Source organism: Bradyrhizobium sp. S3.2.6, from assembly GCF_040546885.1.
In the GTDB taxonomy this organism is placed as follows: Bacteria; Pseudomonadota; Alphaproteobacteria; order Rhizobiales; family Xanthobacteraceae; genus Bradyrhizobium; species Bradyrhizobium cytisi.
This window is the reverse complement of record NZ_JBEPOS010000005.1, coordinates 1-114,630: the sequence shown is the minus strand read 5'-3', so window position 1 is coordinate 114,630 and position 114,630 is coordinate 1. Positions and strand designations below refer to the sequence as shown.

104 protein-coding genes and 1 tRNA gene (1 of these 105 only partly in view) are annotated in these 114,630 nt (G+C 63.5%); 47 read left to right on the top strand and 58 right to left on the bottom strand.

Annotated elements, in window-relative coordinates; all coding sequences use genetic code 11:
• Positions 1–13, bottom strand: the 5' end (the start) of a protein-coding gene (locus tag ABID58_RS12750) for an amidohydrolase family protein (protein WP_354032882.1). The gene continues 1,049 nt to the left of window position 1, outside the view; the window shows 13 of its 1,062 coding nt (coding positions 1–13); the start codon lies at positions 11–13; the stop codon falls past the left edge of the window.
• A gap of 289 nt (positions 14–302) precedes the next feature.
• On the opposite strand from ABID58_RS12750, the gene hydA reads away from it, so the two are divergent.
• A complete protein-coding gene (hydA, locus tag ABID58_RS12745; protein WP_354032881.1) occupies positions 303–1,757 on the top strand; it encodes a dihydropyrimidinase in 1,455 nt (484 codons plus the stop codon).
• A 21-nt stretch (positions 1,758–1,778) separates the two neighbouring features.
• Here the strand turns inward: hydA and ABID58_RS12740 are convergent, their stop codons facing one another.
• On the bottom strand, positions 1,779–1,919 hold the full coding sequence (locus ABID58_RS12740; protein ID WP_187435070.1) for a hypothetical protein: 141 nt from the start codon (positions 1,917–1,919) through the stop codon (positions 1,779–1,781).
• A gap of 392 nt (positions 1,920–2,311) precedes the next feature.
• On the opposite strand from ABID58_RS12740, the gene ABID58_RS12735 reads away from it, so the two are divergent.
• The 9 genes from ABID58_RS12735 to ABID58_RS12695 all read left to right on the top strand — a co-directional run bounded on the left by ABID58_RS12735 (position 2,312) and on the right by ABID58_RS12695 (position 14,045).
• Positions 2,312–3,961 (top strand): S53 family peptidase, encoded by a 1,650-nt coding sequence (locus ABID58_RS12735; protein ID WP_354032880.1) that lies wholly within the window; start codon positions 2,312–2,314, stop codon positions 3,959–3,961.
• A gap of 440 nt (positions 3,962–4,401) precedes the next feature.
• Positions 4,402–5,553, top strand: coding sequence for a fructose-1,6-bisphosphatase (locus ABID58_RS12730; RefSeq protein WP_347340236.1), 1,152 nt, complete (start codon positions 4,402–4,404; stop codon positions 5,551–5,553).
• Between the two features lie 49 nt (positions 5,554–5,602).
• Entirely contained in the window at positions 5,603–6,790 is a 1,188-nt protein-coding gene (locus ABID58_RS12725) for a 6-phosphofructokinase (protein ID WP_354032879.1), read from the top strand.
• 121 nt (positions 6,791–6,911) lie between these two features.
• Entirely contained in the window at positions 6,912–7,268 is a 357-nt protein-coding gene (locus ABID58_RS12720; protein WP_354032878.1) for an Mth938-like domain-containing protein, read from the top strand.
• 926 nt (positions 7,269–8,194) lie between these two features.
• Complete coding sequence (locus ABID58_RS12715) at positions 8,195–8,692, top strand: hypothetical protein (protein ID WP_354032877.1); 498 nt, start codon at positions 8,195–8,197, stop codon at positions 8,690–8,692.
• Between the two features lie 138 nt (positions 8,693–8,830).
• On the top strand, positions 8,831–9,763 hold the full coding sequence (locus tag ABID58_RS12710) for an alpha/beta hydrolase (protein WP_354033039.1): 933 nt from the start codon (positions 8,831–8,833) through the stop codon (positions 9,761–9,763).
• A gap of 250 nt (positions 9,764–10,013) precedes the next feature.
• Complete coding sequence (locus tag ABID58_RS12705; protein WP_354032876.1) at positions 10,014–11,468, top strand: FAD-dependent monooxygenase; 1,455 nt, start codon at positions 10,014–10,016, stop codon at positions 11,466–11,468.
• 180 nt (positions 11,469–11,648) lie between these two features.
• The gene (locus ABID58_RS12700; protein ID WP_354033038.1) at positions 11,649–12,872 is read left to right on the top strand and encodes an ABC transporter substrate-binding protein; all 1,224 of its coding nucleotides are present in this window, start codon (positions 11,649–11,651) and stop codon (positions 12,870–12,872) included.
• Between the two features lie 81 nt (positions 12,873–12,953).
• Positions 12,954–14,045, top strand: a complete 1,092-nt coding sequence (locus ABID58_RS12695) for an enolase C-terminal domain-like protein (RefSeq protein WP_354032875.1) — start codon at positions 12,954–12,956, stop codon at positions 14,043–14,045.
• Positions 14,046–14,197: 152 nt separating this feature from the next.
• Here ABID58_RS12695 and ABID58_RS12690 read toward each other — a convergent pair whose 3' ends face one another.
• On the bottom strand, positions 14,198–15,625 hold the full coding sequence (locus tag ABID58_RS12690; protein WP_354032874.1) for a sulfatase family protein: 1,428 nt from the start codon (positions 15,623–15,625) through the stop codon (positions 14,198–14,200).
• A 170-nt stretch (positions 15,626–15,795) separates the two neighbouring features.
• On the opposite strand from ABID58_RS12690, the gene ABID58_RS12685 reads away from it, so the two are divergent.
• The 4 genes from ABID58_RS12685 to ABID58_RS12670 are packed head-to-tail and all read left to right on the top strand — an operon-like array spanning position 15,796 to position 19,656.
• Positions 15,796–16,551, top strand: a complete 756-nt coding sequence (locus ABID58_RS12685; RefSeq protein WP_354032873.1) for a FadR/GntR family transcriptional regulator — start codon at positions 15,796–15,798, stop codon at positions 16,549–16,551.
• Positions 16,552–16,583: 32 nt separating this feature from the next.
• On the top strand, positions 16,584–17,939 hold the full coding sequence (locus ABID58_RS12680) for an ABC transporter substrate-binding protein (RefSeq protein WP_148753203.1): 1,356 nt from the start codon (positions 16,584–16,586) through the stop codon (positions 17,937–17,939).
• A complete protein-coding gene (locus tag ABID58_RS12675) occupies positions 17,936–18,832 on the top strand; it encodes a carbohydrate ABC transporter permease (protein ID WP_148753202.1) in 897 nt (298 codons plus the stop codon). The genes ABID58_RS12680 and ABID58_RS12675 overlap by 4 nt, the downstream gene beginning before the upstream one ends.
• Positions 18,829–19,656 (top strand): carbohydrate ABC transporter permease, encoded by an 828-nt coding sequence (locus ABID58_RS12670; RefSeq protein WP_148753201.1) that lies wholly within the window; start codon positions 18,829–18,831, stop codon positions 19,654–19,656. The genes ABID58_RS12675 and ABID58_RS12670 overlap by 4 nt, the downstream gene beginning before the upstream one ends.
• A gap of 96 nt (positions 19,657–19,752) precedes the next feature.
• Here the strand turns inward: ABID58_RS12670 and ABID58_RS12665 are convergent, their stop codons facing one another.
• A complete protein-coding gene (locus tag ABID58_RS12665; RefSeq protein ID WP_148753200.1) occupies positions 19,753–19,998 on the bottom strand; it encodes a hypothetical protein in 246 nt (81 codons plus the stop codon).
• Between the two features lie 445 nt (positions 19,999–20,443).
• Between ABID58_RS12665 and ABID58_RS12660 the strand changes: the two genes are divergently transcribed.
• On the top strand, positions 20,444–21,730 hold the full coding sequence (locus tag ABID58_RS12660) for a heme-binding protein (RefSeq protein WP_354032872.1): 1,287 nt from the start codon (positions 20,444–20,446) through the stop codon (positions 21,728–21,730).
• A gap of 21 nt (positions 21,731–21,751) precedes the next feature.
• On the opposite strand, the gene ABID58_RS12655 is transcribed toward ABID58_RS12660, so the two are convergent.
• The 3 genes from ABID58_RS12655 to cpdR form a co-directional block, all read right to left on the bottom strand.
• Complete coding sequence (locus ABID58_RS12655) at positions 21,752–21,967, bottom strand: hypervirulence associated TUDOR domain-containing protein (protein ID WP_148753198.1); 216 nt, start codon at positions 21,965–21,967, stop codon at positions 21,752–21,754.
• A 188-nt stretch (positions 21,968–22,155) separates the two neighbouring features.
• Positions 22,156–22,230, bottom strand: a tRNA-Val gene (locus tag ABID58_RS12650).
• A gap of 75 nt (positions 22,231–22,305) precedes the next feature.
• Positions 22,306–22,665, bottom strand: a complete 360-nt coding sequence (gene cpdR, locus ABID58_RS12645; RefSeq protein WP_007597092.1) for a cell cycle two-component system response regulator CpdR — start codon at positions 22,663–22,665, stop codon at positions 22,306–22,308.
• A gap of 337 nt (positions 22,666–23,002) precedes the next feature.
• On the opposite strand from cpdR, the gene ABID58_RS12640 reads away from it, so the two are divergent.
• The 3 genes from ABID58_RS12640 (at position 23,003) to ABID58_RS12630 (ending at position 26,213) form a co-directional block, all read left to right on the top strand.
• A complete protein-coding gene (locus ABID58_RS12640) occupies positions 23,003–23,893 on the top strand; it encodes an N-formylglutamate amidohydrolase (protein ID WP_148751797.1) in 891 nt (296 codons plus the stop codon).
• Positions 23,894–24,418: 525 nt separating this feature from the next.
• A complete protein-coding gene (gene hisN, locus ABID58_RS12635) occupies positions 24,419–25,201 on the top strand; it encodes a histidinol-phosphatase (protein WP_354032871.1) in 783 nt (260 codons plus the stop codon).
• Between the two features lie 22 nt (positions 25,202–25,223).
• Positions 25,224–26,213, top strand: coding sequence for a Bug family tripartite tricarboxylate transporter substrate binding protein (locus ABID58_RS12630; protein WP_354032870.1), 990 nt, complete (start codon positions 25,224–25,226; stop codon positions 26,211–26,213).
• Positions 26,214–26,294: 81 nt separating this feature from the next.
• On the opposite strand, the gene ABID58_RS12625 is transcribed toward ABID58_RS12630, so the two are convergent.
• Positions 26,295–27,185 (bottom strand): LysR substrate-binding domain-containing protein, encoded by an 891-nt coding sequence (locus ABID58_RS12625; RefSeq protein WP_354032869.1) that lies wholly within the window; start codon positions 27,183–27,185, stop codon positions 26,295–26,297.
• A gap of 96 nt (positions 27,186–27,281) precedes the next feature.
• On the opposite strand from ABID58_RS12625, the gene ABID58_RS12620 reads away from it, so the two are divergent.
• Positions 27,282–28,034, top strand: a complete 753-nt coding sequence (locus ABID58_RS12620) for a sulfite exporter TauE/SafE family protein (RefSeq protein WP_354032868.1) — start codon at positions 27,282–27,284, stop codon at positions 28,032–28,034.
• A 29-nt stretch (positions 28,035–28,063) separates the two neighbouring features.
• Here the strand turns inward: ABID58_RS12620 and ABID58_RS12615 are convergent, their stop codons facing one another.
• The gene (locus ABID58_RS12615) at positions 28,064–28,696 is read right to left on the bottom strand and encodes a LysE family translocator (RefSeq protein WP_354032867.1); all 633 of its coding nucleotides are present in this window, start codon (positions 28,694–28,696) and stop codon (positions 28,064–28,066) included.
• Between the two features lie 226 nt (positions 28,697–28,922).
• On the opposite strand from ABID58_RS12615, the gene ABID58_RS12610 reads away from it, so the two are divergent.
• Together ABID58_RS12610 and ABID58_RS12605 are read left to right on the top strand one after the other, a co-directional pair.
• Positions 28,923–30,719 carry an adenylate/guanylate cyclase domain-containing protein gene (locus tag ABID58_RS12610; RefSeq protein WP_354032866.1) on the top strand — a complete coding sequence of 599 codons (1,797 nt, stop codon included), beginning with the start codon at positions 28,923–28,925 and terminating at the stop codon, positions 30,717–30,719.
• A 176-nt stretch (positions 30,720–30,895) separates the two neighbouring features.
• Positions 30,896–33,703, top strand: a complete 2,808-nt coding sequence (locus ABID58_RS12605; RefSeq protein ID WP_354032865.1) for a di-heme-cytochrome C peroxidase — start codon at positions 30,896–30,898, stop codon at positions 33,701–33,703.
• A 143-nt stretch (positions 33,704–33,846) separates the two neighbouring features.
• On the opposite strand, the gene ABID58_RS12600 is transcribed toward ABID58_RS12605, so the two are convergent.
• Positions 33,847–34,794 carry an alpha/beta fold hydrolase gene (locus ABID58_RS12600; RefSeq protein WP_354032864.1) on the bottom strand — a complete coding sequence of 316 codons (948 nt, stop codon included), beginning with the start codon at positions 34,792–34,794 and terminating at the stop codon, positions 33,847–33,849.
• Between the two features lie 222 nt (positions 34,795–35,016).
• Between ABID58_RS12600 and ABID58_RS12595 the strand changes: the two genes are divergently transcribed.
• Both ABID58_RS12595 and ABID58_RS12590 read left to right on the top strand, forming a co-directional pair.
• Entirely contained in the window at positions 35,017–35,478 is a 462-nt protein-coding gene (locus tag ABID58_RS12595) for an Hsp20 family protein (protein ID WP_187434904.1), read from the top strand.
• 147 nt (positions 35,479–35,625) lie between these two features.
• Positions 35,626–36,396, top strand: a complete 771-nt coding sequence (locus tag ABID58_RS12590) for an alpha/beta fold hydrolase (protein ID WP_354032863.1) — start codon at positions 35,626–35,628, stop codon at positions 36,394–36,396.
• A gap of 97 nt (positions 36,397–36,493) precedes the next feature.
• Here the strand turns inward: ABID58_RS12590 and ABID58_RS12585 are convergent, their stop codons facing one another.
• The gene (locus ABID58_RS12585; protein WP_354032862.1) at positions 36,494–37,240 is read right to left on the bottom strand and encodes a hypothetical protein; all 747 of its coding nucleotides are present in this window, start codon (positions 37,238–37,240) and stop codon (positions 36,494–36,496) included.
• A 489-nt stretch (positions 37,241–37,729) separates the two neighbouring features.
• On the opposite strand from ABID58_RS12585, the gene gltB reads away from it, so the two are divergent.
• From gltB to ABID58_RS12570, 3 genes are all read left to right on the top strand, one after another.
• Positions 37,730–42,463 (top strand): glutamate synthase large subunit, encoded by a 4,734-nt coding sequence (gltB, locus tag ABID58_RS12580; RefSeq protein ID WP_354032861.1) that lies wholly within the window; start codon positions 37,730–37,732, stop codon positions 42,461–42,463.
• A 145-nt stretch (positions 42,464–42,608) separates the two neighbouring features.
• Positions 42,609–44,060 carry a glutamate synthase subunit beta gene (locus tag ABID58_RS12575; protein WP_354032860.1) on the top strand — a complete coding sequence of 484 codons (1,452 nt, stop codon included), beginning with the start codon at positions 42,609–42,611 and terminating at the stop codon, positions 44,058–44,060.
• 765 nt (positions 44,061–44,825) lie between these two features.
• A complete protein-coding gene (locus ABID58_RS12570; protein ID WP_354032859.1) occupies positions 44,826–46,556 on the top strand; it encodes an RNase H family protein in 1,731 nt (576 codons plus the stop codon).
• A gap of 20 nt (positions 46,557–46,576) precedes the next feature.
• Here the strand turns inward: ABID58_RS12570 and ABID58_RS12565 are convergent, their stop codons facing one another.
• A complete protein-coding gene (locus ABID58_RS12565) occupies positions 46,577–48,322 on the bottom strand; it encodes an outer membrane beta-barrel protein (RefSeq protein ID WP_354032858.1) in 1,746 nt (581 codons plus the stop codon).
• A 186-nt stretch (positions 48,323–48,508) separates the two neighbouring features.
• Here ABID58_RS12565 and ABID58_RS12560 point away from each other — a divergent pair, with 186 nt between their 5' ends.
• On the top strand, positions 48,509–49,516 hold the full coding sequence (locus ABID58_RS12560) for a KpsF/GutQ family sugar-phosphate isomerase (protein ID WP_354032857.1): 1,008 nt from the start codon (positions 48,509–48,511) through the stop codon (positions 49,514–49,516).
• 11 nt (positions 49,517–49,527) lie between these two features.
• On the opposite strand, the gene ABID58_RS12555 is transcribed toward ABID58_RS12560, so the two are convergent.
• Complete coding sequence (locus tag ABID58_RS12555; protein ID WP_354032856.1) at positions 49,528–50,079, bottom strand: carboxymuconolactone decarboxylase family protein; 552 nt, start codon at positions 50,077–50,079, stop codon at positions 49,528–49,530.
• 72 nt (positions 50,080–50,151) lie between these two features.
• On the opposite strand from ABID58_RS12555, the gene ABID58_RS12550 reads away from it, so the two are divergent.
• A complete protein-coding gene (locus ABID58_RS12550; RefSeq protein WP_148751781.1) occupies positions 50,152–50,490 on the top strand; it encodes a winged helix-turn-helix transcriptional regulator in 339 nt (112 codons plus the stop codon).
• Between the two features lie 41 nt (positions 50,491–50,531).
• On the opposite strand, the gene ABID58_RS12545 is transcribed toward ABID58_RS12550, so the two are convergent.
• From ABID58_RS12545 to hemH, 4 genes are all read right to left on the bottom strand, one after another.
• A complete protein-coding gene (locus ABID58_RS12545) occupies positions 50,532–50,975 on the bottom strand; it encodes an NfeD family protein (protein WP_148751780.1) in 444 nt (147 codons plus the stop codon).
• 54 nt (positions 50,976–51,029) lie between these two features.
• Entirely contained in the window at positions 51,030–52,034 is a 1,005-nt protein-coding gene (locus ABID58_RS12540) for an SPFH domain-containing protein (RefSeq protein ID WP_148751779.1), read from the bottom strand.
• 207 nt (positions 52,035–52,241) lie between these two features.
• Positions 52,242–53,204 carry an ABC transporter substrate-binding protein gene (locus ABID58_RS12535; RefSeq protein ID WP_354032855.1) on the bottom strand — a complete coding sequence of 321 codons (963 nt, stop codon included), beginning with the start codon at positions 53,202–53,204 and terminating at the stop codon, positions 52,242–52,244.
• Between the two features lie 10 nt (positions 53,205–53,214).
• Positions 53,215–54,252 (bottom strand): ferrochelatase, encoded by a 1,038-nt coding sequence (gene hemH / locus ABID58_RS12530; protein WP_354032854.1) that lies wholly within the window; start codon positions 54,250–54,252, stop codon positions 53,215–53,217.
• An 80-nt stretch (positions 54,253–54,332) separates the two neighbouring features.
• On the opposite strand from hemH, the gene ABID58_RS12525 reads away from it, so the two are divergent.
• Positions 54,333–54,731, top strand: coding sequence for an MAPEG family protein (locus tag ABID58_RS12525; RefSeq protein WP_354032853.1), 399 nt, complete (start codon positions 54,333–54,335; stop codon positions 54,729–54,731).
• A 58-nt stretch (positions 54,732–54,789) separates the two neighbouring features.
• Here the strand turns inward: ABID58_RS12525 and ABID58_RS12520 are convergent, their stop codons facing one another.
• From ABID58_RS12520 to ABID58_RS12505, 4 genes are read right to left on the bottom strand one after another with little or no spacing between them, the layout of a single operon-like run.
• A complete protein-coding gene (locus ABID58_RS12520) occupies positions 54,790–55,908 on the bottom strand; it encodes a nickel/cobalt transporter (RefSeq protein WP_354032852.1) in 1,119 nt (372 codons plus the stop codon).
• Complete coding sequence (locus ABID58_RS12515; protein WP_187434910.1) at positions 55,905–56,537, bottom strand: DUF1007 family protein; 633 nt, start codon at positions 56,535–56,537, stop codon at positions 55,905–55,907. The genes ABID58_RS12520 and ABID58_RS12515 overlap by 4 nt, the downstream gene beginning before the upstream one ends.
• Before the next feature lie 23 nt (positions 56,538–56,560).
• Positions 56,561–57,208 (bottom strand): DUF1007 family protein, encoded by a 648-nt coding sequence (locus ABID58_RS12510; protein ID WP_354032851.1) that lies wholly within the window; start codon positions 57,206–57,208, stop codon positions 56,561–56,563.
• A complete protein-coding gene (locus tag ABID58_RS12505; RefSeq protein WP_354032850.1) occupies positions 57,208–59,289 on the bottom strand; it encodes a M3 family metallopeptidase in 2,082 nt (693 codons plus the stop codon). Before ABID58_RS12505 ends, ABID58_RS12510 begins: the two co-directional genes overlap by 1 nt.
• Positions 59,290–59,424: 135 nt before the next feature.
• Here ABID58_RS12505 and ABID58_RS12500 point away from each other — a divergent pair, with 135 nt between their 5' ends.
• The 5 genes from ABID58_RS12500 (at position 59,425) to ABID58_RS12480 (ending at position 64,233) form a co-directional block, all read left to right on the top strand.
• Entirely contained in the window at positions 59,425–59,679 is a 255-nt protein-coding gene (locus ABID58_RS12500; RefSeq protein WP_354032849.1) for a hypothetical protein, read from the top strand.
• A gap of 665 nt (positions 59,680–60,344) precedes the next feature.
• Positions 60,345–61,487, top strand: coding sequence for a type III PLP-dependent enzyme (locus tag ABID58_RS12495; protein WP_148751770.1), 1,143 nt, complete (start codon positions 60,345–60,347; stop codon positions 61,485–61,487).
• Positions 61,488–61,620: 133 nt separating this feature from the next.
• On the top strand, positions 61,621–62,208 hold the full coding sequence (locus ABID58_RS12490; RefSeq protein ID WP_354032847.1) for a GNAT family N-acetyltransferase: 588 nt from the start codon (positions 61,621–61,623) through the stop codon (positions 62,206–62,208).
• A gap of 144 nt (positions 62,209–62,352) precedes the next feature.
• Entirely contained in the window at positions 62,353–62,742 is a 390-nt protein-coding gene (locus ABID58_RS12485) for a RidA family protein (RefSeq protein WP_354032846.1), read from the top strand.
• A gap of 48 nt (positions 62,743–62,790) precedes the next feature.
• A complete protein-coding gene (locus ABID58_RS12480; protein ID WP_354032845.1) occupies positions 62,791–64,233 on the top strand; it encodes a homospermidine synthase in 1,443 nt (480 codons plus the stop codon).
• 131 nt (positions 64,234–64,364) lie between these two features.
• Here the strand turns inward: ABID58_RS12480 and ABID58_RS12475 are convergent, their stop codons facing one another.
• The 9 genes from ABID58_RS12475 to ABID58_RS12435 all read right to left on the bottom strand — a co-directional run bounded on the left by ABID58_RS12475 (position 64,365) and on the right by ABID58_RS12435 (position 71,207).
• Positions 64,365–64,703, bottom strand: a complete 339-nt coding sequence (locus ABID58_RS12475) for a hypothetical protein (RefSeq protein WP_187434901.1) — start codon at positions 64,701–64,703, stop codon at positions 64,365–64,367.
• A 101-nt stretch (positions 64,704–64,804) separates the two neighbouring features.
• Positions 64,805–65,521, bottom strand: coding sequence for an MgtC/SapB family protein (locus tag ABID58_RS12470; protein WP_354032844.1), 717 nt, complete (start codon positions 65,519–65,521; stop codon positions 64,805–64,807).
• A 30-nt stretch (positions 65,522–65,551) separates the two neighbouring features.
• Positions 65,552–66,571 (bottom strand): WD40 repeat domain-containing protein, encoded by a 1,020-nt coding sequence (locus tag ABID58_RS12465; protein WP_187434900.1) that lies wholly within the window; start codon positions 66,569–66,571, stop codon positions 65,552–65,554.
• Positions 66,571–67,614 (bottom strand): CobW family GTP-binding protein, encoded by a 1,044-nt coding sequence (locus tag ABID58_RS12460; RefSeq protein ID WP_148751763.1) that lies wholly within the window; start codon positions 67,612–67,614, stop codon positions 66,571–66,573. Before ABID58_RS12460 ends, ABID58_RS12465 begins: the two co-directional genes overlap by 1 nt.
• A 54-nt stretch (positions 67,615–67,668) precedes the next feature.
• Positions 67,669–68,532, bottom strand: coding sequence for a metal ABC transporter solute-binding protein, Zn/Mn family (locus ABID58_RS12455; protein ID WP_354032843.1), 864 nt, complete (start codon positions 68,530–68,532; stop codon positions 67,669–67,671).
• Between the two features lie 2 nt (positions 68,533–68,534).
• Positions 68,535–69,404 (bottom strand): metal ABC transporter permease, encoded by an 870-nt coding sequence (locus tag ABID58_RS12450; protein ID WP_148751761.1) that lies wholly within the window; start codon positions 69,402–69,404, stop codon positions 68,535–68,537.
• Positions 69,405–69,410: 6 nt separating this feature from the next.
• Positions 69,411–70,166, bottom strand: coding sequence for a metal ABC transporter ATP-binding protein (locus ABID58_RS12445; RefSeq protein ID WP_354032842.1), 756 nt, complete (start codon positions 70,164–70,166; stop codon positions 69,411–69,413).
• A 2-nt stretch (positions 70,167–70,168) separates the two neighbouring features.
• Complete coding sequence (locus tag ABID58_RS12440) at positions 70,169–70,417, bottom strand: hypothetical protein (RefSeq protein ID WP_148751759.1); 249 nt, start codon at positions 70,415–70,417, stop codon at positions 70,169–70,171.
• 193 nt (positions 70,418–70,610) lie between these two features.
• Positions 70,611–71,207, bottom strand: a complete 597-nt coding sequence (locus tag ABID58_RS12435; protein ID WP_063985730.1) for a superoxide dismutase — start codon at positions 71,205–71,207, stop codon at positions 70,611–70,613.
• Between the two features lie 210 nt (positions 71,208–71,417).
• Between ABID58_RS12435 and ABID58_RS12430 the strand changes: the two genes are divergently transcribed.
• Positions 71,418–71,945, top strand: a complete 528-nt coding sequence (locus ABID58_RS12430; protein WP_354032841.1) for a GNAT family N-acetyltransferase — start codon at positions 71,418–71,420, stop codon at positions 71,943–71,945.
• A gap of 99 nt (positions 71,946–72,044) precedes the next feature.
• Entirely contained in the window at positions 72,045–72,485 is a 441-nt protein-coding gene (locus ABID58_RS12425) for a DUF2147 domain-containing protein (RefSeq protein ID WP_354032840.1), read from the top strand.
• A 131-nt stretch (positions 72,486–72,616) separates the two neighbouring features.
• On the opposite strand, the gene ABID58_RS12420 is transcribed toward ABID58_RS12425, so the two are convergent.
• Positions 72,617–73,759, bottom strand: a complete 1,143-nt coding sequence (locus tag ABID58_RS12420) for a DUF3095 domain-containing protein (protein WP_354032839.1) — start codon at positions 73,757–73,759, stop codon at positions 72,617–72,619.
• A gap of 172 nt (positions 73,760–73,931) precedes the next feature.
• Between ABID58_RS12420 and ABID58_RS37390 the strand changes: the two genes are divergently transcribed.
• Entirely contained in the window at positions 73,932–74,114 is a 183-nt protein-coding gene (locus ABID58_RS37390; protein WP_502916404.1) for a hypothetical protein, read from the top strand.
• Between the two features lie 148 nt (positions 74,115–74,262).
• On the opposite strand, the gene ABID58_RS12410 is transcribed toward ABID58_RS37390, so the two are convergent.
• The 4 genes from ABID58_RS12410 to ABID58_RS12395 all read right to left on the bottom strand — a co-directional run bounded on the left by ABID58_RS12410 (position 74,263) and on the right by ABID58_RS12395 (position 78,559).
• Positions 74,263–74,985 carry an SDR family NAD(P)-dependent oxidoreductase gene (locus tag ABID58_RS12410; protein ID WP_354032837.1) on the bottom strand — a complete coding sequence of 241 codons (723 nt, stop codon included), beginning with the start codon at positions 74,983–74,985 and terminating at the stop codon, positions 74,263–74,265.
• Positions 74,978–76,360, bottom strand: a complete 1,383-nt coding sequence (locus ABID58_RS12405; RefSeq protein ID WP_354032836.1) for a class I adenylate-forming enzyme family protein — start codon at positions 76,358–76,360, stop codon at positions 74,978–74,980. The genes ABID58_RS12410 and ABID58_RS12405 overlap by 8 nt, the downstream gene beginning before the upstream one ends.
• A complete protein-coding gene (locus ABID58_RS12400) occupies positions 76,347–76,592 on the bottom strand; it encodes an acyl carrier protein (RefSeq protein WP_008135396.1) in 246 nt (81 codons plus the stop codon). Before ABID58_RS12400 ends, ABID58_RS12405 begins: the two co-directional genes overlap by 14 nt.
• 152 nt (positions 76,593–76,744) lie before the next feature.
• Positions 76,745–78,559, bottom strand: a complete 1,815-nt coding sequence (locus ABID58_RS12395; protein ID WP_354032835.1) for a long-chain-acyl-CoA synthetase — start codon at positions 78,557–78,559, stop codon at positions 76,745–76,747.
• Positions 78,560–78,782: 223 nt separating this feature from the next.
• On the opposite strand from ABID58_RS12395, the gene ABID58_RS12390 reads away from it, so the two are divergent.
• Positions 78,783–79,763: a Bug family tripartite tricarboxylate transporter substrate binding protein gene (locus ABID58_RS12390; RefSeq protein ID WP_354032834.1), complete on the top strand. Its 981-nt coding sequence runs from the start codon at positions 78,783–78,785 to the stop codon at positions 79,761–79,763.
• A 61-nt stretch (positions 79,764–79,824) separates the two neighbouring features.
• Here ABID58_RS12390 and ABID58_RS12385 read toward each other — a convergent pair whose 3' ends face one another.
• Positions 79,825–80,115, bottom strand: coding sequence for a DUF3551 domain-containing protein (locus ABID58_RS12385; RefSeq protein ID WP_354032833.1), 291 nt, complete (start codon positions 80,113–80,115; stop codon positions 79,825–79,827).
• A 426-nt stretch (positions 80,116–80,541) separates the two neighbouring features.
• Between ABID58_RS12385 and ABID58_RS12380 the strand changes: the two genes are divergently transcribed.
• A complete protein-coding gene (locus ABID58_RS12380; protein WP_354032832.1) occupies positions 80,542–83,676 on the top strand; it encodes a multidrug efflux RND transporter permease subunit in 3,135 nt (1,044 codons plus the stop codon).
• Between the two features lie 12 nt (positions 83,677–83,688).
• On the opposite strand, the gene htpG is transcribed toward ABID58_RS12380, so the two are convergent.
• The 3 genes from htpG to ABID58_RS12365 all read right to left on the bottom strand — a co-directional run bounded on the left by htpG (position 83,689) and on the right by ABID58_RS12365 (position 87,241).
• Complete coding sequence (gene htpG, locus ABID58_RS12375) at positions 83,689–85,563, bottom strand: molecular chaperone HtpG (RefSeq protein WP_354032831.1); 1,875 nt, start codon at positions 85,561–85,563, stop codon at positions 83,689–83,691.
• 124 nt (positions 85,564–85,687) lie between these two features.
• Positions 85,688–86,134 carry a hypothetical protein gene (locus ABID58_RS12370; protein ID WP_148751748.1) on the bottom strand — a complete coding sequence of 149 codons (447 nt, stop codon included), beginning with the start codon at positions 86,132–86,134 and terminating at the stop codon, positions 85,688–85,690.
• 456 nt (positions 86,135–86,590) lie between these two features.
• Positions 86,591–87,241: a spermidine synthase gene (locus tag ABID58_RS12365; protein ID WP_354032830.1), complete on the bottom strand. Its 651-nt coding sequence runs from the start codon at positions 87,239–87,241 to the stop codon at positions 86,591–86,593.
• A gap of 342 nt (positions 87,242–87,583) precedes the next feature.
• Between ABID58_RS12365 and ABID58_RS12360 the strand changes: the two genes are divergently transcribed.
• Positions 87,584–87,904 carry a helix-turn-helix domain-containing protein gene (locus tag ABID58_RS12360; protein ID WP_148751746.1) on the top strand — a complete coding sequence of 107 codons (321 nt, stop codon included), beginning with the start codon at positions 87,584–87,586 and terminating at the stop codon, positions 87,902–87,904.
• Between the two features lie 77 nt (positions 87,905–87,981).
• Here the strand turns inward: ABID58_RS12360 and ABID58_RS12355 are convergent, their stop codons facing one another.
• The 9 genes from ABID58_RS12355 to ABID58_RS12315 all read right to left on the bottom strand — a co-directional run bounded on the left by ABID58_RS12355 (position 87,982) and on the right by ABID58_RS12315 (position 97,355).
• On the bottom strand, positions 87,982–88,515 hold the full coding sequence (locus ABID58_RS12355; protein WP_354032829.1) for an NADH-quinone oxidoreductase subunit B family protein: 534 nt from the start codon (positions 88,513–88,515) through the stop codon (positions 87,982–87,984).
• Positions 88,516–88,528: 13 nt separating this feature from the next.
• Complete coding sequence (locus tag ABID58_RS12350) at positions 88,529–90,040, bottom strand: hydrogenase large subunit (RefSeq protein ID WP_354032828.1); 1,512 nt, start codon at positions 90,038–90,040, stop codon at positions 88,529–88,531.
• 18 nt (positions 90,041–90,058) lie between these two features.
• Entirely contained in the window at positions 90,059–91,510 is a 1,452-nt protein-coding gene (locus ABID58_RS12345) for a hydrogenase 4 subunit F (RefSeq protein ID WP_354032827.1), read from the bottom strand.
• Entirely contained in the window at positions 91,507–92,169 is a 663-nt protein-coding gene (locus ABID58_RS12340) for a hydrogenase-4 component E (protein ID WP_354033037.1), read from the bottom strand. The genes ABID58_RS12345 and ABID58_RS12340 overlap by 4 nt, the downstream gene beginning before the upstream one ends.
• A 5-nt stretch (positions 92,170–92,174) precedes the next feature.
• Complete coding sequence (locus ABID58_RS12335; protein WP_148751741.1) at positions 92,175–93,131, bottom strand: respiratory chain complex I subunit 1 family protein; 957 nt, start codon at positions 93,129–93,131, stop codon at positions 92,175–92,177.
• Positions 93,122–95,137, bottom strand: coding sequence for a hydrogenase 4 subunit B (gene hyfB, locus ABID58_RS12330; RefSeq protein WP_354032826.1), 2,016 nt, complete (start codon positions 95,135–95,137; stop codon positions 93,122–93,124). The genes ABID58_RS12335 and hyfB overlap by 10 nt, the downstream gene beginning before the upstream one ends.
• Complete coding sequence (locus ABID58_RS12325) at positions 95,137–95,457, bottom strand: helix-turn-helix domain-containing protein (RefSeq protein WP_354032825.1); 321 nt, start codon at positions 95,455–95,457, stop codon at positions 95,137–95,139. Before ABID58_RS12325 ends, hyfB begins: the two co-directional genes overlap by 1 nt.
• A gap of 340 nt (positions 95,458–95,797) precedes the next feature.
• On the bottom strand, positions 95,798–96,412 hold the full coding sequence (locus ABID58_RS12320) for a nuclear transport factor 2 family protein (protein ID WP_354032824.1): 615 nt from the start codon (positions 96,410–96,412) through the stop codon (positions 95,798–95,800).
• A gap of 136 nt (positions 96,413–96,548) precedes the next feature.
• Complete coding sequence (locus ABID58_RS12315) at positions 96,549–97,355, bottom strand: response regulator (protein WP_187434896.1); 807 nt, start codon at positions 97,353–97,355, stop codon at positions 96,549–96,551.
• Between the two features lie 222 nt (positions 97,356–97,577).
• On the opposite strand from ABID58_RS12315, the gene ABID58_RS12310 reads away from it, so the two are divergent.
• Together ABID58_RS12310 and ABID58_RS12305 are read left to right on the top strand one after the other, a co-directional pair.
• The gene (locus tag ABID58_RS12310; RefSeq protein ID WP_187434895.1) at positions 97,578–97,811 is read left to right on the top strand and encodes a NepR family anti-sigma factor; all 234 of its coding nucleotides are present in this window, start codon (positions 97,578–97,580) and stop codon (positions 97,809–97,811) included.
• Positions 97,811–98,359 (top strand): sigma-70 family RNA polymerase sigma factor, encoded by a 549-nt coding sequence (locus ABID58_RS12305; protein WP_128954138.1) that lies wholly within the window; start codon positions 97,811–97,813, stop codon positions 98,357–98,359. Before ABID58_RS12310 ends, ABID58_RS12305 begins: the two co-directional genes overlap by 1 nt.
• A gap of 88 nt (positions 98,360–98,447) precedes the next feature.
• On the opposite strand, the gene ABID58_RS12300 is transcribed toward ABID58_RS12305, so the two are convergent.
• The 7 genes from ABID58_RS12300 to ABID58_RS12270 form a co-directional block, all read right to left on the bottom strand.
• Positions 98,448–99,146, bottom strand: a complete 699-nt coding sequence (locus ABID58_RS12300; protein ID WP_354032823.1) for a nitroreductase — start codon at positions 99,144–99,146, stop codon at positions 98,448–98,450.
• A gap of 130 nt (positions 99,147–99,276) precedes the next feature.
• On the bottom strand, positions 99,277–100,521 hold the full coding sequence (locus ABID58_RS12295; protein WP_354032822.1) for an acyl-CoA dehydrogenase: 1,245 nt from the start codon (positions 100,519–100,521) through the stop codon (positions 99,277–99,279).
• Positions 100,522–100,530: 9 nt separating this feature from the next.
• Positions 100,531–101,778: an acyl-CoA dehydrogenase gene (locus ABID58_RS12290; RefSeq protein ID WP_354032821.1), complete on the bottom strand. Its 1,248-nt coding sequence runs from the start codon at positions 101,776–101,778 to the stop codon at positions 100,531–100,533.
• Positions 101,779–101,793: 15 nt separating this feature from the next.
• Positions 101,794–102,921: an acyl-CoA dehydrogenase family protein gene (locus ABID58_RS12285; protein WP_354032820.1), complete on the bottom strand. Its 1,128-nt coding sequence runs from the start codon at positions 102,919–102,921 to the stop codon at positions 101,794–101,796.
• A gap of 28 nt (positions 102,922–102,949) precedes the next feature.
• Positions 102,950–104,821, bottom strand: a complete 1,872-nt coding sequence (locus tag ABID58_RS12280; protein ID WP_354032819.1) for an AMP-binding protein — start codon at positions 104,819–104,821, stop codon at positions 102,950–102,952.
• Between the two features lie 273 nt (positions 104,822–105,094).
• Positions 105,095–105,853, bottom strand: a complete 759-nt coding sequence (locus ABID58_RS12275; protein WP_354032818.1) for an SDR family NAD(P)-dependent oxidoreductase — start codon at positions 105,851–105,853, stop codon at positions 105,095–105,097.
• A gap of 55 nt (positions 105,854–105,908) precedes the next feature.
• Complete coding sequence (locus tag ABID58_RS12270; RefSeq protein WP_354032817.1) at positions 105,909–106,505, bottom strand: TetR family transcriptional regulator; 597 nt, start codon at positions 106,503–106,505, stop codon at positions 105,909–105,911.
• Positions 106,506–106,727: 222 nt separating this feature from the next.
• On the opposite strand from ABID58_RS12270, the gene ABID58_RS12265 reads away from it, so the two are divergent.
• Positions 106,728–107,900 (top strand): acetyl-CoA C-acetyltransferase, encoded by a 1,173-nt coding sequence (locus ABID58_RS12265; protein WP_354032816.1) that lies wholly within the window; start codon positions 106,728–106,730, stop codon positions 107,898–107,900.
• A gap of 159 nt (positions 107,901–108,059) precedes the next feature.
• Here ABID58_RS12265 and ABID58_RS12260 read toward each other — a convergent pair whose 3' ends face one another.
• Entirely contained in the window at positions 108,060–108,602 is a 543-nt protein-coding gene (locus ABID58_RS12260; protein ID WP_148751729.1) for a methylated-DNA--[protein]-cysteine S-methyltransferase, read from the bottom strand.
• A 138-nt stretch (positions 108,603–108,740) separates the two neighbouring features.
• Here ABID58_RS12260 and ABID58_RS12255 point away from each other — a divergent pair, with 138 nt between their 5' ends.
• The 3 genes from ABID58_RS12255 (at position 108,741) to ABID58_RS12245 (ending at position 111,936) form a co-directional block, all read left to right on the top strand.
• A complete protein-coding gene (locus ABID58_RS12255; protein ID WP_354032815.1) occupies positions 108,741–109,559 on the top strand; it encodes an alpha/beta fold hydrolase in 819 nt (272 codons plus the stop codon).
• Between the two features lie 106 nt (positions 109,560–109,665).
• On the top strand, positions 109,666–110,466 hold the full coding sequence (locus tag ABID58_RS12250; protein ID WP_148751727.1) for a phytanoyl-CoA dioxygenase family protein: 801 nt from the start codon (positions 109,666–109,668) through the stop codon (positions 110,464–110,466).
• Between the two features lie 156 nt (positions 110,467–110,622).
• Positions 110,623–111,936, top strand: coding sequence for an NAD(P)H-dependent oxidoreductase (locus ABID58_RS12245; RefSeq protein WP_354032814.1), 1,314 nt, complete (start codon positions 110,623–110,625; stop codon positions 111,934–111,936).
• 437 nt (positions 111,937–112,373) lie between these two features.
• Here ABID58_RS12245 and ABID58_RS12240 read toward each other — a convergent pair whose 3' ends face one another.
• A complete protein-coding gene (locus tag ABID58_RS12240) occupies positions 112,374–113,285 on the bottom strand; it encodes an alpha/beta fold hydrolase (RefSeq protein ID WP_148751725.1) in 912 nt (303 codons plus the stop codon).
• A 16-nt stretch (positions 113,286–113,301) separates the two neighbouring features.
• Positions 113,302–114,045, bottom strand: a complete 744-nt coding sequence (locus ABID58_RS12235; protein WP_354032813.1) for an SDR family NAD(P)-dependent oxidoreductase — start codon at positions 114,043–114,045, stop codon at positions 113,302–113,304.
• A gap of 194 nt (positions 114,046–114,239) precedes the next feature.
• Here ABID58_RS12235 and ABID58_RS12230 point away from each other — a divergent pair.
• A partial coding sequence (locus tag ABID58_RS12230) for a LysR family transcriptional regulator (RefSeq protein WP_354032812.1) occupies positions 114,240–114,630 on the top strand: 391 nt, incomplete at its 3' end.

The following is a 114,630-nucleotide window of genomic DNA, read 5'->3' as shown; positions in this document are numbered from 1 at the left end:
GCGTCACCGCCATGGATGCTTCCTCGCCAAGATCTTGTACGTACGCCTTATTGGCGGCGTTCTTTGTGCGCCGCCCACACAGAGTGCGCCGGCCTATGCCGACGCGCAAGGGCGCAGACCAGCGCGATCCGTCATGGCTCGGTTGCATTTCGCAGGCGCGATATCAGGTCGGGCCGATGCATCCAGCGCAATCGCGGTCTCGGTGGCGGGATCGGCGGCTGATTAAAATTTCGTCTATCGCATCGCAGCCGACACGCTTAGCTTCGGCTGCGTACCGTCCTCTTTGCTCTTCCGGAGTTCCCATGTCCCTCCTCATCCGCGGCGGCACTGTCGTCAATCATGATCATTCGCGCCGTGCGGACGTGCTGATCGAGGGCGACACCATCGTCGCGGTCGACGCAGCGATCGCGGCGCCAACGGGGGCGGAGATCATCGATGCCGGCGGCGCCTATGTCATTCCGGGCGGGATCGATCCGCACACCCATCTCGAAATGCCGTTCATGGGCACGGTTACCGCGGATGATTTCGAGTCCGGCACCAAAGCGGCGCTGAGCGGCGGCACCACCATGGTGGTGGATTTCTGCCTGCCCGATCCCGGCCAGTCGATGCTCGCGGCCTATCAGGAATGGCGCCACAAATCCGAGAAGGCGGCGACCGACTACGGCTTCCACATGGCGGTGACGTCATGGTCGAAGCAGATCCATGACGAGATGGCAACCGTGGTCAAAACCTACGGCATCAACACCTTCAAGCACTTCATGGCCTACAAGGGCGCGTTGATGGTGAACGACGATGAGCTCTACAACTCGTTCGCGCGCTGCGCCCATCTCGGCGCGATGCCGGTCGTGCACGCGGAGAATGGTGACGTCGTTGCCCTGATGCAGGAGGCGCTGATCGCGCGCGGCGTCACCGGCCCCGAGGGCCACGCCTATTCGCGACCGCCGGAGGTCGAGGGCGAAGCCACCAACCGCGCCATCATGGTCGCTGATATGACCGGCACGCCGGTCTATATCGTGCACACGAGCTGCCGCGAGGCGCATGAGGCGATCGCGCGAGCGCGGGCCGCGGGAAAACGCGTCTATGGCGAGCCGCTGATCCAGCACCTGCTGCTCGATGAGCGTGAATATCAAAACAAGGATTGGGATCATTCCGCGCAACGCGTGATGTCGCCGCCATTCCGCGACAAGTCGCACCAGGATAGTCTTTGGGCTGGCCTGCAATCCGGCTCACTGCAAGTGGTCGCGACCGACCATTGTGCCTTCACCACCGAGCAGAAGCGGTTCGGCCTCGGGGACTTCAGGAAGATCCCGAACGGCACCGGCGGCCTGGAAGATCGCCTCGCGCTGCTGTGGACCGCGGGCGTCGCGACGGGGCGGCTGACCAAGGAGGAATTCGTCGCGGTGACCTCGGCGAACATCGCCCGCATCCTCAACATCTATCCGCGCAAGGGCGCGGTCGCCGTCGGCTCAGACGCCGACATCGTGGTGTGGGATCCCAAGGCGACGAAGACCATCAGCGCGAAGCGGCAGATGAGCCGGATCGACTACAATGTGTTCGAAGGCTTTGCCTGCGCCGGCGGGCCCGCCGCGACGCTCTCGCGCGGTCGTATCGTGTGGAAGGATGGCGATCTCCGCGCCGAGGCGGGCGACGGGCACTATGTCGAGCGTCCGGCGTTCTCACCGGTGCATGTGGCGAATTCCACGTGGAAGGAGCTGACCGCCCCGCGCGCGGTCGCACGCGGTGCGGTGACGCCGTAGCTGCGCCACAACACGCGATGCCTAGATCGCGAACACCCAGGCGGCGACGATGGTGCCGATGGTGATGAGACCGGCGATGGTCCAGCCGGCGGCATATTCCAGCTCAGGATGACCGGTTGCCCGCATGATCTCTGCCGGATCGGCGGTATGCTTCTCTGCCATGACGGCCTCGCATGTTACGTCCCGCGTCATGGATAAGTCGCTTCAGCCGCCATTAGGTTCCATCACGGAAATGCGAGGGACACAAAAACGCGAAAACAACCCCATGCACAGTAGAACGCCGGCCTCGGCATGAGGCGCAGCCGCGCGTGACAAAGCTTTGACGCGATTGTGAGAGGCGCGCGGCGTGATCGGCTTTGCCGCAGCGGCACCCCGCTGTTAGGATGCATTGTCGGCATTTTTCTATTTTAGGTTTGGTTTACTGACGTATCGGCAATTTTCTTGCCGGCACACCACAATTGATTTTCGAGCACCTGAACAGTTTCGGACAAACAGCACCCACCATCGCAATTCCAGCTTTCCAGCGCGCCAACCCCGTACAAGGAGGAAATACTATGTCCCCTAGTGCAACACCCCACATGGTCGAACTTCCCAACTCTGTCCATCAACTGCCGACAGGCTCGAAGGCGATGCGCCGCACCAACGGCCAGCGCTGGATCGAGCTGACGCTCGGCGTCAAGCGATCCGCCGATCTGCCTGATCTGTCCGATCTGGACGACAAGCTCCCCAAGGCGCGCAAATACATGACGCGCGACAAGCTCGAGAGCCAATACGGCTCCGATCCCAAGGCCATCAAGTCGATCGAGGATTTTGCCAAGGCGCACAAGCTCGTCGTGACCCGCAACGAGGCCGCCGCCGCACGGCTCGGAATCGCAGGCACGGTCGACGATGTCAGCGACGCCTTCGGCGTCACGCTGTTCGACTATTCGCATCCGCATCTCGGCGACTTCCACGCCCGCACCGGCCCGGTGCACATCCCGACCGAGGTCGGCGATGCCATCACCGGCGTGTTCGGGTTGAACAACCACCGTGTGCTCAGGCGCTCGCGCCATTCGGCACGCGCCGCGGCGCCGGATTTCGCAAGCTCGGTGCGGCACTGGTTCGTTCCGACCGAGCTCGGCGCCATCTACAAATTCCCCCAGATCGACGCGAGCAAGCAATGCATCGGCCTGCTCGAATTCGGCGGCGGCGTGGAGACCCCCGATGTCGCGGCCTATTTCAGCAAGATCGGCGTTCCCGCGCCGGAGGTCGCCGTCATCGCGGTCGACGGTGTCTCGACCAATCCGGCCGACGACCCGGAATCGACCGGCGAGGTGATGCTGGACGTCGATGTCGCCGGCGCGCTCGGCGGCGGCGCCAAGATCGCCACCTATTTCTCGACCTTCGACGAGAAGGGTCTGGTCGATTGCCTCGCCAAGGTCGTCAGCGACTCCGTCAACGACCCCTCCGTCGTCTCGATCAGCTGGGGCTGGGACGAGAACCAGGCCTTCAACAACAGCGGCGTGATCTGGTCACCGGCTGCGATCGACCATTGCAACCATAGCTTCCTCGCGGCGGCCCATCTCGGCATCACGTTCTGCGTGTCCACCGGCGATGACGGCTCGGAAGCACAGATGCAGGACGGCCGGGCGCACGTGAACTTCCCCGCGACCAGTCCTTACGTCCTCGCGGTGGGCGGAACGACCTTGCACGCGCGTGCGAACGCCAGGAAGCAGGTGCAGATCACCGAGGCGGTCTGGAATGACGGACCGGGAAGCGGCACCGGCGGTGGTGTCAGCGACATCACGCCGGCCCCGGCCTGGCAGAAAGGCATCGTGCCGAAGTCGATCAATCCCAGGCATTTTGCCGGACGTGCAATTCCGGACGTTGCGGCCAATGCCGATCCGGCAACGGGCTATCTGACGATGTCGGGCGGCAAGCTCGGCATTGTCGGCGGCACCAGCGCCTCCGCACCGCTCTGGGCAAGCCTGATCGCACGGATCAACGCCGCGCTCGGCGCACGATCCGGCAATTTCAACGCCCTGCTCTATTCCAAATTCGGCCCGGCCGGCGTGCTGCGCGACATCACGGTCGGCAACAATGACACCGGCGGTCTGCTCGGCGGACAGTACAAGGCGGGCCCGGGATGGGACGCCTGCACCGGCTGGGGCGTGCCGGATGGCGGCAAGCTTCTCGTAGCGCTTCAGGGCGGCCCGGCCAGCTAGCCGATCCGCGCTTGCACAGGCGGGCGATCATCCGCCTGTGCGAGACAGGGACACCCGACAGAGACACCCGGCCGCGTCCGTCCGACGCGGCCGGTCGCGTCTTGCAGGCGCCAGAATGGGAGTGAAAAACGAAAGCAATCGGCGCAGATCACCGTTGGTGTCCCGTTGTCTCCCAACAGCGGCGCAATAGCAGAGATGCCGGGAGGTCCGTTGCGGGCCAACACCGGACTCGTGCACCGCAGCCAATGAGGGCGCATCGCTTCTAGCGGGACATTTGCGGTGGATCGATGATGCCGGCTACCCGAATGAGCCCGAGCTTTTCGAGAAAGAAAGGCAGTATGGAACGTAACGGAACATCAGACGTTCTTTTCCGCGAGTGAGCAGCGCCGTCGCCCCGGCGCAGCAACCGCCGAGGCGCGGAGCTGCGCTGATCGGAGAGAATGCTCATGAGACTCACCCTTTCAGTCATCAAGGCTGACGTTGGCTCCGTCGGCGGGCACACGAAACCGTCTACACGCATGATGGCGGCTGTCGAGGGCGAGGTCGCGAAGGCGATCTGCAATGGTCTCTTGATCGACGGTTTCATCTGCCACACCGGCGACGACATTGCGATCATCATGACGCACACACGGGGCGAGGGGAGCTCTGAGGTACATCAATTCGCCTGGAAGGCGTTTCTTGCGGCCACGGCAGTTGCGAAAAACTCTGGCCTCTACGGCGCCGGCCAGGATCTTCTGGTCGACGCGCCTTCCGGAAACGTTCGCGGCGCCGGACCGGGCGTCGCGGAGCTCAGCTTCGAACACAGCCTCTCGGGTTCGAGGCCCGCGGAGTCCTTCATGGTGTTCGCCGCCGACAAGTGCGGCCCCGGCGCCTACAACCTGCCGCTCTACCTCACCTTTGCCGATCCCATGTACTGCGCCGGGCTGATGCTGCCTCCGATGATCAAGGGTTTCCGTTTTCATGTCATCGACATGGACCACACGGCTGGCGACAGCGTGATCGAACTCGACGCGCCCGCGGACGGCTACCACATTGCCGCGCTGCTCCGCGACAATGAGCGCTTTGGGATCGATCGCATCGTTTCCCGAACGTATGACGAGGTTGCCGTCGCTGTTTCGGCGCAGCGTCTTCACTCGATCGCAGGCAAGTACACCGGCAAGGACGATCCGGTCGCGATCGTCAGGAACCAAGGGATTTTCCCAGCGCCGGAAGAAATCGTCTCGCCGTTCGCGAAGGCGCACTTCGTAGGCGGCGATGCGCGCGGCTCGCACGTGATGCCGCTCATGCCGGTGCCACTTAATACACCGGTGACAGGCATGTACTGCCTGCCAATTGTCTCCTGCGCTGGCTTTTCGATCGACAAGAACGGCCGTTTTTCGGAGTCCTATACCGATTTCTTCGACAACCCGGCGTGGGACGAGGTCCGCCGGCGCGCCCAGCGCAAGGCAATCGAGATGCGCAGCCAAGGCTGGTCTGGCGCCGCGATGCTGCCCTATTCCGAGCTGGAGTATGGCGGCTTCCGCGACACCGTGTCCGCACTGCTGAAGCGTTTTCGGCTGCGCGGGGAGCGCAAACCGGAAGCGGCCGAGTAGAGAACGTGCGACGCGGGCGCTATTGACATGCCAATACTGGGAGGTGGGTGTGGCGAGGAAACGCATCGGCATTCTCACTGGCGGTGGCGACGTCCCCGGCCTCAACGCGATCATCAAGACCGTGACCTATCGCGGCAGCGAGGACGACATTGAGGTCGTCGGTCTGCGCCGCGGTTGGGAAGCCCTCACGCACCTTGACCTCGACGACCCCGCCAGCAAATCGCACTACCTTATCCCGCTCAACCGCGAAAACACGCGCATCATCGACCGACGCGGCGGCACCGTGCTGCACTCGAGCCGCACCAATCCCTCCAAAATGAAGAAACTGCCCGATCATCTCGCTGGCGAAGACCTTCCAGTCTCGGAGAGTACCAAGAGCGGCATCGCAACCAAGACTTGGGATCTCACCGGCCAGGTATTGGCGAACCTCTCCAAGCTGGGCATCGAGCACCTCATCGCCATCGGCGGCGACGACACACTCAGCTATGCGGACAAGCTCAACGGGCTCGGCGTCAAGATTATCGCCATCCCGAAGACGATGGATAACGACGTCCGCAACACCGAATACTGCATCGGCTTCTCGACCGCGATCACCCGCGCCAGCGATGCAATCCAGCGGCAGCGCACCACTGTCGGCTCACACGAGCGAATTGGCATTTTCCGCATCTTTGGTCGCGATGCCGGATTTACAGCTCTCTACACTGCGTACGTGACCTCGATACGGTGCGTCATACCGGAGTACAAGGTCAACCTCGACAAACTGATCCAACTGCTCATCGAGGAGAAGCGTGCGAACCCAAGCAACTACGCGCTGATCGTTCTCAGCGAAGGTGCCGAGTGGGAGGGCTTCAGGCTGCAGGAATACGGCGAGCCTGACGCCTACGGTCACCGAAAGAGGACGAGCGTGGCCGAAGTGCTTGCCGACGAGATCAAGCTGCGCGCCGGCGAGGAGACCATCGTCTCTGATCTCACCTACGACCTGCGATCGGGCGATCCGGACTTTATCGACAAGCTTGTGGCCCTGACTTTCGGTAACATGGCATACGATGCCATCCTGGAAGGCAAGACCGGCCTTATGTCGGCGCTGGTAGAGGGCCGCTACGACCTGGTGCCCATCCCTGACGCCAAGCTCGGCCCCCGCAAATTGGACGTCGCCAGCACGTACAACACGGAGCGCTACCGCCCCATCTACGCCAACAAGCGGGGGCTGCCGATCTTTCTCAACCGCGCGTCATAGGGTGGCAGGTGGCAACCCCAAGAACGTCTCGTATGGGGCAGCCTCGGAAGTGCTGCCCGGCCAGATGGGTCTGCCGACGCGGAGTCAGGACCTCGTGCCGAGATCATGAAGGAGTCAGGCCATGGAGATCGAACGCACGACATTCGGCACCATCACGATTGACGGAAAGACCTATGAACACGACGTGATCATTCGTCTCTCCGGTGAAGTGGCAAGGCGGAAGAAAAAACTGTCGAAGAAGTACTACGGCACCTCGCATGTCCTCTCTAAAGACGAAGCGAAGTTCCTCTATGAGGACGGATGCGAGCAGCTGATTCTTGGCTCGGGCCAGATGGGCAATGTGCACCTATCGCCGGAAGCTGAGACGTATTTCGCGAGAAAGGGTTGCACGGTCCTGCTGCAGCCGACTCCCAAGGCGATTCATACGTTCAACGACTCGCGCGCAAAGAAGATCGGTCTTTTTCACATTACCTGCTGAAATCGGGGCCGGCTGCGGCGCATGAAGCCCGAAAGCGCATTGAGAAGATCGATTCGTCGCACGGTCGTACGTGATGACCGGTGGCGGAAACCCACCATCGTCCAGGTCCGCAAGAGATCCTGACCACTGACGGGAGCACGCGGGACACGAGAGTCGGCTTTGGGTCAAGATGCGAAATACTCTGCGCGAGCAGATGTTTTCCGCTTCGGCTCCGAACTCAGACATGCTCGGTGCGGTCGGCACTTCGCATTTGGGCCAGAAGCGGACATTAACGCGCGATGCGCGCCGGGTGCTCCGGATTGCGGCGTATGAATTCCTCAACGTCCCGCAGTCGCTCTGGCAATGGCTGTGCGCCGGCGTAGTGCCAAAAGCGGAAGCCTGCTGACCAGAGGGCCTGCACCTTCAGCCATTGCTCGGCATCGGCCCGCTTAGGAGCTTTGAACGCGCGGCCCATCTCATGAAGGCAAGAGCCGCAATGCGGACAAACGGCCCTCGTATCCGCCCGAACCTTCCATGATTTCCGGCAATCGAAACACGCATGGGCTATCAGATAATTGCGTCCGCGCACCGATAGCTCGGGACGCGGGGGCCGAGGACGCGGATCGGCGCGCGTGCCTGTAGAGCGCCGCAAGCTCATCCGTCGAGCCTTTTCCAAACCACTTACCATTTGGGAAGAATGACAAGAGAATCCTACGTCTGCAACGGGTCAAAGGCCGAAGAATTCACCTTGATCACAATTGGTCCGCTGCGCTCTCGGAAGCGGACTTCCGTCCGGGCCCTCATGAGCACACGTTCTTATACATCAAGTGACTTCGCCGCGTTCCACTCTCCCGGGACTGTGACTATAGCCTTCCCCCCGATGGGAAATCTGTCATAGGCTGCGACTGTCATGTGGCGCCAAAGCCGTGACCTTCGGAGAGACACCCATGAAACTCACGACATCGGCCTGCCTCGCCGGCGCCCTGCTGGTGGCCGGTGCGTTCCCTGTCGCGGGCGCATCCGGCGCCACGCCTTCGAAAATCTCCGGCTCCACGGCGCTGGCGCTGGCGGGGGTGATCGCGCCGCTGTCGCCGATCCTGTCGGGCGCCGAGAAGAAGGCGGTTGCGATGCTGTTCGCCGTCAACGCCGACATTCCCTACAAGAAGCCGATCGTGGTGACCGCGGACAGGATCGTCTGCCGCACCAGCAATGTCGACATCACCTTGCGCAACTGCGAGGTCACGTTCGGCAAGAAGGTCAAGACCGTGAACGGCTCCACGGCCAACGAGATTTTCGCGACCGAGGCGCTGGCCGGCATTCCGCCCGACGGTGCGGCGGGATCGAATTTCGAGAGCCTGAGCAAGCTGAGCTGCACGATCGACCCCAATGCCGTCAGGCAGAAGGACGGCAGCGGGGCGGATTGCACGTTCCAGCCGGCGGATTGATCGGGGCGTGCGAGGGCGAACCAAGGGTGCCGTGAAATCGCCGCAAGATGAACTGACAAGACCAAGTAGCAAGGCGAATTGAAAAGACAGGCCAAATCGGCGCACCAAACCGAAGCGCTCAAGGCCGGCACCACGATGATGAAGAATTGTCTCGCATTTTTGCTTGTTCTGAGCGTGACAGCGGCCTCCGCACATGGCCCGTTGCCGGCGCGACTGACCGCGCCGTCCGATCTCGTGCCGGTCGGCCTCACCGATAACGACACGACCGCCGGCGGCGTCGTGCGCCTGTGCGAGCAGGTCACCTTCTCGCGCGGCCTGCGCTATGGCGACGGCGAGGCCAATGTGCTCGACGTCGCGATCAGCGAGACCACCAAGGCGGATACGCCGCGACCGGTGCTGCTGTTCGTGGCGGGCGACACGTTTACCGGTGACCGCGGCGCTCCGGACCTGTCCCGCGACATCCAGGACGAGGCGATGTGCTTTGCCGCGCGCAACGGCATGATCGGGGTGCGCGTGAACTACCGCCTGGCGCCCGCCGCGACCTGGCCGATGGGCGCGACCGATGTCGCAGCGGCGCTGTCCTGGATCCACGGCAATATCGACCTGTTCAACGGCGACGCCCGCGAGATCGTCGCGGTCGGCTACGGCGCCGGCGCCTTCCATGTCGCAAGCCTGATGGCGCATCCCGAGCTCCAGGCCGATCGCGCTGATGTCGCGGCCGTCGTGCTGGTGTCCGGCATCTACCGCGCCGGCAAGGACGCCAGTGACAGCGAGAAGGCGTATTTCGGCACTGACGCCGCTCAATATGACAAGCGCTCGGTGTTTCCCGGCATTCTCAATATCGATGCGCCGATCGTGCTGGCCTGGGCCGCCAACGATCCCGCAAACCTCGTTGCCCAGGGCGAGACCCTGAAGAAGACGCTGTGCGGCGCCGGCCACTGCCCGCGCACCACGCTGCTGCGCAGCCGCGACGGCATCGCTGCCGCATTTGGGCTGGACGGCTCCGGTGACAGCCTCGCCGAGCCGACGCTGCTGCTGGTGCATCAGCTGGAGGCGCGCGGGCTGCCGTAAGCATCAGCGGGACGCCCGAATTCGTCGAACCCGCCAAGCCAATATGCCGGACGATGATGGACTCACGCCGCCTGTGTCGGGGCGGCACGACGCCAGAGAAGCACAATACTATCGGGAGCGATGCGGCGGGCGAAGGCGCGCGCAAGGCCATGCGCTCCTTCCACTTCATATATGTGGCGCGCAACGCTCTTGCTTCAAGACCCCGCCTCCCCCGTAGAAGTCAGGCCTCCTACCGAATCTGAGGTGGCAAATGACGGAACACGACGTGATCATCGTCGGCGGCGGTCCAACTGGATTGATGCTTGCCGGGGAGCTGGCCGTGGCCGGCGTGAACGCCGCGATCGTCGAGAAGCGTCCGAACCAGGACGTGGAGGGCTCGCGCGCGAGCGGTCTGCATCCACGGGCGATCGAGCTTCTCGACCAGCGGGGCATAGCGGAAAGGTTCCTGCCGCAAGGGACCAAGCACTACGCCGTCGCGCTCGCCGGCATCGTCCTCGAGGCCCGCGACCGGCCTAGCCGCCACAACTACACGCTCGGGCTCTGGCAGGAAAAAATCGAGCGCGGTCTCGCCGACTGGGTCTCTGAACTCGCCGTGACCTTCTATCGAGGCTGCGAGATGGCGACCTTTGTCGAAACCACGGAGCGGGTCGACGTTCACCTGACGGACGGGCGCAGGCTCGGTTCACGCTATCTCGTCGGCTGCGACGGCGGCCGCAGCCTCGTGCGCAAGACCGCGGGCATCGGGTTTCCCGGATCGGAGCCGCAGGCGAGCTATCTCATCTTCGAAGCCGACATGACGGACGAGCCGCCGCTTGGCATCCGCTACAGCAACCGGGGGCTGTATGCCCTGGGACGGCTCGACAGCGGCCCGCGCGTGCGCGGCATCGTGACGGAGCAGCGGCTCGAGCGGGGCGGCAGCCCCACCGAAGCAGATCTCAGGGCAGCGCTCCAAGCCGCCTACGGATCGGATCTGGGCCTCCATGAGGTCACGTGGATGTCGCGGTTCACGGACGCTGCGCGGCAAGCGGAAGCGTATCGGAAGAACCGCGTCCTGCTCGCGGGGGATGCCGCGCACATCCACTCCCCCGTGGGAGGACAGGGCCTGAACGTCGGACTGCAGGACGCCGTAAATCTCGGGTGGAAGCTCGCCCAGGTGGTGAAGGGGATCTCACCCGACGCCCTGCTCGACACCTATCACGCGGAGCGGTACCCGGTTGGGGCCGCGCTGCTCGAGTTGACCCTGGCGCTCACCGCTCTCAACCGTGGCGACGAGCACACGACGGCACTCCGCGGGTTCGTCGCCAACGCTATGAAGATGGATGAGCCGAGGAGATGGTATTCCGCCAAGGTGTCGGGCCTCGACATCCGCTATGGCGAGGAAGGATGCCACCCTCTGCTCGGCAGGCGCATGCCCGACCTGGACCTTGTCACCGCTGATGGCCCGACGCGCGTATTCGAGCTGATGCGAGATGCGCGGCCGCTCTTCCTCAATCTCGGCCCGCCCGGCTGCGCTGTCCCCGAGCGATGGGACGAACGCGTCAGGCAGGTCAGCGCGACGTTCACGGGCATCTGCGAGATGCCGGTAATCGGTGTCGTTCCGACCCCTGCCGCCGTTCTCGTCCGGCCCGACGGGCATGTCGCCTGGGTCAGCACGGGCAAATGCGAAGGTCTCGTGGAGGCTCTCGCGACCTGGTTCGGAGATTAGGCCGCCATGGCCGTGTTGCGGGCGACTAAGGACGGCTAGGCAAACGCAGCGCGTCAGCACGCCTGCCGCTTCTATCGCGCCGCCCAGCCACAGGATTGCCAAACGCTTGACGTAGATCAACTCCCTTGGGTGCAGAACGAGCCGAGTTCGTTGGGGGCCAACAACGACAAGGTGTCGAGCATGCGCGTCACCGGCAGGCTGCTGTTCGTTTTGATCGTCGCTCTCGCCTCGCTCGGGGCGATGTCGGAGCAGCGTTCGGATCAACCCACTCCCGACAACGAAATCCGCATCGGCAATCTCATGCCGTATTCGGGACCGCTCTCGGAATTCGGCGCGATAGGCCAGGCCGAGGCCGCCTATTTCGACATGGTCAACGATCATGGCGGGATCAACGGCCGCAAGGTCCGCTTCATCAGCCGCGACGACAATTCCGATCCCACGGTCGCGCTCGATCTGACTCGCAATCTCGTCGAGAAGGACGACGTGCACCTGATGTTCGGATCATTCGGCACGCCCGGCAATCTCGCCACGCGCTGGTACCTGAACGAGAAGAAGGTCCCGCAGCTGTTCGTCGCCTCCGGCGACGAGGAGCTGAGCCAGGCCAAGGCGTTTCCCTGGACCATGGGCTGGCAGCCGCCGTTCCGGTCGGAAGGGCGCATCTACGCCAACTACATCCAGGCCTATTATCCGCATCGCAAGATCGTGGTGCTGTGGCAGAACGACCAGTTCGGACGCGCGCTCCTCAAGGGTATCGAGGAAGGTCTTGGCAACCTGAACCGCCTGATCCTCGTCGACATCGCCTTCGACATCTCAGATGAGCATCTCGAAGGGCACGTCTCGATCCTCAAGCGCGCGGGTGCCGATGTTTTCGTCTTTCTCGGCGTGCCGTCGACGGCGGCCCAGGTGATCAAGCTGGCCGCCTCGCTCAACTGGCACCCGGTCGTGATCGTGAACGATGCCTCCGCCTCGATCGCCAACGCGATGGCGCCTGCCGGCCTGCAGAATTCTGCCGGGGTGATCTCGACGGCTTTTCTGAAGGATCCGAGCGATCCGGCATGGAAAGACGATCCTGCCATGAAGGACTGGTTCGCCTTCATGGATAAATATCATCACGTCGAAAGCACGAACAACAGTGCCGCACTCTATGGCTATGCCGCGGCCGAGGCGCTGACGCAGGTGCTGAAGCAATGCGGCGACGACCTTTCGCGCGAGAACATCATGCGCCAGGCAGCGTCGCTGCAGGATTATCACCCCTCCGTCGCGCTGCCTAATATCGGGATGAATACGTCGCCCGACAGCTATCTGCCGATCAAGCAGATGCGGCTGGTCCAGTTCGACGGCCGCTCCTGGCAGCCCTTCGGCGCGGTGATCGAGACGGCGTTTTCAGAAGGTGCGGCGCGGTGAGCGGACTCAGGCCATCTTTTCGTTTCATGGCGAATGTTTAAGATCGGGCTTGAACCTGCATTCACTCCGCCGGGAGATCCCATGACCGAGACCATCCGCATCAAGCGCTTCAACGCGCGCCCCGTGATCGCGCCGATGAATTTGCCGCTCAAGACCTCGACCGGCGCGGTCGGGAAAGCGCCGCTGGTGCTGATCGACTGCGAGACGGACCAGGGGGCGGTGGGGCACGCCTATCTGTTCTCGATCACGCCGTCGGCCCTGAAGCCGCTGACCGCGATGGTCACGGAAATGTCGGAGCTGCTCGCCGGCGACGAGCTGCTGCCGTTCGAGATCGAGCGCAAGCTGACCCAGCGTTTCACGCTGCTCGGGCTCGCCGGGCTGCAACGGCTGGCGCAATCCGGCATCGACATGGCGGCGTGGGACGCGCTGGCCCGCGCGCGCGGCCTGCCGCTAGCCCGCCTGCTCGGCGGCGCGCCGAAACCGGTGAAGGCCTACAATTCGAAGGGGCTCGGCATCATGCCGGCGGGCGCCGCGGTGGAGGAAGCCCACAAGCTGCTGGCCGAGGGTTTTCATGCCGCAAAAATCCGCATCGGCCGGCCCGATGCGCGGGACGACCTCGCCGTCGTGCGCGCAGTGCGCAAGGCGGTTGGCGACGAAGTCACGCTGATGTGCGACTACAACCAGGCACTGACGGTGACCGAAGCCATTCGCCGCGGCGAGATGCTCGACGATGAAGGCCTGACCTGGATCGAGGAGCCGATCCGCCATGACGACTATGAGGGCTGCGCCCGCATTGCGGACGCGCTGCGCACACCGGTCCAGATCGGTGAGAATTTCGACAGCGCGTTTTCGATGCAGGCCGCACTGTCAGCGGAGGCCTGCGACTACGTGATGCCCGACGTGCAGCGCATCGGCGGCGTCTCCGGCTGGCTGCGCGCCGCCGCGCTCGCGCACGCCGCCGGCATCGAGATGTCAACCCATCTGTTCTCGGAGGTCAGCGCGCACCTGCTCTGCGTGACGCCGACCGCGCATTGGCTGGAATATGTCGACTGGGCCGACGCGGTGCTTTCAACGCGGCTCAAGATCAAGGACGGCTTTGCGTTGCCGGGCGAGGAGCCCGGCAACGGGATTGCGTGGGACGAGGCGGCGGTGAGGAAGTATTTGGCGAGCTAATCCGAGGCGGAGCTCGCTTCTTCACCTCGCCCTCGAAGACCCGACATGGTCATGGCCGGGCTTGTCCCGGCCATCCACGCCTTAACTCGCACGACAAAGAACGTGGATGCCCGGGACAAGCCCGGGCATGACGGCTTCCCTCGTCAGCGCACCTACCGCGCCGCGGCGTTCAAATCCATCGTCTCCAGCAGGCTGTTCTGGCGCCAGTCGATGAAGGCGTCCTTGAGGCGGTTGATCTCGCCAGCATACTCGGGCACGCCCCAGAGATTGCGCTGCTCAAGCGGGTCGTTGGCGAGATCGAACAATTGGCCATCCTCGGCGCCGTGAATGAACACGACCTTCCAGCGGTCATCGCGCACCATGGTGATCAGCCGCGCCCCGGTCATGGCAACGTCGCCGGCCTGCTCGGAGAACACGAAGTCGCGGCCGGCCCACTCTTCGCCGTTCAGCGCCGGCAGCAGGCTGCGGGCCTGGAACGGCTTTGGATGCTCTGCGCCGGCGAGATCCAGAATGGTGGGCGCAAGATCGAACAGCTGGCACTTTTCGCGGATGCGGTGGCCGCCGGAGAACAGGCCGGGCGACCAGAACAGCAGCGGGATGCGGGTGACGGGCTCGTACATCGACCATTTCTGGCTGAGGCCGTGCTCGCCGAGATTGTCGCCATGGTCAGACATGAAGATGACGACGCAATTGTCGAGATAGCCCTTGTCCTCGAGCGTCTGCAGCAGGCGGCCGATCTGCTCGTCGATCATGGTGACGTTGGCATAGTAATGCGCGCGCAGGCGACGCATCTCTTCATGCGTCGGCGCGAGCTTCCATGACACGGCATCGTGGTCGACCTCGGTGTCGTGGCGTCGCTTCTCTTTGAGGTACGCCGGCAAGCCCTCGATCTCGGCCTCGGTCGGCTGCGGCACCGGGAGGTCGTTGCGGGCGAGGTAATGCTCCAGATATTCCGGCAGCGGGTCATAGGGCGGATGCGGACCCGGCAGGCCGATCTGCATGAACAGCGCGTCGGGTCTGGGGCGGGTCTCGAGCCACCACATCGCCGTTTCAGCGACGAAGATGTCCGGGTGCAGCGATTTCGGCATTTCCCATGTGAAGGCACCCATGCGGTCGCCATAATCAGGCAGGCTGCGATAGCCGGCGCGCGACGGCTTTGTCAGCTTGTGTGCGGCAAAGGCCTTGTCGAGCTCGTCGGCGAACCAGCGCCCCTCGAAGAAGCGGTCCTTGTTCTCGACCACGAAGCGCTCGTGGAAGCCGGCCTTCGCGTCATAGGGGATGGTGTGCATCTTGCCGACATTGACGCAGTGATAGCCGGCGTCACCGAGCTTGCTCACCCACGTCTTCTGCCAGTGCTGCCCGTTCTTCAGCACGCCCGAGGCATGCGGATAGAGGCCGGAGAACAGTGCCGCGCGCGAGGGCACGCAGCTCGGCGCGTTGATGAAGCAATTGTCGAAATAGACGCCCTCGCGCACCAGACGATCGAGATTCGGCGTCTTCATGTAGGGATGGCCCGTCGCCGCGATCGTGTCGAAGCGTTGCTGGTCGGTCATGACCAGGATGATGTGGGGCTTTGTCACGGTTGTTTTGTCCTGCGCGGAATTCGCTCAGGAGGAAATATGTCTGACATAATAATTCTTGTCAAACAGGACCGGATTTGATTAATTGCGATCAGTGGCCTAATTCAGCGCATACTTTCGTCAGCATCCGCGATAAATCAGACATTTTATTCTACGAGACCGGGGTCAACGTGGCAAAATCGGCTAGCAAGGACAGCCCGCAATCGATCGCCCGCGAGGTGGCGCGGCTGATCCTGACAGGCGTCTGGCGCGAGGGCACGACGTTGCCGCGCGAGATCGAGCTGGCGTCCCGCTTCGATGTCAGCCGCGCCTCGATCCGCGAGGCGCTGTCGCTGCTCAAGGGCAAGGGGCTGATCGCCTCGAAGCAGAAGGCCGGCACCCATGTGCGCGCGCGCTTCGACTGGAACATGCTCGACGAGGAATTGCTGAACTGGACGCTGGCGGCACTGCCGACGCAGGAGTTCGCCAAGCAGATCACGGAGGTCCGCCGCATCGTCGAGCCGGAGGCGTGCGCCATCTGCGCGGTGCGCGGCACGGACGAGGATTTCGCGCGGATCGAACGGGCCTATCGCGGAATGGATGCGGCCGGCATGGACCGCGTCGCCTATGCCGAGCCCGATCTGCAATTCCACCGCGGCATTCTCATCGCCACCGGCAACGACTTTTTGATCGCCTTTGGCGCGACGGTCGCAGCTGCCTTGCGGATGTCGTTCAACCTGTCGAGCACAAATCCGGGCGCGCCGCGGAAGAGCCTGCCCTATCACCGCGCCGTGCTCGATGAGATCTGGGCGCGCAATGCCGACGGCGCGCGCCAGGCCATGCACAAGCTGATGGATCTCACCGAACAGAACATCGTCTCGGCCATGTCGCGCCAAAAGAAAAAGGACGCCGAGGACGAGAACGTTCGCACCAGACGGACGCGTTGACGCCGGCAAAACAATAGTGAGGGAGGTTAAAGATGATGAAGACCGCATCGCGCGCGAGCTCAATCACTCGTCGCAAACTGCTGAAAACAAGCGCCGCAGGCGCGGCGCTCGCGGCATTCCCCGCGCCGCTGATCGCGCAGACCAAGCCGTTTGCCGGCGTGACCCTGCACGGCGCCTCGTTCCAGCACCGCTTCTTCACGCTGCTGCAGAAATATATTCCCGAGTTCGAGGAAAAGACCGGCATGAAGGTCGACCTCCAGCTCTCGGCCCTGCCGGTCTACAACCAGCAGGCCAATCTCGAACTGTCCTCGGGCGGCTCGGCCTATGACTTCGTCAATGTCACCTTCACGCTCGCGACCCGCTGGATCGCGGCGGGCCTGCTCGCCAATCTCGACGAGTTCACGGGTGATGCCAATTTGACGCCGGTCGAGTGGAATCCGAAGGACTTCGTCGACGGCGCGCAGGTGCCCTATCGCGACGGCAAGGGAGCGACCTACGGCTATTCCTGGGAAGGCGGCGCGATGCTGATGGGGCTGTCGCGCATGGACTTGATGGAGAAGAAGGGGCTGAAGATCCCAAAGACCTTCGCCGAGCTTGCGCAGGTCTGTGCTGAAATCAACGGCACCGACGGCGTCAACGGCATGGTGTCGTGGTTCCTCCACAACTGGAATCTGCCGCCCTACATCCAGGGCTTTGGCGGCAACGTCTTCAAGAATCCGCCCGGCGACGTCATGCCGGCGCTGAATACGCCCGAGGCGATCCAGGGCGTCGAGTTCTATGCGAACCTGCTGAAGAGCGCGCCGAAGGGCGTTCTGACCTACACCGAGGACCAGGCGCGGCAGTCGATGCTGACCGGCCGCTCCAACATCTTCATCCACTCCAGCGCCTGGGTGACGCCGATCCTGCTTTCCGACGAGAGCAAGGTGAAGGACACCTCGCGCGTGGTGCGTTCGCCTGCCGGTCCGGTGCATGACTACCCGGCCTCGAACAGCCAGGGCCTCGGCATCCCCAGGAACGCCAAGAATCAGAAGGCCGCGTGGGAATTCATCAAATGGGCGCTCAGCCCTGAGATCTCGATGAAGCTTGTGAGGGAGCACGGTCACTCCTCGGTGTGCCGCCGCTCGATCATCACCAGCGAAGACTATCGCAAGCTCAACACGGTGAACGGCCAGGACCTCGGCGCGCTCTACCTCGAGGTGCTGGAGCTGCCGGGCAAGGGCGAGAACTACATGGCCTATCGCACCTCGAAGGAGTTCCCGATTGTCGGCGACGTCCTCAACAAGGCGTTCGAGCAGGTCGCGACCGGCCAGCTCCCCGCCAAGGACGCGATGAACGCAGCGCAGGACCAGGCGATCGCCGCACTCCGCCGCGCCGGGACAAAACTTTGAGCGAGAGCGGAATTGACGGAGAGCGCCGCAGGTTCATCGCCTTCGCGCTCACACCGAGCCTGATCGTGCTGTTCGCAGTCGCCGTGCTGCCGGCGATCTATCTCATCGTGACCAGCCTGACGCCGTTCCAACTGACGACGCCGGGCTCGGCCACCGATTTCAGCGAGCCGTTGCGCAATTATGGCCTGTTGCCGGGCGACCCCCGCTTCGTCAACTCGCTGGCCGTGCAGGCCAAGCTGTCGGTCGCGAGCGTGCTGTTTCAGGTGCTGCTCGGCATGGGGCTGGCGCTCCTGCTGAACGTGCCGTCGCGCTTCGTCGAATTCGCGCGAACCTTCTTCCTGATTCCGATGGTGCTGCCGCCGATCGTGGTCGCGGTGATCTGGAAGCTGATCTACGCGCCCGACATCAGCCCGCTCTACTACGCCGCGCAGGCGCTGCATGTCACCCTGCCGGCGCTGACCTCCAGCGTCGATTTCGCGCTGACTTCGATCGTCATCGCCGACACCTGGGAGTGGCTGCCCTTCACCTTCCTGATGGTGCTGGCGGCGCTGCAGACGATTCCGGACGAATATTCGGAAGCGGCCCTCGTCGACGGCGCCAGCAAGCTGCAGATCTTCTGGTACGTGACGCTGCCTTTCATCACGCCGATCCTCGTCATTTCAGGCATGTTCCGCCTGATCGACAGCGTGAAGGCGTTCCCGCTGATCTTCCTCCTGACCGGCGGCGGCCCCGGCACGCTCACCGAGGTGACGAACTACTATGCGTACCTCCTCGCTTTCGACACCAACGAGATCGGCTATTCCAGCGCGGTCACCGTGGTGATGCTGCTCCTGGTCTGCGGCATCAGCTTAGGATTAGTCTGGATGGGCCAGCGCAAGAAGGCACTGGCATGAGCGAGTCGTCCCTCCGCAAGGCCACGCCGGGCCGGCTGGTCGCGATCACGCTGACGCTGATGATCCTGCTCTCGCCATTCCTATGGCTGTTGCAGATGAGCTTCAAATCCAACGACCAGATCCTGCAATTCCCGCCGCCTTTGATCTTCACGCCGACGCTGGAGAATTACATCTCGCTCTGGCACAGCGCGTTCTCGGCCTCCTTCGTCAACAGCCTGTTGAGCGCCTCGCTCTCCACCGCTCTCGCGCTGCTGTTCGGCGTGCCGGCGGCCTACGCACTGTCGCGCTGGGCCGGACGCGGCAAGCATGCGCTCTCCTTTGCGATCCTGGTAACGCGCATGGCGCCGCCGATCGCGTTCACCATCCCCTTTTTCCTATTCTATCGCTGGATCGGCCTGCTCGACACCATCACCGGCCTGGTGCTGGTCTACACCAGCTTCAACCTGCCGCTGGTGATCTGGATGATGCAGCCGTTCTTCGACACCATCCCGGTCTCGCTGGAAGAGGCGGCCCTCGTCGACGGCGCGCGGACGCGCACAGTGTTCACCAGGATCGTGCTGCCGATGGTGACACCTGGTATCGCCGCGACCGCGATCCTCTGCTTCCTCTACGCCTGGAACGACTTCTTCTTCGCGCTGATCCTGACCCGCACCAATGCGCGCACCGCGCCGGTCGCCGTCGTCAACTTCATGAACTACGAGGGCTGGGAATGGGGCAAGATCGCCGCCGGCGGCTCGCTGGTGATGGCGCCGGTGCTGATCTTCTCGCTCGCGGTGCGCCGCTATCTCGTCTCCGGGCTCACGGCCGGCGCCGTCAAAGGCTGACATCACGAAGCTTCCAACCCGCGCCTCGATTCTGGATTGCTTCGCTGCGCTCGCAATGACGGGGTGTGGAGCTGCGACGCGGGTCTCACGCCGGCCTTACCACGTCTCCGCGCCGGGGATTTTCTTGCGCACGGCGATGCGCTGTATCCAGATGCAGCGACGGACGGATCGATTGGAGCGCCCCACCGCGGAGATCCCCTCGCCGGCCTGAAGCAGCGGCGCCACGCTCTCGCGCAGCGCGCGGCAGCGTTGCAGCTCGGCCTGCCAGTCGATGATCGCAGCGTCGGCGCCCGATACCATCAGGGCCGATACCGCCACGGCAAGACTAATCGTCCGCATCATTCACTTTCCCTTCCCTTTGATCTATCCGCAACGCGCCGGTGCAGATCATGCCGTTCACGCCGATCGTTTGCGTAACAGCGACTCTTTCGCTTGTGAAATGGAACACACTTGAAACACCCTTCAGGTTGTATCATTCTCAAGATGTAACCAAGGCGAATGGGGCGTACGACCCCATATCTTTTGATCATTTCATTTTTGAACACCCTTACAAAGCGTCGTTTCGCGCAGGGGTGACGCGGACGATCCCGCGACGGACGACGAGCTTAGATATCGCAATCGGTTTCAAAAACCTCCGACGTCTCGCCGAACTAGGCGATGCGACAGCGACCTCGCGCGTGCGCGTCGCACGGCCTGACACGGAGAGGCCATCGATCAGCCCCGGAACGCCGGCCCGGGAGTGCACCGGCAGCGACAGTCACGCTCGCAGCCATCGAAAGGAACGCCCATGGACGAACCCAAGCCGCTTACCAGCGCCTTCAACAGAACCGCAAACTTCTCCATCCACCAGGTCGACACCGTGTTCAGGGCTGCCGCACATGCTGCTGCCGTCCCCGCTGCCGTGCCGGTCACCCTGCCTCCGACGCTCGGGCCGCTGTCGGCCTTCACCGGCACGTTCACTGGACAGGGCTTCAACACGATCTTCCGGCCCGACAGCGCGACGACGCCGACCCAGATGCCGGGGCCGATCAACACCACCGACCCGCCCGACAATGTTCTGGAGTTGAACCTCACCGACGAGACGCTGTCGTTCTCGAACAGTCTTGGCTCGATTCCCAATCGCGGCTCGGGGCCGCAGGCGGATGCCTTCCTGAACGGCGTGCCCTATCTGCAGACCATCAATGACGTGACCACGGGGACGCCCGTCGGCATTCACTTCGAGCCCGGCATCTGGCTCGCGGTGCCGTCCAGCACCAATCCGCACGAACCGTTCACCGTCGCGCGGATGGCCTCGATCCCGCATGGCACGACGATCACGGCGCAAGGCACCGCGCTGCCGGCCGTCGCCGGCAAGCCGACCATCGCGGCGGTCGACATCACGCCGTTCTTCGGCGGCAATCCGGCCAACAAGTTCACGTTCCAGAATCAGACTGCGGCCAACAAGACCACACGCAGGCTGCCGCAGGATCTCACCACGCTGATCGCCTCCGGCAAGCTCACCCAGGCCATGATCATCGATCCGAACACGGTGCTGCGCAACCAGATCGCGCATCAGACCATCAGCCAGACCATCATCATCGAGACCTCGACCAGGCCCGGCACGCCGCTGTCAGGCGGTCCGTTGCCGGCCGTCGCTTCGGCCGGACCGCATCCGCAGGCGCCGAACTTCGCCGGTGGTACCGCGAACATCGCATTCCTGCTGGGCGTGCCGGTGCCGCCGCCGGGCGGCAATGGTGCCAACGCCAATGCATTGCAGATGGATGCCGTGTTCTGGATCGAGACGGTCATCTACGACATCGACGTGCCGCGCATCGCGTCGGGCGAGCCGCCGATCATCCTCCAGCCGCTGCAGAAGGGCACGGTGCCGCTGGTGCCGAGCTTCGTCGCCACGCTCCCGTTCGTACCGAACAAGGCTTTTGCCGGCGGCCGCGTCCGGGTGGCAACGACGCAGATCCAATATTCGCAGAAGGTGATGCTGGATTTCAACGGCCTGAGCTGGCCGCACGTCTCCGTCGCCTCGCTGGTGCCTGCAGCCCCGGTGCCGATCCCGGAGCATCTGTTGCCGCTGACGTGAGTGGCGCGCGGCTGTGTGAGATCAGGAGCGCAGCAGCCGCAGTGCCCGGCCCTTATGCAGAGCGACGTGATCGGTCTTGTCGCTCTTGATCTCGTATTGCGGATCGTCCGCCGTCGCGTGGTGGACGTATCCTTTGTAGTCGACGTCCTTGACGTGCACGCGCAGGATATGGCCGCTCACGCGGCCGGCCTCGGAATTCCAGCTGACGTGATCGCCGCGCTTGAACATCTTGGGCATAGCGAACCAATGCCGAGCGGCATCCGGACGTTCCCGGCTCAAGTTGAGCCCTACACGCTTCGCCGAGATGGATTTGACTGCCGCGAGAGAATATCGTGGCTTACTGAAGCCGTAGCTCGCGGCGGCAGCCCGCCTGCGTCCTTTGGGCTTCGGCGCGGCATCCTTCTCTCGCTGTCGCGAGCGAAGGATGGTGGGCACGACAGGGATCGAACCTGTGACCCCTACCATGTCAAGGTAGTGCTCTCCCGCTGAGCTACGTGCCCTAATAGTCCACTTGCGTCGGGTGGGGTCCCTATAACGGCTCGGGGGAGCCGGTGCAAGGACGGAACGGGGCCAATTTAGGCCGCCAGCATCTTGTTCACTTCGCTCACCAATTCGCGCAGGTGAACGGGTTTCGACAGCACCTTGGCGTTCTTGGGGGCGTCCGAATCCGAGTTCAGGGCGACCGCGGCGAAGCCCGTGATGAACATGATCTTGATGTCGGGGTCGAGTTCCGAGGCCCGGCGGGCGAGCTCGATGCCGTCCATCTCCGGCATCACGATGTCGGTCAGGAGCATCTCGAACGGCTCTTCCCGCAACCGCTGATAGGCGGCCATGCCGTTGTCATGGGACGAGACCTGGAAACCGGCGTTTTCCAGCGCCTTGACCAGGAAACGGCGCATGTCGTTGTCGTCTTCGGCGAGCAGGATTTTTGGCATGGCAGGAACGTCGAATCCCCAAAGGATATGTAGAGGTCACTAAGCCCGACAGAGGGTAAATTTCGGGTGAAAATCTTTACCATGGGCCCGACCGGTGCGGCCCCTTGTGAACCCGAATGCGGCATGAATCAATCGAGACGCGTCTGCACATCCCCGTCTCCCTGCCCGCACGGTTAAGACATGTTCCAGCGCCGATCGCATCTTTTCGCTTGGCAGAATGGTTGCGATTCCGGACAATGACGACACATAAGAGCCGCTCGATCGGCCGAATCACTCGATCTGGGGCTTGCTGGATTTTGGCCGGATCTTGCGGCGTGAAGGGACGAAGCCTGAGAAGATGACCCGGTTTGACGGCGCGGTGTCGCCAGCGTTCGAGATCGTGGAGCCCGCCGAGTGGCGCGCGCCTGTTATCTTCAACTCGCCCCATTCCGGCTCGACCTATCCGGACGAATTCCTCGCAGCATCGCGGATCGACGTGCCGCAGCTTCGGCGGTCCGAAGATTCCTTCATGGACGAGTTGATCGGCCATCTGAGCGATCGCGGCTTTCCGACCGTGCGGGTGAACTTTCCCCGCTCCTATGTCGACGTCAATCGCGAGCCTTATGAGCTCGATCCCCGCATGTTCACCGGCCGGCTGCCGAGCTTTGCGAACACGCGCTCGATGCGGGTCGCGGGCGGGTTGGGCACCATTCCGCGCGTGGTCGGCGACGGCCAGGAGATCTATCGCGAGCGCATCCTGGTCGACGACGCGCTGGCGCGGATCGAGACGCTGTACAAGCCCTATCATCGCGCGCTGCGCCGGCTGATCAACAAGGTGCACCAGATGTTCGGCACCGTGGTGCTGGTCGACTGCCACTCGATGCCGTCGGTCGGCGTCTCTCGAGACGAGCCGCGCCGCCCCGATGTCGTGATCGGCGACCGCTACGGCACCAGCTGCGCACCGCTGCTGCCCGACCGCGTCGAGGAGACCATGACCGGGCTCGGGTATTCGATCGGCCGCAACAAGCCCTATGCCGGCGGCTTCATCACCGAGCATTACGGCAACCCGGCGAGCGGCCTGCACGCGGTGCAGCTCGAGCTCAATCGCGCCATCTACATGGACGAGCGACGCCGCGAGCGCGGCCCGCGCTTTGCGCAGGTGGCGCGCGACTTTGGCGTGCTCGCCGATGTGCTGGCGACCACGATTCCGTTCGGCGATCTCGGCCCGTTCCAGGCCGCGGCGGAATAGACGCGACTCTTTCCCGAAAGATCGGCCTCTTCCGCGAGAGGCGCGAATGCGTTTTCGCTTCGCAAGCTACGCGCGCTCAACTGAAAACAGAGGCCAAAGAAAAAAGGGCCGCTTCTGATGAAGAAGCGGCCCAAGTCTAGGGAGGAAACGCCCAAGGAGGGCAGCGGTAACGCGAGAAGCGCTACCGCACCGCAACAATATGCGGCCGCGTCGCACAAAGTGCAAGGGCTTTTGAGCCGTTTCCCATGCAAAAACACATAGCTCATTTGCTTCCAGCGAAATCCAGATTCAGTTTCTTTGATAAGGAATTTCAATGGGTTGATAGTCATTTGCATACGAACGAGGCATACAAGGAACTAAGTTCTCAACACTGTGATCGATATTTGGCCAGCATATGGCTCGCCTGGGGCAGGCGGCATCCGCATCCAAAATACCAGGGAGCAAATCAAGACAGCGCTGCACGCGAGAAGCGAATTGAGCTAGGCAGATGAAAGCTTCACCAGAGTTTCGTTTTGAGGATGCGCCGTGACGGTGATCGACTTCTCAGCCTTCATCGGGCGGCTTGCCACCGCCTCCGGCGAAACCATCCTGCCGTTCTTCCGGACCTCGCTGTCGATCGACGACAAGAGCAAGACCAAGGATTTCGATCCGGTGACGGAAGCCGACCGCGCGGCGGAAGCGGTGATGCGGCGGCTGATCAAGGCCAGCTTCCCCCAGCACGGCATCGTCGGCGAGGAATTCGGCAATGAGCGCGACGACGCCGACTATGTCTGGGTGCTCGACCCCATCGACGGCACAAAGTCCTTCATCGGCGGCTTTCCGATCTGGGGCACGCTGATCGCGCTGCTTCACAAGGGCACGCCGGTCTACGGCATGATGCACCAGCCCTTCATCGGCGAGCGCTTTTCCGGCGACAACGGCTCGGCCAACTATAAAGGCCCGTCCGGCGAGCGCCGGCTCCAGGTCCGCCGCTGCGCCTCGCTGTCGGAGGCGACGACCTACACCACCAGCCCGCTGCTGATGAACGAGCGCGACCGCGCCATTTTCGGCCGGATCGAGCAGGGCGCGCGGCTGTCACGCTATGGCGGCGATTGCTATTCCTATTGCATGCTGGCGGCCGGCCATGTCGATCTCGTGGTCGAGACCGAACTGAAGCCTTACGATATCGCAGCCCTGATCCCGATCGTGACCGGCGCCGGCGGCGTCGTCACCACCTGGGAAGGCAAGCCGGCCCAGGGCGGCGGCCGCATCGTCGCGGCCGGCGACGCCAGGGTTCACGAAGAAGCACTGAAACTGCTCAACCCATAACAAGCGCTCGCGGGAGGCTTGCATGACCATCTCACGCAGGCTTCTCGCTAAATTGTTCTTTAGATTGTTTTTGGGATTGTTTCTGCTGCTACCGTCAGTGGCGGCGGCGCAGATCTTTCCGGCAAAACCGATCAAGCTGATCGTGCCGTTTCCGGCCGGCGGCCCCAACGACATCATCGCCCGCGTGGTCGGCCAGCGCATGTCGGAACTGGCGGGCCAGCCGGTGCTGATCGACAATCGCGGCGGCCTGGGCGGCGTGCTCGGCACTGATGCGGTCGCCAAGAGCGCGCCCGACGGCTACACCATCGCCATCTCCTCTGCCGGCGCACTTGCGATCAGCCCGAGCATGGAGAAGGTCGCCTACGACACGCTCAATGACCTGACTCCAGTGACGCTGGTTGCGACCGTGCCGGAAATGCTGGTCGTGGCGGCCAATTTGCCCGCCAAGGACATCGGCGAATTGATTGCGCTTGCGAAAGCGCAGCCCGGAAAGCTCAACTTCGCCTCCTCCGGCCCCGGCAGCCTGCCGCATCTCGCCGGCGAGCTGTTCAAGCTGACGGCCAGCATCGACATCGTGCACGTGCCTTATCGTGGTGCCGCGCCCGCGGTGAACGATCTCTTGGGCCAGCAGGTGCAAATGACGTTCCTCGACCTCCCGGTGCTGCTGCCGCAGGTCAAGGCCGGCGCGCTGAAGCCGATCGCGATCGGCTCGGCGGAACGCGCCCCGACCGCGCCCGACGTGCCGACCACGAAGGAAGCAGGCTTTCCGGATCTGCGCATCGAGAACTGGTACGGCATGGTCGCGCCCAAGGGCACGCCGAAGGAGATCGTCACCGCGCTGCATGACCTCGCGACCAAGGCGATGGCGGATCCCGCGGTGAAGGAGAAGCTCGCCGCGCAAGGCGCGACGCTGATCGGCGACGAGCCGGAGCATTTTCGCGCATTCATTGCGGACGAGACCGCGAAATGGGCGAAGGTGATCAAGGACGCCGGCGTGGAGACGGCGAAGTAACCGGTTTACACCTCTCCCGCTTGCGCCCCGCAAACGGGAGAGGGAGCCGATCGCCCGCATGGAAGTACGTCGCATTTACCCTCACACCGCAGCTTCGCGCAGATGCTCTACCAGCATCTTGGCCGGCCGCGGCAGCGCCTTGAAGCTCCGCGCGCAGATCACGAGCTTGCGGTTGGCCCAGGCGTCGCGCAGGCGGACCATGGCGAGTGGCATCAGCTTGGCGCAGCGGCGGGCGGCGGCTTCGGGCACCAGCGCGACGCCGACATCGGCTGAGACCAGCTGGCAGATCGCATCGAAGTCGCGCAGCCGCGCCCGGAAATGCGGGCGCATGCCGAGCCGGGCGGCATGCTTTGAAATATGCATCTGAAGCGCGGTGGCGCTGGTCAGGCCGACGAACTCGCAGGCGTTGGCCTCCTGGAAATCGATCTGGCGGCGGCCGGCGAACGGGCCGCGCTTCGATGTCACCAGCGTCAGACGGTCCTCGCTGAACACGAAGCGCTCGATATGATCAGGCAGCGCGTGCTCGGCGGCGAAACCGAGATCGGCGGCGCCGGCGGTGATCGCGGCTGCGATGTCGGTGCTCTCGCGCTCCTCGATGTCGATGGCGACGTCGGGATGCTCGCGCAGGAAGCCGGCCAGCGCCTTCGGCAGATGCTCCGACAGGCCCGACGTGTTGGCAAGGAAGTGCACGCTGGCGCGCACGCCGCTGGCAAAGCCCGCGAGATCGCCGCGCATGGCGTCGATCTGGTGGATCACGAGCCGCGCATGGTCGAGCAGGCTCTCGCCGGCCGCGGTCAGTTCGACACCGCGGCGCCCGCGCTTGAGCAGCGCGACGCCAAGCGCGTCCTCGAGCCCCTTGATCCGCGCGCTGGCGGAGGCCAGCGCCAGATGCGAGCGCTCCGCGCCGCGGGTGATGCTGCGCTGGTCGGCGACCGCAATGAAGAGCTGGAGATCGACGAGGTCGAAACGCATTGTTGCCTCCTCCAAACCTAGCTTTCGTCGTGGACGAAGGCTGTCTCCGTAACCTCCAGATTGTGCGTGGGCGCGGCTTCGGTCAATGTGCAGGTCATGATTGACCCGCTTCTCATTCTCATCGCCGCCGTCTTTCTTGTCGCCGGATTCGTCAAGGGCGTCGTCGGGCTCGGCCTGCCGACGGTCTCCATGGGCCTGCTCGCGGTGAACATGGCGCCCAGCCGCGCGATCGCCATCGTGATCGTGCCCGCCATTGTCACCAACATCTGGCAAACCTTTGTCGGCCGCCATCTGCGCGACATCCTGAGGCGGTTGTGGCCGCTGATGATCGGCACCGTGATCGGCTGCTGGCTCAACGCCGGCGCGCTGACCGGACCCTACGCGCGCTACGGCACGGTTGTGCTCGGCATCCTGCTGGTGATCTACGCCATCATCGGCCTCAGCACATTCAAGTTCCACGTCGCACCGCAGAACGAGAAATGGGTCGGCGGCGTGGTCGGCGTGATCACCGGCGTGATCTCGGCCTCAACCGGCGTGCAGGTGATCCCCTCGATGCCGTTCATGCAGGCGATCGGCATGGAGAAGGACGAGCTGGTGCAGGCGCTCGGCGTGTTCTTCACCACCGCAACGCTGGCACTCGCCTTCAACCTGACCGCCGGCGGCCTGCTGACCCCGGCCAATGCCGTGCCGGGCGCCGTCGCCATGGCCACGGCGTTTGCCGGCATGTTCATCGGCCAGTCGGTGCGGGCGCGGATGCCGGCGGAAGCGTTCCGCCGCTGGTTCCTGGTCGCGATGATCTTGCTCGGTGTCTATTTGGCCGGCAGCGCGCTGCTGAAGGAATTCGCCTGACGCGAGATCCACTCATCCGTTCGGATGAGCTACCGCGTCTCCAGCATCGCGACGCGGATGCCGAGATAGATGAAAAGGCCGCCGAGGGTCCGGTTGACCCAGGCGATCACGCCCTCGGACTGCCGCAGCCGGCGGGCCGCCTTGGCCGCGAACGCCGCCAGCACCAGGCACCACAGCGTCCCCGTGCAGATGAAGATCAGGCCTAGCGTCAGGAAGGCGAGCGGCTTGTGCGCGGAATCGGCTGCGACGAATTGAGGCAGGAAGGCCAGGAAGAACAGCGCGACCTTGGGATTGAGCGCGTTGGTGAGGACGCCCTGGAGGAAAACCCGCCGCAGCGAGCTCCGCTCGGCCTCGTCCTTGACCGCCACCAGCGCCGGGCGCGACCACAGCATTAAAAGGCCGGTCAGGACGAGATAGGCCGCGCCGACCAGCTTCAGGATCGAGAACGCGGTGGATGAGGCCATCAAAAGCGCCGAAAGGCCGATCGCAGCGCCCGCGACATGGAAAAGGCAGCCGCAACTGATGCCGAAGGCCGCCGCTGCCCCGCCACGCCAGCCCATCTGCATGCTGCGGCCGATCACATAGACCGAATCCGGCCCCGGCATGACGTTGAGCAGCACACCCGACAGGACGAAGAGCCAGATTTCGTGAATGCCCAGCATGTGAGAGGCTCCCGCCGCCCGCCCGGGCGGTCCCAGGGGATTGGCCTTAATCGGTTCGCACCCCGCCGTCCACCGCCGGAATTGCGTGGGATTTGCATCGAATTTGCAATGCGGATCATACTTTCGCTCGGCCTCATCTGCTCTATAAAGGCAGGGTTTTGAAAATGCGGGATTCGAGGCGACTGCCACGCGGTGGCTGTCCCCTCTCCCTTGGAGCTCCGAGGATATGGAAAGACGTCTGGCCGCCATCGTCTGCGCCGATGTCGCCGGGTATTCGCGGATGATGGGCACGGACGAGGCCGGCACCCATGCCGCCTTCAAGGCCCATCGCAGCGCGATCCATCCGATTATCCTCAATCACGGCGGCCGCGTCGTCAAGAACACCGGCGACGGCTTCCTGCTGGAATTCCCCTCCATCGTCGGCGCCGCCGAGGCCGCGATCGCGATGCAGCTGCTGATGGCGGAGCGCAATCACCATCTGCCTGCCGAACGCACCATGCAGTTCCGGCTCGGCATCCATATGGGTGACGTCATCGCCGACGAGGACGAGGTGTTCGGTGACGATGTCAACATCGCCGTCCGGCTGGAATCGGTGGCGAGCCCCGGCGGGTTCGCGATCTCGGCCAAGGCCTACCGCGAGGCGAGCAAGCATCTCACCGTGCCGCTGGTCGACGGCGGCAACCACCGCTTCAAGAACATCAAGGATCCGGTCGGGGTCTGGACCTGGACGCCCGACGGCGCGACTGCGCTTGCGCCGGAGCTGAAGGAAGGGTCCGCACTCTCGCAGCAATACCGCACTGCCATCGTCGGAGTGCTGCCCTTCGCCAATCTCAGCGACGCCCAGGACGAATATTTCTCCGACGGCCTGACCGAGGACCTGATCCACGCGTTGTCGCTGCAATCGTTCTACCGCGTGCTGAGCCGCAACTCGACCTTCGCCTTCAAGGGCAAGAATGTCGGCACCCGCGTGATCGCGCGCGAGATCGACGCCACCTATCTGATCCAGGGCTCGGTGCGGCGCGCCGGCGCCAAGATCCGCGTCACCGCCGAGCTGATCGCGCCGGAGACCGGCGAGCAGCTCTGGACCGGCCGTTACGACCGCGACATCGGCGATCTCTTTGCGATGCAGGACGAGATCACGACCAATCTGTCCGCCGCCATCGCCACCGAGATCGTCCGCGCCGAGGCCTCCGCGCCCGCGCGCCCGACCAATGACATCACCGCCTGGGACCGCTTCCTGAAGGGCCTGTCGCATTACTACCGGCAGACCAAGGAGGATCTGAGCACGGCCGTCGACCTGTTCCGGGAAGCGATCGCGCTCGATCCCAAGCTGTCGATCGCGCATGCCTATCTGGCGACGATCCAGATCCAGAGCATCCAGTTCGGCTGGGTCAAGGGCACGCGCGAGATGTGGGCCGAGGCGATGAGGCTTGCCGAAACCAGCGTCCGGCTCGACCCGCGCTCATCGTTCGCGTTCTCGGTCCTGTCCTGGGCGCACGCATTGGAAGGCCATGACGAGGCGGCGATGGACGCCGCCAAGCGCGCGGTCGCCCTCAACCCCTACGACATGGGCGCGCGCGGCGTGCTCGGCATCTGCCACTTCGTCATCGGCGAGCACCGGCAAGCGATCGAGCTGTTCTCGATGGCCGCCCAACGCGACAACAGCGACCCGCGCTATCAATGGGCGGCGCTGAATGCCTTCAGCCACTATCTCGTCGGCCAGTATGACGCGACCCTGTCGTGGGCCCGCGAGCAGCTCTACGTCAATCCGAACCACATGCAGGCGCTCGCGATCCGCGCTGCGGCGCTGGCGCAGCTGGGACGGACCGGCGAGGCGATCGAGGCGACAGGCATGCTGATGGGCAACTACCCGACCCTGAATGTCGACCGCCATTTGCGGAATTTTCACTGGAAGCGGGCCGAGGACATCGCGCATTACCGCGACGGGCTCCTGAAGGCGGGCGTCCCGGCCAGCAAGCTCACCCTGGTCCAGAGCGACGTCAGACGCGCCGCCGAATCCTGAAGGCGAGCCTGCGCATGCGCTGCAATCTCACCTCCGGCTTTATTGACACGACAGTGAATTCAACCACACTTCTCCACACGCTGAAGTAGTATAGATTGCTGCCGGTTTGTTAGCACTTTCCGCGCTTGATCGGCGCGTCTGTATTTCACGATTCGCTGTTTTCAGGATTTTGGGCCATGAACGACTCCGTCTCGAAGCCCCCCATCGATCCATCGATCCAGGTCTCGCCGGACAATCCCTGTCCGTTCCTCCGGGGCCTTGTCGGCGAGGGTTTTGTCGACGGCGGCACGGTCCCGCTCCGGACGCTGTCGCAGACCATCGCAAATGCAAGCGGCGAGACTGGAGCGAAAAAGACGCTGGCCCGCATCCAAGTCCGCGGCGTTGCGCTGATCGCCAATGGCGCCTGTCACATCCTGCAAAGCGTCTTCTGGGGCGCGCAGCTCAATGGCTTGCGCGGCGGCCCGCTCGACAAGCTCGGTGCCGGCTCGCGCATCCTCGGCGTCGACGGGGGCGTCAACGAGGACGAGATTGCGCGGCTCGCGAGTTTCGGCGGCACTTATGCCGATCCCGATGGCGGCACCGAGACCGGGCTCAACGCCTCGCAAATCCAGACCTTCATGAACGACAATCTCAAGCGCGCCGGCAATCAGTCGCGCTGGTATTACCCAATCCTGATGAAGTTCGAATGGCCGGTCCTGCTCAAGATCATGGGCAAGGGTCAGGGTGATGACCGCTATCTCAGCGTGGCCGAGGTGAGGACATTGTTCAACGAGCGCAAATTCCCTGACAGGATCACCCAGCGGGTCGTCAGTCAGCCGGTCACCCCGCCTGCGCTTATATTGCGCGTTGCCGGCGGATTAGCCGCCGCGCTCCTCCTCTTTGGTATCGTGGCGCTGCGCTTTCCCGATCAATTCCAGCCGATGTTGCCCGGCATCCTCGGGGACCTGGTGGCGCCGCCATTGCCGGAGCACGTCGAACCCCGCGCCGCGTACTGGCTCGAGCAAAACTGGGCGCTGGAGGACCGGCACTGGTTTCATCACGCCAGCCAAGGCACGGCGACCTTCCCGGTGCCCTATAGCTGGTTCATGGCGCTCGAGCAGCCGCGGCTTCATTTCTTCGCAAAGCCGGGGATGCTGCATGACAGCGACCATCTGCAGCGCTTCGGCTTCATCCCCAGCCCGCAGACGCTCAACACCGACGACGCCACGCTGCGCCGGTTCGGCTATGCCAACGTCTACGACAAGACGAGGCCGGTGCCGGCACGGCTTTGGGATCCGCCGGTCAACTGGGGCGCCCAGGCTGAAAACGTCGACGGCCTGCCGGTCGGCTTTGCGCGCATGACCGGCGTGCCCGATCCTGCGACCGGCCAGGTCGGCGAGGACCGGATCGGCCTGACCTGCGCCGCATGCCACACCGGCCAGATCCACTACAAAGGCATCGATATCCGCTTCGACGGCGGCCCGGCGATGACCGATCTGAGGAAGCTCGAGGTCACGACCGGCCTGTCGATCGCCTATACGCTCCTCGTGCCGGGTCGCTTCACGCGCTTCGCCGACCGTGTGCTCGGCCCCTCCGCCAGCGATGCGGATCGCGATGCGCTGAAGCAGAAGTTGAGCACGATCGGCACGTTCCTGGTCGACTGGGAGAAGACCTACAAGAAAACCATCGACGGCAAGACGAGGTTCAACGAGAAGACGAAGCGGGACGAGCAGCAGCAGGACACCGAGGAAGGTTACGGCCGCCTCGACGCACTCAACCGCATCGGCAATCAGGTCTTCTCCCAGGACATGACGCTGAGCGGCCTCAGCGGCTTCGAGAAGAATCTGCATGCCAAGGACGCGCCGGTCAGCTTCCCGCCGATCTGGACCGTGCCTTGGCTCAAATTCGCGCAATATGACGCTTCCATCGAACAACCGCTGATCCGCAACGCCGGCGAAGCGCTGGGCGTAACCGCGCTGCTCAACTTGTCCGACAATGCACCCAAGGACACGCTGTTCCGCTCATCGATGGACATCAAGAATCTGAACTGGATCGAGGATCTGCTGAAGGGGTCGCCGCCCTATCCGAAAAAGCAGCTCTCCGGACTGACATCACCGAAATGGCCGTCGGACATCTTTGGCAATGATGCCTGGAAGATCGATGGCGACCGCGTCAAGAATGGCCGTAAGCTCTACGCGCAGATTTGCGCCGAATGCCATCTCGGGCCGGTCAACGATCCCGTGTTCGACACCGAATTTCCGGACCAGAGCATCTGGTCTTCGTCGCGCTGGCAGACCATCGGCAACGACAAATTCCTGAACGAGGTGCAAAAGAGCGTCAAAGGCATGGGGACCGATCCCGCTCAGGCCGGTGTGCTGGCGACGCGGACGGTTCAGGTGCCGGGCTTTCTCAAGCTCGATCCCACGCAGAAGCTCAATGCCTGGTGGAGCTGCAATCTGCCGGATATTTCTTCGACCGACATGCCTTACTCGGTCGGCTTGATGGTGCTCGTCGACATCGTCAGCCGCAAAGCGATGGACGATGCGAAGATCGACCCGAAGGCTCAGCAGATCTGGTGGGGTGCGCGCCAGAATTGCCCGAATCCCGGTCCGCAGCCGCCCGACAAGAAGGAGCCGCCGCCCTGGTATCGCGCGCGCCCGCTCAACGGCGTCTGGGCCACCGCGCCTTACCTGCACAACGGATCGGTGCCCTCGCTCTACTGGATGCTGAGCCCCGCAGCCGAGCGCCCGAAATCGTTCTGCATGGGTGGTGGTCGCGACTACGATCCGAAGCAGGTCGGCTTCGCGGTCGCCGATGGCGAGAGCTGCAAGACCGGGCAGTCGCGCTTCTCGACGCGAGCGTCTGATGGCACCGAGATGTTCGGCAACAGCAATGCCGGCCACTCGTTCGATGGCACGCCGGGCCCGGGCAAGGACGGCACCATCGGCCGCGTGCTGAAAGAGCAAGAGCGCTACGATTTGATCGAGTATCTGAAGACGCTGTAGTCAAAGCCCTCGCCGTCATGGCCGGGCTTGTCCCGGCCATCCACGATCTTTACCGCGGCACTGAGAACGTGGATGCCCGGGACAAGCCCGGGCATGACGGAGATTGCGGAACGCTCAGTGGCTCTGGATGCTCCGGGTCTTCATCACTTGAACAGCGGCGTGCCCGGCACGAACGCATCAAATGCGGCCCAGAACTGGGAGCGGTAGCGGTCCTGCTCCTGCAGGATCTCGTGCTTCGAGCCGGCGATCACGAGATGGGAGCCGGCGCGCAAATGGTAGGCGAACTCCTCGATCGCCGCGGTCGAAACCACGCTGTCGTTGGAGGCCGCCAGCATCAGGATCGGCTGGCGGATCTCGGACGGGTAGTTCATGCCCTTGAAGACGTTCATCGCACGGAACGCGGTATCGGCCCAGGCGACCGTCGGTGACGCCAGGCCGAGCGTGGGATCCTCCTCCAGGATCGCGGCGTTGCGCGCATAGCGCACGGGATCGCTGGTCAGGGGATTGTTGATGAAGGGCGACAGCCCGGTGAGGTGGTCGCTGCCGCCGGGAATGTACCCGCCGCCCCGCCCCAGCAACCGCATCGTCTTCAACAGCGCCCGCACTGGAAACGAGGTGGCGCGGCCCGGCAGGTCGATCATCGGCGCCGACAGCACCATGCGGTCGAACCAGCGCTTTTGCGCATGCGCCAGCCGCAACAGCACCGCGCCGCCCATGGAATGGGCCAGCGCGAAGAACGGCGGCGGGCAATCCGGCAGCACAACCTGCTGCACGAAGGTCTCGACGTCGATCTCGTAGTCGGCGAAGTTGCGCACATAGCCCTTGCGCGGATCGCGCAGGCGGCGCGAGGAATGTCCCTGCCCGCGCCAGTCGAACGTTGCCACCGCAAAGCCGCGGTCGCGCAAATCGCGCACGGTCTCGAAATATTTCTCGATCTGCTCGCTGCGCCCGGTGAAGACGCAGACGGTGCCCTTGCGGTTCGCCGGCGGCGCCCAGCGCGCAAAGCGCAGCTCGACGCCATCGGGCGTCTTGATGGTGCCGCTGACGACGTCTTCGGGAACGGGATTGGACGGGATCGAGACCAGCGTCATGATTGGGAGTGCGTGGGCGCCAAGTGCTGCAAATCAGGGGGGCGGGAGCGCCTAAAAGGCGCCATTGCCGCCCTCTTGAACGCTGTCTGGACTCACCCATATCACCTCAGTGCAGGCCGCTACCAGTGTTTCGGAACCGGAACATCAGGCTGCACACAGACTAAAGCCCGGCCCGATTGGCGGGCGGGTTACCCGAACAGTCGCTCAATGGAGGACTTGACCATGCGTACCTACGATCTCACCCCGTTCTATCGTTCCACCGTCGGCTTCGATCGCCTCTTCAACCTGCTCGACCAGGCAGGCTCTGACGGCAGCCCCGGTTATCCCCCCTACAACATCGAGCGCACCGGCGAGAACACCTACCGCATCACTGTTGCGGTCTCCGGCTTCGCCAAGGATGAGCTCTCCCTCGTCGCGAAGGAAAACACGCTGACGATCAAGGGCGAGAAAGTCGCCAGCGAGAACTCGAAGTCCGAAGTGCTCTATCGCGGTATCGCCGCCCGAGCCTTCGAGCGCGCCTTCCAGCTTGCCGACTTCGTGCAGGTGAAGGACGCCTCGCTCGAGAACGGCCTGCTCCACGTCGACCTCGTGCGCGAGATTCCCGAAGCCAAGAAGCCGCGCCAGATCGCGATCAACACCGGCGCAGCAAAGGCGCAGGTGATCGAGAGCTCAGTCGCCGCCTAAGCAGCACATAACCTTCAAGGTTGCGAAAACGCCCCGGTGCCCCGGGGCGTTTTTTGCGCTGCATCACAGAGTGGTGAGGATGCGTAACGCCGCGACCTTACGCTCCGTCCTTTGGGCATCGCACCCAAAACAAGACGGAGAACGATCATGCCTTTCTGGCGCAGCCTTTTCGTCGCCGCGAGCCTGCTGGCGGCCCCCATCAGCCTTGCCCATGCGCAGACCCCGCAGACGGTGAAGGCGAAGAACGTCGTGCTGGTGCATGGCGCCTGGGCCGATGGCTCGAGCTGGTCGGAGGTGATCCCGATCCTTCAGGCCGCAGGCCTCAACGTCACCGCCGTGCAGAATCCGCTGGGATCGCTCGCCGAGTCGGTCGATGCGACCAAGCGCGCGCTGGCCGAGCAGGATGGTCCGACCGTGCTGGTCGCGCATTCCTGGGGCGGCACCGTGATCAGCCAGGTCGGCACCGATCCGAAGGTCACCGGCCTCGTCTACATCGCCGCGCGCGCCCCCGATGCCAACGAGGATTTCGTCGCGTTGTCGAAGCAGTTTCCGGCGGGACCCGCGCGTGCCGGCATCGTCGAGCGCGACGGCTACACAAAACTTTCCGAAGATGCCTTCCTGAAATATTTCGCCAACGGCGTCGCGCCGGAACGCGCGAAGGAGCTCTACGCGGTGCAGTGGCCGACGGCCGCCTCGATCTTCGCCGGCCGCACCACTGAAGCCGCCTGGCATTCGAAGCCGAGCTGGTACGCGGTGTCAAAGAACGACGGCACCATCAACCCCGATTTCGAACGCTTCCTCGCCAAGCGCATGAACGCGACCACGATCGAGCTCGATGCCGGCCACCTCTCGCTGGTGTCGCATCCGAAGGAGGTTGCGAATTTGATCCTGGAGGCGGCCGGGTATCCGCGCAGCTGAGCGGCGATCGCTGAAAATGCAAAAGGCGCCTGAGCATTTCGGGCGCCTTTTGTTTTGCTCAGCTGTCTCCGCGCTGTCGCGTCAAGCGCGCGTCGCTCTAATCCAGCCCCTGTGCCGCCGGCATCTCTTGCGTCGGCAAGATCGTTGCCGGCGGCTTCGCCTGACCAATGGTGGGTGCGGCAGCCTCGGCCGGCTTTGCCTGCACGGCGGCCGTCTGCTGCGCCTGCGATGCCTGGGCCTGCTGCGCCGTCTGCTCGGCCGGCTTGGTGGCCGCGACCGGTGTCTCGACCCGCTGCGGAGCCGCCTTGGGCAGCGGAACGGCGCGGCTGGCGACATGCGGGATCGGCGCTGGCGGGCGCGGCGGGCCGCCACGGACCATGGTCGGCGGCGGCAGCGCGCTTTGCGGCCGGTAAGGTGCAGCCGAAGGCTCCTCATAGGCCGGCGCCATGCCATAGGCATCAGCCGCCGGCATGAAGCGGATAATCCGCCCGTCGCGGGCATCGATCACGAGCCGGCCGTCGTCGCCGCGACGGTCGATCACCGCGATGGTATAGACCGCGCCGCGCAGGCGCGGGATGCCGAGCGGCGAGAAGCCGTTTTCGCGCAGCACCGCGTAGACCTCGGTGGGCGGCAGCAGCGCCGGCGCCGGGCCGCGCTCCTCATAACCATAGCCGTAGCCGTAACGCGGCTGTGGCGCGGCGTCCGGTGGCCCGTAGGGTCCCTCGAAATCCGACACCGCGATCATGGCCCCGCCGGAAAGACCGCTCGCCGGAATCTGAGCTTGAGCAGCGGTTGCGGCTAGCGCCAGGGTGGCCGCGGCCACACATCCTGTGAAAAACTTCATGGTCGACACGCTCCTGTCAGGCCCCCGGATGGTCGCGCTCTTTCGCTTCTTGCGGCGTGGCGCGCCTTTCGAAGGGGCGATCCGAAGCTTCATTCGGGATTTCGGCGTCGGCAGGGCCGGATCAGGGCGCGTTTGCTTCAAAACCGGGGCCGCGCGCCATTCAGAAAGCGGCGATTGACGCTTTGGGAATCGGGACTTTCGCGCGCTTGTGTGATAGACAAAAATTTGGCAAGGTGATGTTTAGGACAGGAAGACTGTCTCAATTTTGATTGCGGTTCCGGCATAGGGATTGCAACGAAAATCGGTGCTCTCGAGCGCCGCGAAGGCACCAGGCAAAGCCGTTCTCGGGGACGAAGAACGCCTTGGCCTGAATTTAAGAAAATGCGGCTCGCAGAGGACGAGCGGTGGCCCAAAACCGGGTGCCGCGGGACGCCCAAGGTGCGCCGAAGATGGCGGTGAGGCAGCTTGCCGCATGGAGAGGACGAGGACATGAACGGGTCGCAATTCGAGCGCGCAAACATCGTGGCAGAAGAGCTGTCGGCGACGGTCGCCTCGAAAACGACCGATCCGATTCAGGAACACAATTCGCGCCCGCCGGCCGAAGGTCTCTACGATCCGAGCCTGGAGAAGGATTCCTGCGGCGTCGGCTTCATCGCCAACATCAAGGGCAAGAAGTCCCACGAGATCGTCTCGGACGCGCTCAGCATCCTGTGCAACCTCGAGCACCGCGGTGCCGTCGGCGCCGACCCGCGCGCCGGTGACGGCGCCGGCATCTTGGTGCAGATCCCGCACGCCTTCTTCAGCCGCAAGGCCAAGGAGATCGGCTTCGCGCTGCCCGCGCCCGGCGAATACGCCATCGGCGCGCTGTTCATGCCGCGCGACACCGCCTGGCGCAACGTCATCAAGAGCATTATCGCCGACCAGATCAAGGCGGAGGGCCTGACCCTGCTCGGCTGGCGCGACGTGCCGACCGACAATTCCTCGCTCGGCGTCACCGTGAAGCCGACCGAGCCCGCCTGCATGCAGGTGTTCATCGGCCGCAACGGCACCGCCAAGACCGAGGACGATTTCGAGCGCCGGCTCTACATCCTGCGCAAGTCGATCTCGCAGGCGATCTACCAGCGCCGCGACCGCGGGCTCGCAGGCTATTACCCCTGCTCGATGTCCTGCCGCACCGTGATCTACAAGGGCATGTTCCTCGCCGACCAGCTCGGCAAGTACTATCCCGATTTGCACGAGAAGGATTTCGAGAGCGCGCTCGCGCTCGTTCACCAGCGCTTCTCGACCAACACCTTCCCGGCGTGGTCGCTGGCGCATCCCTACCGCATGATCGCGCATAACGGCGAGATCAACACGCTGCGCGGCAACACCAACTGGATGGCGGCGCGCCAGGCCTCGGTGAGCTCCGAGCTGTACGGCAAGGACATCAACCGGCTGTGGCCGATCTCCTACGAAGGCCAGTCGGACACCGCCTGCTTCGATAACGCGCTCGAATTCCTGGTGCAGGGCGGCTACTCGCTGCCGCACGCCGTCATGATGATGATTCCGGAGGCGTGGGCCGGCAATCCCTTGATGGATGAGAAGCGCCGCGCCTTCTACGAATATCACGCCGCCCTGATGGAGCCGTGGGACGGCCCCGCCGCGATCGCCTTCACCGACGGCCGCCAGATCGGCGCCACGCTCGACCGCAACGGTCTGCGGCCGGCGCGGTACCTCGTGACCAAGGACGACCGTATCGTGATGGCGTCCGAAATGGGCGTGCTGACGATCCCCGAGGACCAGATCATCACCAAGTGGCGCTTGCAGCCCGGCAAGATGCTGCTGGTCGACCTCGAGCAGGGCCGCCTGATCCCCGACGACGAGATCAAGGCCGAGCTCGCCCGGAGCCATCCCTACGAGGAGTGGCTGGAGCGGACCCAGATCGTGCTGGAAGAGCTGCCGAAGGTGCCGACCACCGGCGTGCGCTCTAACCTATCGCTTTTGGATCGCCAGCAGGCGTTCGGCTACAGCCAGGAAGACATCGCCATCCTGATGACGCCGATGGCGTCCATCGGCGAGGAAGCGGCCGGCTCGATGGGCAACGACACGCCGATCTCGGCGCTGTCGGACAGGGCCAAGCCGCTGTTCACCTACTTCAAGCAGAACTTTGCGCAGGTCACCAACCCGCCGATCGACCCGATCCGCGAGGAGCTGGTGATGAGCCTGGTCTCGATCATCGGACCGCGGCCGAACCTGTTCGATCTGCAGGGCCTTGCCACCACCAAGCGCCTCGAAGCACGCCAGCCGATCCTGACCGATGCCGATCTCGAAAAGATCCGCTCGATCTCGGATGTGGCCGAGTCGCACTTCAAGTCGCGCACGCTGGACACCACCTTCCACGCCGGTCTCGGCGCGGCCGGCATGGACCAGGTGCTCGACGAGCTCTGCGCGCGCGCGGAAGCTGCGGTGCGCGAGGGCGTCAACATCATTATCCTGTCCGACCGCATGGTCGGCACTGACCGCGTGCCGATCCCGTCGCTGCTGGCCTGCGCCTCCGTGCACCACCATCTGATCCGCACCGGCCTGCGCACCTCGGTCGGCCTCGTCGTCGAGTCCGGCGAGCCGCGCGAAGTGCATCACTTCGCCTGCCTCGCGGGTTACGGCGCTGAAGCGATCAATCCCTATCTGGCTTTCGAAACCATCATCGCGATGAAGGACCGCCTGCCCGGCCCGCTCGACGACTACGAGATCGTCAAGCGCTACATCAAGTCGATCGGCAAGGGCCTGCTCAAGGTGATGTCCAAGATGGGCATCTCGACCTACCAGTCCTATTGCGGCGCGCAGATCTTCGACGCGGTCGGCCTCAAGGCGGACTTCGTCGGAAAGTTCTTCGTCGGCACGCATACCCGCGTCGAAGGCGTGGGTCTCGCCGAGATCGCGGAAGAGGCCGTGCGCCGCCATGCCGACGCGTTCGGCGAGGCGCTGGTCTACAAGACCGCGCTCGATGTCGGTGGTGAATACGCCTATCGCAGCCGCGGCGAGGATCATGCCTGGACCGCCGAGTCGGTCGGGCTGCTTCAGCATGCCGCCCGCGGCAATTCGCTGGAGCGCTATCGCGCCTTCGCAAGAATCCTCAACGAGCAGTCGGAGCGGCTGCTGACGCTGCGCGGCCTGTTCCGGATCAAGAATGCGGACGAAGAGAAGCGCAAGCCCATTCCGCTCGATCAGGTCGAGCCGGCCAAGGACATCGTCAAGCGTTTCGCCACGGGTGCGATGAGCTTCGGCTCGATCTCGCGCGAGGCGCACACGACGCTTGCGATCGCCATGAACCGGATCGGCGGCAAGTCGAACACCGGTGAAGGCGGCGAGGAAGCCGACCGCTTCAAGCCGATGCCGAACGGCGACAGTATGCGTTCGGCGATCAAGCAGGTCGCCTCCGGCCGCTTCGGCGTCACCACGGAGTATCTCGTCAACTCCGACATGATGCAGATCAAGATGGCGCAGGGCGCCAAGCCCGGCGAAGGCGGCCAGCTGCCCGGCCACAAGGTTGACGCGACCATCGCCAAGGTCCGGCATTCGACGCCGGGCGTCGGCCTGATCTCGCCGCCGCCGCACCACGACATCTACTCGATCGAGGATCTGGCGCAGCTGATCTACGACCTCAAGAACGTCAACCCGACGGGCGACGTTTCGGTCAAGCTCGTCTCCGAGATCGGCGTCGGCACCGTCGCCGCGGGCGTCGCCAAGGCGCGCGCCGACCATGTCACCATCGCGGGCTTCGAGGGCGGCACCGGCGCCTCGCCGCTGACCTCGATCAAGCATGCCGGCAGCCCGTGGGAAATCGGCCTTGCCGAAACCCACCAGACGCTGGTGCGCGAGCGGCTGCGCAGCCGCATCGTGGTCCAGGTCGACGGCGGATTCCGCACCGGTCGTGACGTCGTGATCGGCGCGCTGCTCGGTGCCGACGAGTTCGGCTTTGCCACCGCGCCGCTGATTGCGGCCGGCTGCATCATGATGCGCAAGTGCCATCTCAACACCTGCCCGGTCGGCGTCGCCACGCAAGATCCCGTCCTGCGCAAGCGCTTCACCGGCCAGCCCGAGCACGTGATCAACTACTTCTTCTTCGTCGCGGAGGAAGTCCGCGAGATCATGGCCTCGCTCGGCTTCCGGACCTTCAACGAGATGATCGGCCAGGTCCAGCTGCTCGACCAGACGAAGCTGGTCGCGCACTGGAAGGCCAAGGGCCTCGACTTCTCGAAGCTCTTCGTCAAGCAGAAGGAGGAGAAGGGCCAGAAGATCTATCACTCCGAGCGCCAGAACCATCATCTGGAAGCGGTGCTCGACCGCACGCTGATCGAGAAGGCACAGCCCTCGCTCGATCGCGGCGCGCCGGTGAAGATCGAGGCTGCGATCAACAGCACCAACCGCTCCGCCGGTGCGATGCTGTCCGGCACGGTCGCCAAGATCTACGGCCACGCCGGCCTGCCGCAGGACACCATCCATGTCAGCCTCAAGGGCACCGCGGGTCAGGCCTTCGGTGCGTGGCTCGCCAACGGCGTCACCTTCGAGCTCGAGGGTGAAGCCAACGACTATGTCGGCAAGGGCCTCTCTGGCGGCAAGATCATCGTCAAGCCGCCGGCCAACAGCAGCATCGTGCCGGAAGAGAGCATCATCGTCGGCAACACCGTGATGTACGGCGCGATTCAGGGCGAGTGCTACTTCCGCGGCGTCGCCGGCGAACGCTTTGCCGTGCGCAACTCGGGCGCGGTCGCCGTCGTCGAAGGCGCGGGCGATCATTGTTGCGAATACATGACCGGCGGCATCGTGGTCGTGCTCGGCAAGACCGGGCGCAACTTCGCGGCCGGCATGTCCGGCGGCATCGCCTATGTGCTCGACGAGACCGGCGATTTCGACAAGCTGTGCAACATGGCGATGGTCGAGCTCGAGCCGGTGCTGTCGGAAGAGCTGATTAATGCCGGCACCTACAACCACTCGGGTGACCTCGAGGCGCATGGCCGGGTCGACGTGTTCAAGAACCTGCTCGACTCCGACGTCGAGCGCCTGCACGTCCTGATCTCGCGCCATGCGAAAGCGACCGGCTCCAAGCGCGCCGCCGACATCCTTGCCAATTGGAAGGATTGGCTGCCCAAATTCCGCAAGGTGATGCCGGTCGAGTACCGGCGCGCGCTGCGCGAAATGGCGGCCAACGCGGACGCCGAGCCGAAAATCGCGATCGGGGCCTAGGAATATCAGCGCCCGTCATTGCGAGCGTAGCGAAGCAATCCAGACTTTCTCCTCGGATATAGACTGGATTGCTTCGTCGCTTCGCTCCTCGCAATGACGGTGGGGAAGCAACAAACGAATTTAAGCGGCAGGGACTTCGGGTTTAATGGGCAAGATCACGGGTTTTCTCGAAATTGAACGGCATGACCGCAAGTACACCCCGGTCGCCGAGCGCGTGAAGCATTACAACGAGTTCGTCGTTCCCTTGACCGAAAAGGAAACGCGCGACCAGGCCGCGCGCTGCATGAACTGCGGCATTCCCTATTGCCACGGCACCGGCTCGGTCGCGCCGGGCACGCCAGGCTGCCCCGTCAACAACCAGATCCCCGATTTCAACGACCTCGTCTATCAGGGCAATTGGGAAGAAGCCTCGCGCAACCTGCACTCGACCAACAATTTTCCGGAATTCACGGGACGCATTTGTCCGGCTCCATGTGAAGCCTCCTGCACGCTCAACATCGACGACAACCCCGTCACCATCAAGACCATCGAATGCGCGATCGTCGATCGTGCCTGGGACAATGGCTGGCTGAAGCCTGAAGTCGCGGCGGTGAAAACCGGCAAGAAGGTCGCCGTGATCGGCTCGGGTCCGGCCGGCATGGCCTGCGCGCAGCAGCTCGCGCGCGCCGGCCACGACGTGCACCTGTTCGAGAAGTACGCCAAGGCTGGCGGACTGCTGCGCTATGGCATTCCCGACTTCAAGATGGAGAAGGGCATCATCGACCGCCGCGTCACACAGATGGAAGGTGAAGGCGTCACCTTCCACTACAACAGCCATGTCGGCGTCGACGGCAATATCGATCCGCGCGAGATGTTGAACGAGTACGACGCCGTTGCGCTGACCGGCGGCGCAGAGGCTCCGCGCGACCTGGCGATCCCCGGCCGCGAGCTCGACGGCATTCACTACGCCATGGACTTCCTGCCGCAACAGAACCGCCGCGTCTCGGAGGAGCCGCTGAACGGCGTCACCGAGATTCTGGCGGGCGGCAAGCACGTCGTCGTCATCGGCGGCGGCGACACCGGCTCCGACTGCATCGGCACCTCGCTGCGCCAGGGCGCGCTCTCCGTGACCCAGCTCGAGATCATGCCCGCCCCGCCCGAGCGCGAGAACAAGGGCCTGACCTGGCCGAACTGGCCGCTCAAGATGCGCACGTCCTCAAGCCAGGCCGAAGGCGCGATCCGCGAATATGCCGTGCTGACGCAGAAGTTTTCCGGCGAGAACGGCAAGGTCAAGAAGCTGCATTGCGTGCGCGTCGACGACAAGTTCAAGCCGATTGGCGGCACCGAATTCGAGCTCGATGCCGAGTTGATCCTGCTCGCGATGGGCTTTGTCCATCCCGTCCACGAGGGCCTGTTGAAGCAGCTCGCGATCGATCTCGACCCGCGCGGCAACGTCAAGGCCAACACGCTCGACTACCAGACCTCGCGCCCGAACGTGTTTTCGGCGGGCGACATGCGGCGTGGGCAATCGCTGGTGGTGTGGGCGATCCGCGAAGGCCGGCTGTGTGCAAGGTCGATCGATACGTTCCTGATGGGGAAGACGGACCTGCCGCGCTAAATGAGGCGCGATTTACCGGATTAGCAATCGGTGTCATCGCCCGCGAAAGCGGGCGATTTTTTGTCTGGCCAACGCCAGACGGCAGTGATTCGGATTTGCGTCAAGCAATGTATTAGGATTTCCAGCGCTTCTTGCTTCTTGCGCGAATCGAACTCTCCCGCCAACTTCAAATTGCTTTGTTGTTTTCTGTCGCCGGGCTTGATTGGAGCGCCGGAAGGATGGCGAGCAGCAGGCCGGCAATAGGTCTCGAACCGACGTCCGGTCTATGGGGTGCTGAAGACGGTGCAAAACTATACGCCGTCCGAGGTCCTGTTGAGCATCAGGCAGGCCTTACCTCTGAGGTGACCATAGCCCTCGATTGCGATTCCAAGATCGGGTGTCGGGTGGTCGGTAGGTTTGATTTTCGGCTTCGCCTGGACGCGATGCAAGCGCCGCGCTTGCATTTCTTCCGAAAAAGGTAAGCTACCATTCGGAGGATTTGCCGGTGACAAGCGCATGCAAAAACATGCCAGCCCCCGCGGCTGGCTCGTCGCCGCAGCTGCGTTTGCAGCTATGGCGCTGATACAGCTGTTTTCTGTCCCCGGGCTTGATTGGAGCGCCGGAAGGATGGCGAGCAGCAGGCCGGCAATAGGTCTCGAACCGACGTCCGGTCTATGGGGTGCTGAAGACGGTGCAAAACTATACGCCGTCCGAGGTCCTGTTGAGCATCAGTGAGCTTCAGAGGTAGGGCGAGGCAACCGATAGCGCCCACCGAGAGAGAGCGAGATGGGGCGCCTGTTTGACAAAGTAACGGAGCGAAGTTCGCTTCGAAACGCTTGGTATCGCATTAGGGCAAATGGCGTTGATTCGCTCGCCGCCGAAACACGCGTAGCCGTGGAGATGTTCGGACGCGACGTCGATAGAAACATCTATAAAATCCAAAAGCGACTTCGTGACGGATCATTTGAATTCGATCCTCAGAAGGGAGTTCTAAAGAAAAAAGCCAACGGCGGTCGACGTGGAATCGTCATGGCCTCGGTCCAAAACAGAATCGTTGAGCGCGCATGGTTGGACTGCCTGCAGGACCGGTCAAGCTACGTGAAAGGCGTCATCAATCAACTGTCCAGCATCGGAGGCGTACCAAATCGGAGCGTCCCGCACGGCCTCAAGTTGATCCGCGACGCATTTGTTGAAGGCAAAGCGCACTACGTGAGATCAGACATTTCGGGCTTCTTCGACGGGATTCCGCGCGACAAGGTCCTAGCGAAGCTTGAATCTGAGATCGAAGATCAACGCTTTATAGAAGTACTTCGCGCCGCCACTAGGGTAGTTCTCTCAAATGAGAGCATCTTAGGAGAAAATAGGCGGCTCTTTCCGATCGATGGCCAGGGCGTTGCTCAAGGGTCACCTCTCTCGCCTCTCTTCGGCAATATTCTATTAAATGATTTTGACATCCAACTGAATGGCCGAGAGATAACCTGCGTACGATTCATCGACGACTTCGTTCTCATTGGAAGGACCGAAGCTGCGGTGTCGCAAGCGTTTCGAAGCGCCAGGAAAATACTGCTAGACTTCGGCCTTACTTGCCATGATCCATACGAGCCATCGGCCTCTCGCGAAAAGGCAGGATTTGGAAAAGTTGAAGATGGCTTTGTGTTTCTAGGCTACGATCTACGTCCGGGTCTATTCCAACCCTCGCGCCTCGCTCGCCAGAAGCTCGCCAAAAAGGTCGATGAGTGCCTCGCCGACGGACGCTCAGCCATTATTGAAGCGAAGAAACTTGGCGACAACCACCAGAATCGCCAACGATACACTCAGACGCTGACGCTGCTGGATAAGATCATCCGCGGTTGGGGCAATGCATTCTCATATGGGAATTCGATCGCCACAATAGCGGACTTGGATCAACTGATCGACCAGAGGATCGATGCGTTTAGACTATGGTTTAGCAAGCAACTTGCGGGATCAGATTGGAAGAATCGCAGAAGACTGGGTGGCGTTTGCCTACTCAGCGATATTCGCATCAAGGATCTCGACGATGTTCCATTCTCGATCGAACCGGGCAAACGATTTAGCCGGTCGCTGAACACTGCCACCGTTTCGACTGACGGCTCCATCATTTCCACAGTCAGGCGAAAGGGGAAAGATCAAGGTCCCGGTGGTTGGGCTTTCGTCGTGCACGAGACGAACGAAAGGATCGGAGGATCGGTTGCTTCGACGACGAACAATCAAATGGAGCTTCTCGCAGCAATTGAAGCAATAAAGCATATTGATTCGAAGCGGTCGATCATCATCCGGACCGATTCTCAATATGTAGCGGATGCCGCCAATGGCAAGACAATCGTCAAACAGAACACAGAGCTTTGGAAGGAATTCAACCAGCTAAAGGCGGCTCGGAAAATCAAGGTAGTTTGGGTAAAGGGGCATGCTGGCGACCCACATAACGAAGCGGCGCATCTATTAGCGGAACAGTGGGCGCGTTCGGCGAGGGACAATGCGTTGAGGCCCGCGGCTTAGCCGTAGCCCTCCGCGTTCCCCTAATTCTGCAGCCTCACCCCCAGCATCACCACCGTCCCCTGCGAGCTCGAGCCCGGCTGGTTCGAGTCCAGGATGTCGTGGCGCAGCGTGCCCTTGATCCAGACATTGCGGTTGAGCTTGTAGATCAGGTTGCCTTCGATCGAGTAGGTCTTGTCGTTGCGGTTCTGGCCCTGATAGTCGTAGGTGCCGTAGGTGAACTTGCCGATCGCGGTGAGCCAGCGGCGGAAGTCATGATCCACCTCGGCAGCATAGGTGTGCACCAGCACGCCGGAGGAGCCGGGGATCGTGGTTTCCGCGATCTGCGTGTCGGTGTTGAATTTCACCGTGGTCAGGCCGCTCGCGTTCCAGATCAGCGAGCCCGAGGTCAGGAAACCCGAGAGCTGGCTCAGCCGCGGGTCGACATAGTTGCGCGCGGAGTAGCCGACCGAGATCTCGCCGGTAAGGATGCGCGAGAATTCAAAGGACGAGCCGACCTTGGCATAGCCGCCGTTTGAATCGCGCAAGTATCCGTTGCGATCGGCGGCCTGATCGTGCACGCGGTTGTCGCCTTCGATCTCGACGAACGGCTTGAGGCCCGGCTTGAGCTCATAGGAGAAACGCCCGACGCCGCCATACTGGTTGAAATCGCGATCGTCGTTGCTGAAGGTCGAGCCGTCGGTGAGCTTGGAATCGGTATAGGCGGTGCGGTCGATCGTGGCGCCGGCCGCGACCTGGAAGCGGTTAAACGTCTGGTCGAAGCCGAAGGTGCCGCCATAGGTGGCGTAAACGGGATATTTCTGCAGGCCGGCCTGCACGTTCGGGCTGCCGGGATTGTCGGTGGCGAGGCGCAGGCGCAGCTGCGAGGTCAGCTTGAGATCGCGGTCGACGTCGAAACGGCCGTCGACATGGCCAGTGAAATCGGGACGGTTGATTTCGACCGGCGACGGCGAGGCAAGTCCGTCGATCGTCGCCGGCATGTTGTTGGTGTAGCCCGAGAACGAGCCGCGCAGATCTGCGACCAGCGCGTGGCGTTCCCAGTCGGACATGACGAGAAGATCGGGCGCGACGACGTAGACCGGGGAGCCGACCGGCTTCTGCAGGCGCGCAGGATTGGTGTCGTATCCGGTGGAAAGCTCGAGGCCGCCCTTGATCAGGAAGCTGCCGGCGTAATCGCCGACCGCGCCGAACGCATCGTCGTCGATCTTGAGGCGACGGCGCTGAGGCTGACCGGGTACGGTGCCCGCCATCGCCGGCGGCACCGGCGTCTTGTTCGCGGTCTCCGACGGCGGTGGCGCAATGCGCGGTGCGCCGAGAGGGGACCGTGTCGGTGTTATGGACGGCACCGGCGAGCCCGGACCTGTGGGCTTCTTCGGCTTCGGCTGGCCCGGATAGAGTCTTGGCTGCTGGCGCTTGCGGTTGAGCGAGTCGTAGCCGGAGCTGCTCGCGCCGTTGGCTGCGGGCAGGCCATAGGTCGGGACCTGACCGATACGCGACGGCGCAGGCCTCTCGCGGCTCTTGCGCGGATCGTCGTTGGGATCCGGCGGCGCCGGGATCGCATCCGATGGCGCCTGCGGGACAGCGGCCGTGCGGCGCGTCGGCAGGGTGTCGGGCGCGACGAAGCCGCCGCGATTGGGATTGAACAGGTCGGGCGTCAGGCTCTGGGCGGCCGCCGGGCCGGCTTCCAGTGCGGTCAGCAGCAGGCATGGCAAAGCGGCGCGAAAGACGTACGCGCGACTGCTCCGGCCCCGACCTGGAGGCGACCCCACGATGGAATAACTCCAACGAAATCAGATACTTCTTCGATGACCAGCCGCGAACAGGCGGGAACCATCGTTAATGGAGTTAAAACAATTATGGTTAATGACCGGTTGAGGGCGTTGGAGCCCGCGTCGCCTCATCCGCGCGGGCGTGCTAAGGAGGCGGCAGTCGCCTTACCCTCTCTGGATAGATGCATGCCGAGCTCGAAACCGCTGATGACCCCATCATCCGGCCCCACCCCGACAAGCGTCGAATCGGCGCTCCGCACGCTGGAGACCGAAAGCGGCGGCATCAACGCGCTCGCGACCGCCCTGCGCGGTCCGCTGGGAGAGGCGTTCGCTAGGGCTGTCGACCTGATCCGCAACGCCAAGGGCCGTGTCATCGTCACCGGGCTCGGCAAGTCCGGCCACATGGCGCGCAAGATCGCAGCGACCCTGGCCTCAACAGGCACGCCGGCGTTCTTCGTTCACACCGCTGAAGCCGCCCATGGCGATCTCGGCATGATCACCACCGACGACGTCATCATGGCGCTGTCCTGGTCCGGCGAGCAGCCGGAGATGAAGACGCTGGTGAACTATTCGGCGCGGTTCGCGATCCCGATGATCGCGGTGACGTCGAACGCGGCCTCCTCGCTGGGCCAGGCCGCCGACATCGTGATCGAGCTGCCGAAGGCGCGCGAGGCCTGCCCGCACAATCTGGCGCCGACCACCTCGACCATGATGCAGGTCGCGATCGGCGATGCCATTGCGATTGCGCTGCTCGAAGGGCGCGGCTTCACCGCGCTGGAATTCGCCCACTTCCATCCCGGCGGCAAGCTGGGCGCGATGCTGAAATTCGTCCGCGACTACATGCGCACCGGTGCGGAGATCCCGGTGAAGCCTGAAGGCACCAAGATGTCGGACGCAGTGATGGAGATGTCCGCCAAGGGGCTCGGCTGCGTCTGCATCGTCAACGCCGCCAACGAGGCCGTCGGCATCATCACCGACGGCGATCTGCGCCGTCACATGCGGCCGGATCTGCTGACGGCGTCGGTCGACGACATCATGACCAGGCAGCCGAAGACAGTGCCGCCCTCCATGCTCGCGACCGAGATGATCGAGGTGCTGAACACCCGCAAGATCACGACGCTGGTCGTGACCGAGGCGGACCAGGTGGTCGGCATCGTGCATCTGCACGATCTGCTGCGCGCGGGCGTGGCGTAGCGCGCCCTTCGCTACGCCGGAAACCGCGCCGCCTTCTCCTCCAGCGGCAATCGCAGCCCGTTCGCCAGATACGACACCGTGCGGTAAAAGCCGCACAGCAGCATGACCTCCAGAATCTGGGCCTCGTCGTAATGCGCCGACAGTCCAGCAAACTCCGCGTCGGTGAACGTCGCGCGGTGATGCAGCGCGTCCACCGCCGCGATCAGACCCTGCTCGGCCGGCGACCAGCAGGGTGAGTTCGCATCGCCCTCGACAGTTGCGCGTACCTCATCCTCGGTGAGCTTCGCTGCGCCGGCGAAGATCGCGACATGGACGCCCCATTCATATTCGCAACGGTTGAGCGCACAGGTGCGATCGATGACGATCTCGCGCTGGCGCAGCGACAGCGGACCGGGATCGAGCAGGCCGGCGGCGCGAAACTTGTCCCAGGCGCGGGTGTGCGCCGCCATGACCCGGAACAGCACCAGCGGCGGCGCGCCGCGCATGATGCGATCGAACTGCGCCTGGATCTCCGGGGGATAAGGCGGCGCGAGCGGAGCGATACGCGGCGTCGGGGATGACATGGCCGTCCTCCTTGCTACACTTACTGTAGCAATACGCTACATTATCCGTAGCAAGACGCAAGAGGGGGCGCGATGGCAAAACAACCAGCATCAGGGGCGCGCCGCGTGCGTGGCTCGCGCAGCGGGCGGCCGATCATGGCGCTGCTCGATCTGCTCGGCCGGCGCTGGAGCCTGCGGATCCTGTGGGAGCTGCGCGAGGATCCCCTCACCTCGCGCGCGCTTCGCGCCGCCTGCGACGAGGCTTCGCCGACGGTGCTGCAGGCGCGACTGACGGAGTTGCGCGAGGCGGGGTTCGTCGAGCTGGGCGATGGCGGCGGCTATGGCCTGACGGCGCTCGGGCGGGATCTGTGCGAGACATTCATGCCGCTACACAGGTTTGCGGAGAGGTGGCACAGTAAGACCGGTGCCTAGGTCTGGCAATCCAGCCTCAACAAGCTCGTCATTGCGGTGGATTACGCCGCTGCCACCGTCAGATTGGCGCCGTCCACCTGCACCACCTTCACCCGCGTTCCCGCCGGTGTGTCCGGGCCTGCCACGCGCCACACCGTGTCGCCGATGCGCATGGTGCCGTTGCCGTCGATGATCGGCTTCTCCAGCGTGAACTCGCGGCCCAGCAGCGCCTCGCTGCGCTTGTTGAGGAAGGGGCTTGCGCTTGCCTCCGGCTTCGGCCGGGCGAGCCGGCGCCACACCGGCACGGCAGCGGCCGCGAACACCGCGAACATCACGAGCTGGATTTGCCAGGAGATAACGACAGCGAACGAGATCAGGCCGACCAGCAACGCCGCAAGTCCGAGCCAGAACAGGAACACGCCCGGCGCGATCACTTCCAGCGCCATCAGGATGAAGCCGAAGATCAGCCAGTTCCAGGTGCCGAGCGATACGAACATGTCGGTCATGACACGACCTCTAAAAATTGGCGCATGACCTTATGGGAAGGCCATGCACTGATCCTATCCCTGCCGCGGCGGCACGGCCGGCGGCGTAGGAGCGGAGGATGGCACCGAGCCGCCGCGACGGGCGGCAGCGGCAGCGGATACGGCACTTTCGCCAAACGTCGCCTTGGCGATCTCGCCGATGCCGGCGAGCGAGCCCAGCATGCCCATCGCCTCGACCGGCAGCATGATGACCTTCTGGTTCGGCGACTCCGCCAGCTGGCCGAACGCCTTGATGTACTTGTCGGCGATAAAGTAGTTCAACGCCGCCACGTCGCCCTTGGCGATGGCCTCGCTGACCATTTGCGTGGCCTTGGCCTCGGCTTCCGCCGATCGCTCGCGCGCTTCGGCGTCGCGGAAGGCGGCCTCGCGGCGGCCTTCGGCTTGCAGGATCTGCCCCTGCTTGGCGCCCTCGGCGCGCAGGATCTCGGACTGGCGCGCACCTTCGGCCTGAAGGATGTCGGCGCGCTTGACACGCTCGGCCTTCATCTGCCGGCCCATCGCTTCGACGAGGTCGGCGGGCGGCACGATATCCTTGATCTCGATGCGATTGACCTTGAGGCCCCAAGGCGAGACCGCGGCATCGACGACGCGCAGCAGGCGCTCGTTGATCTCGTCACGGTGCGACAGCACCTGATCGAGATCCATCGAGCCCATCACCGATCGGATGTTGGTCATGGTCAGCACAATGATCGCCTGCTCGAGGTTGGAGACCTCGTAGCTCGCCTTCGCGGCATCGAACACCTGGAAGAAGGCGACGCCGTCCACCGTCACGGTGGCGTTGTCCTTGGTGATGACCTCCTGCTCGGGAATGTTGATCACCTGCTCCATCATGTTGATCTTGCGCCCGACACGGTCGAAATAGGGCACGATCAGATTGAGCCCGGGGCTCAGCGTCTGGGTGTATTTGCCGAACCGCTCGATGGTCCAGTCATAGCCCTGCGGCACCGTCTTCACGCCGGCGATCAGCGTGACGATGACGAGCAACACCAGAACAATCGCGAAAATATCGAAACCGCTCATATTTCCTCCAAGGCGGGAAAGCCCTTTCCCGTGCTGCCATTGGTCGGGACCAGGACCCTACCGGTTCAGCGGTCGCCTTTCACGTCGGCATCCACGCCATTCTGCACAAGATGCACGGAGAGGGAACGGTCACGGTTATGTATTTGCGGTCTGGCCTTGAAAGCTCGGAGGCGCAGACCTAGCGGCAAATGTTAAGGATTTGCACCGCTACTCGATGACATCGTTCGCGGTTGCGAGCAGGCTTGGAGGCAGCGTGACACCAATCGCCTTGGCCGTCTTCAGGTTGATCGCCAATTCGAACTTGGTGGGATTCTGGACCGGTAGGTCGGCCGCCTGCGCGCCTCTGAGGATGCGGTCAATATAGCTGGCGGCGCGGCGAAGCTGCTCGGCACTGTCGGTGCTATAAGCCATCAGCCCGCCTTCATCGACGAAGATGCGGCTCCAGAACATTGCCGGCGCCCGCGCTTGCGCAATGGCCGCGAGCAGAGGCGCGCGATTGGCCATGGTGAAGAAGTCGGGCAGCACCAGGAAACCGCCATCTCTGTGCGAGGCCAGCGCGGCAAGCGAGGCTGCGTCGTGGACCGGCGCGGGCTCGACTGTCACATAAAGAGTGCGTCCGGCCTGCTCGATCGTGTGCAACATGAGGCCGGCGAAAGGCGCAGTCGCGGGATTGTAGACGACAAAGACGCGGGACATCCTTGGCTGGATCTGCGTCAGCAGGTCCAGCCACTTGCCGGCGAGCGGGCCGTCATAATCGGTGAAGCCGGTGATGTTGCCGCCGGGATGGGCGAGGTTTTTGACAAAGCCCTGGCTGACAGGGTCGGTGATCACGGCGAAGACGATCGGCGCCGCCGTACGCTTCTGCAGCTCCTCGACCGAGGGCGTACCGATCGCGAACAAGACATCTGGCTTGAGCGCGACCAGCTCCTCTGCGAACTTCGCGGTCCGCTGCCTGTCACCGTCGCCGCTGCGCCAGTCGATTTGCAGATTGGCCGTTTCCTTCCAGCCATGCGCGGCCAGCGCCTCGGCAAGGGGAGCCTGCCCGATCACGTCATCTTCGGTGACGGTGAGCACGCCGAGCCGTCGCATCGTCGTCGGCTGCTGCGCCAGAGCGGAGGGCGCCAACGCGGTGATCGCCCCAAGAAGCGCCAGACATTCGCGGCGGTTCATGGAGCTGTCCTCATATCCAGCCTTGCAGCTCGCGCAGCACCAGCGTGCGGATCACATCCATGCCGGGATCGCTGTCGTTGAGGCAGGGGATCGCCGAGAACTGCTCGCCACCATTGTGCTTGAATATCTCGGCGTTCTCCTGCGCAATCTCCTCCAGCGTCTCGAGACAGTCGGCGGAGAAGCCCGGTGTCACTACGGCGATGCGGCGCACACCTTCCTTGGCGAGACGCTCCATCGTCTTGTCGGTGTAGGGCTGCAGCCACTCGTCATTGCCAAAGCGCGACTGGAAGGTCAGCAGCAGACTTGTTTCGTCCATGCCGAGCCGGCGGCGCAGCGCCGCGGTCGTGGCGATGCAGTGGCTCTGATATGGATCGCCCTTGTCGACATAGGATTTCGGCATGCCGTGGAAGGAGGCGACGATCAGCTCGGGCTTGAACGGCAGTGTCGCCAGATGCGTCTCGATCGAGATTGCGAGCGCCTCGATATAGGCCTCGTCCTCGTAATAAGGCGGCGTCACCCGCAGCGTCGGCTGATTGCGCAGGCGGGCGAGCACGCGGAACACCTCGTCGCAGACGGTCGCCGAGGTCGAGGCGGAATATTGCGGATAAAGCGGCACGGCGAGGATGCGATCGCAGCCCTTCGCGATCAGCGCATCGATGCCCGCCTTGATCGAGGGATTGCCGTAGCGCATCGCCCAATCCATCACTAGATGGGCGCGGTCCGACAACGCGGCGGCGAGCTTGTCGGCTTGCGACCGCGTAATAGTCTTCAGCGGCGATTCATTGCGCTCGTTATTCCAGATCTTCCGGTAGTCGAGCGCCTTGGTGCGTGGACGGCTTCGCAGGATGATGCCGTTCAGCACCAGCTGCCAGATCAGGCCCTGGTCCTCGATGACGCGGGCGTCCGAGAGAAATTCCTTGAGATAGACCCGCACGCCCGGGGCATCGGCGGTATCGGGCGTGCCAAGATTGACCAGCAGCACGCCGACGCGCGGCTGGGCCGGTGCTGCGGCCGGTTTCGCGGTCTCATTGGGAACGGTGGCCGTCATGGTCAGTTGCGTCGCGCGTTGCTCCGAACTTGTCAAGATGAGCCCGGTTTCGCTAGGGTCCCACGAGCGGGGGAGGGAAGATGACACTCGCAGAATGGTGCGTTCTCGGAGCGCTGCTGCTCTATCTCTTGACGATCGGCTCGATCAAATGGATCCGGTTTCGCGGCTTCGACAATTCCCGGCCGCGCGATCCCGCCTTCTATGAGGACGCCATCGCGCAGCGCGCGCTGGGCGCGCACCAGAACGGGATCGAGACGTTCCCGTTCTTCGCCTTTGCCGTCCTGCTCGCCGAATTCCGGAACTCGCCGCAGCGCCTGATCGACGAGCTCGCGGTGCTGTTCCTGATCGTGCGGATCGCCTATGTCCTGACCTATCTCGGCAACCGCCCGACGCTGCGCTCCATCCTCTGGAGCATCGGCTTTGCACTCAACCTCGGGATTTTCTTGATGCCGATGCTAAAGCGGTTTTTGCCGGCGTGAGCACCCGTGTCCCGCACGGCCCAGCACTTGCGCCGCGTCCGGGGCACGAGAGTTTGGCTTAAAAACAAGTTGTCCGTTCGGCCGCGATGTAGCCGAATAACAGTCCCGCGCCAAACAGCAGCACGAGGGCGGCGGCGCCGAACTCGATGCCGCGCATGAAGAGGGCGCCGCCGCCGTCGCGGACTCCGCTCAGGCGGCCGGCGATGTCCTTGGCGGACACGGCAATCACCGCAATGGCCGCGACCGTGATCGCGGTACCCAGGCCCATCAGGAAGGTCGCGGCGATGCCGGCCCAGAACAGGCCCTGGGCGAGCGCGAACACCAGCACCAGGATCGCGCCCGAGCAGGGGCGGATGCCGACGGTTAGGATCGCAGCAAAGCCGCGCCGCCAGCCACCGGGGCCGGCCAGTTCGCTCGGGGTGGGCCCATGGGAATGGCCGCATTGCTCGTCGTGAACGTGGTCGTGCGCTTGATGGGCATGACCGTGGTGATCGTGATCATGTCCATGATCGTGGTCATGATGATCATGCGCATCATGATGATGGTGATGGCCGTGATCATGATGGTCGTGCGGCATGCCCGCGATCGCCGGCACCGGCTGCGTCACCTGGAGCGCGCTGATGAACGTGCGGCCCTTGACCCAGACCAGCCGCAGGCCGAACAGCGCGATCAGGCCATAGCTCGCGATCTCAATCGCGCCCTCCGCCTTGCACATGGTCTTGGCCGTCGCATTCAGGATCCAGGCCGAGATGCCGACGATCAGGATCGCGACCAGCGACTGCATCAGCGCCGAGGCAAACGACAGCGCGATGCCGCGCCGCGCGGTCTCGCGATTGGCGACGAGATAGGAGGCGATCACCGCCTTGCCGTGGCCGGGGCCGGCGGCGTGGAAGATGCCGTAGGCAAAGGAGATGAAGAGCAGCGTCCACACAGCCGAGCCGTCGGTCTTCGCGGCGCGGATGGTCGAGGACATCTGGCGATAGAATTCCGACTGCTTTGCCAGCAGCCAGCCGATGAGGCCGCTGGCCTCGGGCTCGGCCGCCTGCGTCGACTTCGGCGCGCCGAACGGATTTTGCGCCAGGACATCATGGAGCGCGGCATCGGCCACGCCGACGACGAGGAGAACAGCGGCGCAGGCGACGAGCCCGCGACCAAGATCCGAGAGATGCGGTTTCAAGGGCAATCCACCGTGATCTTGTTGGCGAACATCATGCCGAAATTGGCGTTCGGTCCGTCCATGAAAGTCTGCTCATTGAGCTTCTGCGCAGTCGCGGTGCCGTCGCTGGGACGATCGAGCTTCATCTCACAGCCCGCGGGCGCACCGACCAGCCTGACCGGGTTGTCCTTGGCCATCTGGAAGTCGATGAAGAAGGATCGGTCGAACACTTCCAGCATCAGTTGCTTCGGCTTGAGCGGCGTCTTCAGCGGCAAGGTGAAGTGCAGGGTCAGCACCGTGTCCTTGTAGTCGAGATAATAGTCGACCGGCTCCTGGAATCGCTCCTTCTTGCCGTCGGCTCGCGCGAAGGTGAAGTAAGCATATTCCTTCAGCGACTCGACATTGGTCTGCGCCAGCGGCCCAAGCTCCTCGCGCGTATAGGCCCCTTTCTTCTTGGCCTCGAGCCCCTGCACCGCATAGGCCGAGAACATGTCGTCAAAGGTCCAGGCGTGGCGCACGCCGGTGATGCTGCCGTCCGCGGCGTAGAGCAATTCGCTGGTCGCGGTGATCCAGACATGCGGATGCGCGCGCGCCGCACCTGCCGCAAAGGTCATCGCGGCGGCGAGCAGCAGTCCGAACAGGCGGCGCATCGGAAGTATCCAAACCGGCAGGATCATGGGCACTCCACCTCGATCGGAACGCCGAACAACAGGCCGACGGCGACGTTCGCACCGCCCTCCTTGAAGGTATCCTCGCTCGCTTCCTGCACCAGCTTGCGGTCCCGGTCGTTGCCCATTGACCGCCGCAGCCATACCTCACAACCGGCGGGCGCACCGACAAGTTTGAGCGGATGCTCGTTTGCCAACCGAAAATCGATGAAAAAGGAACGATCAAAAATAGTCAGATGAAGAAACTTCGCCTTCACAGGCGTTTTCAGCGGCAGCGTAAAATGCAGAGTCAGGTGGTCGTCCTTGTAGTCAAAGAAGTAATCGACAGGCTCTGCAATCGGGAGTCTCTCCTTTACCCTCAAGAAGGTGAAGTAGGCGTTATTCTTCAGTGACTCGACTTCGGTCTGCGCCAACGGCGCCAGCTCCTCGCGGGTGTAGGCGCCCGTAGCCTCCCCCCGAAGCCCCTGCACAGCGTTGGCCGAGAATGCGTCGTCGAAAGTCCAGGCGTGACGGATGCCGGTTACGGCGCCGTCCGGCGCATAAAGCAGCTCGCTCGTCACTGCTACCGAAACATGCGGATGCGCGCTTGCCGCACTTGTCGCGAGCATCATTGCCGCGGAGAGGAACCATCCTAGCAGGGCGCGCATGCCCATCAGGCCGCCTTCGGAGCGTCGAGCAGGCCGCGACGGCGGAGCAGCGCGTCGGGCTCGGGCGGGCGGCCGCGGAAGGCCTCGTAGGCGGCTTCCGGATCGACCGATCCGCCGCTCGAATAGATGTCGTCGTGCAGGCGCTTGGCCACATCAGGATCGAAGATGTTGCCGGCCTCCTCGAAGGCGCCGAAGGCGTCGGCGTCCATCACCTCCGACCACATGTAGCTGTAATAGCCGGCCGCGTAGTGGTCGCCGGAGAAGATATGGCCGAACTGGGTCGGCCGGTGCCGCATCGCGATTTCCTCGGGCATGCCGATCTTCTCCAGCTCGCGTCTCTCGAAGGCGCGGACATCCTGCACGGCTGCCGCCGGCTGGGAGTGGAATTCGAGATCGACCAGCGCCGAGGAGACGAACTCGACGGTGGCAAAACCCTGGTTGAATTTTCGCGCGGCAAGGAAGCGCCTGAGCAGGTCGTCCGGCAGCGGCTCGCCGGTCTGGTAGTGGCGGGCGAATTGCTGCAGCACCTCGGGCCGCTCCTGCCAGTGCTCGTAGAGCTGCGAGGGCAGCTCAACGAAATCGGTGAACACCGAGGTGCCCGACAGTGACGGATACGTCACATTGGAGAGCATGCCATGCAGCCCGTGGCCGAACTCGTGGAACAGGGTGCGGGCATCGTCGGGTGACAGCAGCGAGGGCTCGGCTCCGGTACCCTTGGCAAAATTGCAGACGTTGATGACGAGCGGCGCGATCTCGCCATCGAGCTTCTGCTGGTCGCGCAGCGAGGTCATCCACGCGCCGGAGCGTTTTGACGGCCGGGCATAGTAGTCGCCGTAGAACAGCGCCTTGTGCTTGCCGTCGGGGCCCTTCACCTCCCAGACCCTGACATCCGGGTGCCAGACCGGCACGTCCTTGCGCTCCGCAAAGGTGACGCCGAACAGGCGCGTGGCGCAGTCGAAGGCGGCGGCGATCATATGGTCGAGCGTCAGATAAGGCTTGATCGCGGCGTCGTCGAAATTGGCGCGCTGGAGCCGGAGCTTCTCGGCGTAGAAGCGCCAATCCCAGGGAGAGAGCTTGAAATTGCCGCCCTCCTCCGTGATCAGCGCCTGCATCTCGTCGCGGTCGGCGAGTGCCCGGGCCCGGGCCGGCTTCCAGACCCGTTCGAGCAGGCCGCGAACCGCATCCGGCGTCTTGGCCATGGAGTCTTCGAGCCGGTAGGCCGCGAAGGTCGGGTAGCCCAACAGCTTGGCGCTCTCCTCGCGCAGCTTCAGGATCTCGCCGATGGTCGTGTTGTTGTCGTTGGAATTGCCGTTGTCGCCGCGCGCCGTGAAGGCCTTGTAGACCTTCTCGCGCAGGTCGCGCCGGGCCGAGCTCTTTAGGAACGGCTCGGTCGAGGAGCGCGACAGCGTCACGATGGCCTTGCCTTCCATGCCGCGATCTTCTGCCGCAGCTTTGGCGGCGGCGACGAAGCTCTCCGGCAGGCCCTGGCGGTCGGCCTCACCGAGCTCCATGAACCAGTCCTGCTCGTCGCCGAGCAGATGATGGCTGAAGCCGGTCGCGAGCTGGGCCAGCTTCTCGTTGATCTCGGCCATGCGCGTCTTGGCCTCGTCGGAGAGGCCGGCGCCGGCGCGGTGGAAGCGGGTGTAGGTGCGCTCCAGCAGGCGGAGCTGCTCCGGGTCGAGGCCGAGATTGGCGCGGTTCTCGTGCAGCTGGGCGATGCGGCCAAACAGCACGGCATTCATCATGATTGGATTCCAGTGCCGCGCCATCCGCAAGGAAACCTCCTTGTCGATCTCCAGGATGGCCGGGTTGGAATGCGCCGAGACCAGGTCGTAGAAGACGGAAGCAACCTTGTTGAGCAGCTTGCCGGAGCGCTCCAGCGCCGTGACGGTGTTGGCGAAGTCGGCCGCGGCCGGATCGTTGGTGATCGCCGCGATCTCGGCGGAGTGATCGGCAAAAGCCCGCTCGAAGGCGGGGAGGAAATGCTCCGGCTTGATCTCGTCGAAGGGCGGGGTCGCAAATGGCGTCACCCAGGCCTTCAGCAGCGGGTTGGCCTCGGTGTCCGTGGTTTGGCGGGGGTCTGACATCACAAGTCCGTTTTTTGAGCCGATTTGTTGGATCCAGCTATAGCACGCGATGGGGCTTTTTTGGGCCATTTGGCCTTGCTCCCGCCCGCCTTTTCGGGGAGATTGCGGCCCTCGAAGCTACGGACCCCAAAGCCCATGAACGCCCCCTCCTCGTCTTCCCGTCAGATCGTCTGGCCGAGCGTCATCACCGTTGTCAGCGCCGCCATCCTGATCGGTGCCGAGGTGTTCGGTGCGGCATTTGCCGGCGGCTGGGCACTCGCAATTCTGTTCGGGCTCGGCGACCAGGGCGCGCACATCCTTCAGGCCGTGATGTTTGCGCTCGGCGTGCTGGTGATGACCGCCTTCATCCGCGCCGCTCAGCGCGTCGAGCCGTTCACGAAGCGCGGCTGACGCGCGCACACGCGCTGCTCTGGAAAAACTTAACGCCTGTTCATCTTCAGCGTCGCTCGCGCATCACAGCGCAAGCAGATGTTAGGTAATCTTGTCGCTAGGCTAAAAAAATTCTTGCGATCGAGATTCAAAACCCTTATGTGCGTTCTTGCCCAATTTCGCACGTGCCTGTGGTCGTGTGTCAGTCGGTAGGTATCCGGACAAGAGGCCGGACAGCCGCCAAGGGGTGAAGAAGCCGAGGGGCTCTTCGGAAGTGCAGAAGTCGGAAGACCTTTAAAGTCAGACGACGGAAGCAAACCCGGAGCGTCCAGCATCTCTCTCAAAGAGATGCCTTGTCGAAGGTGACTTTGCTCTTTGCAACCGTGACTGGCAGCCGGAGGCGAACCGGCGCACCCCGCTCTCAACGGGGGACGCGACTTAAAGCAACGACGGATCGGGCTTTTTTGGTCTCTACCGGCAGTCCAACGCCGGCGCGGGCTACTGAAAAGGCTTGTCCTTCATTGCCAGGTGTGCGGGCGGGAAAAATTCCCAACCAATCCACGGCAGCACAGTCTGATGTGAGTCTTTGGCTCGTCACGCCTCCATCGCGTGATCTGGCCGGAGCGCTCTTATCCGACGACATTTTTTGAACGGATCCCCGTCGCTGGGCCGTTTGGGAGAGTGCTATGACCGAACGTATTCAGGAATTCCTGCGCAACCGCCGCAGCGAGGGCCGGGACACCGAGCCTTGCCTCGTCGTCGACCTCGAGGTCGTGCGCGACAATTACCAGACCTTTGCCAAGGCGCTGCCCGACAGCCGCGTGTTCTATGCCGTCAAGGCGAACCCGGCGCCGGAAGTACTAGCGCTGCTGGCATCGATGGGCTCGTGCTTCGACACCGCGACCGTCGCCGAGATCGAGATGGCGCTGGCTGCTGGCGCTACGCCCGACCGCATCTCCTTCGGCAACACGATCAAGAAGGAACGTGATATCGCGCGCGCCTTCGCGCTCGGCATCCGGCTGTTTGCCGTGGACTGCGTCCCCGAGGTCGAGAAAGTCGCCCGTGCCGCTCCCGGCGCGAAGGTGTTCTGCCGCATCCTCTATGACTGCGCCGGCGCCGAATGGCCGCTGTCGCGCAAGTTCGGCTGCGACCCGGAAATGGCCGTCGAGGTGCTCGACGTCGCCAAGCGTCTGGGCCTGGAGCCGTGCGGCATCTCCTTCCATGTCGGCTCGCAGCAGCGCAAGGTGAAGGCGTGGGACCGCGCTCTGGCGATGGCCTCGCAGGTGTTCCGCGACTGCGCCGAGCGCGGCATCAACCTCTCCATGGTCAACATGGGCGGCGGCTTCCCGACCAAGTACCTGAAGGACGTGCCGCCGGTCGTGACTTACGGCCGCTCGATCTTCCGCGCGCTGCGCAAGCACTTCGGCAACCAGATTCCGGAAACCATCATCGAGCCGGGCCGCGGCATGGTGGGCAACGCCGGCATCATCGAATCCGAGGTCGTGCTCATCTCGAAGAAGAGCGACGAGGACGAGGTGCGCTGGGTCTATCTGGACATCGGCAAGTTCGGCGGTCTCGCCGAGACGATGGACGAGTCGATCCGCTACGCCATCCGTACCCCGCATGACGGCGCGGACATGACCCCGTGCGTGCTCGCCGGCCCGACCTGCGACAGCGCCGACGTGCTGTACGAGAAGAACCCGTATCCGCTTCCCGTGACGCTCGAGATCGGCGACAAGCTGCTGATCGAAGGCACCGGGGCCTATACGTCGACCTACTCGGCGGTGGCGTTCAACGGCATCCCGCCGCTGAAGACCTACCACATCTGATCCGCCTCTCTCTTTCTGAGGCCTGACGAACCCGGGAGCCGGTCCGCCGGCTCCCTTCTCGACATTGCCATTCTGATGACGCCTTGGACCGGCGTGCTGCGTGCACGTCGGCTCAAGCGGGGACTGACGCGCCATGACTGCTTTTCGGAAGCCACAGATTGCCCTCACTTCGAAAGCCGCGCCGTTCGCCATCCGCAGCGAGCGTGCTGTCGACGTCACGATGCGTGAAGCGCTGCTCGATGCCTGCTTTGGCGAGAACCGCCATGACCGCACCTGCCAGCGCCTGCGCGACGGACGTGCACCTGCCGCGGGCCTTGCGCTGTCGGCGATGCACGAGGGGACACTCGTGGGAACCGTGCGGCTGTGGCACGTCAGCGCCGGAGGCAGGCCCGCTCTGGTCCTCGGACCGCTGGCGGTGGACCCCGCCTGCCGCGAGCTCGGGATCGGCGCCGCGCTGATGCAACAAGCGCTGGCTGCCGCTCGGGCGCGCGGGCATGCCGCCGTGATCCTGCTCGGCGACGCGCCCTACTACGCCCGCTTCGGCTTCTCTGCGGAGAAGACCGGCGCACTGGCGCTTCCCGGCCCGTTCGAGCGCGACCGCCTGCTGGCGATCGAATTTCAGGACGGTGCGCTGGATGGCGCCTGCGGGATGATCGTCCCGACCGGCGCGGCCCTGCCCAAACGGAGGGCGGTTCGCCCCCTCGAAGCGCACGCGGCGTAAGGGACTGCCATGATGGCGACGACCGAAGCCGCTTTGAGCGGCGATGCCCGGCTACGCCTACTTGACACCGCTCCTTGGGGGTTGCGCAGGCCCCGGAAACGCCCTTTAACCCCGCGAAACACCCTTTCAGCCGAGGTCCAACACATGTCCCGTCGCCTGATTTCGACCGGCTCCCCCTTCGAGAAGACCGCTGGCTACAGCCGCGCCGTGATCGACGGCGAGTTCGCCTTCGTCGCGGGGACCACCGGCTATGACTACACCACGATGACCATGCCGGCCGATGTCACGAGCCAGTCACGCAACTGCTTCAAGACCATCGAGGCGGCCCTGAAGGAGGGCGGATTCGAGATGGCCGACGTGGTCCGCGTGACCTACTACCTCACCGACGCCAAGGACGCCGACGCCCACTTCGCGGTCTGCGGCGAAGTCCTCGGCGAGATCCGCCCGGCCGCCACGCTTCTCGTCGTCTCCTCGCTCTACAAGCCCGAGATGAAGGTCGAGATCGAAGTCACCGCCAAGCGCCGCAGCGCCTGAGCCACCCCTCACCCTTTGTCCGCCAGCACGTTCCGGAGAACCCATCCCATGAGCCACCCCTCGCAGATCTACGCGAAGATCACTGGTCCCATCGTCATGGTCGGCTTCGGCTCCATCGGCAAAGGCACGCTGCCGATGATCGAGCGGCATCTCGATTACGACAAGTCGCGCGTCACCGTGATCGATCCCAAGGACGAGGGCCGCAAGGCGCATTGCGAGAAGCAGAATGTGCGCTTCATCCAGAAAGCCGTGACCAGGGACAATTACCGCGAATTGCTGACCCCGCTGCTCACCGAAGGCGGTGGCCAGGGCTTTTGCGTCAACCTCTCGGTCGACACCGGCTCGACCGACATCATGGAGCTCTGCAACGAGCTTGGTGCGCTCTATATCGACACCGTCAACGAGCCTTGGCTCGGCTTCTATTTCGATTCGTCGAAGGGCCCGGAAGCGCGCTCCAACTACGCACTGCGCGAAGCGACGCTGGCCGCCAAGAAGGCGCGCCCGGCGGGCTCGACGACGGCCGTCTCCTGCTGCGGTGCCAATCCCGGCATGGTCTCCTTTTTCGTCAAGCAGGCGCTGCTCAACGTCGCCGCGGATCTGAAGCTCAACGCCCCCAAGCCGAAGACCAAGGCCGAATGGGCGGATCTGATGCGGCAGGCCGGCATCAAGGGCATCCACATCGCCGAACGCGACACCCAGCGCTCCAAGTCGCCGAAAGAGCCGGACGTTTTCGTCAACACCTGGTCGGTGGAAGGTTTCCTGTCGGAAGGCGTGCAGCCGTCCGAGCTCGGCTGGGGCACCCATGAAAAATGGATGCCCGAGAATGCGCGGACCCACGAAGCCGGCTGCGGTGCCGCCATCTATCTGATGCAGCCCGGCGCCAACACGCGCGTGCGCACCTGGTGCCCGACCCGCGGCGCCCAGTATGGCTTCCTCGTCACCCACAACGAGTCGATCTCGATCGCCGATTACTTCACCGTGCGTGACGGGTCGGGCACGGCAGTCTATCGGCCGACCTGCCACTATGCCTATCATCCGGCCGACGATGCCGTGCTGTCGCTGCATGAAATGTTCGGCCGCGCAGCGAAGATGCAGGAGAAGCACCACATCCTCGACGAGAACGAGATCGTCGACGGCATCGACGAGCTCGGCGTGCTGCTGTTCGGTCACGACAACAACGCCTATTGGTACGGCTCGCAGCTCTCGATCGAGGAGACCCGCAAGCTCGCGCCCTATCAGAACGCCACCGGCCTGCAGGTGACCTCCGCTGTGCTTGGCGGCATGGTGTGGGCGCTGGAGAACCCGAAGGAAGGCATCGTCGAAGCCGACGAGATGGATTTCGATCGTCTGCTGGAAATCCAGCTGCCCTATCTCGGCCCGGTGAAGGGTTTCTACACCGACTGGACGCCGCTGACGGATCGTCCGGGACTGTTTCCGGAGGATATCGACACGAGCGATCCCTGGCAGTTCCGGAATATTCTGGTGCGGTAAGGGGCGAGCTCCCTCCGCCGGTCATTCCGGGGCGCGCCACTTAGCGCGAGCCCGGAATCCATCGGGCGGCGGTACGTGCGGATCAATGGATTCCGGGCTCGCGCTTCGCGCGCCCCGGAATGACGAAGAACCTACTTCTCCTTGATCGGCGGCGCGATCTTCTCGGCAGGTGCCGGCGGCAATGCTGGTTTCGCCGCGCCCGCAGCGCCCTGCGTCTGTGGATCGGGGCGCGCGGGCTCGGGCGCCGGCGTGGTGGGGCGATCGCCGCCGGGCTTTGATTCCGCAGGCGTCTTGCTCTGATCCTCGGACGGCGTGCCCTGAAGAGGCCCCGTCGCCTGCGCCGTCTGCATCCGGCTCTCGTCCCGGATCTGCGCGAGTGACAGGCCCGAGATCACGACGCCTGCAGCAAATAGCGAGCAAGCGATCAAAAGGTCTCGTCGAAGTCGGCGCTTGTCGTTCCTGCCGGGCATATCGATCACCGCTTTTGTCTGTGGGATCAACGAATTTGCCAAGCCGCAGTTCCAAGCCGGGGCCGGGCGGAACCGGAGGTTTGCGCGCCAAAACGCCGCGCTCAATCCGTGGTGCTGACTTCCCAGGTCGCGTGGCGCACGCCGGGCAAATGCTGGAGATCGGTCGCCACCGCGTTGAGCTCGTTCGGATCGACCGCGGTCGCAACCAGCTTTGCGACGATCTCCAGGATATCGTCGCCGATCTCGACGACTTCGATGTCGGCCACCTGATATTTCGCCGCCGCGAGCTTGTCGACGACGCGGTCGCGCATGTCGGGCAACGCATCGGTCGCGACCGCGAGCTTGAAGTAATAGGTCGCCTCCGAGGTCTTCTCATTCAGCGGGATGCGGTTGATGGCGTTGACCAGCGGGCGCAGCATCGTGTTGCCGGCAATGACGAACACGGTGAGCGCTGCGGCCTGCGCGACCATGTCGGCCCCGGCGCAGGAGCCGACGGCGGCAGAGGCCCACAGCGTCGCCGCGGTGTTGAGCCCGCGCACGTCCATGCCCTGCTTCATGATGACGCCGGCGCCGAGGAATCCGATGCCGGAGACGACATAGGAGATCACCCGCACCGCACCGTCCGCGCCGGTCAAATGCATGGCGAGATCGACGAAGGCGGCAGCGCCGACCGCGACCAGCACATTGGTGCGCAGGCCGGCGGTGCGCTGCCGATATTGCCGCTCGGCGCCGATCAGCGTGCCCAGCACGAAGGCCGTGAACAGGCTGACCAACGTGTCGGCAAAATCAGCGATCTGGAAGGTCGTCAGGAACCGCATGAGTCCCTATACGGCCGGAACGATGACAGATCAAAGCTCGAGCAGTCCGCCGTCCCCGTTTTCGTCGGCGAAGGCGAGCAGCGTGCCCTTGGCGTTCCAGGCGAGCCCGGCCACCGGCGGCGTACCGTTGCGGCGGACCAGGATCTCCGCGCCGTCCTCCATCCGCACCATCAGCACGGTGCCGTCGCTGTAGCCGGCGGCGAAGATGTCGTTCTTGGGGTGGCAGGCCACCACCGCGACGCGGGCCTGCAGCGGCGCCAGCATCGCGGGCTCCTTGCCCATCGGTCCGTCCTTGCTGGCGAACGGCCACAGGATCACGGTGTCGGCGCCCGAGGTCGCTAGCGCCTTGCCGCCTGCGCTCCAGGACATCGAGCGGACGCGGCCGGGATAGCCGGTCATGCGCATGTGCCTGTTATCGGCGAGCCGCCAGCCGTGCAGCGCCGCCTCATGCATTGTGGTGACCAGGAACTTGTTGTCCGGGCTGAAGGTGACGCCGAGATGCGAGCCGGCCCAGGGCAGGAATTCGGCTGATCCCTCCATGTTCGGAAACCACAGCGTGGCGCCGTTGTAATGGGCGATCGCGAGCCGCAGGCCCTTCGGCGCGAACGCGAGGCCACCGACGGTCGAGGGCACCTCGAGCGATTTTTCCTCGGCCCTGCCGCTCTTGACGGTCGCGGTCTTGCCGGCGGACCAGGCGAAGGCGCCATCCGGATGCAGCGCCACCGCATCGATCCAGCGCCGCTTCGGATCGGTGGCAAGCAGCGTCACCTCGCCCTTGGCGTCGAGCGCAACGACCTTGCCGTCGTCGCCGCCCATCACGAGGCGCTTGCCGTCGGAGGCGGTCGAGAGGATGCCGCCGCTGTGCACGGCGACGGTGGTGATCTCGCCCTTGGCGTCGACGAACGCGACATTCTCCTCGCCGCCGACGAAGGCAGCGCGGGGGCCAAGGAAATGCACCGAGGTCACGCCCATGCCGAGCGTAACAGGCTTGACGCGATCGGTGACGGAGACGATCGAGGCAGAATCGGGGGCCGGCGTAAACTCTTTCATCACGAGACGATGCAGCTCTCGAAGCCCGAGCGAATGAGCTCTTCGGGCAATTCGCGGCCGATGAAGACGAGGCGACTCTCGCGCTGCTCGCCGTCCTTCCATTTCCGCTGGTGGTTGCCCTCCAGCATCATGTGGACGCCCTGGAAGACGTAGCGATCGTCGTCGTCGTGAAAGGCGAGGATGCCCTTGGAGCGCAGGATCTTGCCGCCCTCGACCTGCACCAGATTCTGGAGCCAGGGCATGAACACGTTCGGATCGAGCGGCTTGTCGGTCTTGAGCGACAGCGACTGCATGTCCTCGTCGTGGTAATGCTTCAGGCCGTGGCCGTGATCATGGTCGTGATGATGATCGTGGCCGTGATGATCATGGTCGTGGTCATGATCGTCGGCCTGCAAAAAGTCCGGCTCGATGTCGAGGATGCGGTCGAGATCGAACGCGCCGCGATCGAGCACATCGGCCAGGGCCACCGAGCAGCGCTCGGTGCGATGGAGCTTCGCATAGGGGTTGATGGCACGGATGCGGGCCTCGACCTCGGCGAGCTCGGGCTTGCTGACGAGATCGGTCTTGTTCAGCACGATGACGTCCGCGAAGGCGATCTGGTTCTTGGCCTCGGGCGCGTCCTTCAGACGATCGGACAGCCATTTGGCGTCGGCGACCGTGACGACCGCGTCGAGGCGGGCGTTCTTCTGCACGTCCTCGTCGACAAAGAAGGTCTGGGCGACCGGCGCCGGATCGGCAAGGCCGGTGGTCTCGACGATGATGGCGTCGAACTTGCCCTTGCGCTTCATCAAGCCATCCATGATGCGGACGAGGTCGCCGCGCACGGTGCAGCAGATGCAGCCATTGTTCATCTCGAACACTTCCTCATCGGCGCCGATGATGAGGTCATTGTCGATACCGATCTCGCCGAATTCATTGACGATGACGGCGTATTTCTTGCCGTGGTTTTCCGACAGGATGCGGTTCAGCAGCGTGGTCTTGCCGGCGCCGAGATAGCCGGTCAGGACGGTCACGGGAATTTTGGAGACGGTCGCTTCAGACATAACAACTCCGACTTCGGGCTTTCCGCGCGACGCGAGGCGGGGTGGCCCCCTGCCCTAGTGGTCAAGCGCGCTGGTCAGCGCCTTTATATTGTGCCTGACCATGTCAATGTAAGTGGGTGCAGGCCCCTTTTCGCCGGTCAAACCGTCCGAAATCAGGGTCCCGCCGACCTTTGCCCCGGTCTCCGCGGCAATCCGCCGGATCAGGCGGTCATCGCTGATATTTTCAAAGAATACCGCCGGAATCCTCGCGGCCTTGATCTGGCCGATGATGGCGGCGATGTCCCGCGCGCTGGGCTCGGTTTCGGTGGAGACGCCCAGTGGGGCCACGAACTGGACGCCATACTCGGCGGCGAAATAGCCGAAGGCATCGTGGGTCGAGATCACCTTCCGCCGATCCGGCGGGATTTTGGCGACGGCCTCGCGGATCTCACGGTCGAGCGCTTCGAGCTTTTCCAGATAGGCTTTTGCCTGGGTCCGGAAGAGATCGGCATCATCCGGGTCGGCGGCGGCCAGCGCGTTGGTGATGTCGGCCACGTAGACTTTGGCATTGGGGACTGACTGCCAGGCGTGCGGATCGGCGGCCGAGCCGAGCTTCAAAGGCGCGATGCCGGCGCTCGCGGTCACGATTGTCGCCTTGCTGCCGGAGGATTGCACCAGCCGCGGCAGCCAGCCCTCGAGGCCGAGCCCGTTGACGATGACGAGTTTTGCGTCCGCGATCCGCTTCGCATCGGATGGGGCCGGCGTGTAGACATGGACGTCGCTGTCGGGGCCGACCAGCGTCGTGATGTTGATGCGGTCACCGCCGATGGCGCGGACGAAATCCCCGAGGATCGAGAAACTGGCGACGACGTTGAGCCGCTCCGCGGCGTGTGACGGCGAGGCGATCAGCAGAAGCACGCAAAGCAGGAGGCGCCGCATCGTCATGCTTCCAGATGCCGGCCGGGAAACAGCTGCCGGACGATGCCGCCGACGCGGCCGAACAGGACGGAGACGATGTAGAACACCGTCGCCACCAGAATGATTGCAGGGCCCGACGGCACGCGGGTCTGGAACGACAGCACGAGCCCGGCATAGCCCGAGACGGCGGCAGCGACGACCGCGATGCAGATCATCACCGTGAGATCGCGCGACCAGAACCGCGCGATGCCCGCCGGCAGGATCATCAGGCCCACCGCCAGCAAGGTACCGAGCGCCTGAAAGCCGTTGACGAGGTTGATGACGACGAGCGCGAGGAAGGCGAGATGCGCGGGGCCGCCGGCGCGGCTGACGGTGCGCAGGAATAGTGGATCGACGCTCTCGATCACCAGGGGGCGGTAGATCACCGCCAGCACCAGCAGCGTGACCGTGGCGTTGAAGGCGACCACCAGCAGCGTCTGATCGTCCATCGCGAGGATGTTGCCGAACAGCACGTGCAGCAGGTCGATATTGGTGCCCTTGATCGACACGATGGTGACGCCGAGCGCCAGCGAGGCCAGATAGAAGGTTGCAAGCGAGGCATCCTCCTTCAATCCGGTCGAGCGCGCGACCACGCCGGCGAGGATTGCCACGGCAAAGCCGGCGATCAGACCACCAGCGGTCATCGCGAACAGGTTGAGGCCGGAGAGCAGGAAGCCGACGGCGGCGCCCGGCAGGATTGCGTGCGCCATGGCGTCGCCGACGAGGCTCATCCGCCGCAGCATCAGGAACACGCCGATCGGCGCGCCCGCCAGCGACAGCGCGATCACCGCGGCAAGCGCTCGCCGCATGAACTCGAATTCGGTGAACGGACCGATCAGCGCGTCATAGACCATCTGGGATCACGCCGCCCGCGAGCGAGCATCGTCGGCCGCGCAGGCCGCCGCACTGTCGTCGAAGGCTTCGCACATCCGCATCGCGACCAGCAGGTTTTCGGGCGTGAGCACCTCCGCCGTCGGGCCCCACGCCACCGGGCCGCGGGCCAGCACCAGCGTCTCACTGAAATGGGTACGCACCATCTCCATGTCGTGCAGCGCGGCCAGCACGGTGCGGCCTTCGCCGTGCCAGTGCTTCACGAGCGCGAGCAGGTCGGCCGTGGTCTTGCTGTCGATGGCGTTGAAAGGCTCGTCGAGCACGATCAGGCGTGCATCCTGGAGCAGCACGCGCGCGAACAGCACGCGCTGCATCTGGCCGCCCGAGAGCGTGCCGATCGGACGGTTCTCAAAACCGTTGAGGCCAACGGAAGCGATCGTATCTAGGATCTTTTCACGCGCCGGCTTACCAATGCCGCCGAACAAGCCGGTGGCGCGCCACAGCCCGGTCGCGACGAAATCGAACACCGAAATCGGGAAGGTGCGGTCGATCTCGGCGCTCTGCGGCAGATAGGCGATGTCCCTGGCATCGAGCCCGCCGAGATGGATACTGCCGTCGAGTGGCTTGAGGATGCCGACGATGCCGCGCAGCAGCGTCGATTTGCCGGCGCCGTTCGGGCCGATCACGGCGACCAGCGCGCCGGAGGCGACCTCGCCGTTGAGATGGTGCACGGCCGGATGGCGGTCATAGCCGAGCGTGACGTTGTGAAAGTGAAGCGCTGCCATGGTCACCTCATCGCGAGCCAGACCACACCCCAGAGCACGGCGCAGACGGCGACGGCGGCTGCGAGGCGGCCGGCCACGGTCATGCGCAGGATCGACCAGGGCGCGTCCTGGGCTGGGTGCGGAGAGGCCGCGTCGTGGACATGGGCATGGGTGTGGTCGTGTCCGTGCGATTGCCCGTGGTCATGAGAATGGCCATGGGAGTGGCCATGAGCATGGGCGGGATGATGGGCGTGGGACGCGGCGGGAACCATGCCAAGAACGTTATATTATAACATTACGCTTGTCCACGGCCGTCACGCAGGGCGATTCCACACAGCAAAGAGGCGGCCGCGTGAGCGACCGCCTCTGTTGTTTCCGTCATTCCGGGGCGGCGAAGCCGAACCCGGAATCTCGAGATTCCAAGTCTGGTGCTAACGCAGCATCCTGGAATGGCGGAGTAAAGCCTCAGGCCTTGTCGAACAGGGACTCGACGTATTCCCAGTTCACGAGGTTCTCGACAAATGCCTTGAGATAGTCGGGACGGCGGTTGCGATAATCGATGTAGTAGGAGTGCTCCCAGACGTCGACGCCGAGGATCGGGGTCGCGCCGTGCACCAGCGGATTCTCGCCGTTCGGGGTCTTGGCGATCTCGAGCTTGCCGTTCTTGACCTGGAGCCAGGCCCAGCCAGAGCCGAACTGGCCGACGCCGGCCGCCTGGAAGTCCGTCTTGAACTTCTCGAAGCCGCCGAGGTCCTCGTTGATCTTCTTCTCGAGCTTGCCCGGCAGCTTGGTGCCGCCGCCATTGGGCTTCATCCAGCTCCAGAAGTGGATGTGGTTGTAGTGCTGGCCGGCGTTGTTGAACACCGCGGGGTTCTTGCCGAACGAGCCCTTGACGATTTCTTCAAGGGACTTGCCTTCCCATTCGGTACCCTTGAGCGCGTTGTTGCCGTTGGTGACGTAGGCCTGATGATGCTTGTCGTGGTGGAATTCCAGCGTCTCCTTCGACATGAACTGGCCGAGGGCGTCATAGGCGTAAGGGAGGGGGGGCAGCGTGAATGTCATGGGTTCTTGTCCGCAACTGGTGGGGAACGTGTTCTCTAACGGTCACCCCTTATAGAAGGTTCCTGCGCCGTTAAATACCGCCAATTTGCGAAAAGGCGCGATTGCGACGGCATGGCCCGATTGCACAACTTTCATGTCCTCGAAAAATATCATTGCCTTTGAAGTGCTTATGGCAGAACGAATGCGTCACGGAGCAGAGCTGCGAAAGCCATGAGCATCGAGATCGACATTTTGAACGGCGACGCCGCGTGGCCGATCGCGCAACCGCTGCTCAGCGCAGTCTGGGGACGCGACGCCGCCGAGCAGCCGTCCTGGAGTCACGTCAAATGGGCCCATGCCGATCTGCGCGTGCTGATCGAGACGCCCGAGGATGGCCTGGTCTGCCACGTCGGCATCTATTTCCGCACAATCACCTGGAATGGACAGAAGGCGCACGTCGGCGGCATCGGCGGCGTCTGCACGCGCGAGGATCGCCGCAACCGCGGCTACGCGACCATGGCGATCGACGCGGCGGTGCACACCATGCGCGCCAACGAGGCGGTTCGCTTCGCGATCCTGTTCTGCGAACCGCATAATGTCGCGTTCTACGAGGCCCGCAAATGGCGCGCCTTCACCGGCGACATCTATTGCGAGCAGCCGGAGGGCCGCGTCCACTTCACGCATATGGCGCCCTACGTGTTCGACATCGTCCGTGCGCCGACGCTCGGCACCATCGATCTCTGCGGCCTGCCGTGGTGAAACATTCGCTGGGGCAAATGAGCCAGCAATGTGATTCCATCAGGCGTTGCACGATTCTGATTTGCTGCTATGGAGACGCCTCCATTCCGAGGCCCCTCCATGTCCCGCAGATTCGCCGTCCTCTCCGTCCTCCTGGCTGCGCTGTCCGGCGCGACGGCCGCGCATGCGCAAAGTGCTGACGCGAGCGGGACCTGGCTCACCCAGGCTGGCGATGCCCGCGTGAAGATCAGCAAATGCGGCGGCGGCATTTGTGGCGTCATCGTGTGGTTGCGTGAACCATACGACACCGCGACCGGCCAGCCCGCAACCGACAGCAAGAATCCCAATCCCGCGCTCGCCAGGCGCCCGATGATCGGCCTGCCGCTGTTCTCCGGCATGCAGCCCGCAGGGCCGAACAAATGGTCGGGCCAGATCTACAATGCCGATGACGGCAGCACCTATGCGAGCAGCGTCTCGGTGTCGGGCACAGCGACGCTGCGCGTCGAAGGCTGCGTCGGCGCGCTCTGCGGCGGCGAGACCTGGACGCGGGCGGGACACTGATCCGCTCCCTCGTGTCCCGGACGCGATGCAGCGCGAAGCGCTGCCTCGCAGAGCCGGGACACACCACGATGGGCCCCGGCTCTGCATCGCATCACTACGTGCTGCGCTGCGTCCGGGGCAAGAGAGTGATTTCAGGCCACCATCGCCTTGAGCGCCGTCGCCGCAGAGGCGTAGCCGCCGCGCGCTCCGTCGATGAAGTGCACGTGGTCGCTGCGCAGCGCCGAGGGCGTGAAGCAGGTCATCATCGCGGCATCCTGCTGATAAAGCCCGTAGCGCACGACGCCATCGCGCGCAGCGGTCGCAAGACGATCGCTCAAGGCGCACTCGAGCTCCGGCGTGCAGTCGAGGATCATGCGCAGACCGTCGTCATATTTTCGGAAGTCGGAATTCTCGACGACCTGGCGCTTGTAGACCTTCGGCAGGAAGCCGCCGGCCTTGATGTCGAAGCGCATCAGGACATAGACGAAAAACGTATAGGCGAGCAGGCCGGCGCGGCGCTTGAGCAACGACCCGCCACGGATCGCCCGCGCCTCGTAGTCCAGGCCCTGCGGCGGCCATTTCAGCGGCGGCCCCTGCGGTGGCACGGGACGGCCGGAATCCGGACTGCGCTCGACGAGATGGATGATGTCCTCGATCACCTTGCGGAAGCCCTGCGGATCGGTGCCGCCTGCCGGCATCACCAGCACCGACAGGATCAGCCCGCGCGAGGCCGGAATCACCTCGAAGCGGCAGGACAGGCCGGAGAGATCGGGTTGCGTGCCTGAGGGCGCCTCAGCGACGGCGAACTCGCCGCGCTTCATCGCGGCGTCGGCCCAGGCGAGCCCGCCGCCGGAGAACATCGCATAGGACAGATTGGCCGACGGACCGAAGCGCGCCACGCGCACGTCAAGACCTGTCGCGCGGATGGCGCTCACCGGAACGAGCGCGACACGCATTTTGAGATCGAGGTCTTCCCGCACCCAGGTCGCCGTTGCAGCCAAAGCTTCGCGTGCAGCATCGAGATCGGCCGGCGCGACCGCAAAACTGGCGCCGTCGCCGCCGAACACGAAAGGAAATTCGCGTCCCTCCAGCGCATTCGTCACCGCAGCGATCACGGCGGCGCCAGCCATGTTGACCGCCTTGTAGCGCTGCGCCGCGATCGCCTTGGTGGAATCGACGATGTCGGCGACGCCGACGCTCCAGTCCTCCGGCAGCGGGGAATAGAGCTTGGGCTCCATCAGGCTGGTGAAGCCGCGGAAGACGGGTATGGCGCCATAAAAGGATGCGGCTGTCATCGCAGGAGCTGGTCAGGTTTGCACGAGAACAGATACGGGGCGGGATCGATCCGGGTTCGCCTGCCGGCTCGCCCGAACAACGGCGCATCATTGGCTGAAACGGGGATGACAACAAGATGCGGCGCCTGCCACCCGAGCACTGTTCGCAGGCAATCTGCCGGGACGCAAGCTAATGCAGTTTCTCGTCCGCATGCTTGCGCGATACATCCGCGGGGGCGTTGTGACAGCCAACCAGCCGCACAAATTGCTGCGGATGCATTTCGTGGCCGTGGTCGCCGGAATTCTGATGCGTCATCGGGGGGCAGTGAACGTCCTCCGGCTTCGCGCGGGACTGTTCGATCCGGCCTTGATTTGAAGCGGTCATGTTTGACGCGACCATGGACTGCTCCTCTCGATTAGGGCAGATCGATTGACGTAACCCAATCGATTGCGGCGTATCTTACGACCAGATCCGGTGAAATGTCATTGGGCCTGATCAACTCAATTGTGGCAACGGAGTTCCTTTACGCCGTGTTGCCCGCGTCGATCGTGAACACGGTGCCGGTGACGTTGCGGCCGCCCTCGCCGAGCAGATATTCCACCATGCGCGCGATGTCATCCGTCGCCGGCAATCGCCGCAGCGCGCTGCGGCCGGCGATGCGCTTGCGGCTTTCGTCGGAGAGATTGTGCGTGAGCTCGGTGTCGATGAAGCCCGGCGCGATCGCGTTCACGGTGATGCCGAGCTTGCCGACCTCGCGCGCGAGCGATCGGGTGAAGCCGGTGGCGGCGGCCTTGGTTGCGCCGTAGACCGAGAGGCCGTTATAGCCCGTCGTCGCGATGATCGAGGAGATGTTGATGATGCGGCCGGCGCCATCCGCCATCATCTGGCGCGCAACATATTTGGTGAGGATGATCGGCGACAGCACGTTGAGCTGCACCAGCGCCTCGATTTCGGAATTGTGCATGGTGGCGAGCAGGCCCTCGGTGCCGAGGCCGGCATTGTTGACGAGGCCGTAGGTCGGGCCGAATTCATCGCGCACGAGCTTTGCGAAAGCGGGGATCGCATCGATCACGGCAAGGTCGCAGGCGCGGAAGTGCAGCCGGCCTTCGGACCCGGCGATCGCGGCCTTGAGCTCGTCGCTCTCGCGCCGCGCGGCCGCGATGACGTTGTAGCCGGCGCTGACCAGGCGCTTGCCGATCGCAAGGCCAATGCCGCGGCTGCCGCCGGTGACGAGAACATTATGCATCGGTACGCGCCAGTTTGCCGGCCGGGGTGACGTCGAGCGCCTCGACGAAGCGGACCACCGCCGGCACCTTGTGGGACGCCAGCTGCGCGCGGCACTGATCCAGGATCTGGTCGCGAATTTCCTTCGCGCGTGCCTGGTCGGTGCCGTCGGCAAGGATCACGTCGGCGACGACGATGCCGCCCGTGATCGGGCTGCGCCGCGATTTCGCCCGCGACATCCGCACGTCGGGATGACGGTTGATCGCCGCCTCGATCTCCTCGGGATGCACTTTCAGGCCGCCGATATTGATGATGCCGCCGCGTCGGCCGACGAAATAATAGCGGTCGCCGCGCAGTTCGACGATATCGCCACTGTCGACGAAACCGTCGCCGTCGGTGAGCGCAGCCGCGTTGCGGCCGATATAGGCGTGTGCCGTGCGCGTCGAGCGGATCCGCAACGAGCCGTCGACAACTTTCATCTCGACGCCGTTACGGCTGCCGAGATAGTTCGCTGGAAAACCTTCGAGCCCGTCATTGACGGCGAAGCCGACGCCGGCCTCGGTCGAGGCATAGGCATGGCCGACGGAGGAATTGGGGAATGCCGCCTTGAGGCCGTCGAGCACCGCCTGGTCGGCGATCTCCCCGGAGAGGCGAACATAGCCCGGCGCAAACTGCGCGGCGGAGCCGCTCATCAGGAGCTTGCGCCAGTGCGACGGCGTGCCGGAGATGTGCGAGACCCCGCGCGCGTTCAGCCGGGCAACGTGATCGGCGAGCGCCTCGTGCGGGTCCGACAGCACCATCGAGCCACCGGAGAGGACGGCGCGAAGGAAGATCTGCAGGCCGCCATAGCGCCGGATGTCATAGAACGTGGCCCAGACCGGCGCGGGGCCCTTGGCGGGGCCTTCGGCGACGATAGCGCCCGTGAGCGCTTCCAGCGTATGGCCGACGATTTTCGGCACGCCCGATGTGCCCGATGTGAGCATCAGCCATTCGGTCGCGCGCTCGGTCTGCGCAGGCGCGGTGGATTGAAGCGGCAATTGTGCAGTAACGACCAGCGACACGGCGGTCGCGGTCCAGTGATCCGGCTCGTCGGTGACGACAGCATCGATCCCGGCATCTGCGATCAGGGCGTCCAGATGCGCCGGGTCGAGATCCGGCGGGCACAGCAACATGCGACGGACGATACCGTCGAGCTCGATCATGGCGAGGCCCGACCGGAGCTGGTCCGACAGCTTCAGCAACACGGCGCGGCCGGACAGCTCGCGCAGGCTGCCGCCGAGGACGGTCTGCGACAAGATATCGGTCAGCGACACGACATGGTGCGCATCCGACAGGTTGCGGCCCTTCAGCTCCGCGCCGAGATGGTCACGGAGCGCAAAGATCTCACGCGGGGACATTTTCGTAGGCCCGCACGAAATCGCCCACGGTGGCGGGGAACGCTGCGTCCTCGGAAATGGTGAAGGGATCGACGCCGGTCTCGTCCTCGAGACGTGCGACCAGGATCGCGAAGGCGAGCGAGTCGAAGCCCGTCTCGTGCAGGGACAGATCGTCCGAGAGTGCGGGAAGCGTGACGTGCTGTTCCCTAGCGATCTGCTGAATCGCTTCAATGACCTTGGATCGTACCGACATGGCTGGCTCGCCTCTTACTTAGTTAATCCATCGTAGTCTTGCGGCGGCTCGTGATGACCGCCTTCCCCGTGGCCGCTTGTTTACCCGACAGAAGTAAATGGCCTCTTGGACAATTCAGATAAAATTGGACCTATCTCTCGATTTTGCCGCGGCTACAGCCTGATCGTACCGTCCACGATCTGTGCAAAAGCCCTGGAATCGAGCGCGACATAGGCGCCGGATCTCGGCTCGAGCATGAACATCGCGTCTTCTATTGCACCCGGGTCAAAGCCCTCACGCGCGAGCTCGCCCTTCTTCTGCTTGAATGTCTCGGTCGCATCGAGCTCGCGCGAGATGCGGATGAAGACCGGGTGGGCATAGGCCGGCAGCCGCTGCGCGAGATAGGCAAACAGTGCGGCGATATCAAATCCCTCGTTCACGACGATCGCGCTCATGCCGGCGCGGCCGTCGGTGCCGGGGATGCTGACGCCGTAGCTGGTGGCATCGACCACGCCGGTGAAATCGCGCACGGCGTCGTTGACCTCGGAGGTCGCGACGTTCTCGCCCTTCCAACGGAAGGTATCGCCGATGCGATCAACGAAGTGGAAGAAGCCCTTGTCGTCGAGCCGCATCAGATCGCCGGTACGAAACCAGGCATCGCCCTTGGCGAAGACGTCGCGAAGGATCTTCTTCTCGGTCTCACCGGCATCGGTATAGCCCTCGAAGCGGCCACCGCCCTCGTCCGCCTTGCCGATACGGCCGATGGCCTCACCCGCCTCGCCGCGTGCGCAGGCTATGCAAAAGCCTTCGCCATTGCGCAGCGGCGCGCCGGTGTCGGGGTCGAGCCTGACGAGGCCTGCGGGAAAGCGATGCGCAAGCAGCGGCGGGATGCGGCCGATGGCGCCCGGCTGGCCCTCGACGTTGAACAGCGAGAAATTGGCTTCGGTCGCGGCATAGAATTCAAGAATGCTGGGAATGGCGAAACGGCCCTGGAAATCCTCCCAGATATCGCCGCGCAGGCCATTGCCGCAGACCAGCCGCAGGCGGTGACGGTTTTCGTATTCCGACGGCGGCGCCTTGAGCAGATAGCGGCAGAGCTCGCCGATATACTGAAACAGCGTACAGTCGTGCCGCACGATGTCGGGCCAGAAGTTCGAGGTCGAAAATTTCTCCGCGATCACCACCGCGCCGCCGGCGGCGAGCATGCTGCACGGCGCGACGATGCCGCCGACCGAGTGGAACAGCGGCAGGCAATCATAGAGCCGGTCCTGCGGCGTCGCGCCGGTGAGGCCGGCGAACCAGAAACCCCAATTGAGGATGCGGCGATGGCTGATGCTGGCGGCCTTCGGCAGGCCGGTGGTCCCGGAGGTGTAGATCAGCAGCGCGCGGTCATCGATGGTGACATCGCCGTGCTCCTCCGGCGACAGCGCCCCATCATCGAGCGCGGCAAGCGCAACATCGATCGCGCGCGCGCTGCGAGCATCGCCATGGGTCCAGATCTCGGCGTCGGTGTTCAGATGCGGCCCCGCGCTCTCCAGCGTCTCCGCGAGCTCATGCGCGACGATGATATGCGAGGGCTTTGCGACATCGATGCAATGCGCGAGAGACTGCCCGACAAGCTTGGTATTGATCAGCGCCACTACGCCACCAACGCGGCTGATGCCGAGCCAGGCCGCGACATAATCGATGCCGTTCGGCATGATCAGGCCGACAGTATCTCCTTTGGCGACGCCGGCCGAGAGTGCCCAGCGCGCATAGCGGTTGATGCGCTTCGACAGGCCGTCATAGTCGAGGCTGGCGTCGTCCGTGACCAGCGCGACGCGGTCGGGCTGGCGACGTGCCCAATCGTCGACGACGTCGGCGAAGAGGCGGTCCGGCCGCGTCTCGATCCGCGCAGTCAGCTCGATCGCCTTCAGCCAGATCTTTGAAGCCGAGGGCGCGCGCGCGGCTTTCGTTTGCTCGATGACGCCGGTGGTCATGCCGTTCATTCTTTCGGGCGGTATCTGCTTGTTCCCGGCAACTTAGCTCGCTCGTCCTGCGCAGGTGTTAAGAGACAAGGTAAAACTCGGTTAGCTCTCGATTAACTGCGATCATCCTTTACCAAGCCGACGGGAACGTCGTGCGGCCTGGGGCGATTCTTGCGATAGCAAATCCACACTTTCGGGTGTGCTGTGCGCGTCCCCTTCGCCGCAAGATGAACTGGAGGCTGCGATGATCACCAAGCGACACTTCCTTCAGACCGCCGCCTGTGCCGCGGCCACGCTCATCGCTCCGCGCGCCTTCGCGATCGGCAACCCGTCTTATCCGTCGCGCAGCGTGAAATGGGTGGTGCCCTATGCACCGGGCGGCGCCACCGACGTGCTGTCACGTCTGATCTGCCAGCGGCTGTCCGACCGGCTCGGCCAGACCTTCGTGGTCGAGAACAAACCCGGCGCCGGCAGCAATATCGGCACACAGGCGGTGATCACGTCCGCGCCAGATGGCTACACGCTGCTGTTGACCTCGACAGCGAATGCGATCAACGCCTCGTTCGATCCGGCGCCGCCGTACGATTTCGCCAAGGGCATCGCGCCGGTCGCCGGCGTTGCGCGCATTCCACTGGTGCTGGTCGTCAACAACGATTTGCCGGTGAAGAGCGGCTCCGACTTCATCGCCTATGCCAAGGCCAATCCCGGCAAGATGTCGATCGCCTCCTCCGGCATCGGCACCTCGCTGCATCTCTCCGGCGAATTGTTCAAGTCGATGGCCGGCGTCCAGTTCACGCATGTGCCGTACCGCGGCTCCGCGCCGGGCCTGACCGACGTGATGAGCGGGCAGATCCAGGGCATGTTCGACAACGTCACCTCGTCGTTCGAGCTGGTGCGCACCGGCAAGCTGCGCGCGCTCGGCATCACCACGCGCGATCGCTCGGAGATTTTGCCTGACGTGCCACCGATCGCCGACACACTTTCCGGTTACGAGACATCCTCGTTCTACGGCGTCGGCGCTCCCTACGACACGCCGCGCGAGATCGTCGACCTGCTCAATCGCGAGGTCGACGCGGCGCTGTCCGACGCCGGTATCAAGGCGCGCCTCGCCGAGCTCGGCGCGATCCCGCTGCACGGCAATGCAGGCGCGTTCGGCGGCATGCTGACCGCCGAGACCGAGCGCTGGCGCAAGGTGGTGGAGCTGTCGGGGATCAGGAAAGAATAGCTCGCGGCTTCTACGCGCCAAGCAAGCGGATCGTCATCCCGGACGACCGCATCACAATCCGTCAGTACACCTGCTTATGACGCCTGCGTGGCGGGGGCGGCGGCTTATCGAAAGCGTAATAGGGATTGACGTCGCAGCTGGCCGCGAGGCCCGATGCCGTGGCGCGGCACTGCTCCAGCGAAGTGAAGCTGCAGTCGAAATAGCCGCCGCCGCCGCCACCACCCAAGCCGCCGCCACCACCCGTGTATTTGTGCATGCACACCGGGTAACGCGGATCATAGGTCTGGGCCCTGGCATCTGCCGCAACGAACAGCGTGGCAATGGCGGTGAGGGTCAGGAGAGGCAGGCGCATCGGACATTTCCTCGAATTGGTAGCAACGGCAGGCGTTATGCCATTTCGATATGGCACAACGGCGCGAAAGAAGCGATCGTTCCTACTCATACCTCTCCCGCTTGTGACAAGCATCAAAAACGATCCGACACGGCGCCGTAACGATCCGAAACGGTGAAGGCGCTCCGTGCCCGACCCGCACTGAACGCATATCTCCGTACAACCATCCTTCGACCAAGGTCGCACGCCACCGGCGCAGGAATCCGTTCGCAGGTCTGGGCGAACGGACTAGTCTCTCGATCACAACGCTGGCCCAGGCCCGATGACGTTCCAGGGCAATCAACAAACATATGGGCTGGAGGAAACGCACATTCGCGCTCGGGCTTTTGAGCGCGGCTCCGCCGTGCGCGGGGAGAAGATGCGCTGGCCCACCTTTGGTCCCAGAGCATGCAAGAGAGCTTCTCGTCTCCGTTCATCCGCTATCCGATCGGCACCTCGCTGCTGATGGCGGGCATCCTGTTCGTTGGCCTCGTGGCCTACCCTCTGCTGCCGGTTGCGCCGCTGCCGCAGGTCGACTTTCCGACCATCCAGGTTTCCGCGTCGCTTCCCGGCGGTAGCCCCGAAACCATGGCCTCCTCCGTGGCGCAGCCGCTCGAGCGCCAGCTCGCGCAAATCCCGGGCATCGCGCAGATGACGTCGACGAGCTCGCTCGGCTCGGCATCGATCACCATCCAGTTCGATCTTAATCGCCCGATCGATGCCGCCGCCAACGACGTGCAGGCTGCGATCAACGCAGCGAGCGGCCAATTGCCGAAGAACCTCCCCTCGCCGCCGACTTATCGCAAGGTCAACCCGGCGGACTCGCCGATCATGATCCTGTCGGCAACTTCCGACACGCTGCCCCTGACCACCGTCAGCGACCTTACCGACGCCCAGCTTGCGCAGCAGATCAGCCAGATTCCCGGTGTCGCGCAGGTGTTTGTCGGCGGGCAGCAGAAGCCCTCGGTGCGCATCCAGGTCGATCCGGCCAAGCTGGTCGCCAAGGGCCTGTCGCTGGAGGACGTGCGCAGCCAGATCGCGGTTGCAACCACGGACAGCCCGAAGGGCAACATCGACGGCACGCGGCGCGCCTACACTGTCTACGCCAACGACCAGCTGCTCGAGGCTACGCAGTGGCAGGATGTGATCATCGCTTATCGTAACGGAGCGCCTTTGCGGATTCGCGACATCGGCGAGGCGGTGTCGGGACCGGAGGACATGAAGACCGCTGCCTGGGCCGACGGCAAGCGCGGCGTGTTCCTCGTCATTTTCAAGCAGCCAGGCGCCAACGTCATCGAGACGGTCAACCGCATCACGCAGAAGCTGCCGCGGCTGATCGCGGCGATCCCGCCCGCGATCAGCATCAAGATCATCAGCGACCGCACCATCACCATCCGCGCCGCGGTCGACGAGGTGCAGATCACGCTCATGATCACCATCGCGCTGGTGGTGATGGTGATCTTCATCTTCCTGCGCAGCTTCTGGGCCACGATCATCCCGAGCATCACCGTGCCGCTGGCCCTGCTCGGGGCCTGCTCGCTGATGTGGGTGTTCGGCTACTCGGTGGACAATCTCTCGCTGATGGCGCTGACCATCGCGGTCGGCTTTGTGGTCGACGACGCTATCGTGATGCTGGAGAACATCACGCGCTATGTCGAGCGGGGCGAGAACCCGGTCACCGCCGCCTACAAGGGCGCGGCCGAGATCGGCTTCACCATCGTCTCCATCAGCATATCGCTGGTCGCCGTGCTGATTCCGCTGCTGCTGATGGGCGGCATTATCGGCCGGCTATTTCGCGAATTTGCGGTGACGCTGTCGATGGCGATCTTCGTCTCGCTCGTGGTGTCGCTGACCCTGACGCCGATGATGGCCTCGCGTTTTCTACGTTCCGGCCACGAGGCCCGCGGCGGGCGCTTCTACCAATGGAGCGAGCGGCTGTACGAGCGGCTGCTCGGCGCCTACGAGCGCGGGCTCGACCTCGCGCTGCGGCATAGTCTCGTCACGCTCTGCGTTTTTTTCGCCACCGTCGCGCTGTCGGCGCTGCTGTTCATCCTGATCCCCAAAGGCTTCTTCCCGCAGCAGGACAACGGATTCCTCACCGCGGTGTCGGAAATGCCCCAGGACATCTCCTTCGCCGAGATGAAGCGGCGGCAGGAGGCGCTCAATGCCATTGTGCAGGCCGACCCCGCCGTCGATTCCATCGCGATGTTCATCGGCGGGGGTGGCACGGCGCTCAATTCGGGGCGCATGTATATCACGCTGAAGCCGCTCGGGGAGCGCGACGCCAATGCGCAACAGATCATCGCGCGGCTGCGGCCGAAGCTCGCCAAGGTCGAGGGCGCGCGCCTCTATATGCAGGCGTCGCAAGACGTACGGCTCGGCGGTCGCGCCACCCGCACCCAGTTCGAGTTCACGCTCCAGGACGCCAATCTCGCCGAATTGGACGCATGGGCGCCCAAGATCCTGACGGAGATGAGAGGCCTGCCGGAGCTTCGCGACGTCGCCACCGACCAGCAGACCGAGGGCACGACGGTGCAGCTCACGATCAATCGCGACACCGCCGCACGCTACGGCATCCAGCCGCAGTTGATCGACGACACGCTCTACGATGCCTTCGGCCAACGCCAGGTGGCGCAATATTTCACGCAGACCAACAGCTATCATGTCGTGCTCGAGATCACGCCGGCGCTGCAAGGCAAGCTCGACACGCTCGACAAGCTCTACATCAAGTCGCCGCTGAGCGGCGACGAGGTCCCGCTCTCTGTCATCTGTCGCTGGACCAACGAGCCGGTGCGGCCGCTCGCGATCGCGCATCAGAGCCAGTTTCCGGCGGTGACGATCAGCTTCAACCTTGCCGAGGGCGTTGCGCTGGGACAGGCGACCGCCGCCGTAATGCGCGCGGTCGGCGAGATGGGTGCGCCGCCGACGCTGTCAATGAGCTTCCAGGGGACTGCGCAGGCGTTCCAGCAGTCGCTCGGCACCGTGCCGATGCTGATCCTCGCCGCACTCGTCGTGGTCTATCTGGTGCTGGGGGTGCTGTACGAGAGCTATATCCATCCGCTGACCATCCTGTCCACGCTGCCGTCGGCCGGCGTCGGCGCGATCGCGATCCTGATGGTCTTCGGCTTTGATTTCAGCCTGATCGCCCTGATCGGGGTCATCCTCCTGATCGGCATCGTCAAGAAGAACGGCATCATGATGGTGGACTTCGCCATCGCCGCCGAGCGCGAGCAGCATCTGACGCCAGAGCAGTCGATCCGCCAGGCAGCACTGCTGCGCTTCCGGCCGATCATGATGACGACGATGGCGGCGCTGCTCGGCGGCGTCCCCCTGATGCTCGGCACCGGCACCGGCGCCGAGATCCGTCAACCGCTCGGCTACGCCATGGTCGGCGGTCTCGTGGTCAGCCAGGCGCTCACCTTGTTCACGACCCCCGTCATCTACCTTTACCTCGACCGCTTCTCCAACACGTTGTCACGCTGGATGGAGAAGAAGCCGAAGCCGGAGGCCGAGAGCGAAGAGCAGAAGGACGCGGCGGAGTGAGCTGGGCTCGCGCTAACCCAGCCCCTGCAGCACCAGCCGGTTCAGCCTTGCGGCAAACGCGGCGGGATCCTCCGGCAGCTCGCCGTCCAGAATCTGCGCCTGTTCGAGCAGGAGCAGGCTGAGATCGTCGACCGTCTTCGAGCCGGCCTGCGCCCTGGTGATCGCCGTGACCATGGGATGGCGCAAATTGATCTCCAGGATCGGCCTGGTGCGCATGCCGCGGTTCTGCTGCGCCAGGATGCGCTCGAGCTCGCGGCTCGGACCCTGGCTGTCGGCGACGAGGCAGGAGGCGGAGCTGGTGAGGCGGGTCGAGGCCTTGACATCGCTGACGCGCTCGCCAAGCGTCGCCTTGATCACCGCGATGGTGGCGGCCTCGTCCGCCTCGGGCTCGTCCTTCTTCGCCTCGTCCTTCTCGTCGACGCGCGGGATCAGGTCGAGATTGAGATCGCCCTGACTCAGCGACTTCAGCGGCTTGCCCTCGAACTCGGTCGGCATCGAGGTCCAGAACGCATCGACCGGATCGGACAGCAGCAGTACCTCAATGCCGCGTGCGGTCGCAGCTTCCAGCCGCGGACTGGACTTCAGCCGCTCGATGCTGTCGCCGACGAGATAATAGATCTCGGTCTGGTTCGGCTTGAAATCGGCGACGACGTCCTTGAGCGCGCGCTTCTCGCCGGTGGTGGTGGTGAAGCGAGACAGCGCGAGCAACTTCTCGCGGCGCTCGAAATCCTCGTAGATGCCCTCTTTCAGCACCGCACCGAAGGCGTCCCAGATCCTTGCGAAATTCTCCGCATCCTTCTCGGCGAGGGTTTCGAGCTCGTTGACGACGCGGGTCGCAACGGCCTTGCGGATCTGCACCAGCTGCGGGTTGTTCTGGAGCATCTCGCGCGAGATGTTGAGCGGGAGATCCTCGCTGTCGACGACGCCGCGGATGAAGCGGAGATAGCCGGGCAAGAGATCCGCATCATCGGTAATGAAGACGCGGCGGACATAGAGCTTGACGCGGCCCTTGCGGTTCGGCTCGAACAGATCGAACGGCTTGGTCGACGGCGCGAACAGCAGCACGGCGTAGGAGTAGCGGCCCTCGGCGCGATAATGCAGCGTCATCGCAGGATCGTCGAAGGCGGAGGCAATCTGCTGATAGGCCTTCTTGTAGTCCTCCGTCGATAGCTCGGATTTCGAGCGCTGCCACAGCGCGCTCGCCGAGTTGATCTGGCGCGGCTCGCCCTCTTCCGGCACGAGCTCGATCGGGAAGAGGATGTTGTCGGAATAAGCACTAACGATGCGCTCGATCTCGTAGGTCTCGAGATATTTCTTCGCATCGTCCTTCAGGTGCAGCACGATCTCGGTGCCGCGCGCCACGCGGGCCGCCTCCTCGTCGCTTGCGCGTGCGATCTCGAAGCCGGAGCCGCCTGAGGACGTCCAGGTCCAGACATCGCTCTCGCCGGCGCGGCGGCTGACGACGACGATCTTCTCGGCGACCATGAAGGCGGAATAGAAGCCGACCCCGAACTGGCCGATCAGGCCGAGGCCGTCCTTGGCCTCCTTCAGCTTCGACACGAAGGCCTTGGTGCCGGAGCGGGCGATGGTGCCGAGATGGTCGATCAGCTCCTGCCGCTCCATGCCGATGCCGTTGTCGGCGATCGTGAGCGTCGTGGCCGTCCTGTTCGGGATGATCCGGATCTTGAGTGCGTCGCCCTCACCCAGCAGTGCAGGACTGGCGATCGCCTCGTAACGCAGCTTGTCGCAGGCATCCGAGGCGTTGGAGACCAGCTCGCGCAGGAAGATGTCGGTCTCGGAATAGACGGAGTGCACCATCAGGTGCAGCAGTTCGGAAACCTCGGCCTGGAAAGGCTGCGTATGCGTGGCCGTATCGGACGTCGTCATGCGTTTACCCGGTCAATCAAAAGTGAAGAAACCCGGGATATAACGCGATGGGATAGGGGATCAAGTGGACATGTAGGACCGCCGTCCCGGCGGGAGGCCGGTTTTGCATGTGGGACGAGGCCGATCAGGTCACGCAGCGGCCGGGCTGCAGCAGCTTGGCGACCTCGGTCAGGGAGCTGACCATCGGCTCGCAAGCGATCGTCGGCTTGCGGCCCGGCTTCAGCATCGTAGGAGCGGACTTGGCGTTGCCGGTCTCGATCACCGCGGGGACCCGGAGCAGCACGGACGTATCGGTCAGATCGTTCAGCCGCATCGAGACGGTGCGGGTGGCAACCGCCGCCGGCTTCAAGTCGCCGAGCCGGTCGGACTTGCCGGCACGATTGACGTCGTGACTAGCAACGCTGCGAGCTGAGGTTTGGGCCGGCTGTTCGGCGAGCGCCTGCCAGCGGTCGGCCAGATCGTGGCCGGAGGCCAGTTGCACCGCGCCAACCTGGACGGCGCCAAGCGTCGCGGCGAGTGCGACGGCACCAAAGAATACCTTTTGAAAAAATACCTTTTGAATCTGTGGCATAGCTGTCGGCCCCTCGCCCCATGGCGGTCAAGGGAACAACGCGAGCGGAGGGCCGGAGTTTCCCGGACGTTAAGATCACTTAACCGTGTGCGGAAACCACAGAATGCCTGCGAAAAATTTTTGCAGGCCGCTTGGAACGACTCCTGCGCCGGGGAGTCGTCTCAGCAGCCGGCTATTCCCCCCTGCCCCATAAGCCGGCGATGTAGGGCGCGACTGTGGTGATGCCAGTCGCGCCTTACTTTTGTCTGCGCAAATCTCGCCAACCATAATTTCCGCCCCACCTTCCGCCCCCAAGGGCGGATCATCCAGGGGTATATCTTTCCAGATCGACGTTCACGCGACCGTTGCGGAGAGCATCCCAATTTGCGTCCGACCCGTCCCCCAGGGAGGACACGAGTCGGACGCCGGTTATTCACGTCTCGCGTCGGTCAACCCAAGGCTGAGACATTAGTGCAATCAACAGGCAAGATCGCGGCTTCGCAATCTTCCGCGGCGGATTGCCCAGCGTTCATGGCTATGGCGCATCACGCGATCGAGCGCCGCCCGTGAACCCAAGGTTTTCTCGGGGATGCAGGCGATGACGGCATTGCGATCCTCGATGAATTGCTCGTCGACAATCCATGTCCGCAGTTCTTCACCGGCGAGCCTTGCTGCGATCCGGTCGGGCGTCGGATCAATGTCGTGGGCGACCAATACGTTCATCACGATCCGACCGCCCGGTGCCAAGCGGGCGCGGATGGCGTCGCAGGTCTCAGCATCAAACTCTTCCGTGAAACGGAATCCCGGTCCACCAACGTCGATCGCAATGCCGTCGTAATATGCGCGGTCATCGAACACGAATTTTCGAAAGTCGGAGACGATGCATGGCAACTCGTCCGGAAGATCGAAATACTTGTGCGCGAGCAAGAAACTGATCGGGTTAATGTCGACGATGGTCAATCTCTTGCCGAGACGCCACAGGCGTGTCGCAAGATTTCCGCCGCCACAACCCAGGACGAGGATCTGTTCGGACCGAGACAAGAGTTCGTCCATGAGCTTCACATAGGTGAAGACGCTTTCGCCGTCTGGCGTCGCCTGGCTTTGCCGGATGCCGTCTTCGAAGTACACGCGCGTGCCATCCCAAGAACATTCGACGATATCGATCTGTCCGTTCCTCCCTTGATAACGACCCAACAATTTCACGACACCAAAGACCTTAATCGGCGGGCATTAAAACACATGCATTAAACATCTCTTATCATGTAATTTGCGGTGCGCCAACTGTTTCGACTATCGCTGATAATGTTTCCGCATTCCGGGAGAAAAATTCGATACAAGTCTCCGACCTCTATCCCTTTAGGGCGGTGCGATCCGGTCACTGATATATTGTGCATCTAAATTGATGCTTGAAGTTGGATTTTGGATGGTGTAAATATACTGCATGAGGATCGCACTGGAGGCCGCCATTTCATGATCACGGCCAATCAACTCAGGGCTGCTCGCGCGCTCCTGAATATAGACCAGCGGCAGACGGCCGAACTCGCTGGCCTTTCAGTCCCCACCATTCAGCGCATGGAAGCGAGTGACGGAGTTATCCGTGGGAACGTCGATTCTCTGATGAAATTGGTTTCTGCGCTGGAGAATGCCGGGATCGAATTGATCAATCCGGGCGTTGCGAGCTCGGCCGGGGGTCGAGGCGTTCGCCTCAGGGAGCACGTCGCGAAGCCGAAAATGAAGAACATGAAGCAGCCCAAGCCCTCTTCGCCGCGAACTTTGGAACGGGCGCGATAACCCGCCGAGGCAAGATGGGTTTCTCGATCGAGGCCCCCTGCGATCACGCCGGCCTGGAATAGCCCTCCCACCGAACTTCAAATGGAATTGGCGTGATCGGCCGTCCGATCGAGCAGGGCGAGAAGTCCCTGCAAGATCATGTTGGGCGGCGGAGGACAGCCGGGAATATGAAGATCAACGGGAACTACCTGCGAGACCCCTCCTACCACCGCATAGCTGCCGGCGAAGCAGCCGCCATCCCGAGCGCAATCTCCCACGGCGACGACCCATTTCGGGTTGGGGGTCGCATGATAGGTGCGCTCCAACGCCTCGCGCATGTTCTTCGTCACCGGCCCGGTTACCATCAATACATCGGCATGACGCGGCGACGCTACGAACCGGAGGCCGAAGCGCTCGACGTCGTAGTAGGCATTGTTCAACGCCTGGATTTCAAGTTCGCATCCGTTGCAAGATCCAGCATCGACCTCGCGTATCGAGAGGCTTCGGCCGAGACGCCGTCGTGCCGCGCGACCGACGGCCGTGGCGAGCTCGGTCACTGCGGCGTCGTCCGGTGACGGTGCTTGCTCGGTGAACGGCCGGCGAAACAGGCTCTCAAAAAGCAGCTTGCGCATCTGGTGCCGTTCCTCAGAGATCGTGGCCCGAATAGGAGCAATTGAAGGATTTGTTGCAGAGCGGAAAGTCGGCGATGATGTTGCCCTCGATCGCGGCCTCTAGAAGCGGCCATTGAAACCACGACGGGTCGCGCAGATGGCATCGTTCGACCCGGCCATCCCGCAAGCGGAGCCAAACCAGGACGTCGCCGCGAAATCCCTCGACGATCGCCATGCCTTCCCGCACCTCCCGCCGGTGCCCCGCATGCGTTCCCGGCGGGCCATCGGGAAGCCGGTCCAATATTTGGTCGATCAGCAGAAGGCTCTGTTCGACCTCGCGCACGCGGATCCAGACGCGTGCGTTGACATCCCCCTCGTTCAGGACCGGGACTTCGAAGCGCAGCGCGTCATACGGTGGATACTTAAGTGTGCGTCGCGCATCGAAGGACCGACCGGATGCGCGGCCTATGTAGCCTCCAGCGGCATACTGCTTGGCAAATGCGGGCTTAAGCACGCCCGTATCGACCGTGCGATCTTGCAGCGATGCCGTATTGTCGTAGAGCTCGACCAAAGCAGGAAACCGCTGGCGGATGTTATCCAGCGCCGCCTGGATGGCTTCCCTCCCTTCATCGTTAAGGTCGCGGGTCACGCCACCGGGCACGATAATATCCCGCATCAGCCGATGACCGAATGCGATATGGGATGCGCGCAGAATGCTCTCTCGCAACACGCTGCAAAGAGCGTGCATCAGCGCGAAGGACGCGTCGTTGCAGATTGCACCGATGTCGCCGAGATGATTGGCGAGCCGCTCGAGTTCCGCGAGCAGCGCACGCAGCCAAACTGCACGATCGGGCACGACAAGCTGCAAGGCTGCTTCGGCCGCTCGCGAAAACGCAAAGGCGTAGGCGACTGCGCTGTCGCCTGACACACGTCCGGCGAGCTGAACAGCCCGTTCGAGATTGGCTCCAGCCATGAGACCCTCGATACCCTTATGGGTATATCCCAGCCGCTGTTCCAGCCGGGCCACGGTCTCACCGCTGGCCGTAAACCGAAAATGCCCCGGTTCGATAATTCCCGCATGCACCGGACCGACCGCGACCTGATGCAGGCCGTCGCCCTCCACCGGCAGGAAATGATAGGGCGGCGCCTTCGAAAATGCGTTGATGCGGTTTCCCAAGGGGAAGCGAACGGCCCAACGGTCGTGATCAAGCCACGGACGAATATCGGGCAAGCCTTCCGCTGACAATCCGAACAGATCGTTGATGGTGCGCTCCAATCGAAGCGCTGGCGGGTGGTGTTTGCCGACTGAAGGATAAGCGCGGTCGGGGCAATCCAGGCTGACAGTGGCAACTTCTGCCGTATGTCCATCCATAATCGCCATGTGCACCGTTGAGGGTTCCCCCCAAAGGCCAAGCAGGCTCCAGCGTCCGTGTGCCAGCTCACTTGCCGCAAACGTCCAAACGGAAGCATCGACTACAGCTCGCGGCCACGGGCTGTGTTGTTGGACCGGGCGGCCCTCCAGCAATAGATCGATCAGCGATGGCATATCCCGTTGATCTCCAAACTATCCAAGAAGGCGAGCCACGTGCTGGAACCAGGTAACGAGCGGCGCTGGAAGATAGATTCCCGCAATCAGAACCAGCGAGAGATGGGCAAACATCGGCACATAGGAAGCCTCGGCTGACTTCGTGCTGCCGCGAGGCTCGCCAAATGCGACGCTTGTCAGACGCAACGTCAAAGCGCCGAAGGCCAACAACAGCCCGAATACCAGTACGATCGCGAGCAGGGGCTGGCGTGCGAAGGTCGAGCTTACGACCAGAAATTCGCTCATGAAGATGCCGAGCGGCGGCACGCCGGCGATCGCGACGACGCCCGTCACCAGGCACCAGCCGAGCGCCGGATGGGTCACGGTCAAGCCCCGGATCCCGGAGATTCGCTGCGTGCCCTTGATCTGCGATATATGTCCGACCGCGTAGAAGATCGCGGACTTGGTCAGACTGTGCATCACCATGTGCAACAGTCCCGCGAAATTGGCGAGCGGGCCGCCCATGCCGAACGCGAACACGATGATGCCCATGTGCTCGATCGACGAATAGGCGAACAGCCGTTTGATGTCGCGTCGACGGTAGAGCATGAAAGCTGCGAAGACGAGCGAAACCAGGCCCATCGTCACCATAAGGGGGCCAGGAGCGATCGCTGCCGGATTGGCGGCCAGCAATATCTTGAAGCGCAATAGTGCGTAGAGCGCGACATTCAGCAGCAGCCCCGACAGTACCGCCGATATCGGCGTCGGACCTTCGGCGTGGGCGTCGGGCAGCCATGCGTGCAGCGGCGCCAAACCGACCTTGGTGCCGTAGCCGAGCAGCAGGAATATGAAAGCGACGTTGAGAAGCGCGGGATCGAAATTCGCGGCATGTCGGATCAACAGGGTCCAGATCATGCCGTCCTGGCCCTCGCCCACAACCGGCCGCGCCGCCATGTAGACCAAGATCGTGCCGAACAGGGCGAACGCTATTCCGACGCTCCCCAGAATGAAATATTTCCATGCCGCTTCCAAAGCGGCGTGGCTTCGATAGATGCCGACCATCAACACTGTGGTGAGCGTCGCAATTTCCACCGCGACCCACATCAGGCCGATATTGTTCGACACGAAAGCCAGGTTCATGCCGAACATCATGGTCTGATACATGGCGTGGTAGAAACGCAGATAAACCGGTGTCAACCGACCAGTCTCCAGTTCATGCGCGATGTAGCTGGCGCTAAACATGCTGGTCGTAAACCCCACGAAGGTGTTGAGCACGATGAAGACGATGTTGAGATCGTCGACGAGCACGTACGGCCCCGGCGGTGGACGTGCGATGACGAACAACGAGAGGGATGAAAGAAATGTCGCCAAGCTCGCCACGACGTTCAACCGCGCCGTCAGCCGATAACCCGGCAGTATGGCCAGCAACGCTGCCGAGCCGATCGGAATTATCAGGACAGCCGCCACCGGATCGAAGGAAAGTACGTTCATCGCCGTTCGCCCCGGTAGTCGTCGAGCGCGGAGACATCGACGGAATCGAAACGTTCGCGGATCCGGAACAGGAAGATGCCGATGACGATGAAGGCGATCAGGATCGAGAAGGCGACGCTGATCTCGACCACCAGCGGCATGCCCTTGGCGCCGGTTGCCGCCAGCACCAGCCCATTCTCGAGCGACATGAATCCGACGACCTGGCTGACGGCGTTGCGACGGGTCACCATGACCAGAAGTCCGAGCAGCACGACCGACAAGGCAAAAGCGAGATCCTCGCGCGCCAATGGATCGGCCTCCGCGGTCACCCGCAGCATCAGCACCATTGAGAGGGCAACTAGTGCCATCCCGGCCAGCATGGTCGGGCCGATCCCCACTGCCGATTCGATGTCGCGATGGATCCCCAGCTGCTTGACGATGCGATGCAGCGCCACCGGAATGATGATCGCTTTGAAGACGAGGGCGATTGTTGCCGTGATGTAAAGATGAGGTGCGTCCTGGACGAAGGCCTGCCAAGCGACGGAAAGCGCGAGCACAAAGGCATGAAGCGCAAAGACGTTGAGCAGCGAATAGAGCCTATCCTGGTACAGCATCATGAAGCTGATCAGGACGAGTCCGCCAGCCAGTGTGTGCGAAACGTCGAAGGAGAGGCTGTGCATCTGCATCAGAAGCTCTTTGACACGAACAGGAGAAGGGTGCCGAGCAGGCCCAGCATGAGAGCCGCACCGAGAAATTGCGGAACGCGAAAGACCCGCATTTTCGCCGTGGCGGTCTCGAACAGTGCGAGGAAAAAGCCCGCAGCCGCGAGCTTGACGAGGTAGGCGACGGCGCCGATGGCATAGGACAATGGACCGGTACCGAAGACTGCTATCTTCCAAGGCAGGAACACGCATGCGATCAGCGAGATATAGAGCAATAGCTTGAGAAAGGCGCCGAACTCGATCATCGCGAGATGACGGCCCGAATATTCGAGAACCATCGCTTCGTGCACCATGGTGAGCTCCAGGTGCGTCGCAGGATTGTCGACCGGAATTCGCGCGTTCTCCGCCAGGGCCACCATGATGAGCGCGATCACCGCCATTCCCAGCGATACCCGCAAGCCGACATACGACGAGGCCATGAAATTTGCGACCGTCGAAAGTTGGGTCGAGCCGGCAACCAGGGCAACACAAAATACAACCAGCAGCATCGCCGGCTCCGCCAGTGCAGCGATCATGACTTCGCGGCTGGCGCCGATGCCGCCAAAACTGGTGCCGACGTCCATGCCGGCCAGTGCCAGAAAGAAGCGCGCGCTTCCGAGCAGCGCCACGATGGCAATCAGGTCCGCCGTCCAGTTGAAGAGAAGGCCGGTAGCGAACGTCGGCACCAGGGCTGCGGCAACCCAGATCGCGGCGAAGGTCACATAGGGTGTTACGCGGAACAGCCAGGAGGCGTTGTCCGCCAGCACCACTTCCTTGCGGAGCAATCGCAGGAGATCCAGATACGGCTGAAAGACCGACGCTCCCTGGCGACGCACCAGGCGGGCCTTCATCTTGCGCACAAAGCCGGTCAGCAGCGGCGCCAGCAGCAGCACCAGGAGCATCTGCACGCCTTGCACAAGAATGCCCGACATCACGACCATATTGCGAGGACCAGAAGGAGTGTGACGAGGGTCGCAAAAACCAGGCTGAGATACCGCCGGATGGTCAGGAACTGCAGGCGATTGAGTTTATCGGCAGCGAAGCCAACGACGCCCGCTATCGGCTCATACATTCCCTCCCAGATCAGATCGTGCGATTCGATTCGCAGGCGCGCTGGCCTGATATCCCCGGGGGCCGGCATCTCGACATGATCGCGGGCGTGGAACACGAGCGTACCGAAAACGCGGCGAATGGGCTGAGCAAAGCTTCCGCCCGAATATTGGGCCGCGGGTGTCGGATCGGAAAACCCACAGCCCCAGGCCGGACCCCGCCTTAACGCATGAGAGGCAAAGCGATGAATAAAGACAACGGCGAACGAGGCGGATATCGCGATGAACACCATAACAAGCAATCCATTGTATGAACTGCGACTCTCCGCAATCGGCACGATCGAAAGCCAGGGCTCGTTGATCTGGATCGGCATGCGGCCGCCGAGGATCTGTAGCGTGATCGGCGAAAGCGCGTCGATCACGAGCCCTGGCAAAATTCCGGCCAGCAAGCAAAGCGCGGCGAGGATGAACATTGCCGAAAGCGAGTAGTGGTCGACTTCCTCCGCGGTTTCCGCCGCCACGCTACGTGGTCGCCCAAGAAAGGTCACGCCGTATGCCTTGACGAAACACGCCGCGGCTAACGCAGCAGCCAGGGCCAATAGAGCACCGACCGCAGGCACGGTGATCTTCAGCGCCCATTGCGGCAACTCCGGGCTCTGCAGCACGGCCTGGAACATGAGCCATTCCGAGACGAAGCCGTTGAAGGGTGGAAGCGCCGATATCGAGACACAGCCGACGAGAACGGCGAAGCTTGTGAACGGCATGCGGTGAATGAGACCACCCAGCTTGTCCATGTCCCGCTCGCCGGTCGCGATCAGGACGGCGCCGGCGCCGAAGAAAAGCAGACTCTTGAAGAAGGAGTGATTGAGAACGTGAAACAAGGCAGCAGCGAACGCGAGCGCGGCCAGCAGTTTCAGGCCGTTGGCCTGGAAGGCCAATGCAAGGCCGAGGCTTGCGAAGATGACGCCGATATTTTCGATCGTGCTGTAAGCGAGCAGGCGCTTGAGGTCCTTTTCCATCATCGCATACAAGATGCCCATTACGGCGGTGATGCCGCCAAGAGAAAGCACGATCACACTCGCCCACCAGCTCGGCTGTCCCAGCAGATCGAATACCACGCGAATAAAGCCGTAGATCGCGACCTTGGTCATGACACCGCTCATCAGCGCCGAAACGTGGCTGGGCGCTGCCGGATGAGCGAGCGGTAGCCAGACGTGCAGCGGCACCAGGCCGGCCTTTGAACCGGCTCCGAGCAGCATCAAGATCAACACCAACGTGGCCACGTAGGGCGTATGTTGAGCCGCGCGAATGGCGGCAAATTCGTAGTCTCCGGCCGGTCCCGCCAAAAGGCCGAAGGCCAGCAGCAATGCGAGCGTGCCGAAGCTCGCCATGACGAGGTAGACGTAACCGGCTTTCGCGTTGCCCGGTTCACGATGGTGCGCCATGACGAGCGCCCAGGACGCGAGCGACATGAATTCCCAACAAAGCAGATAGGAAAACGCGTCGCCCGCCAGCACCACAAGATTCATTCCTGCTAGAAAGGCGGGGAAGAAGGGCAACACGCGCTGCGGAGCCTCCTCATGATGGCCGTAACCGAGACCATAAAGGCTTGCCGATGTCCCTCCGAGATTGACGACAACAAGAAAAAACGAAGCCAGCCCGTCGAGCCGGAAATGGGCGCCAAGCCACGGCAACCCGATTGGGAGGGTCAGATCGGTGGCGTTCGCCGTATCGCCCAGCAACCAGTGAATGGATCCAATCAACGCAATCGCAGACGCGGCTAACGTCGCGCTATAGATGATGGTCGTGGCGATCGTTGAGCGGCTGAGAACAATCGCCAGGACTGCCGATCCAAGCATTCCGGCGACACAGAGCATTTGCAAGACGACAGCCGACATTACCTGCGCGCCTTCATTCCGCTTGGTGCTTTGTTTTCTATCCGATTGCTCAAATAGATTTTTGCCGATCCAGAATTGACGTTCAGGCGCACCCCGCGTCCCTCGGCGCTACTGACCGCCCCTTCGTCTATCAACTCAATGCCGGCGGCGTCGAGAGCCGCGATCAGCTTCACCAGCGAATCGACATTGCCCCGAACCATTTTCTCACTGGCCTCCATACGTTGGATGGTTGGCACCGAAAGCCCGGACATTTCTGCGAGCCGGCGCTGATCGATGCCGAGGAGCACCCTCGCCGCTCGCAATTGAGCCGCTGTAATCATCGGATTGCACTACTATCCGGGTTCGATCGAATACTATGCATCATCCCTGCATCGTAATTAATCATGTTATATTGTCAATAAGTGATATTTAAAACATCTAATCTAAGCGCAAACGCCTCCGGGAATTGTCGGCATCCAATGCGTCGCGCGCAATGACGGTGGAAATTCGTGAAGGGCGCGGCGTTGGCCCGGTTCGACAGCCTGCGTAATGCCAAGGGCGGGACGCCGACACCCGCGCTTAGGCTCGAGATGCAACGCGCGATGCAGACCTACGCGACGGTGTTTCGGTCGCGAAGCATTCTGCAAGAAGGCAGGCAAGTCTTGGCTGGAGTGCCCGACACTATCGGCCGAGCCCCGCAAGCCAGTCCCGCCCCTCGCCATAGAGCTTCTCGACCTCGGGGCCGGTCAGGCCCGGCATGTCGCGCTTGACCTTGTACCCGATCAGCTCCTGCATGTAGGCGAGATGGCGGTAGCCCTCAGGCAGCGCGGCGAGCGCCTTTTGGTCGAGTTGAAGGGTTGCGGTGGGATCGACCGGATCGATCCGATCCTTCTCGTAGATCGGCTGGCGGCGCACGATGCCCCATTTGCCAATACCTGATTGGTCATGCCGCTTCTCCACGAAATCGTAGAAGCGCCCGGTGCAGACGACGTCGCAGAGCACGTCGTGCACCAGGGCCCGCTGCGAGATCGTCATCTTGGTTTGCGCAATGGCCCGCTCGCCGGCGAGGTCGATGCTGGCGCCGCCGAGGAAATGCAGGATACGGACGCCCTTGGCAAAGCCCTCCTGGCTGACACGCATGAAATCCCGCGCCGGCCCCTGAAACCAGGTGGCGGACATCCAGCCCTCTTCGTGCCAGACAGTGGCAAAGCGCTCCCAGTCACCGGCATCGCGCCAAACCGCCCAGTTCTCGACGAGGTCGCGGATGGCGAGGCGATCGAGGAGTTGCTGGTCCATGGGCACGTCTCCGATGAGGGCAATGCGAGGTATGAGCGGTGAACACGACCCGCGTCAAGCAGGCACGAAAAATCCGGCGTGCCTTGCAGCACGCCGGATCGAATCATCATCGTCAGATAGCTCGCCGCAGCGCCTATTACGCCGCCGGCGCCTTCGGCGTGCGGTTGCGCGAGTTGCGCTGGAAGAACAGCGCCTGGCTTGCCACCGCCGACACCATCGCGGGCTGGAACGGCTTTGAGATCAGGAAAGCCGGCTCCGGACGCTCGCCGGTGAGGAAGCGCTCCGGATAGGCGGTGATGAACACCACCGGCACCTCGAAGGTGCGGAGCAGTTCGTTGACGGCATCCAGACCCGACGAGCCGTCGGCGAGCTGGATGTCGGCGAGGATGAGACCCGGCCGCTTGTTCTTGGCCAGCGCCACCGCATCGGCATGGGTGCGCGCGACGCCAACGACATTGTGACCGAGATTCTTCACCAGGCTCTCGAGGTCCATGGCGATGAAGGTCTCGTCCTCGATGATCAGGACGTCGGTCGCGATCTCGGCCGCCATCTCGCGGCCGGCGGCATCGGCCAGCCGCCGCGTCTCGGCGACATCGGTCGCGAGAATATAGGCGACTTCCTCTTCCGAAAATCCTTCGAGCGAGAGCAGCAGGAAGGCCTGCCGCGGCAGCGGCGTGATATTGGACAGCCGCCGCTCCGGCGGCATCGGCAGCGTCGCCACCTCGGCGTCGTCATTGACCGAGACGGAATTCCAGATCTGGGTGAACAGCCGGAACAGGCCGGCGCGCGGCCCATGGCTCTCGTCGAGCACCGACGGATCCCCCAGCATGGCTTCCAACATGGCTGCGACATAGGCGTCACCGGAGGCCTGGCTGCCCGTCAGGGCGCGTGCATACCGGCGCAACAACGGCAAGTGCTCAGCAACAAGCTGCGAACGGGACATCCCCACTCCATTCATTTCGGGCCAACCTCAAAAATCAGGAACTACAAGGGGGAGACCCGGGTTCCCCTACTGGGGCTAATTACGCTTCAGGATAAGAAAAGTTCCCATGGGCCTGGGAACTTTTTGTCGAAGCTCGAATTGAACTCATCCAGGGAACGGCTCCCGGTTGAGAAAACTTCTCGATTTTGCAGTCACTTAACTCGGGGAAACGTGGAACAGGTCATGAAAGATCTCAAGTCTCAAGCCAGCAAAAGCACGACCCCCGGCAAGGGAGGCCTCACTCCGGAGATCCAATCCCGGATCGGGCACCAACTGCGCGCCATGTACGACGACGTCGTGCGGCAGGGGGTTCCGGACCGGTTCGCGGAGCTCATCAAGAGGCTTGATGCGCCGGGAGGTGGATCCCAGAACGAGAATGGGGCTGGGGGCTCCAACGACAACAATGGGAGGGATTAATGCCTCTCACGAACTCCCTGCGTGACGACATCCTCGCGGCCGTGCCGAGCCTTCGCGCGTTCGCGATCTCGCTCAGCGGCAATGCGGACCGCGCCGACGATTTGGTTCAGGAGACGCTGTTGCGCGCACTCGCCAACATCGACTCATTCCAGCCCGGCTCCAACCTGCCGGCGTGGCTGTTCACGATCCTGCGCAACCTATTCCGCTCCGACTATCGCAAGCGGCGGCGCGAGGTCGAGGATGCCGAGGGCAACTATGCCAAGACGCTGAAGACGCAGCCCTCGCAGAACGCTCATCTCGAGTTCGAGGAGTTTCGCACCGCGCTCGAGAAGCTTCCGCAGGACCAGCGCGAAGCGCTCATCCTGGTCGGCGCCTCTGGCTTCTCCTATGAGGATGCGGCCTCGATCTGCGGCTGTGCGGTCGGCACCATCAAGAGCCGCGTCAACCGCGCGCGCTCGAAGCTCGCCGCGCTGCTCTATGTCGACGGCGCCGAGGACTTCGGGCCCGACGAGACCGTGCGCGCCGTAATCGGCGGCAGCGGCGGATAGCGCGTCAATCGACTGAAGGCGACAGCTGTGAAGGCGGCTGTTTGCGCGATCGCCTTTACGTGCGTGTGGGCAGTTTATTTCCGCTCAGTCACTTCTCGACGAACGTCACTGTGTCGACGACGGTTGCGCGCGTGGTGCGGTAGCTGTTGACCTGGTGCGCGTGGTCGGCATAGCCGAACGAGATGCCGCAGACGACACGGCGGTCGTCGGACAGGTTGAAGTGACGACGGATCAGGCCGGAATGGCGCGCAAGTGCTGCCTGCGGAATCGTGCCGAGCCCGAGCGCCTGGGCCGCGAGCATGAAATTCGACACGTAGGCCCCGCAATCGATCGCACCGTAGATGCCGAGCGGCTCGCTGGTGTGAATGATCGCGACATGCGGTGCGCCGAAGAAATTGTAATTCTCCAGCGCCTGCCTGGCGTAGCCCATCTTGTCGCCGCGGGGGATGCCCAGCGTGTTGTAGAGCTGGAATCCGCTCTCGCGGCGGCGTTCGAGATAGACGCCGACATATTCACGCGGCGGCGTGAAATCATAATCGTCGCCGAGGCCGCCCGATGCCTCCTTGTAGATCAGCTGGCGGAAGCGCTCCTTGGCCTCGCCGCTGGCAATGATGACCTGCCAGGGCTGGCTGTTGCACCAGGATGCGGTCCGCTGTGCCGTGGTCAGCACATGCTCGATGGTGGCGCGGTCGACGTCCTTGGGGAGAAACGCGCGGACGGAGTAGCGCTCGTTGAGGAGCCCTTCGAGCACGCCGATGCGGTCGTTCTGGTTGACTTTTGCGTCCATGGATCAGCTCGCGTTGTTCTCTTCGTAGGGTGGGTTAGCCGAAGGCGTAACCCACCACCTATGTCTCCGCGGAAATTAAAGAGGTGGGTTACGCTTCCGCTAACCCACCCTACGATTCCACGATTTGGGATCACCGCCCCTTGGTCGGGATCTTGTTATACGGCACATCCTTGTCGACGCGGATGTCGCCGGGCAGGCCCAGCACGCGCTCCGCGATGATGTTGCGCAAAATCTCGTCGGTGCCGCCGGCGATGCGCATCGAGGGCGAGGACAGCAGCATCTGCTGGAATTGCCCCTGCGCCGTTCCCTCGTCCACGCCCGTGAGAACACCGGCCGCGCCCTGGAGGTCCATCGCGTAGGTCGCGATGTCCTGAAGCATCATGCCAGACACCAGCTTGCCGATGGAATTCTCCGGGCCCGGCCGCTCGCCCTTGGACAGCGACGAGATCGCGCGGTAGCTGGTGTATTTCAGCCCGCTCGATTTCACCGCCCAGCTCGCAAGCTTCGAGCGCACGGCGGGATCGTCGATGGCAAGGCCATCCTCCAGCATCAAATTGGAGCAGAACTCGAACAATTCAGGCACGCCGGTCGCAAGGCGCGAGCCGATCGACATGCGCTCGTTCATCAGCGTGGTCAGCGACACGCTCCAGCCCTCGCCGACGGCGCCGAGCCGCTGGCTGTCGGGAATCACGACGTCGGTGAAATAGACCTCGTTGAACTCCTGCATGCCGTTGGCCTGCTTGATCGGCCGCACCTCGACGCCGGGGCTCTTCATGTCCAGGAAGAACATGGTGAGGCCCTTGTGCTTGGGCACGTTCGGATCGGTGCGCACGATCAACAGACCGAAGTCGGAATAATGTGCGCCCGAGGTCCAGATCTTCTGGCCGTTGACCACCCAATTGTCGCCGTTCTTCTCCGCGCGCGTGCGCAGACCCGCAACGTCGGAGCCGGCCGATGGCTCGGAGAACAGCTGACACCAGATCTCCTCGCCCGCGGCGAGCTTCGGCAGATAACGGCGCTTGGCATCTTCGCTGCCCCAGGCCATCACGGTTGGGCCGCACATGCCCTCGCCGATCTGGAACGGCTGCGTCAGCTTGCCGTAGACGCCCTCCTCCTGCTGCCAGATCACGCGCTCAATCGGCGTTGCGCCGCGACCGCCATATTCCTTCGGCCAGTGCAGGCAGGCCCAGCCGCCCTCCGCCTTCTTCTTCTGCCAGGCCTTACCGATCTCGACCATGTCATGCTTCGCAAGCCTGATGCGGCCGAGCGACGATTTTGACAGCTCCTGCTCGAACTCCCTCGGCGCGTTGGCGGCGACCCATCTGCGCGCGGTCTCGCGGAATGCGGCTTCCTGCGGCGTGTCGTCGAAATTCATGGCGGACCTCTAACCTCTTCCCTTGGTCGGGATCTCGTTGAATGGCACGTCCTTGTCGACACGGATATCGCCGGGTAGACCCAAGACCCGCTCGGCGACGATGTTGCGCATGATCTCGTCAGTGCCGCCTTCCACGCGCGTCCCCGGCGCACGCAGCAGCATCGCCTGAAAACGGCCGGCGACTTCGGCATCTTCCGGACCGCTGACGACACCGCTCGCGCCCTGCAGATCCAATGCGTAGGCCGCGACGTCCTGGATCATCGAGCCCGCGACCAGCTTGCCGATGGAATTTTCCGGACCCGGCCGCTCGCCCTTCGACAGCGCCGAGATCGCCCGCATGCTGGTGTAGCGCAGGCCGCTCGCCTTCACCGCCCAGTTGGCGAGCTTCGAGCGCACCGCGCGGTCCTCGATCGCAGGGCCGTCATCAAGCATCAGGCTCGAGCAATACTCGAACAGCTCCGGGAAGCCGGTCGACACGCCCGCACCGATCGACATGCGCTCGTTCATCAGCGTCGTCAGCGAGACGTTCCAGCCGTCGCCGACCTCGCCGAGGCGCTGATGGTCGGGGATGCGAACATCGGTGAAATAGACCTCGTTGAAGTCGGAGGCGCCGCTCGCCTGCTTGATCGGCCGCACTTCGACGCCGGGGCTCTTCATGTCCAGGAAGAACATGGTGAGGCCCTTGTGCTTGGGCACGGTAGGATCAGTGCGGGTGAGCAGGATGCCGTAATCTGAATAATGCGCACCCGAGGTCCAGATCTTCTGGCCGTTGATGAGCCAGTCGTCGCCGTCCTTTTCCGCGCGCGTGCGCAAGCCTGCGACGTCCGAGCCGCCGGCAGGCTCGGAGAATAGCTGGCACCAGACCTTTTCGCCGGAGGCGAGCGGCGGCAGATAGCTGCGCTTATGCTCCTCGCGCGCGAACGCCATCATGGTCGGCCCGCACATGCCGTGGCCGATGATGAACATGCCGGAGAGCTTGCCGAACGGCCCTTCTTCCTGCTGCCAGATCACACGCTCGATCGGCGAGGCGCCGCGACCGCCATAGTCCTTCGGCCAGTGCAGGCACGCCCAGCCGGCATCGGCCTTCCTCTTCTGCCAGGCCTTTGCGACTTCGAGAATGTTGGCGTCCCTGAGCTGGGTGCGGCCGAGCGACGATTTGCGCAGCTCCTCCTCGTGTTGCTTGGGCGCGTTCGCGCCGATCCAGGCGCGGGCAGTGGCTCGGAACTCGGCTTCCTGCGGGGTGTCGTCGAAGTTCATGGCGTTGTCCTTCGCTTACGCCGCGTTCTTCTTGCGCATGCGATCGATCAACTGATCTTCCCAATAGGACATGCTGCCGAGCCCAAGTGCCATAGCGTTGGCGCGGCGGTAGTACATGTGGCAGTCGAACTCCCAGGTGAAACCCATGCCGCCGTGAACCTGGATGTTGTTCTTGGCGCAGTGCTGGAACGCTTGCGTCGCGCTAATGCGCGCGGCAGCGGCGGCTTCCGGTAGCTCGGCCGCGTTGGTTGAGAGCGCCCAGGCACCGTAATAGCTGTTGGAGCGCGCCAGCGTCGCCGAGACATACATGTCGGCCAGCATGTGCTTCACCGCCTGGAACGAGCCGATCTGGCGACCGAAGGCGATACGGTCGAGTGCGTAGTCGCGGCCCATCTCCAGCGCGCGATCGGAGCCACCGACCTGCTCGAAGGCGCACAGCACCGCGGCACGGTCGAGAATCTGAGTGAGGATGCTCCAGCCTTCGCCGACGGCACCGAGCGACTCCGCCTTGCAGTCCTTGAAAGTGACCTCGGCCTGCCCGCGGGTCGGATCGAGATTGGTGAGGCTTTTCACCTCGACGCCGCCGTCCCCAAGATCGACCAGGAACAGCGAGATGTCGCCGTCGCGACCGCTGGAGCCTGTACGCGCGGCGACCACCGCGAAATCGGCGATCGCACCATCCGCAACCGGCTTCTTGACGCCGTTGAGCACGCCATTCGCAGCGGTCAGCTTGACGTTCTTCGGCGCCGGATTGCCCTTGCCCTCGAACAGCGCCAGCGTGCCGATCGCCTTGCCCGAGGCGATCGCAGGCAGCCACCTCTTCTTTTGCGCGTCGCTGCCGGCAATCAGCAGCGCTTCGGCGGCAAGATACACGGTCGAAGAGAACGGCACCGGCGCATTGGCCCGGCCCATCTCCTCCGCGATCACGCAGAGCTCGAGATGACCGGCGCCCGCGCCGCCGAACTCCTCGGGGATCGCGACGCCGAGAAAGCCCATTTCGGCGAGGCCCTTCCACAGCTCCTTGTCGTATGGCGCCTTGCCGTCGAGCACGACGCGCACCGCCTTGGGCGAGCATTTTTCAGCGAGGAATTTGCGCGCCTGGTCGCGGAGCTGCTTCTGGTCGTCAGAGAAATCGAAGTTCATGGCCCGTACCCGTGTTGAATGATGTCGATTACTTGAGAATGATGACGTCCTGGTCAGGCTTGTCCGCATAGAGCCGATCGACTAGCGCAGCGCGGCGTTCCAGGCCGGCGCGCTGGTTGATGTACCCCTTGTCGGTGAGCTCATTTCCGTCGATCGAGGGCGGCTCGGCCATCAGCGTCGCGCGCGCGATGATGCGGCTGCTGGCGCCTTCGCACTCCTTGTTGTGGGCCTCTAACCCACGCCTGAAGCAGACAATCACCTCGGGATGCTTTACAGCATCCTCGAAGCTGAGATCGGCATTGCCGACGAGCTGGCGGCACGCATGCAGGTTCGGCCAGGCGAGGAGCCCGATAAAGGCACGGTCCTGTCCCGCGACCAGCGCGTCATGCACGACGGGCGTCGCCGCGGCGATCGCATCGGTGCGGAGCGAGCCGACATGCACGAAAGTGCCGGTGGTGAGCTTGAAGTCCTCGACCACGCGCCCGGCAAAGATGATGCCCTTCACCGGATCGGCATCGTCGACGAAAATACCGGCATCGCCGATGCAGTAGAACCCCTCCTCGTCGAACATCTTCTTTGTGAGATCAGGCTGGCCAAAGTAGCCGGGCGTGACATTGACGCCGCGCAGGCGCAGCTCGTATTTCGAGCCGCACGGCACCATCTTCAGCTCGACGCCGGGGAACGGCAGGCCGATCAGACCGACGCGCTCGGTGTCCCAATAGGTGCCGGTCGAGGTCGGCGCAGTCTCGGTCGAGCCCCAGCCGGTATAGAACACGACGCGCTCGCCGGTGGTCTTTACCGCGAGAGCCTGCATGCGGTCGTAGAGATCGTCGGGCAGCCTCGCGCCGCCATAGGCCATAATCGACAGGTTCTTGAAAAACGAATGGCACAGCGCATCGTCCTTCTCCATCGCAGCAGCGAGCGCCGCGTAGCCGGCCGGCACGTTTGCGTAATAGGTCGGCGAGATCTCGCGCAGGTTCTTGATAGTCTCTTCCAACTGCCCCGGCATCGGCCGGCCGTCGTCGATATAGAGCGTGCCGCCCTCGACCAGCACCGGGTGGAATGCGGCATTGCCGCCCATCGTGTGATTCCAGGGCATCCAGTCCAGCACCGTGGCGAGCGGACCGCCCGGCCTGCGCGGCCGCACCTGCATCATCATCGCTGCATTGGCGCACATCATCTCTTGCGTGTTGATGACGGCCTTGGGCATGCCGGTCGAGCCCGACGTGAACAGTAGCTTGCCGACGGTATCGGGCGTGATCTTCGCGATCGATGCGTCGACATCAGGCGTCACCGGCGTGACTGCAAGCTCGGCAAAGCTGACGCTCTTGACGCCATCGCAGGGCCGCACGACGTGAACGACGGTGACGCCGGTGAGATCGAGCGCTTTCAGCGCCTTCTCGAAGGTCGGGCCGTCCTGCACCATCACCACGGCCGGCTTGATCAGGTCGAACAGGTATTTCAGCTTGACATGATCATGGCTCATTAACGAATAGGCCGGCGACACTGGAGCCGCCGGGACGCGCGCCTGCATCGCGGCCTGCGTCATCAGCGCGTGCTCGATCGAATTGCCGGAGAGGATCGTGACAGAGCGTCCCTCGAGCTTGAGATTCAGCAGCGCCTGCGTCAGCGCATCGACGGTGCGCTTGGCTTCGCTATACGACACCTTGCGCCACTCGCGATTGGGACCGCCGCGTTGCGCCAGCCAGATGCGCTGCGGCGCTTGCTTCGCCCACTTCGCGAGCGAGGCCGGAAGATGCTTCTCGTAAGCCTGCAAGGGAATGCGCGACTTGAGCACCACTGTGCCGTCAGCGCGGCGTTCGACATCGATGTCGCGCGCGAGCCACTCCACCTTGCGAAAGGCGGGTTTCGTCATCACCGCCGCCGCGCTTCCACTCATTTTGCGTCTCCCGGAATTATTGTCCTTTGCGGATCTTCGTTGTTCAGTGCTTGATATAGACAGGCTTTCGCTTCTCAAGGAAGGCCCTGATGCCTTCCGAAAATTCCTCGGAGCGGCGCGCCATCGTGGCCTTAAGGTCGAGGCCAGCACCAAAATTCTTGCTAGGTCGCTGACCGAGAACTCGCTTGGGTGCGGGGTCTGCCTCCACGGACACACACCCCTCATCCGGCGCTTCGCGCCACCTTCTCCCTCAAGGGGAGAAGGAAGAAGAGCCTACCGCGGCGCCATACGGATGGCGCCGTCGAGACGGATCGTCTCGCCGTTGAGCATCGGGTTCTCGACCATGTGCACGGCGAGCGCGCCGTATTCCTTGGCATCGCCAAGGCGCGAGGGATGCGGCACCTGGGCCCCCAGGCTCTTGCGGGCTTCCTCGTTCAGGCCCATCAGCAACGGCGTGAAGAACAGGCCGGGCGCGATGGTGTTGACGCGTATCTTCTGGCTGGCGAGGTCGCGCGCGGCCGGCAGGGTGAGGCCGACAACGCCGCCCTTCGAGGCCGAATAAGCAATCTGACCGATCTGGCCTTCATAGGCAGCGACAGACGCCGTGTTGATGATGACGCCGCGCTCTTCACCGATCGGCTCGATCGTGACGAGGCGCTCGGCGAACAGGCGCAGGCAGTTGAACGTGCCGATCAGGTTGACGTTGATGATGCGTGCGAACTTCTCCAAGGGATAGACGCCGTCGCGGCCGACGATGCGCTGCGAGCCGCCGATGCCGGCGCAGTTCATCAGCACGCGGGCAACGCCGTGCGCGGCTTCCGCCTTCGCGATCGCGGTCTTGATCTCCTCCTCGCTGGTGACGTCGGCATGGAGCGCGACGCCCTTCACTTCGGCAGCGACCTTCTCGGCGTTATCCTTGTTCTGGTCGATCACGCCGATCTTGGCGCCCTTGCCAGCCATGGCGCGCGCGGTCGCTTCACCAAGACCCGAACCACCACCGGTGATGAGAACGGCTACGTCTTTCAACTCCATGACAGGCTACCTTTCCTTGGGCGTTTCTTCTCTAGACTTGAGAGTGATGGCCGGATTATCCGACCGCGGTAGCTTCCTCGGCTTGCGTGAGGATGCCGCCGCAGATCAGCGTTTCCATGTGCTTGATATATTGCCGGCAGACGTCGTCGGTGACCGGGCCGACGCCGGTCGCGCGAGACATCGCGTGCCGGCCGAAGAACAGGTGGTCGCAGGCGCCGATCAGGCTGGTGTAGAACAGCACCGGATCGGTGGCGCGGAACTCGCCGCGGCTGACGCCCTCAGCGAGCAGGCGGCGATGAAAGTCGAGCAGCGGTGCGACGAAGAATTTTGAAACTTCGTCCGCGGAGCCGGCAACGCTCTCGTGCAGGAGATAATGGATCAGCCGGTTCATGTAGGGAAACCGGTGATAGGCGCGGATGATGCCGCCGATATGCAGCTTCAGCTTCGCCGTGGAGGTGATCTGCTGCGCCAGCAGATATTCCAGATTGGACATTTCTGTCGCGGCGTCGCGCGCGAGCAGCGCCAGCAGCAGGCCGTCCTTGTTGCCGAAATGATATTTGACCAGGGCGGCATTGGCACCGGACTTCTGGGCGATGTCGGAGAGCGAGATCTCGATCGAGGAGCGTTCGATCATCAGCTCGCTTGCGGCCATGAGCAATTTCTCTGCCGTGGAATTCTTTCCGCCCGGAAGCCTGTTCGGTACGCTGGTAGTCACGGAAATCCCTTGTTCTCGGCGCTTGAAGCGGGCCGCAGATAAGCCCAAGCAGCGCCTCCCCACAAGAGTTAATTGATCGATTGACTAAACGATATGTCATCCATTAAATCCGCCCCCGACAACCCAAACCAATTCAGAACAATCATGGGAGAGACCGAAATGGCCGAGGCTTATATCGTCGCCGCTGCGCGTACCGCGGGCGGGCGCAAGGGGGGCCGCCTCGCCGGCTGGCATCCGGCCGATCTCGCCGCAAAGGTGCTCGACGAGCTGGTCGATCGCACCAAGGTCGATCCTGCGCTGGTCGAGGACGTGATCATGGGCTGCGTGATGCAGGTCGGTGAGCAGTCCAACAACGTCGCGCGCAACGCGATCATGGCCTCGAAGCTGCCGGAGAGCGTGCCGGGCACCTCGATCGACCGCCAGTGCGGCTCCTCGCAGCAGGCGCTGCATTTCGCGGCGCAAGCCGTGATGTCGGGCACGATGGACGTGGTGATCGCGGCCGGTGTGGAATCCATGACGCGCGTGCCGATGGGTCTGTCGTCGCAGCTTCCGGCCAAGAACGGCTTTGGCAACTACAAGAGCCCGGGCATCGAGGCGAAGTACCCGAACATCGTGTTCAGCCAGTTCACCGGCGCGGAGATGATGGCCGAGAAGTACGGCCTGTCGAAGGACGATCTCGACGAATATTCCTACAACAGCCATCAGCGCGCGATCGCGGCGACACAAGCCGGTTACTTCAAGAAGGAGATCGTGCCGCTCGAGATCACCCGTGCCGACGGCAGCAAGGACACCCATCACATCGACGAAGGCATCCGCTTCGACGCCACACTCGAAGGCATCAAGGGCGTCAAGCTGATCGCCGAGAACGGCAAGCTCACTGCGGCGAGCGCCAGCCAGATCTGCGACGGCGCCTCCGGCGTGATGGTCGTGAACGAGCGCGGCCTCAAGCAGCTCGGCGCCACGCCGCTGGCGCGCATCCACCACATGACCATGACTGGCGGCGATCCCGTCATCATGCTCGACGCGCCGCTGCACGCCACCAAGCGCGCATTGGAGAAGGCCGGCATGAAGGTCGGCGACATCGACCTGTTCGAGGTCAACGAGGCCTTCGCTTCGGTGCCGACCGGCTGGCTGAAGACCACCGGCGCCGATCCGGCACGCCTCAACGTCAATGGCGGCGCGATCGCGCTCGGCCATCCGCTCGGCGGCTCCGGCACCAAGCTGATGACGACGCTGGTCCACGCCCTGCATCAGCGCGGCAAGCGCTACGGCCTGCAGACCATGTGCGAAGGCGGCGGCATGGCGAATGTGACGATTGTGGAGCGGCTGTAAGAAAGGGCGAGTGGCGAGTAGCGAATAGCGAGCAGGTGAAATGCCCGCGCTCGGTCGACTTCGAAGCCGGGCTGCCGCGCACACCGACGGGCAAGCTGGTGAAGCGGCATCTGTGAGACAGGTATTGGCCGAAGACCGTGGCGAAGATCTAGCGCCGTATCAATCAAACAAGCTGGGCGTGTGGTTCACCAGCGCGCCTTCGATCTCGAGCATCTTCAGCTTGGTCACCACGCCGCCATTTGCCGAGAAGCCGCCGGGCTTGTTGCCGGCCGCCAGCACGCGATGGCAGGGCACGACGATCGGACACGGGTTGTGCCCGAGCGCCTGGCCGACGTCGCGCGACAGCTGGACGCCGCCCAGCTGCTTGGCGATGTCGCCATAGGTGATGGTCTTGCCGGGCGGGATCGCGCGGGCGATCTCGTAGACGCCGCGGTTGAAGTCGGGCACGCCATCGAGATCCAGCGGGATGTCTTTGAGGTCATCCGGCTCACCCGCGAGCAGTTTGACGATGCGGTCGATCGCCTGCTGCACTTCGGGGGTCGGCTCGGCCTCGCTGGCGTCGGCGTGGCGCTGGCTGATGCGGGTGCGGATCTTTTCCTCGCCGCCCATCGGCAGTTGCGTGCCGTTGATGCCGCGCGGGCCCCAGGCGATGGCGCAGAGGCCGATCCTGGTGTCGAACAGGGCAAAATGCTGGTCGGTCATGGCTTGGTTCCTGAGCTCGCGTCCTTGTCGCATGCCCCCATCGTGATCTCGGCCTAAATCTAGGCTTGGAAATAGTTGCGATCCACCCGGTTTCCGGGAATCTTGCACAGGAGTTCCGCCCCGTTCTGCGAGCCAAGAATGCAAAGCCTCCACGTCAACGGATACGATATGCCCTATCTCGACGTGGGCGAGGACAGAGGCGGCCCGCCGCTGGTCTGCGTGCACGGCTCGCTGTCCGACTTCCGCATCTGGGGCTGCGTGCTCGGGCCGCTGACGCAGCGGCACCGGATGATCGCTGTCAGCCTGCGGCACTTCTTCCCGGCCCAATGGGACGGCGTCGGCGACACCTATTCGATTGCCCAGCATGTCAGCGACGTCATCGCCTTTATCGAGAAGCTCGATCTCGGCCCGGTCGATTTGATGGGACATTCCCGCGGCGGCCACATCTGCTTCCGTGTCGCGCAAGCGAGGCCGGATCTGCTGCGGCGGCTCGTCCTCGCCGAACCCGGCGGCGAGCTCGATGCGAGCCTTGATCCCGAGTATGTCGGCGGCCCGTCGCCGCTGCTGGCGCGGTTCACGGCCTCGGCCGAGAAGATCGCGGCCGGCGATGTCGATGGTGGCCTCGCCGTCTTCGTCGACACGCTGGAAGGACCCGGCACCTGGTCACGGCTGCCGGCGATGGTGAAGCAGAATTTGCGCGACAACGCCTATACCTTGATCGGCCAGGTCCGCGACAATCGCCCGCCGTTCTCGAAGGCGGATGCGGAGGCGATCAGAATGCCGACGCTGTTCATCCTGGGCGCGCGAACCAAGGGCCTGCTGCCAAAGGTGCTGCATGCGCTCGCCGCACATGTGCCCTATTCCAGGACGGCGATCATTCCGAACGCGACGCACCCGATGTTCGAGCAGGCGCCGGTGGAGTACTGCGAGGCGGTGCGCAGGTTCCTGGCGGAGTAGCGGACGAGACTATTTTTGCCGAAAACAACCCCATGCACAGTAGACCGCCCCAATAAAATCAAAGACTTGGTGATATCAAAAACAAAACAAGACAGGAGGACGACCCATGAAACTGTCCGAGGCGCAATTGGAGTTCTTCCAGCGCGAGGGCTGGCTGTTCCTGCCCGAATTGTTCAGCCAGGAGGAGGTCGATTTGCTCGCGCGCGAGGCGGTTGGCATTTACGACGCCAACCGGCCGGAGGTCTGGCGCGAGAAGAGCGGCGCGCCGCGCACGGCCTTTGCCGCGCATCTCTACAATGATGCGTTCGGCATTCTGGGGGCGCATCCGCGCATGATCGATCCCGTGGAGCAGGTGTTCGGAGAGCCTGTCTACATGCACCAGTTCAAGATCAACGCGAAATCGGCCTTTACCGGCGACGTCTGGCAATGGCACCAGGATTACGGCACCTGGAAGCGCGACGACGGCATGCCGGAGCCGCGCGCGATGAACATCGCGATCTTCCTCGACGAGGTGATGCCGATCAACGGACCCCTGATGCTGGTGCCGCAGAGCCAGAACGCCGGCGATCTCAAGGCCTCGCATGACCTCGCCACCACGTCGTATCCACTGTGGACGCTGGACGAGGACACGGTGACGCGGCTGGTCAAGCAGGGCGGCATCGTCGCGCCGACCGGCAAGGGAGGCGGCATGCTGATGTTCCACGGCAATCTCGTGCACGGCTCGGCCGGCAACATCACGCCCTACCCGCGCAAGATCGTGTACCTGACGCTGAACGCGGTCTCGAACTACATCCGCACCCCGACGCGGCCGGACTACATCGCGCACCGCGATTTTGCGCCGATCAGGAAGGTGGACGACGACGCGCTTCTGCGGCTGGCCCGTGCGCCGCGGCAGGCGGCGGAGTAAGGTATCGTGCCCCGGACGCAGCGCAGCGTCCCTTCGACGATGCGCTGCTGAGCCGGGGCCCACGCCACGCGGATAGTTTTTCTCTGGGTCCCGGCTCTGCGGAGCGGCACTTCGCGCCGCACCGCGTCCGGGACACGATCATAATCGGAATCCCCCATGAACCTCTTCCGCCTCCTCCAGGCCCGCGCATCCGCCGGCAAGCCTGTCCGTGTCGCGCTGATCGGCGCCGGCAAATTCGGCTCGATGTTTCTGGCACAGGTACCGCACACGCCGGGTCTGGAAGTGCCCATCATTGTCGACATCGACCGCGAGCGCGCGCGCGAGGCCTGCCGCACCGTCGGCTGGAGCGCCGAGCGGATTTCGGCCACCGTCTTCACCGATGACGGCGCACGCGCCATCGCTGGCGGCGCGATGGATGTGGTGGTGGAGGCGACCGGAAATCCGGCCGTCGGCATCAAGCATGCGCGCGCCGCGATTGCGGCCGGCAAGCATATCGTGATGGTGAATGTCGAGGCCGACGTGCTGGCCGGTCCGCTGCTCGCCGAAGAGGCGCGGAAAGCAGACGTCGTCTATTCGCTCGCCTATGGCGACCAGCCGGCGTTGACGGCGGAGATGGTGGACTGGGCCCGCGCCACCGGCTTTCGCGTCGTCGCCGCCGGCAAAGGGACAAAATATCTGCCGGCCTATCACGACGTGACGCCGGACGGCGTCTGGCAGCATTATGGCCTCACCGCCGGCGAGGCGCAGTCGGCCGGCATGAATCCGCAGATGTTCAACTCCTTCCTCGACGGCACCAAGTCGGCGATCGAGATGGCCGCGATCGCGAACGCCTGCGGTCTCGACGTGCCGGCGGAAGGACTGTTGTTTCCACCCTGCGGCGTCGATGATCTCCCGCACATCATGCGGCCGCGCTCGCGCGGCGGCGTGCTGGAGCGCTCCGGCGTGGTCGAGGTCGTTTCCTCGATCGAGCGCGACGGAAGGCCGGTGTTTCGCGATCTGCGCTGGGGCGTCTATGTCGTGCTGGAGGCGCCGAACGACTACGCCGCCGACTGTTTCAAGCAATACGGCCTGAAGACCGACGGCAGCGGACGCTTCGCTGCGATGTACAAGCCCTATCATCTGATCGGGCTTGAGCTGAACATCTCGGTGCTGTCGGCCGCGCTGCGAGGCGAGCCGACCGGCCAGCCCTACGGCTTCCGCGGCGATGTCGCGTCCGTGGCCAAGCGAAACTTGCGCGCCGGCGAGATGCTGGACGGCGAAGGCGGCTACACCGTGTGGGGCAAGCTGGTGCCGGCGGCCTCGAGCCTGAAGGCGGGCGCTCTGCCGATCGGCCTCGCCCATCGCCTCAAGCTGAAGCAGGACGTCGCCCATGGCGAGATCGTGCGCTGGAGCGACGTGGAGTTCGACGCCAACAACGAGACGATCAAGACAAGGAAGGCGATGGAAGCGGCGTTCGTAAAGGTAGATTAGGCCGTGTACTCATAAATCGAGATTCAATAGCGCGGCTTGAGCGATGCGATGCATTGCTTGCTTTGCTTTGCTTTGCGGACTCAAACTGGACATCGCCTCAGGTCAGCCAGGGGGACAATAGCGGTCATGCCTTTTAGCACCCCTTACCACCATAAATGCCGTGAACCTTGGGCTGTTCTTAGTTCCTGTTCGCACTGGTCGTCGTTTCTCCATCACATCGCTCACGGTGAAGCTCGCCGCCTTCCGTCGCTATCAAGATTGATCTGCGAAGCTGTCGCCAAACACCGGCAGACCGCCGCGACGGGTTCGCCTCGATCGAGATCTGGTGATCAGCCCCCGGAATCTTCACCACTTTGTCATCCATGATTTGCATCCTTTTCAGTTGGAAACGGGGTCTTGGGCGGCGTTTCCATGTCCTAGCTCCGTGTCCCAGCCTGCTAAATTCCTTCCGAGACGATGGAGGGGAATGGCAGCCGCTCGGCGGGTTGCAGGTTCGCATCGTCGCCTTGCAGTGACGATCTGAGGAACTGGTCGGCTTGCGACACGAAGAGTTCGGGGTACTGGTAGAACGACCCGTGATTTGCGTCCGGATAAAGGATCAGCTGCGCATTCGGCAGGTTTTGCTGCAGGATGTAAGAGTTCACCGTAGGTATGATGACATCGTTACTGCCCTGCACGATCAGCGTCGGCTGACGGATATTTTTCAGACGGTCGAAGACGCTCTCGGCCGGAGCGATGTATTTGCCGATGGCTTCGCGCTGCGCGGACGCAGCTTCTCGGCTCACCTCGGGATCGCGATCGTCGCGGGAAAGCTTGCGTTCCAGAAAGGCGAGACCTGCGGCCTGGCTCGAAGGGGACGGCGAGAAGTGAACGGCGAGCCAGAGATACTCCGGCGAGTCGTAGGTGGCAGCGAATATCTCCGCTGATCTGCTCGTTGCCATGTCAGCCCCACGCGGCCCGGTTCCGACGAGAATGAGCCGGCGAACTAGATCGGGAGCCTGGATGGCGATTTCCTGGGCGACCATGCCGCCGATGGAAAAGCCGAGCACGTCGACCTCGGTAAGCCCGAGAGCCTTGATGAAGGCGATCGCATTTGCACCCATTTCCTGAAAGCTTGTCGGGACCCGGCCTGAACTGCTTGAGACGCCCGCATTATTGAAGAGGATCACCTCGTGGTTACCGGCCAGACCATCGGTGACGGCGGGGTCCCAATGATCCATGGTCCCGCGGAAATGCTGGTTGAAGACCAGCGGCACGCCACCTGCCCGGCCGAAGCGGCGATAGGCGAAGCGGATGCCGTTGGCCTCGATGAACCGCGTGGGAGCGGTCTGGTGATTGTGTTGGGTCATGGAAAGCCCCTGACAGTCAGTGGCTCTTGCCGCCATCGACATGGAGGACATGGCCGGTGATGTATGAGGCTCCTTCCGACGCGATGAAGACGATCGCATTGGCAAGCTCCTCCGAGAGGCCGAGGCGGGCCATCGGCACGGTCGTCACCAGAGCCGCCTTGTTCTCGGGCGTGCCGGTGAAGCGGGTCAACATGCCGGTGTCGGTCGGACCGGGAGCCACGGCATTCACACGGACGCCCGACTTTGCGAGTTCGAGCGCCACCGACTTGGTAATGCCTTCCACGGCGTGCTTGCTGCCGACATAGATGGACGCTCCGGCCGCGCCCTCATGCCCGTAGGTCGAGGAGATGTTGATGATGTTGCCGCTGCCCTGTCCCTTCATGACGCGGGCTTCGTGCTTCATGCTCAGCAGCACGCCGAGAACATTGGTGTCGAACGTCGCGGCGTAGCTTTCCGCGGTCTGGTCCGTAATCGGGCCGGGTTTGCCTTCGGTGCCGGCATTGTTCACCGCGACATCGAGACGCCCGAAGCGCTCGACCGTGCGGTCGACAAGGCGACGGACATCGTCTTCCTTGCGCACGTCGGCTTGGACGAACTCGGCTTCGGCACCAGACGCACGGAGTTCGCGGACCAAGGCCTCCCCGGCATCCGGCTTTCTCCCGGAAACAACGACCCGATGGCCTGCTTTTGCGAACGCGACTGCTGCAGCGCGGCCGATGCCAGTGAGGGCCCCCGTGATCAATACGACTGACGATGACATGACTATCTCCTTGAAAAAGCGAATGTTTGAGCAGAGGTGGCTCCTCTGCTCTGGGCCGCCCGTCGTCTCCATCCCTTCGGTGAGGCGAAAGAAACCGCGGCGTTGGGCCGAAGATGAGCGCTCTTCAACGCTTTGAAAATTGGGCCGCAATTCCAAACATATCGGACTAAAATGTCCAAAATGGAGGTTCGCCCATGGACAGTCTGACGTCGCTCAATGCCTTCGTACGGGCGGCGGAAGCCCGAAATTTCACGGTCGCGGGACGGCAGCTTGGCGTGTCGTCGTCAGCGATCGGCAAGGCGGTAGCGCGGATGGAGGAACGGCTCGGCGTGCGCCTTCTCCATCGCAGCACGCGCAGCATCACGCTCACCGCGGAAGGTGCCCGGTTTCTGGAGCGCTGCCGTCGCATCTTTGCTGAGATTGAAGCGGCCGAGCTTGAGCTGTCGCAGACGCACGAAACTCCGCGCGGCACGCTGCGTGTCGCCCTGCCTATAGCGCGACAATCTGGGTGGGAAGCGCGCGACAATCAGGATGGCGAGTCGGTGTCGCGGCGAGGTGATGATTGCCGCGATGATTGTCGTGCGC

Bases quoted from the DNA above. Each gene is read 5' to 3' on its own strand.
- ABID58_RS12480 (WP_354032845.1), top strand. From the start codon at position 62,791: ATGAGCCACCCCTCGCAGATCTACGCGAAGATCACTGGTCCCATCGTC.
- hydA (WP_354032881.1), top strand. From the start codon at position 303: ATGTCCCTCCTCATCCGCGGCGGCACTGTCGTCAATCATGATCATTCG.
- ABID58_RS12420 (WP_354032839.1), bottom strand. From the start codon at position 73,759: ATGACAGCCGCATCCTTTTATGGCGCCATACCCGTCTTCCGCGGCTTC.
- ABID58_RS12410 (WP_354032837.1), bottom strand. From the start codon at position 74,985: ATGCATAATGTTCTCGTCACCGGCGGCAGCCGCGGCATTGGCCTTGCG.
- ABID58_RS12525 (WP_354032853.1), top strand. From the start codon at position 54,333: ATGACACTCGCAGAATGGTGCGTTCTCGGAGCGCTGCTGCTCTATCTC.
- ABID58_RS12575 (WP_354032860.1), top strand. From the start codon at position 42,609: ATGGGCAAGATCACGGGTTTTCTCGAAATTGAACGGCATGACCGCAAG.
- ABID58_RS12670 (WP_148753201.1), top strand. From the start codon at position 18,829: ATGAGCGAGTCGTCCCTCCGCAAGGCCACGCCGGGCCGGCTGGTCGCG.
- ABID58_RS12710 (WP_354033039.1), top strand. From the start codon at position 8,831: ATGAAGAATTGTCTCGCATTTTTGCTTGTTCTGAGCGTGACAGCGGCC.
- ABID58_RS12300 (WP_354032823.1), bottom strand. From the start codon at position 99,146: ATGGACGCAAAAGTCAACCAGAACGACCGCATCGGCGTGCTCGAAGGG.
- ABID58_RS12630 (WP_354032870.1), top strand. From the start codon at position 25,224: ATGACCATCTCACGCAGGCTTCTCGCTAAATTGTTCTTTAGATTGTTT.
- ABID58_RS12640 (WP_148751797.1), top strand. From the start codon at position 23,003: ATGACCCGGTTTGACGGCGCGGTGTCGCCAGCGTTCGAGATCGTGGAG.
- ABID58_RS12400 (WP_008135396.1), bottom strand. From the start codon at position 76,592: ATGTCGGTACGATCCAAGGTCATTGAAGCGATTCAGCAGATCGCTAGG.
- ABID58_RS37390 (WP_502916404.1), top strand. From the start codon at position 73,932: ATGCAGTTTCTCGTCCGCATGCTTGCGCGATACATCCGCGGGGGCGTT.
- ABID58_RS12485 (WP_354032846.1), top strand. From the start codon at position 62,353: ATGTCCCGTCGCCTGATTTCGACCGGCTCCCCCTTCGAGAAGACCGCT.
- cpdR (WP_007597092.1), bottom strand. From the start codon at position 22,665: ATGCCAAAAATCCTGCTCGCCGAAGACGACAACGACATGCGCCGTTTC.
- ABID58_RS12235 (WP_354032813.1), bottom strand. From the start codon at position 114,045: ATGTCATCGTCAGTCGTATTGATCACGGGGGCCCTCACTGGCATCGGC.
- ABID58_RS12325 (WP_354032825.1), bottom strand. From the start codon at position 95,457: ATGATTACAGCGGCTCAATTGCGAGCGGCGAGGGTGCTCCTCGGCATC.
- ABID58_RS12385 (WP_354032833.1), bottom strand. From the start codon at position 80,115: ATGCGCCTGCCTCTCCTGACCCTCACCGCCATTGCCACGCTGTTCGTT.
- ABID58_RS12240 (WP_148751725.1), bottom strand. From the start codon at position 113,285: ATGACCCAACACAATCACCAGACCGCTCCCACGCGGTTCATCGAGGCC.
- ABID58_RS12475 (WP_187434901.1), bottom strand. From the start codon at position 64,703: ATGCCCGGCAGGAACGACAAGCGCCGACTTCGACGAGACCTTTTGATC.
- ABID58_RS12490 (WP_354032847.1), top strand. From the start codon at position 61,621: ATGACTGCTTTTCGGAAGCCACAGATTGCCCTCACTTCGAAAGCCGCG.
- ABID58_RS12510 (WP_354032851.1), bottom strand. From the start codon at position 57,208: ATGGGCATGCGCGCCCTGCTAGGATGGTTCCTCTCCGCGGCAATGATG.
- ABID58_RS12505 (WP_354032850.1), bottom strand. From the start codon at position 59,289: ATGTCAGACCCCCGCCAAACCACGGACACCGAGGCCAACCCGCTGCTG.
- ABID58_RS12355 (WP_354032829.1), bottom strand. From the start codon at position 88,515: ATGCGCAAGCTGCTTTTTGAGAGCCTGTTTCGCCGGCCGTTCACCGAG.
- ABID58_RS12720 (WP_354032878.1), top strand. From the start codon at position 6,912: ATGGAGATCGAACGCACGACATTCGGCACCATCACGATTGACGGAAAG.
- ABID58_RS12605 (WP_354032865.1), top strand. From the start codon at position 30,896: ATGAACGACTCCGTCTCGAAGCCCCCCATCGATCCATCGATCCAGGTC.
- ABID58_RS12620 (WP_354032868.1), top strand. From the start codon at position 27,282: ATGATTGACCCGCTTCTCATTCTCATCGCCGCCGTCTTTCTTGTCGCC.
- ABID58_RS12435 (WP_063985730.1), bottom strand. From the start codon at position 71,207: ATGACATTCACGCTGCCCCCCCTCCCTTACGCCTATGACGCCCTCGGC.
- ABID58_RS12615 (WP_354032867.1), bottom strand. From the start codon at position 28,696: ATGCTGGGCATTCACGAAATCTGGCTCTTCGTCCTGTCGGGTGTGCTG.
- ABID58_RS12545 (WP_148751780.1), bottom strand. From the start codon at position 50,975: ATGACCGACATGTTCGTATCGCTCGGCACCTGGAACTGGCTGATCTTC.
- ABID58_RS12340 (WP_354033037.1), bottom strand. From the start codon at position 92,169: ATGCACAGCCTCTCCTTCGACGTTTCGCACACACTGGCTGGCGGACTC.
- ABID58_RS12390 (WP_354032834.1), top strand. From the start codon at position 78,783: ATGATCACCAAGCGACACTTCCTTCAGACCGCCGCCTGTGCCGCGGCC.
- ABID58_RS12540 (WP_148751779.1), bottom strand. From the start codon at position 52,034: ATGAGCGGTTTCGATATTTTCGCGATTGTTCTGGTGTTGCTCGTCATC.
- ABID58_RS12665 (WP_148753200.1), bottom strand. From the start codon at position 19,998: ATGATGCGGACGATTAGTCTTGCCGTGGCGGTATCGGCCCTGATGGTA.
- ABID58_RS12550 (WP_148751781.1), top strand. From the start codon at position 50,152: ATGGCAAAACAACCAGCATCAGGGGCGCGCCGCGTGCGTGGCTCGCGC.
- hemH (WP_354032854.1), bottom strand. From the start codon at position 54,252: ATGACGGCCACCGTTCCCAATGAGACCGCGAAACCGGCCGCAGCACCG.
- ABID58_RS12295 (WP_354032822.1), bottom strand. From the start codon at position 100,521: ATGAATTTCGACGACACGCCGCAGGAAGCCGCATTCCGCGAGACCGCG.
- ABID58_RS12735 (WP_354032880.1), top strand. From the start codon at position 2,312: ATGTCCCCTAGTGCAACACCCCACATGGTCGAACTTCCCAACTCTGTC.
- ABID58_RS12440 (WP_148751759.1), bottom strand. From the start codon at position 70,417: ATGGTTCCCGCCGCGTCCCACGCCCATCATCCCGCCCATGCTCATGGC.
- ABID58_RS12465 (WP_187434900.1), bottom strand. From the start codon at position 66,571: ATGAAAGAGTTTACGCCGGCCCCCGATTCTGCCTCGATCGTCTCCGTC.
- ABID58_RS12715 (WP_354032877.1), top strand. From the start codon at position 8,195: ATGAAACTCACGACATCGGCCTGCCTCGCCGGCGCCCTGCTGGTGGCC.
- ABID58_RS12535 (WP_354032855.1), bottom strand. From the start codon at position 53,204: ATGAACCGCCGCGAATGTCTGGCGCTTCTTGGGGCGATCACCGCGTTG.
- ABID58_RS12660 (WP_354032872.1), top strand. From the start codon at position 20,444: ATGGACGAACCCAAGCCGCTTACCAGCGCCTTCAACAGAACCGCAAAC.
- ABID58_RS12570 (WP_354032859.1), top strand. From the start codon at position 44,826: ATGGGGCGCCTGTTTGACAAAGTAACGGAGCGAAGTTCGCTTCGAAAC.
- ABID58_RS12625 (WP_354032869.1), bottom strand. From the start codon at position 27,185: ATGCGTTTCGACCTCGTCGATCTCCAGCTCTTCATTGCGGTCGCCGAC.
- ABID58_RS12585 (WP_354032862.1), bottom strand. From the start codon at position 37,240: ATGAAGTTTTTCACAGGATGTGTGGCCGCGGCCACCCTGGCGCTAGCC.
- ABID58_RS12360 (WP_148751746.1), top strand. From the start codon at position 87,584: ATGATCACGGCCAATCAACTCAGGGCTGCTCGCGCGCTCCTGAATATA.
- ABID58_RS12405 (WP_354032836.1), bottom strand. From the start codon at position 76,360: ATGTCCCCGCGTGAGATCTTTGCGCTCCGTGACCATCTCGGCGCGGAG.
- ABID58_RS12315 (WP_187434896.1), bottom strand. From the start codon at position 97,355: ATGTCCCGTTCGCAGCTTGTTGCTGAGCACTTGCCGTTGTTGCGCCGG.
- ABID58_RS12280 (WP_354032819.1), bottom strand. From the start codon at position 104,821: ATGAGTGGAAGCGCGGCGGCGGTGATGACGAAACCCGCCTTTCGCAAG.
- ABID58_RS12450 (WP_148751761.1), bottom strand. From the start codon at position 69,404: ATGGTCTATGACGCGCTGATCGGTCCGTTCACCGAATTCGAGTTCATG.
- ABID58_RS12610 (WP_354032866.1), top strand. From the start codon at position 28,923: ATGGAAAGACGTCTGGCCGCCATCGTCTGCGCCGATGTCGCCGGGTAT.
- ABID58_RS12700 (WP_354033038.1), top strand. From the start codon at position 11,649: ATGCGCGTCACCGGCAGGCTGCTGTTCGTTTTGATCGTCGCTCTCGCC.
- ABID58_RS12595 (WP_187434904.1), top strand. From the start codon at position 35,017: ATGCGTACCTACGATCTCACCCCGTTCTATCGTTCCACCGTCGGCTTC.
- ABID58_RS12455 (WP_354032843.1), bottom strand. From the start codon at position 68,532: ATGCGGCGCCTCCTGCTTTGCGTGCTTCTGCTGATCGCCTCGCCGTCA.
- ABID58_RS12260 (WP_148751729.1), bottom strand. From the start codon at position 108,602: ATGACCGACCAGCATTTTGCCCTGTTCGACACCAGGATCGGCCTCTGC.
- ABID58_RS12255 (WP_354032815.1), top strand. From the start codon at position 108,741: ATGCAAAGCCTCCACGTCAACGGATACGATATGCCCTATCTCGACGTG.
- ABID58_RS12730 (WP_347340236.1), top strand. From the start codon at position 4,402: ATGCTCATGAGACTCACCCTTTCAGTCATCAAGGCTGACGTTGGCTCC.
- ABID58_RS12380 (WP_354032832.1), top strand. From the start codon at position 80,542: ATGCAAGAGAGCTTCTCGTCTCCGTTCATCCGCTATCCGATCGGCACC.
- gltB (WP_354032861.1), top strand. From the start codon at position 37,730: ATGAACGGGTCGCAATTCGAGCGCGCAAACATCGTGGCAGAAGAGCTG.
- ABID58_RS12695 (WP_354032875.1), top strand. From the start codon at position 12,954: ATGACCGAGACCATCCGCATCAAGCGCTTCAACGCGCGCCCCGTGATC.
- ABID58_RS12320 (WP_354032824.1), bottom strand. From the start codon at position 96,412: ATGGACCAGCAACTCCTCGATCGCCTCGCCATCCGCGACCTCGTCGAG.
- ABID58_RS12560 (WP_354032857.1), top strand. From the start codon at position 48,509: ATGCCGAGCTCGAAACCGCTGATGACCCCATCATCCGGCCCCACCCCG.
- ABID58_RS12265 (WP_354032816.1), top strand. From the start codon at position 106,728: ATGGCCGAGGCTTATATCGTCGCCGCTGCGCGTACCGCGGGCGGGCGC.
- ABID58_RS12370 (WP_148751748.1), bottom strand. From the start codon at position 86,134: ATGCCACAGATTCAAAAGGTATTTTTTCAAAAGGTATTCTTTGGTGCC.
- ABID58_RS12600 (WP_354032864.1), bottom strand. From the start codon at position 34,794: ATGACGCTGGTCTCGATCCCGTCCAATCCCGTTCCCGAAGACGTCGTC.
- ABID58_RS12590 (WP_354032863.1), top strand. From the start codon at position 35,626: ATGCCTTTCTGGCGCAGCCTTTTCGTCGCCGCGAGCCTGCTGGCGGCC.
- ABID58_RS12350 (WP_354032828.1), bottom strand. From the start codon at position 90,040: ATGCCATCGCTGATCGATCTATTGCTGGAGGGCCGCCCGGTCCAACAA.
- ABID58_RS12250 (WP_148751727.1), top strand. From the start codon at position 109,666: ATGAAACTGTCCGAGGCGCAATTGGAGTTCTTCCAGCGCGAGGGCTGG.
- ABID58_RS12680 (WP_148753203.1), top strand. From the start codon at position 16,584: ATGATGAAGACCGCATCGCGCGCGAGCTCAATCACTCGTCGCAAACTG.
- ABID58_RS12445 (WP_354032842.1), bottom strand. From the start codon at position 70,166: ATGGCAGCGCTTCACTTTCACAACGTCACGCTCGGCTATGACCGCCAT.
- ABID58_RS12270 (WP_354032817.1), bottom strand. From the start codon at position 106,505: ATGGCCGCAAGCGAGCTGATGATCGAACGCTCCTCGATCGAGATCTCG.
- ABID58_RS12310 (WP_187434895.1), top strand. From the start codon at position 97,578: ATGAAAGATCTCAAGTCTCAAGCCAGCAAAAGCACGACCCCCGGCAAG.
- ABID58_RS12430 (WP_354032841.1), top strand. From the start codon at position 71,418: ATGAGCATCGAGATCGACATTTTGAACGGCGACGCCGCGTGGCCGATC.
- hyfB (WP_354032826.1), bottom strand. From the start codon at position 95,137: ATGTCGGCTGTCGTCTTGCAAATGCTCTGTGTCGCCGGAATGCTTGGA.
- ABID58_RS12515 (WP_187434910.1), bottom strand. From the start codon at position 56,537: ATGCGCCGCCTGTTCGGACTGCTGCTCGCCGCCGCGATGACCTTTGCG.
- ABID58_RS12290 (WP_354032821.1), bottom strand. From the start codon at position 101,778: ATGAACTTCGACGACACCCCGCAGGAAGCCGAGTTCCGAGCCACTGCC.
- ABID58_RS12500 (WP_354032849.1), top strand. From the start codon at position 59,425: ATGAACGCCCCCTCCTCGTCTTCCCGTCAGATCGTCTGGCCGAGCGTC.
- ABID58_RS12245 (WP_354032814.1), top strand. From the start codon at position 110,623: ATGAACCTCTTCCGCCTCCTCCAGGCCCGCGCATCCGCCGGCAAGCCT.
- ABID58_RS12740 (WP_187435070.1), bottom strand. From the start codon at position 1,919: ATGGCAGAGAAGCATACCGCCGATCCGGCAGAGATCATGCGGGCAACC.
- ABID58_RS12425 (WP_354032840.1), top strand. From the start codon at position 72,045: ATGTCCCGCAGATTCGCCGTCCTCTCCGTCCTCCTGGCTGCGCTGTCC.
- ABID58_RS12345 (WP_354032827.1), bottom strand. From the start codon at position 91,510: ATGAACGTACTTTCCTTCGATCCGGTGGCGGCTGTCCTGATAATTCCG.
- ABID58_RS12705 (WP_354032876.1), top strand. From the start codon at position 10,014: ATGACGGAACACGACGTGATCATCGTCGGCGGCGGTCCAACTGGATTG.
- htpG (WP_354032831.1), bottom strand. From the start codon at position 85,563: ATGACGACGTCCGATACGGCCACGCATACGCAGCCTTTCCAGGCCGAG.
- ABID58_RS12335 (WP_148751741.1), bottom strand. From the start codon at position 93,131: ATGGTCGTGATGTCGGGCATTCTTGTGCAAGGCGTGCAGATGCTCCTG.
- ABID58_RS12555 (WP_354032856.1), bottom strand. From the start codon at position 50,079: ATGTCATCCCCGACGCCGCGTATCGCTCCGCTCGCGCCGCCTTATCCC.
- ABID58_RS12395 (WP_354032835.1), bottom strand. From the start codon at position 78,559: ATGAACGGCATGACCACCGGCGTCATCGAGCAAACGAAAGCCGCGCGC.
- ABID58_RS12285 (WP_354032820.1), bottom strand. From the start codon at position 102,921: ATGAACTTCGATTTCTCTGACGACCAGAAGCAGCTCCGCGACCAGGCG.
- ABID58_RS12275 (WP_354032818.1), bottom strand. From the start codon at position 105,853: ATGGAGTTGAAAGACGTAGCCGTTCTCATCACCGGTGGTGGTTCGGGT.
- ABID58_RS12305 (WP_128954138.1), top strand. From the start codon at position 97,811: ATGCCTCTCACGAACTCCCTGCGTGACGACATCCTCGCGGCCGTGCCG.
- ABID58_RS12470 (WP_354032844.1), bottom strand. From the start codon at position 65,521: ATGCGGTTCCTGACGACCTTCCAGATCGCTGATTTTGCCGACACGTTG.
- ABID58_RS12460 (WP_148751763.1), bottom strand. From the start codon at position 67,614: ATGTCTGAAGCGACCGTCTCCAAAATTCCCGTGACCGTCCTGACCGGC.
- ABID58_RS12655 (WP_148753198.1), bottom strand. From the start codon at position 21,967: ATGCCCAAGATGTTCAAGCGCGGCGATCACGTCAGCTGGAATTCCGAG.
- ABID58_RS12495 (WP_148751770.1), top strand. From the start codon at position 60,345: ATGACCGAACGTATTCAGGAATTCCTGCGCAACCGCCGCAGCGAGGGC.